This window comes from Hazenella coriacea (genome assembly GCF_004341825.1).
Taxonomy (GTDB): Bacteria; Bacillota; Bacilli; order Thermoactinomycetales; family Thermoactinomycetaceae; genus Hazenella; species Hazenella coriacea.
In genome coordinates, this window is the sequence record NZ_SMAG01000005.1 from 1 (window position 1) to 115343 (window position 115343).

At 39.0% G+C, this 115343-nt stretch carries 111 protein-coding genes, 1 rRNA gene, 2 pseudogenes, 1 riboswitch and 1 other annotated feature (1 of these 116 running past the window's edge); of the genes and pseudogenes, 77 read left to right on the forward strand and 37 right to left on the reverse strand.

What is annotated here, in order from left to right:
• Positions 1-65, forward strand: a 16S ribosomal RNA gene (locus tag EDD58_RS09730); the annotation flags it as partial.
• 139 nt (positions 66-204) lie between these two features.
• Positions 205-339 (forward strand): hypothetical protein, encoded by a 135-nt coding sequence (locus tag EDD58_RS15275; RefSeq protein WP_279389110.1) that lies wholly within the window; start codon positions 205-207, stop codon positions 337-339.
• Positions 340-426: 87 nt separating this feature from the next.
• On the opposite strand, the gene EDD58_RS09735 is transcribed toward EDD58_RS15275, so the two are convergent.
• Together EDD58_RS09735 and EDD58_RS09740 are read right to left on the reverse strand one after the other, a co-directional pair.
• Positions 427-1620 (reverse strand): AAA family ATPase, encoded by a 1194-nt coding sequence (locus tag EDD58_RS09735; RefSeq protein WP_207903287.1) that lies wholly within the window; start codon positions 1618-1620, stop codon positions 427-429.
• Positions 1599-2402, reverse strand: a complete 804-nt coding sequence (locus EDD58_RS09740; RefSeq protein WP_131925016.1) for an RNA ligase family protein — start codon at positions 2400-2402, stop codon at positions 1599-1601. Before EDD58_RS09740 ends, EDD58_RS09735 begins: the two co-directional genes overlap by 22 nt.
• A gap of 386 nt (positions 2403-2788) precedes the next feature.
• Between EDD58_RS09740 and EDD58_RS09745 the strand changes: the two genes are divergently transcribed.
• The 18 genes from EDD58_RS09745 (at position 2789) to glnA (ending at position 22685) form a co-directional block, all read left to right on the forward strand.
• On the forward strand, positions 2789-3871 hold the full coding sequence (locus tag EDD58_RS09745; RefSeq protein WP_131925018.1) for a YtxH domain-containing protein: 1083 nt from the start codon (positions 2789-2791) through the stop codon (positions 3869-3871).
• A 390-nt stretch (positions 3872-4261) separates the two neighbouring features.
• A complete protein-coding gene (locus EDD58_RS09750; RefSeq protein WP_131925021.1) occupies positions 4262-4591 on the forward strand; it encodes a hypothetical protein in 330 nt (109 codons plus the stop codon).
• A 463-nt stretch (positions 4592-5054) separates the two neighbouring features.
• Positions 5055-5267 carry a hypothetical protein gene (locus tag EDD58_RS09755; RefSeq protein ID WP_131925024.1) on the forward strand — a complete coding sequence of 71 codons (213 nt, stop codon included), beginning with the start codon at positions 5055-5057 and terminating at the stop codon, positions 5265-5267.
• 383 nt (positions 5268-5650) lie between these two features.
• Complete coding sequence (gene miaB / locus EDD58_RS09760; protein ID WP_131925027.1) at positions 5651-7132, forward strand: tRNA (N6-isopentenyl adenosine(37)-C2)-methylthiotransferase MiaB; 1482 nt, start codon at positions 5651-5653, stop codon at positions 7130-7132.
• A gap of 1 nt (position 7133) precedes the next feature.
• Positions 7134-7562, forward strand: a complete 429-nt coding sequence (locus EDD58_RS09765) for a YlbF/YmcA family competence regulator (protein WP_243648713.1) — start codon at positions 7134-7136, stop codon at positions 7560-7562.
• A gap of 89 nt (positions 7563-7651) precedes the next feature.
• A complete protein-coding gene (gene cotE / locus EDD58_RS09770) occupies positions 7652-8242 on the forward strand; it encodes an outer spore coat protein CotE (RefSeq protein WP_131925033.1) in 591 nt (196 codons plus the stop codon).
• A gap of 197 nt (positions 8243-8439) precedes the next feature.
• Positions 8440-9831 (forward strand): putative amidoligase domain-containing protein, encoded by a 1392-nt coding sequence (locus EDD58_RS09775; protein ID WP_131925036.1) that lies wholly within the window; start codon positions 8440-8442, stop codon positions 9829-9831.
• A gap of 76 nt (positions 9832-9907) precedes the next feature.
• Positions 9908-12526, forward strand: coding sequence for a DNA mismatch repair protein MutS (gene mutS, locus EDD58_RS09780; protein WP_131925038.1), 2619 nt, complete (start codon positions 9908-9910; stop codon positions 12524-12526).
• A gap of 21 nt (positions 12527-12547) precedes the next feature.
• Complete coding sequence (gene mutL, locus EDD58_RS09785; RefSeq protein WP_131925041.1) at positions 12548-14446, forward strand: DNA mismatch repair endonuclease MutL; 1899 nt, start codon at positions 12548-12550, stop codon at positions 14444-14446.
• Positions 14447-14534: 88 nt separating this feature from the next.
• Complete coding sequence (locus tag EDD58_RS09790; protein ID WP_131925044.1) at positions 14535-15290, forward strand: class I SAM-dependent methyltransferase; 756 nt, start codon at positions 14535-14537, stop codon at positions 15288-15290.
• Complete coding sequence (gene miaA, locus EDD58_RS09795) at positions 15232-16152, forward strand: tRNA (adenosine(37)-N6)-dimethylallyltransferase MiaA (protein WP_341539272.1); 921 nt, start codon at positions 15232-15234, stop codon at positions 16150-16152. Before EDD58_RS09790 ends, miaA begins: the two co-directional genes overlap by 59 nt.
• 46 nt (positions 16153-16198) lie before the next feature.
• A complete protein-coding gene (gene hfq / locus EDD58_RS09800; protein WP_131925050.1) occupies positions 16199-16441 on the forward strand; it encodes an RNA chaperone Hfq in 243 nt (80 codons plus the stop codon).
• A 91-nt stretch (positions 16442-16532) separates the two neighbouring features.
• The gene (spoVK, locus tag EDD58_RS09805; RefSeq protein ID WP_131925053.1) at positions 16533-17516 is read left to right on the forward strand and encodes a stage V sporulation protein K; all 984 of its coding nucleotides are present in this window, start codon (positions 16533-16535) and stop codon (positions 17514-17516) included.
• Positions 17517-17598: 82 nt separating this feature from the next.
• Complete coding sequence (gene hflX, locus EDD58_RS09810; protein ID WP_131925056.1) at positions 17599-18843, forward strand: GTPase HflX; 1245 nt, start codon at positions 17599-17601, stop codon at positions 18841-18843.
• A gap of 15 nt (positions 18844-18858) precedes the next feature.
• Complete coding sequence (locus EDD58_RS09815; protein WP_131925058.1) at positions 18859-20124, forward strand: methionine gamma-lyase family protein; 1266 nt, start codon at positions 18859-18861, stop codon at positions 20122-20124.
• A 107-nt stretch (positions 20125-20231) separates the two neighbouring features.
• The gene (locus EDD58_RS09820) at positions 20232-20714 is read left to right on the forward strand and encodes a DUF456 domain-containing protein (RefSeq protein WP_131925061.1); all 483 of its coding nucleotides are present in this window, start codon (positions 20232-20234) and stop codon (positions 20712-20714) included.
• 179 nt (positions 20715-20893) lie between these two features.
• The gene (locus tag EDD58_RS09825; protein ID WP_131925064.1) at positions 20894-21292 is read left to right on the forward strand and encodes a MerR family transcriptional regulator; all 399 of its coding nucleotides are present in this window, start codon (positions 20894-20896) and stop codon (positions 21290-21292) included.
• A gap of 52 nt (positions 21293-21344) precedes the next feature.
• Entirely contained in the window at positions 21345-22685 is a 1341-nt protein-coding gene (gene glnA, locus EDD58_RS09830) for a type I glutamate--ammonia ligase (RefSeq protein WP_131925067.1), read from the forward strand.
• Positions 22686-22738: 53 nt separating this feature from the next.
• Here glnA and EDD58_RS09835 read toward each other — a convergent pair whose 3' ends face one another.
• Entirely contained in the window at positions 22739-23887 is a 1149-nt protein-coding gene (locus EDD58_RS09835; protein ID WP_165875917.1) for a CapA family protein, read from the reverse strand.
• A gap of 307 nt (positions 23888-24194) precedes the next feature.
• Here EDD58_RS09835 and asnS point away from each other — a divergent pair, with 307 nt between their 5' ends.
• Together asnS and EDD58_RS09845 are read left to right on the forward strand one after the other, a co-directional pair.
• On the forward strand, positions 24195-25487 hold the full coding sequence (gene asnS / locus EDD58_RS09840; protein ID WP_131925072.1) for an asparagine--tRNA ligase: 1293 nt from the start codon (positions 24195-24197) through the stop codon (positions 25485-25487).
• Between the two features lie 109 nt (positions 25488-25596).
• On the forward strand, positions 25597-26328 hold the full coding sequence (locus EDD58_RS09845) for a DnaD domain protein (protein ID WP_165875918.1): 732 nt from the start codon (positions 25597-25599) through the stop codon (positions 26326-26328).
• A gap of 55 nt (positions 26329-26383) precedes the next feature.
• On the opposite strand, the gene EDD58_RS09850 is transcribed toward EDD58_RS09845, so the two are convergent.
• Positions 26384-27286 (reverse strand): tetratricopeptide repeat protein, encoded by a 903-nt coding sequence (locus EDD58_RS09850; RefSeq protein WP_165875919.1) that lies wholly within the window; start codon positions 27284-27286, stop codon positions 26384-26386.
• A gap of 283 nt (positions 27287-27569) precedes the next feature.
• Positions 27570-27753, forward strand: a riboswitch (cobalamin riboswitch).
• A 150-nt stretch (positions 27754-27903) separates the two neighbouring features.
• On the opposite strand from EDD58_RS09850, the gene EDD58_RS09855 reads away from it, so the two are divergent.
• The 11 genes from EDD58_RS09855 to rfbD all read left to right on the forward strand — a co-directional run bounded on the left by EDD58_RS09855 (position 27904) and on the right by rfbD (position 39911).
• Positions 27904-29814 carry a DUF4430 domain-containing protein gene (locus tag EDD58_RS09855; RefSeq protein WP_131925101.1) on the forward strand — a complete coding sequence of 637 codons (1911 nt, stop codon included), beginning with the start codon at positions 27904-27906 and terminating at the stop codon, positions 29812-29814.
• Positions 29811-30485, forward strand: coding sequence for a DUF4430 domain-containing protein (locus EDD58_RS09860; RefSeq protein ID WP_131925104.1), 675 nt, complete (start codon positions 29811-29813; stop codon positions 30483-30485). Before EDD58_RS09855 ends, EDD58_RS09860 begins: the two co-directional genes overlap by 4 nt.
• Positions 30482-31351 carry an energy-coupling factor transporter transmembrane component T gene (locus EDD58_RS09865; protein WP_165875920.1) on the forward strand — a complete coding sequence of 290 codons (870 nt, stop codon included), beginning with the start codon at positions 30482-30484 and terminating at the stop codon, positions 31349-31351. Before EDD58_RS09860 ends, EDD58_RS09865 begins: the two co-directional genes overlap by 4 nt.
• A complete protein-coding gene (locus EDD58_RS09870; RefSeq protein WP_165875921.1) occupies positions 31306-32976 on the forward strand; it encodes an ABC transporter ATP-binding protein in 1671 nt (556 codons plus the stop codon). The genes EDD58_RS09865 and EDD58_RS09870 overlap by 46 nt, the downstream gene beginning before the upstream one ends.
• Positions 32949-33635, forward strand: a complete 687-nt coding sequence (locus tag EDD58_RS09875) for an ECF transporter S component (RefSeq protein WP_131925113.1) — start codon at positions 32949-32951, stop codon at positions 33633-33635. Before EDD58_RS09870 ends, EDD58_RS09875 begins: the two co-directional genes overlap by 28 nt.
• Before the next feature lie 476 nt (positions 33636-34111).
• Complete coding sequence (locus EDD58_RS09880; RefSeq protein ID WP_131925116.1) at positions 34112-35278, forward strand: iron-containing alcohol dehydrogenase; 1167 nt, start codon at positions 34112-34114, stop codon at positions 35276-35278.
• A 192-nt stretch (positions 35279-35470) separates the two neighbouring features.
• Positions 35471-35968, forward strand: coding sequence for a GNAT family N-acetyltransferase (locus EDD58_RS09885; protein ID WP_243648702.1), 498 nt, complete (start codon positions 35471-35473; stop codon positions 35966-35968).
• Between the two features lie 77 nt (positions 35969-36045).
• The gene (locus EDD58_RS09890; protein WP_243648703.1) at positions 36046-37446 is read left to right on the forward strand and encodes a hemolysin family protein; all 1401 of its coding nucleotides are present in this window, start codon (positions 36046-36048) and stop codon (positions 37444-37446) included.
• 156 nt (positions 37447-37602) lie between these two features.
• Positions 37603-38460 carry a cytochrome c oxidase assembly protein gene (locus EDD58_RS09895; RefSeq protein WP_165875922.1) on the forward strand — a complete coding sequence of 286 codons (858 nt, stop codon included), beginning with the start codon at positions 37603-37605 and terminating at the stop codon, positions 38458-38460.
• Positions 38461-38476: 16 nt separating this feature from the next.
• Positions 38477-38797: a c-type cytochrome gene (locus EDD58_RS09900; protein ID WP_131925122.1), complete on the forward strand. Its 321-nt coding sequence runs from the start codon at positions 38477-38479 to the stop codon at positions 38795-38797.
• A 262-nt stretch (positions 38798-39059) separates the two neighbouring features.
• Positions 39060-39911, forward strand: coding sequence for a dTDP-4-dehydrorhamnose reductase (gene rfbD / locus EDD58_RS09905; RefSeq protein WP_131925125.1), 852 nt, complete (start codon positions 39060-39062; stop codon positions 39909-39911).
• 207 nt (positions 39912-40118) lie between these two features.
• Here the strand turns inward: rfbD and EDD58_RS09910 are convergent, their stop codons facing one another.
• Entirely contained in the window at positions 40119-41489 is a 1371-nt protein-coding gene (locus EDD58_RS09910) for a UDP-N-acetylmuramoyl-tripeptide--D-alanyl-D-alanine ligase (protein WP_131925128.1), read from the reverse strand.
• A gap of 134 nt (positions 41490-41623) precedes the next feature.
• Between EDD58_RS09910 and EDD58_RS09915 the strand changes: the two genes are divergently transcribed.
• Entirely contained in the window at positions 41624-42166 is a 543-nt protein-coding gene (locus tag EDD58_RS09915) for a histidine phosphatase family protein (protein WP_131925131.1), read from the forward strand.
• 67 nt (positions 42167-42233) lie between these two features.
• On the opposite strand, the gene EDD58_RS09920 is transcribed toward EDD58_RS09915, so the two are convergent.
• The 4 genes from EDD58_RS09920 to EDD58_RS09935 form a co-directional block, all read right to left on the reverse strand.
• Positions 42234-42632 (reverse strand): aminoglycoside 6-adenylyltransferase, encoded by a 399-nt coding sequence (locus tag EDD58_RS09920; RefSeq protein WP_131925134.1) that lies wholly within the window; start codon positions 42630-42632, stop codon positions 42234-42236.
• Between the two features lie 53 nt (positions 42633-42685).
• Complete coding sequence (locus tag EDD58_RS09925) at positions 42686-43831, reverse strand: nucleotide disphospho-sugar-binding domain-containing protein (protein ID WP_131925137.1); 1146 nt, start codon at positions 43829-43831, stop codon at positions 42686-42688.
• Positions 43832-44159: 328 nt separating this feature from the next.
• Positions 44160-44420, reverse strand: a complete 261-nt coding sequence (locus EDD58_RS09930) for a ribbon-helix-helix domain-containing protein (RefSeq protein WP_131925140.1) — start codon at positions 44418-44420, stop codon at positions 44160-44162.
• Between the two features lie 91 nt (positions 44421-44511).
• On the reverse strand, positions 44512-45387 hold the full coding sequence (locus tag EDD58_RS09935; RefSeq protein ID WP_131925143.1) for a DMT family transporter: 876 nt from the start codon (positions 45385-45387) through the stop codon (positions 44512-44514).
• A 104-nt stretch (positions 45388-45491) separates the two neighbouring features.
• Here EDD58_RS09935 and EDD58_RS09940 point away from each other — a divergent pair, with 104 nt between their 5' ends.
• Complete coding sequence (locus EDD58_RS09940) at positions 45492-46469, forward strand: S66 family peptidase (protein WP_131925390.1); 978 nt, start codon at positions 45492-45494, stop codon at positions 46467-46469.
• An 84-nt stretch (positions 46470-46553) separates the two neighbouring features.
• Here the strand turns inward: EDD58_RS09940 and EDD58_RS09945 are convergent, their stop codons facing one another.
• Positions 46554-46916: a hypothetical protein gene (locus EDD58_RS09945; protein WP_165875923.1), complete on the reverse strand. Its 363-nt coding sequence runs from the start codon at positions 46914-46916 to the stop codon at positions 46554-46556.
• Between the two features lie 218 nt (positions 46917-47134).
• Between EDD58_RS09945 and EDD58_RS09950 the strand changes: the two genes are divergently transcribed.
• The 5 genes from EDD58_RS09950 (at position 47135) to EDD58_RS14885 (ending at position 52433) form a co-directional block, all read left to right on the forward strand.
• Positions 47135-47941: an effector binding domain-containing protein gene (locus tag EDD58_RS09950; protein ID WP_165875924.1), complete on the forward strand. Its 807-nt coding sequence runs from the start codon at positions 47135-47137 to the stop codon at positions 47939-47941.
• A 614-nt stretch (positions 47942-48555) separates the two neighbouring features.
• On the forward strand, positions 48556-50079 hold the full coding sequence (locus EDD58_RS09960) for a class I adenylate-forming enzyme family protein (RefSeq protein ID WP_131925152.1): 1524 nt from the start codon (positions 48556-48558) through the stop codon (positions 50077-50079).
• A 202-nt stretch (positions 50080-50281) separates the two neighbouring features.
• Positions 50282-51235 carry an ADP-ribosylglycohydrolase family protein gene (locus tag EDD58_RS09965; RefSeq protein WP_131925155.1) on the forward strand — a complete coding sequence of 318 codons (954 nt, stop codon included), beginning with the start codon at positions 50282-50284 and terminating at the stop codon, positions 51233-51235.
• A 52-nt stretch (positions 51236-51287) separates the two neighbouring features.
• The gene (locus EDD58_RS09970) at positions 51288-52058 is read left to right on the forward strand and encodes an arylamine N-acetyltransferase family protein (RefSeq protein ID WP_131925158.1); all 771 of its coding nucleotides are present in this window, start codon (positions 51288-51290) and stop codon (positions 52056-52058) included.
• A gap of 228 nt (positions 52059-52286) precedes the next feature.
• Positions 52287-52433, forward strand: coding sequence for a hypothetical protein (locus tag EDD58_RS14885; protein WP_165875925.1), 147 nt, complete (start codon positions 52287-52289; stop codon positions 52431-52433).
• A 235-nt stretch (positions 52434-52668) separates the two neighbouring features.
• Here the strand turns inward: EDD58_RS14885 and EDD58_RS09975 are convergent, their stop codons facing one another.
• Positions 52669-53100: an SRPBCC family protein gene (locus EDD58_RS09975; protein ID WP_131925160.1), complete on the reverse strand. Its 432-nt coding sequence runs from the start codon at positions 53098-53100 to the stop codon at positions 52669-52671.
• A 340-nt stretch (positions 53101-53440) separates the two neighbouring features.
• On the opposite strand from EDD58_RS09975, the gene EDD58_RS09980 reads away from it, so the two are divergent.
• Positions 53441-54304, forward strand: coding sequence for an alpha/beta fold hydrolase (locus EDD58_RS09980; RefSeq protein ID WP_131925162.1), 864 nt, complete (start codon positions 53441-53443; stop codon positions 54302-54304).
• A 25-nt stretch (positions 54305-54329) separates the two neighbouring features.
• On the opposite strand, the gene EDD58_RS09985 is transcribed toward EDD58_RS09980, so the two are convergent.
• The gene (locus tag EDD58_RS09985; RefSeq protein ID WP_131925164.1) at positions 54330-55298 is read right to left on the reverse strand and encodes a helix-turn-helix transcriptional regulator; all 969 of its coding nucleotides are present in this window, start codon (positions 55296-55298) and stop codon (positions 54330-54332) included.
• A gap of 113 nt (positions 55299-55411) precedes the next feature.
• Between EDD58_RS09985 and EDD58_RS09990 the strand changes: the two genes are divergently transcribed.
• The 5 genes from EDD58_RS09990 (at position 55412) to hutI (ending at position 62079) form a co-directional block, all read left to right on the forward strand.
• A complete protein-coding gene (locus tag EDD58_RS09990; RefSeq protein WP_131925393.1) occupies positions 55412-56245 on the forward strand; it encodes an SDR family NAD(P)-dependent oxidoreductase in 834 nt (277 codons plus the stop codon).
• A 256-nt stretch (positions 56246-56501) separates the two neighbouring features.
• Positions 56502-58064, forward strand: a complete 1563-nt coding sequence (gene hutH, locus EDD58_RS09995; RefSeq protein WP_131925166.1) for a histidine ammonia-lyase — start codon at positions 56502-56504, stop codon at positions 58062-58064.
• 15 nt (positions 58065-58079) lie between these two features.
• Positions 58080-59087 carry an agmatinase family protein gene (locus tag EDD58_RS10000; RefSeq protein WP_131925168.1) on the forward strand — a complete coding sequence of 336 codons (1008 nt, stop codon included), beginning with the start codon at positions 58080-58082 and terminating at the stop codon, positions 59085-59087.
• Entirely contained in the window at positions 59084-60748 is a 1665-nt protein-coding gene (gene hutU / locus EDD58_RS10005) for a urocanate hydratase (protein ID WP_131925170.1), read from the forward strand. Before EDD58_RS10000 ends, hutU begins: the two co-directional genes overlap by 4 nt.
• 101 nt (positions 60749-60849) lie before the next feature.
• Positions 60850-62079 (forward strand): imidazolonepropionase, encoded by a 1230-nt coding sequence (gene hutI, locus EDD58_RS10010; RefSeq protein ID WP_243648714.1) that lies wholly within the window; start codon positions 60850-60852, stop codon positions 62077-62079.
• A 305-nt stretch (positions 62080-62384) separates the two neighbouring features.
• Here the strand turns inward: hutI and EDD58_RS10015 are convergent, their stop codons facing one another.
• From EDD58_RS10015 to EDD58_RS10025, 4 genes are all read right to left on the reverse strand, one after another.
• Positions 62385-62999, reverse strand: coding sequence for a DUF2306 domain-containing protein (locus tag EDD58_RS10015; RefSeq protein WP_131925174.1), 615 nt, complete (start codon positions 62997-62999; stop codon positions 62385-62387).
• A 24-nt stretch (positions 63000-63023) separates the two neighbouring features.
• Positions 63024-63158 carry a hypothetical protein gene (locus EDD58_RS15280; protein WP_279389112.1) on the reverse strand — a complete coding sequence of 45 codons (135 nt, stop codon included), beginning with the start codon at positions 63156-63158 and terminating at the stop codon, positions 63024-63026.
• 15 nt (positions 63159-63173) lie between these two features.
• Complete coding sequence (locus tag EDD58_RS10020; RefSeq protein WP_131925176.1) at positions 63174-64178, reverse strand: DJ-1/PfpI family protein; 1005 nt, start codon at positions 64176-64178, stop codon at positions 63174-63176.
• Positions 64179-64257: 79 nt separating this feature from the next.
• Positions 64258-64479, reverse strand: a complete 222-nt coding sequence (locus EDD58_RS10025) for an SHOCT domain-containing protein (RefSeq protein ID WP_131925178.1) — start codon at positions 64477-64479, stop codon at positions 64258-64260.
• Positions 64480-64739: 260 nt separating this feature from the next.
• On the opposite strand from EDD58_RS10025, the gene EDD58_RS10030 reads away from it, so the two are divergent.
• The 3 genes and pseudogenes from EDD58_RS10030 to EDD58_RS15150 all read left to right on the forward strand — a co-directional run.
• Complete coding sequence (locus tag EDD58_RS10030; protein WP_131925395.1) at positions 64740-65426, forward strand: response regulator transcription factor; 687 nt, start codon at positions 64740-64742, stop codon at positions 65424-65426.
• Between the two features lies 1 nt (position 65427).
• Positions 65428-66744, forward strand: coding sequence for a sensor histidine kinase (locus EDD58_RS10035; RefSeq protein WP_131925180.1), 1317 nt, complete (start codon positions 65428-65430; stop codon positions 66742-66744).
• A gap of 182 nt (positions 66745-66926) precedes the next feature.
• Positions 66927-67175: pseudogene (locus tag EDD58_RS15150) on the forward strand (IS5/IS1182 family transposase); the annotation flags it as partial.
• Positions 67176-67307: 132 nt separating this feature from the next.
• Here EDD58_RS15150 and EDD58_RS10040 read toward each other — a convergent pair.
• From EDD58_RS10040 to EDD58_RS10050, 3 genes are all read right to left on the reverse strand, one after another.
• Entirely contained in the window at positions 67308-67940 is a 633-nt protein-coding gene (locus EDD58_RS10040) for a histidine phosphatase family protein (protein ID WP_131925182.1), read from the reverse strand.
• Positions 67941-67970: 30 nt separating this feature from the next.
• Positions 67971-68483 carry an RDD family protein gene (locus tag EDD58_RS10045; RefSeq protein WP_243648706.1) on the reverse strand — a complete coding sequence of 171 codons (513 nt, stop codon included), beginning with the start codon at positions 68481-68483 and terminating at the stop codon, positions 67971-67973.
• A 209-nt stretch (positions 68484-68692) separates the two neighbouring features.
• A complete protein-coding gene (locus EDD58_RS10050; protein WP_131925186.1) occupies positions 68693-69511 on the reverse strand; it encodes a squalene/phytoene synthase family protein in 819 nt (272 codons plus the stop codon).
• Positions 69512-70081: 570 nt separating this feature from the next.
• Positions 70082-70333, forward strand: a binding site (T-box leader).
• A gap of 110 nt (positions 70334-70443) precedes the next feature.
• On the opposite strand from EDD58_RS10050, the gene brnQ reads away from it, so the two are divergent.
• From brnQ to EDD58_RS10060, 3 genes and pseudogenes are all read left to right on the forward strand, one after another.
• Positions 70444-71778 carry a branched-chain amino acid transport system II carrier protein gene (gene brnQ, locus EDD58_RS10055; protein ID WP_131925189.1) on the forward strand — a complete coding sequence of 445 codons (1335 nt, stop codon included), beginning with the start codon at positions 70444-70446 and terminating at the stop codon, positions 71776-71778.
• Positions 71779-71872: 94 nt separating this feature from the next.
• Positions 71873-72011 (forward strand): annotated as a pseudogene (locus tag EDD58_RS15155) (hypothetical protein); the annotation flags it as partial.
• A 237-nt stretch (positions 72012-72248) separates the two neighbouring features.
• Positions 72249-72617 carry a DUF4180 domain-containing protein gene (locus EDD58_RS10060; RefSeq protein ID WP_131925191.1) on the forward strand — a complete coding sequence of 123 codons (369 nt, stop codon included), beginning with the start codon at positions 72249-72251 and terminating at the stop codon, positions 72615-72617.
• 255 nt (positions 72618-72872) lie between these two features.
• On the opposite strand, the gene EDD58_RS10065 is transcribed toward EDD58_RS10060, so the two are convergent.
• Positions 72873-73223 (reverse strand): transcriptional regulator, encoded by a 351-nt coding sequence (locus tag EDD58_RS10065; RefSeq protein WP_207903288.1) that lies wholly within the window; start codon positions 73221-73223, stop codon positions 72873-72875.
• 435 nt (positions 73224-73658) lie between these two features.
• Here EDD58_RS10065 and ahpC point away from each other — a divergent pair, with 435 nt between their 5' ends.
• The gene (gene ahpC, locus EDD58_RS10070; protein WP_131925193.1) at positions 73659-74222 is read left to right on the forward strand and encodes an alkyl hydroperoxide reductase subunit C; all 564 of its coding nucleotides are present in this window, start codon (positions 73659-73661) and stop codon (positions 74220-74222) included.
• 12 nt (positions 74223-74234) lie between these two features.
• Complete coding sequence (ahpF, locus tag EDD58_RS10075) at positions 74235-75764, forward strand: alkyl hydroperoxide reductase subunit F (RefSeq protein WP_131925195.1); 1530 nt, start codon at positions 74235-74237, stop codon at positions 75762-75764.
• Between the two features lie 383 nt (positions 75765-76147).
• Here ahpF and EDD58_RS10080 read toward each other — a convergent pair whose 3' ends face one another.
• Positions 76148-76324: a DUF896 domain-containing protein gene (locus EDD58_RS10080; protein WP_131925197.1), complete on the reverse strand. Its 177-nt coding sequence runs from the start codon at positions 76322-76324 to the stop codon at positions 76148-76150.
• Between the two features lie 74 nt (positions 76325-76398).
• Between EDD58_RS10080 and EDD58_RS10085 the strand changes: the two genes are divergently transcribed.
• From EDD58_RS10085 to EDD58_RS10120, 8 genes are all read left to right on the forward strand, one after another.
• Positions 76399-77064, forward strand: a complete 666-nt coding sequence (locus tag EDD58_RS10085) for a YneB family resolvase-like protein (protein WP_131925198.1) — start codon at positions 76399-76401, stop codon at positions 77062-77064.
• A 3-nt stretch (positions 77065-77067) separates the two neighbouring features.
• The gene (locus EDD58_RS10090) at positions 77068-78135 is read left to right on the forward strand and encodes a M42 family metallopeptidase (RefSeq protein WP_131925200.1); all 1068 of its coding nucleotides are present in this window, start codon (positions 77068-77070) and stop codon (positions 78133-78135) included.
• A gap of 81 nt (positions 78136-78216) precedes the next feature.
• The gene (locus tag EDD58_RS10095; RefSeq protein ID WP_131925202.1) at positions 78217-78855 is read left to right on the forward strand and encodes an NUDIX hydrolase; all 639 of its coding nucleotides are present in this window, start codon (positions 78217-78219) and stop codon (positions 78853-78855) included.
• A 144-nt stretch (positions 78856-78999) separates the two neighbouring features.
• Entirely contained in the window at positions 79000-79902 is a 903-nt protein-coding gene (locus EDD58_RS10100) for a hypothetical protein (RefSeq protein WP_131925204.1), read from the forward strand.
• Entirely contained in the window at positions 79899-80522 is a 624-nt protein-coding gene (locus EDD58_RS10105; protein WP_131925206.1) for a DUF4129 domain-containing protein, read from the forward strand. The genes EDD58_RS10100 and EDD58_RS10105 overlap by 4 nt, the downstream gene beginning before the upstream one ends.
• Complete coding sequence (locus EDD58_RS10110; protein WP_131925208.1) at positions 80509-81771, forward strand: DUF4350 domain-containing protein; 1263 nt, start codon at positions 80509-80511, stop codon at positions 81769-81771. The genes EDD58_RS10105 and EDD58_RS10110 overlap by 14 nt, the downstream gene beginning before the upstream one ends.
• An 8-nt stretch (positions 81772-81779) precedes the next feature.
• Entirely contained in the window at positions 81780-82676 is an 897-nt protein-coding gene (locus tag EDD58_RS10115; RefSeq protein WP_131925399.1) for an AAA family ATPase, read from the forward strand.
• Positions 82630-83991: a DUF58 domain-containing protein gene (locus tag EDD58_RS10120; RefSeq protein WP_131925210.1), complete on the forward strand. Its 1362-nt coding sequence runs from the start codon at positions 82630-82632 to the stop codon at positions 83989-83991. The genes EDD58_RS10115 and EDD58_RS10120 overlap by 47 nt, the downstream gene beginning before the upstream one ends.
• Before the next feature lie 76 nt (positions 83992-84067).
• Here the strand turns inward: EDD58_RS10120 and pheA are convergent, their stop codons facing one another.
• Positions 84068-84904, reverse strand: a complete 837-nt coding sequence (gene pheA, locus EDD58_RS10125; RefSeq protein WP_131925212.1) for a prephenate dehydratase — start codon at positions 84902-84904, stop codon at positions 84068-84070.
• A 371-nt stretch (positions 84905-85275) separates the two neighbouring features.
• Positions 85276-86490 carry an MFS transporter gene (locus tag EDD58_RS10130; RefSeq protein ID WP_131925214.1) on the reverse strand — a complete coding sequence of 405 codons (1215 nt, stop codon included), beginning with the start codon at positions 86488-86490 and terminating at the stop codon, positions 85276-85278.
• Positions 86491-86604: 114 nt separating this feature from the next.
• Between EDD58_RS10130 and EDD58_RS10135 the strand changes: the two genes are divergently transcribed.
• Positions 86605-87471, forward strand: a complete 867-nt coding sequence (locus EDD58_RS10135; RefSeq protein ID WP_131925216.1) for a LysR family transcriptional regulator — start codon at positions 86605-86607, stop codon at positions 87469-87471.
• Positions 87472-87573: 102 nt separating this feature from the next.
• Here the strand turns inward: EDD58_RS10135 and EDD58_RS10140 are convergent, their stop codons facing one another.
• A complete protein-coding gene (locus EDD58_RS10140; RefSeq protein ID WP_131925218.1) occupies positions 87574-88461 on the reverse strand; it encodes a LysR family transcriptional regulator in 888 nt (295 codons plus the stop codon).
• A 210-nt stretch (positions 88462-88671) separates the two neighbouring features.
• On the opposite strand from EDD58_RS10140, the gene EDD58_RS10145 reads away from it, so the two are divergent.
• Positions 88672-89694, forward strand: a complete 1023-nt coding sequence (locus tag EDD58_RS10145; RefSeq protein ID WP_424321665.1) for a YeiH family protein — start codon at positions 88672-88674, stop codon at positions 89692-89694.
• 124 nt (positions 89695-89818) lie between these two features.
• Here EDD58_RS10145 and EDD58_RS10150 read toward each other — a convergent pair whose 3' ends face one another.
• Complete coding sequence (locus EDD58_RS10150; protein WP_131925222.1) at positions 89819-90331, reverse strand: DinB family protein; 513 nt, start codon at positions 90329-90331, stop codon at positions 89819-89821.
• A gap of 370 nt (positions 90332-90701) precedes the next feature.
• Here EDD58_RS10150 and EDD58_RS10155 point away from each other — a divergent pair, with 370 nt between their 5' ends.
• From EDD58_RS10155 to EDD58_RS10165, 3 genes are all read left to right on the forward strand, one after another.
• Entirely contained in the window at positions 90702-91571 is an 870-nt protein-coding gene (locus tag EDD58_RS10155; protein WP_131925224.1) for a phosphotransferase, read from the forward strand.
• 21 nt (positions 91572-91592) lie between these two features.
• Entirely contained in the window at positions 91593-92132 is a 540-nt protein-coding gene (locus EDD58_RS10160) for a flavodoxin family protein (protein ID WP_207903294.1), read from the forward strand.
• A gap of 201 nt (positions 92133-92333) precedes the next feature.
• The gene (locus tag EDD58_RS10165; protein WP_165875936.1) at positions 92334-93464 is read left to right on the forward strand and encodes an iron-containing alcohol dehydrogenase; all 1131 of its coding nucleotides are present in this window, start codon (positions 92334-92336) and stop codon (positions 93462-93464) included.
• Between the two features lie 53 nt (positions 93465-93517).
• Here the strand turns inward: EDD58_RS10165 and EDD58_RS10170 are convergent, their stop codons facing one another.
• The 5 genes from EDD58_RS10170 to EDD58_RS10190 are packed head-to-tail and all read right to left on the reverse strand — an operon-like array spanning position 93518 to position 98191.
• Entirely contained in the window at positions 93518-94888 is a 1371-nt protein-coding gene (locus EDD58_RS10170) for a LeuA family protein (protein WP_131925230.1), read from the reverse strand.
• Positions 94889-94908: 20 nt separating this feature from the next.
• On the reverse strand, positions 94909-95991 hold the full coding sequence (locus tag EDD58_RS10175; RefSeq protein WP_243648707.1) for an alpha/beta hydrolase: 1083 nt from the start codon (positions 95989-95991) through the stop codon (positions 94909-94911).
• A gap of 14 nt (positions 95992-96005) precedes the next feature.
• Entirely contained in the window at positions 96006-96449 is a 444-nt protein-coding gene (locus EDD58_RS10180; protein ID WP_131925232.1) for a DUF441 domain-containing protein, read from the reverse strand.
• A gap of 17 nt (positions 96450-96466) precedes the next feature.
• Positions 96467-97324: a HesA/MoeB/ThiF family protein gene (locus EDD58_RS10185; RefSeq protein ID WP_131925234.1), complete on the reverse strand. Its 858-nt coding sequence runs from the start codon at positions 97322-97324 to the stop codon at positions 96467-96469.
• An 18-nt stretch (positions 97325-97342) separates the two neighbouring features.
• A complete protein-coding gene (locus EDD58_RS10190; RefSeq protein WP_131925403.1) occupies positions 97343-98191 on the reverse strand; it encodes a HesA/MoeB/ThiF family protein in 849 nt (282 codons plus the stop codon).
• Positions 98192-98429: 238 nt separating this feature from the next.
• On the opposite strand from EDD58_RS10190, the gene EDD58_RS10195 reads away from it, so the two are divergent.
• On the forward strand, positions 98430-98906 hold the full coding sequence (locus EDD58_RS10195; RefSeq protein WP_131925236.1) for a hypothetical protein: 477 nt from the start codon (positions 98430-98432) through the stop codon (positions 98904-98906).
• A 310-nt stretch (positions 98907-99216) separates the two neighbouring features.
• Here the strand turns inward: EDD58_RS10195 and EDD58_RS10200 are convergent, their stop codons facing one another.
• The gene (locus EDD58_RS10200; protein WP_131925238.1) at positions 99217-99444 is read right to left on the reverse strand and encodes a hypothetical protein; all 228 of its coding nucleotides are present in this window, start codon (positions 99442-99444) and stop codon (positions 99217-99219) included.
• 48 nt (positions 99445-99492) lie between these two features.
• A complete protein-coding gene (locus EDD58_RS10205) occupies positions 99493-100305 on the reverse strand; it encodes a serine hydrolase (protein ID WP_165875926.1) in 813 nt (270 codons plus the stop codon).
• Positions 100306-100468: 163 nt separating this feature from the next.
• On the opposite strand from EDD58_RS10205, the gene EDD58_RS10210 reads away from it, so the two are divergent.
• Positions 100469-100846, forward strand: a complete 378-nt coding sequence (locus tag EDD58_RS10210; protein WP_131925242.1) for an ArsR/SmtB family transcription factor — start codon at positions 100469-100471, stop codon at positions 100844-100846.
• Positions 100806-102953 (forward strand): heavy metal translocating P-type ATPase, encoded by a 2148-nt coding sequence (locus EDD58_RS10215; RefSeq protein ID WP_131925244.1) that lies wholly within the window; start codon positions 100806-100808, stop codon positions 102951-102953. The genes EDD58_RS10210 and EDD58_RS10215 overlap by 41 nt, the downstream gene beginning before the upstream one ends.
• Before the next feature lie 131 nt (positions 102954-103084).
• Here EDD58_RS10215 and EDD58_RS10220 read toward each other — a convergent pair whose 3' ends face one another.
• Complete coding sequence (locus EDD58_RS10220; RefSeq protein ID WP_131925246.1) at positions 103085-104116, reverse strand: stage II sporulation protein M; 1032 nt, start codon at positions 104114-104116, stop codon at positions 103085-103087.
• A 36-nt stretch (positions 104117-104152) separates the two neighbouring features.
• Here EDD58_RS10220 and EDD58_RS10225 point away from each other — a divergent pair, with 36 nt between their 5' ends.
• Both EDD58_RS10225 and EDD58_RS10230 read left to right on the forward strand, forming a co-directional pair.
• Complete coding sequence (locus EDD58_RS10225) at positions 104153-105019, forward strand: RDD family protein (protein WP_131925248.1); 867 nt, start codon at positions 104153-104155, stop codon at positions 105017-105019.
• Positions 105020-105100: 81 nt separating this feature from the next.
• Entirely contained in the window at positions 105101-106192 is a 1092-nt protein-coding gene (locus EDD58_RS10230) for an NAD(P)H-dependent flavin oxidoreductase (protein ID WP_131925250.1), read from the forward strand.
• Positions 106193-106342: 150 nt separating this feature from the next.
• Here EDD58_RS10230 and EDD58_RS10235 read toward each other — a convergent pair whose 3' ends face one another.
• Entirely contained in the window at positions 106343-107440 is a 1098-nt protein-coding gene (locus EDD58_RS10235; protein ID WP_131925252.1) for an NAD(P)-dependent alcohol dehydrogenase, read from the reverse strand.
• A gap of 287 nt (positions 107441-107727) precedes the next feature.
• On the opposite strand from EDD58_RS10235, the gene EDD58_RS10240 reads away from it, so the two are divergent.
• Both EDD58_RS10240 and EDD58_RS14890 read left to right on the forward strand, forming a co-directional pair.
• Positions 107728-108711: a GAF domain-containing protein gene (locus EDD58_RS10240; RefSeq protein WP_131925254.1), complete on the forward strand. Its 984-nt coding sequence runs from the start codon at positions 107728-107730 to the stop codon at positions 108709-108711.
• A gap of 4 nt (positions 108712-108715) precedes the next feature.
• Positions 108716-108877: a hypothetical protein gene (locus EDD58_RS14890; protein WP_207903289.1), complete on the forward strand. Its 162-nt coding sequence runs from the start codon at positions 108716-108718 to the stop codon at positions 108875-108877.
• Positions 108878-108964: 87 nt separating this feature from the next.
• On the opposite strand, the gene trhO is transcribed toward EDD58_RS14890, so the two are convergent.
• Positions 108965-109876, reverse strand: coding sequence for an oxygen-dependent tRNA uridine(34) hydroxylase TrhO (trhO, locus tag EDD58_RS10245; RefSeq protein WP_131925256.1), 912 nt, complete (start codon positions 109874-109876; stop codon positions 108965-108967).
• A gap of 187 nt (positions 109877-110063) precedes the next feature.
• Between trhO and argF the strand changes: the two genes are divergently transcribed.
• The 3 genes from argF to argH are packed head-to-tail and all read left to right on the forward strand — an operon-like array spanning position 110064 to position 113677.
• Positions 110064-111014: an ornithine carbamoyltransferase gene (gene argF, locus EDD58_RS10250; protein ID WP_131925258.1), complete on the forward strand. Its 951-nt coding sequence runs from the start codon at positions 110064-110066 to the stop codon at positions 111012-111014.
• A gap of 49 nt (positions 111015-111063) precedes the next feature.
• Positions 111064-112290 (forward strand): argininosuccinate synthase, encoded by a 1227-nt coding sequence (locus tag EDD58_RS10255; RefSeq protein WP_131925260.1) that lies wholly within the window; start codon positions 111064-111066, stop codon positions 112288-112290.
• Positions 112271-113677 carry an argininosuccinate lyase gene (gene argH / locus EDD58_RS10260; RefSeq protein ID WP_131925262.1) on the forward strand — a complete coding sequence of 469 codons (1407 nt, stop codon included), beginning with the start codon at positions 112271-112273 and terminating at the stop codon, positions 113675-113677. Before EDD58_RS10255 ends, argH begins: the two co-directional genes overlap by 20 nt.
• Positions 113678-114205: 528 nt before the next feature.
• Here the strand turns inward: argH and wrbA are convergent.
• Both wrbA and EDD58_RS10270 read right to left on the reverse strand, forming a co-directional pair.
• A complete protein-coding gene (gene wrbA, locus EDD58_RS10265) occupies positions 114206-114814 on the reverse strand; it encodes an NAD(P)H:quinone oxidoreductase (protein ID WP_424321663.1) in 609 nt (202 codons plus the stop codon).
• Between the two features lie 337 nt (positions 114815-115151).
• Positions 115152-115343, reverse strand: partial view of a hypothetical protein gene (locus EDD58_RS10270; RefSeq protein ID WP_243648710.1) — the 3' end only. The gene runs 231 nt beyond the window's last position; only the last 192 of its 423 coding nucleotides appear in the window; its start codon lies beyond the right edge, outside the window; it ends in the stop codon at positions 115152-115154.

Here is a 115343-nt window from a genome sequence, read left to right on the forward strand (position 1 = left end):
AGATGATTGGGGTGAAGTCGTAACAAGGTATCCCTACCGGAAGGTGGGGATGGATCACCTCCTTTCTACGGAGTATCTTTATGATACATGACGAATGAATTTTCTCTCTCAGGTCATGCTTATACTCACTCTTTAGTTTTCAGGGAATACAAATCCCCAAAAGCCAAAAAGCTTTTGGGGATTTTTTTGATGAGGATTATTTAAATGGTTGATATTGAAGCGAAAATAAGATTTTTAACAACTGAAGAAGGTGGAAGAGGAAATCCTGTATTTTCAGGTTATTGCCCTGCTCATTTAGTCAAAAAGGGGTATTTAACAACGACAGAAAAAATAATATGAGGACTTGAATTTTACTCAAAAAGAGAGCCGATCCACATTAAAGTGATCGGCTCTCTTTTTATTAAGATTTTAAGTGAATGATTTTACTTAAAGCATGGAGTAAAAAGATTCGCTGAGTGAACAGATTCTTTCTTCATTGATAATCCATTGCACCTCATGAGCTTCTGTAACTTGTGGAACCTCTAGTTTTCGGACCATTTGCTGGATTGCCTTGAGGGGTACGACATCTTCCCTTTGTTGATTTTGCTTGAGTAAAGTGTTGAGACTGGCCTCGATATATATGATGTGAACTTTAGCTCCGTAGGAAGTAAAGAGACCAATTAATGGTTCACGTAATAAACGAGTAAGATTAGTGGCATTCCAGACAAAAGATTGTTTTTTTCGCATATAAACACGAGCAAGTTCCTTCGCATGGTGAATGACGGTTCCTTGTTTTTCTCTGGGGGAGACACCTAGTTTTTTTCTAATTTCGTCTAAAGAAATCACGGGTAAATGGTTTATGTGCTTCTTGATCCAGGTATCTTTTCCCGATCCGGGGAGTCCAGATAGAATGAAGACTTGAAACTCAGTTGAGTCATAAGCTGCATAATCAGGGGTTTGCCATTGGTTTTGAAAATAGAGAAAACGTGTGTGCGCATCAGGAAACGACTTGTTTTTTTGATAACAGTCGTGTTCTTGGCAAAATAGGCGAAATAGCTCAATTTTCTCCAGTAGTTCATTTTGATCTGCACAGATTCTCCCACGAACATCTGCTTCAGCTAATAAAGAGAGTAGGTGAAGCGGGACTCGTTGGCTTGCTGTATAAACTTCTTTCTCTGGATTTTCTTTTTCCAATAGCCAAAGGGGTAGTCCATGATAACGGACGAGAGCGACGACTATTTCTCGAAGCTGAAATGGAATCGTCAATGAACTGTTTTGCCATAAATAGCTACGAGTCATGAGGGCACCGATTCGTGCGTGTCCGTGTGAGGTAATAGCTCCATCCTCATCGATCTTTGTACAGACAGATTTCCCAATGTCGTGACAGAGAGCTGCTATAAGTAAAGTTTGTTGGGCTAGTGGTGATAGTAAAGGCCATTCCTTGAGCTGTAAAAGAGCCTCGGCAACCAACCAAGTATGAGTTTCTACATCTCCCTCAGCGTGATACTTTGGTTCTTGAGGAACTCCTCGTAGTTGCTTCAAAAACGAAAAGTGGTGGTAAAGAAGCTTGCGATCCAGTTTTCCTTTGGTGTTAACAAACTTTAAAAAACAGCTATTTTTCACATCAAATGGAGTCGCCAAATAAATTGACCCCCTTTTAGCTGGTTGGGGATGAGTGGTCGATTCATCCAATGTGATTGTGATTCAATAATAGTCTGGATAAAGTCTTTTCGCACTAACTTATATCTTTCTTTAACGATATCCTCTTCTTCTACTTTGATATATAACCCTTCCATCTGTCCACTCAGATCCGTTTCACGAAGGATCTGATCAGGGTCCACACCATGTTGAGTTGCAATTGATTGTAGTTTTTGCTTGAGCTGTGGGTGATCAATAAATGGAGAGGGAGCCACCCATGAGCTTAGCTGCGTATGTGATTTTAATTTTCCTTCATGTAACACTCTTACTGAATGGATGAACGGAGCTTTTCTTAACATTTCCATCCTGCGAGCAGTGGAAAGAAAAGTGTGGGTCTCCTTATCAAAAATATCAAATTCAAGGAAATAGTGGGGTAAGTCAGTATAAAAAATAGTATGCTTGGCATAGAGCCATTCACCATACATGATGTAGCGATCACTTAATAGAGACCATAAATCGGAAGCAAAGCCATAAGCCCAACTTTTAAAGAGATGAAATTGTTGTTCACGTGCTCCACCAGTTAAGTAATGACCACGGCTTTGTAGAAATAACTCTCCATGTCGATCAAAACTAATTCCACAATTGGCTCCATCCATTTTTTCTTCAATCACCAAAAAACGATTGCAAATTTGTTTGAAAGAAGCAATTTGTAGATCATCATCACCTGTTTGTAAACCAGAGCCTTCTATGTGTGGAGTACGCGGGTATTTATATATTTGATTCATTATTTGGTTAACTCCTATAAAAATAGTAAACGAGAATTTTAAAACAGCTGAATGATGGTGGCCCTTTACATCGTTTACAGTCCCTTCATTCATGATGTTTATATTATACAATAGAATCTATTTGGAACGGTCGCTGAAGTATGATAACTAAAATTTAATAAATGGTGATAATATATACATTTATATTGACGGTTTCTTCCTTTATGATATATTTGAATTCAATGATTACATAGAATATAGCTTATAACTAGCAAAATATGAAGCAAAAGCGAGGGAACTTGAAGTTTTGGCTTTGAATTCCGTTGTAAACTTTCTAATTTTCATTTTCCTCATGGAGGCAGTTTATTTGTAGCTTCGATGTAATTTGTCAAAGGGGGAGTACTTACTTGCAGCGAGCCGTTCAGTGGCCCCGTTTTCGTCAGCGAAACAAGGGCTCGTCCACCATGGAGTACATCATTATCATTGCAGCCGCTGTCATCTTAGTCAGTTTGCTTTACATGACGATTGGTAGTGAGAGTACTAATCAGATCATTACGAAAAAAGTTGAAAATAGTTTAAACGGAGAAGTAACGATTCAACCGGGAAGTGGAGGAACTCCATCATCGACGGATGGAGATTTAGTGATGAATCCCCCAGGACAACCTGCTTCAGGTGATCCATCCTCTAAAACAGATCCGGGTCCAGCACCTAATAATGGCTGGGAACCTTATGACAATAAATACAAAGAGCCGAATCTAGGTAAGCGGATCAGAAAAGCAGCCCAAGATGTAGGCATCAAGTATTTTTTTGCTCATCAGAAGGGTCAACGACTTGTTCCGAAGTATAATGCCAATGGTAAATTAACTGGATATCATGTCACTGGGCAGATTACCAATGCTTTAGAAAAAAAAGCCGCTAATTTAAAACCTGTGAAAGGCTCCCCAGGGCAATTTGTCAGAGATTTACCAGTCAAAAATCATTTCAATAGCTTTATGCCTGCGTTAAAGCATACACTTGCTTCTTCATTGAAATCAGGAGCGATTAGTGGATTACTTACAGCCACTTTAGAAGGTCATGAGAATTGGAAAGACTGGTCATCTTCTGCAATTGTTGAAACGGGATTGGCGGCAGCAACCACTGCAGCTGGGTCGGCTATAGGTTCTGCAGCAGCTGGTTTTTTAGCGAGTACTGCGGCTGGAGCTGCGCTTGGATCTTCAGTTCCTCTTGTAGGAACAGTGATTGGTGCTGTGGCTGGAGTAGGACTGTATGCATTGACAAATACCGCCGCTGGTATTGCAATCAAAAACGCTGTAAAATCCGGAGTCAAGAAATTGATTCATGCGGTTGTCCCCGATGGGGTATCGGACAAGATCCAGTCTGTATATAGCAGTGTGAAGGATAAAGCGGGTGCAGTAAAAGACAAAGTGTCAAATGCAGTATCGAAGGGGGTCGGTAAAGTAAAAAACTTTGTCGGTGGTTGGTTTAAATAAGAAATATACATTTGTTCAGTTGTTCAGTCGTGTCAATTAGAAAATAATCACCCGTTCCATCGAGAGTTAGAGTGTGATTTCTTTCTCCATGACTTGTTCCTTGCCAGAAGATTAGAAGTTTGCTATACCCTTTGATTTTTTGGAGGAGGTAAAAGGCATCGAAATCTCTCGATGAAAAGTTGCCTTCTCTTTTTCTTTTTCAAAGAGCTCCACAGTGATAGCTCTTATTGTTGATATGTCGATGATGATTATCTTTATTGAGAAATTAGGATCATTGATTTATAGGCTCTATTTTCTCGGATGAAGTGTGAAGTGTTAAGCATTTATAGGTGGATCTTCATTGAGTAGAAAGACAGGTTCGTAACCTACTATGTAGGAGTGTTTAAACTTATGTTGAAACGTATATGTATAGGTTTTTTAGGTGGTTTATTTATGGGGAATTTTTTTGGAGGGATTGCGGGATTAACCACTTTGATTCAATTTAAATTTGTCCCTGTCATTATTATGGTGTTGATGTATGGATTCGCAGGCTACTTTACAGCGAAGAAGAATAAACATCCTTGGATTTCTTCGTTTATTGTTGCTTTCCTTTTATATATTGTGAATGCGATGATTACACTGTTAGCATTCAAGGTCGATCAGATCTCCATTGTAGGATTGGGTATGTCTGTTTTCTTTTGTTTACTAGGTGCGACACTTTATAAACTCTTACATCGGTAAGGTTTTCAATGGAGGTATATAGTATATGACAATGTTCATTGGTATCATTGTTGTACTTTTCGTTATTGGTGTCCCTATTGTTATTATTATTTCTCGAATGAGGGAATATGGAGTGAAACAAGGACTTCTCTTGGAGATTAAAGAGTGGTTTTATGAAATCATTGCGTTCCTTTGGTCCATCTTTTGTCTACCATTTGTGTTAATTAGAAACTTGTATAGATGGATTTTTAAGAGGTAGCTCTCAACCAGTTATTTGGGTCATATGTGAACCTAAGGTTGTTTGTCTCTGGTTCATTGTTGTAGTCGGTTCAAAAAAAGTTGCTTGCTAGAGGTAATAACCTCTCACTTTAATGAATTGAATCAAGTGGCTTTATTTTAATTTATTAAAGTGGTTGTTGCAGTAGAGAAAGATTAAAGATTAGTTTACCTCCATGTAGGAATAGTCTGAAGATAGATAAAATCGATGCTACTGGCAGTTGTGAGGGCGGATCTGGACGCTCAGAATATATATGTGCTCTCTCAGGCGCAAAATGATCCACAGTCTAGACAAGATATTGTGGGAAGAATAGGTATCTATAGCAAACAATCAGGTAAAAGAATCGGTCTGATTGAACTTCCGAAAAAACGTAATATGGGAGTACGAGATTTGATTATCACTCACCCTTCAAATCCTTAAACTCTTATGGATTCGAAGATTAGTAGAAGAGGGACGAATGAGTTTGAACAAAAACGAAGTAGTATAGCTATAGAAAGAGGTGTTCCATACTGGGAATACCTCTTGTTCTTTGTTAAACTATTTCTTTGCAAGGGACTAGCTCATGGAGAGCGAAAATCGAGCTCCGATGCACGAACATGTAGGTGAATATTGCCTAATCGACATTACTGATCTTTCAACTGGGTGGGATTACTCTATTTGAGAGTTGCGACAACCGTTCTTTATTGAAGGATCAAGGGGAATCAGTTATAATATACTAATTGCGGAGAGCTATTTTTTTGAATGGAAATTACTTTTTCATTGTATAGATGTGGTTGATTTAGATCGAAAGGATGTGACCTAGGATGAGTAAACGAGTGAAAGATTACAGCCAATATTTCACTGCACCTGATTTGAAACAAGCTAAAAAGCGTGGAAAAGAATCTGTGCAGGTATTGCGCTTTGAAGATATTCCCGAAGACATGCAAAATGTGGGTGAAGGGAAAAAATATCTCATCCAAACGTATGGTTGTCAGATGAACGTTCATGATAGTGAAACGATTGCAGGGATTTTAGAACAAATGGGCTATACGTCAACTGAAGATGAACAAGATGCAGATGTGATCTTATTAAATACCTGTGCGATTCGTGAAAATGCAGAAGATAAGGTGTTCGGGGGATTAGGTCGTCTCAAACACCTTAAACTAGAAAAGCCAGACCTCGTTTTAGGGGTTTGCGGATGTATGTCTCAAGAAGAGTCCGTGGTTAATCGAATCTTAAAAAACTACCAACATGTTGATTTGATTTTCGGTACTCATAATATTCATCGCCTTCCATATCTTTTACAAAACGCATTATTTAGTAAAGAGATGGTGATTGAAGTTTGGTCTAAAGAGGGCGATGTTATTGAAAATATGCCTAAGGTTCGTGAGGATGGTTTACGGGCATGGGTCAATATCATGTATGGTTGTGACAAATTTTGCACCTATTGTATCGTTCCATATACCCGTGGGAAAGAGCGGAGTCGTCGTCCTGAAGATGTGTTAGATGAAATTCGGGAGCTTGCCCGGAAAGGGTATCAAGAAGTTACATTGCTGGGGCAAAATGTAAATGCTTATGGAAAAGATTTTGAGGAAATCGATTATACCTTTGGAGATCTCATGGATGACGTACGGAAAATCGGAATCCCTCGTGTCCGTTTTACAACTAGCCATCCACGTGATTTCGATGACCATTTGATTGAAGTTCTTGCCAAGGGTGGAAATCTGGTTGAGCATATTCATTTACCTGTTCAATCGGGTAGTAGTGAAGTCTTGAAAATTATGGCTCGTAAATATACACGCGAACAATATCTAGAATTAGCACGAAAAATTAAAGTGGCGATTCCAGATGCGGTCTTTACCACCGATATTATTGTTGGTTTCCCCGGAGAGACTGATGAACAATTTGAAGAAACCCTCTCTCTGATGAGAGAAATGGAGTACGACTCAGCCTTTACTTTTATTTACTCTCCTCGCGAAGGAACTCCGGCGGCTAAGATGAAAGATGATGTTCCTATGGAAGTGAAAAAAGAACGTCTTCAACGTCTAAATGATTTACAAAATGAGATTAGTCGTAAAAAGAATGAAGAACTTCGTGGTAAAATTGTGGAAGTACTGGTTGAAGGAGAGAGCAAGAAGAATTCCGAAGTACTTTCTGGACGTACTCGAACGAATAAACTGGTCAACTTTATGGGACCCAAGCATTTGATTGGTAAATTTGTTTATGTTCGTATTGATGAACCACAGACATGGACATTAAAAGGAGTATGGGTTGACCAAGAGCCAGTCATGCAGGCAGGTGTCTAAGATGACAGGGATTCAAAAAGATCATCCTATAATAGAACGAACACGGAAATTTGCCAAACGTCTTCAGGAAAGTGGCGAAATCCAGCGTTTCCGTTTTGCGGAAGAGCAAATCAATAAAAGTAACACTGTTCAAACGTATATTGAAACGATCAAGCGAAAACAAAAAGAACTCGTTCATGCGAAACACTTTAAGAAAATAGAATACACACGTTTATTGGAACAGGAATTAGATCGTTTGCAAACGGAGTTAGAAAACTTGCCGATTGTTCGGGAATACCAACAATCCCAAGTTCATGTTAATGACTTACTGCAAACGATTCAACAAGTACTTGCCGATTCAGTTTCTACTAAAATTCATGTAGAAACAGGCGGAGAGATGGTTCAAGGCTGTGGTCATGGCGGACCTTGCGGCTGTTCTGGTTCATCATAGACAAACCCACGGAGTTTTTCCGTGGGTTTTTGCACTCTAGACATAAGCCCTGCATACACTTGTAGGGAACGATGTTTGGAGGAGGGAGCATGTTGTCAAATACAGATAGAGCTGTCGAATATCGTCAGGTTGTCACAAAAGCGGTTGTTGGAAAAGGGCGTCGATTTTCACAAGTGACTCATTCCATCCAGCCACCAGAAAATATTCACACGATCCTCGGCGCATGGGTTATTAATCATAAGTATGAATGTAGCAAGGTTGGGGAGTCAGCAGAGGTCAGAGGAAGTTATGATATCAATATTTGGTACTCTACAAAAGGCAATACCAAAACAGATGTAGTTAAAGAGACTGTTCATTATGCGGAGCAGGTTCCACTTGGATACTATGATCGTAATGCTCACGAATCAAGTGTAGAAGTAAGCACAGTAGTTACGCAAGCCCCTAATTGTGTGGAAGCATCCATCTCTCCCCAAGAACACAAAGCGGTTCATGTTCGGGTGGAAAAAGAGCTAGTGGTTGAAATGATTGGGGAAACAAAAATTTGTGTAGCCGTCTATCCGCTTGAACATGCCGAAATGGATGATAAAGAGATGATGAGCTCTGGGTTAAGTGATGATGAGTACTTAGATCAATATGAAGAACTTGACCCCGATATAGTGATCGACGAGTTGGAAGATTAATACAGACTCAATGCTTCTAGAGCAAGCTTCGTTGTCTTGCTCTTATTTACCTAACTGAAAAGTAGATAATGAAGAAAGTGATGAAAAAGAGGGCGAATGCCTTCTTTTTTCTTTTGACTAACCTTTTTCCTTTTCTTCACATAACATGAGAGCATAGTGTTTCAACTATAGGTGCGTGAATGAAAGGGGAAAGGTGAATGGGAGCCATAACCCTTCCTTACATTGAATTACAAACGGAAGAATCGATTCGTGATCGAATCATAACGGATGACTTTGAACTTGCTTCATCGATTCGCTTAGAGTTATTATCAGATGGTGATTTTGCAGATCATGCTCTCGTTTTGAATGATGAATCGCAAGTGACACAAGTGAAAGATCGTCGTATACGGATGGAGCTTCTTCAATTACATGGGATTCCCATCTCTTTTACAGGTGCAGTTTTGAGAGAATATATTCTGTGTGTTTTTCAAACAAAAGTGATCGTGATGTATCGTTCGAAAGGATCAAAGGCGTGGTTGGCTGCTAACAAGAAGGTAAAAAAACGGTTTTATCGTATTCCCCAAGCAGAATCGAGCAAAGAAGTACGGCGGGTTCAGGATTTAGCGATTCGAGCGTGTTATGCTACAGGGCTCGATTATGGAATCGTAAAATGCGGGGTAGGAACAGGTAGAAAAGTTGCCATCATGAATATTTTGCCAAGCATGAAAATCAATCGAGAGATTGCAGAGGCATTTATCAAGGAGCTTGACTTATACCAAAAGCAAATCATGGAAGCAAAAGGTTCCTTAGATAAGATCGTTTTAGGAGCAGATCCTGAGTTTATCATGAAATCGCCAAAGGGGAAATTACTTGTAGCGTCTAAGTATTTTCCGGTCCGAGGAAAAGTTGGATGTGATGCGATCTGGTTAGGGGAAGATCGTACACAAAAACCGATTGTTGAGTTACGCCCCAACCCTACATCAGATCCTCGGCTTTTAGCAGTGAGAATTTATCAAGGGTTGATGCAAGCTTCTAAGAGAATGGCTGCAACTCCTTCGGTTTGGTTGGCTGGAGCGATGCCATATCCGGGATTCCCAATCGGTGGGCATATTCATTTTAGTGGGGTAAAAGTTAATTTTAAATTACTTAGAGCCTTAGATAATTACTTGTCTTTTTTGTTGGTAGCTGTAGAAGATCCAAAGAGAGGGGCTGAGCGAAGGCCTAGATATGGTTTTTTAGGCGACTTTCGTTATCAACCACATGGAGGATTTGAATACCGAACTCCTCCCAGTTGGTTAGTTTCTCCTACACTGACAAAAGGAGTTCTTGTGTTAGCTAAGTTAATCGCAGCTAATTATCCTTTTTTAAAACGATTACCATTATCTGAGCTTAATGTACAAAAAGCATATTATTCTGGGGATAAATTAACAGTTACCTATTGGATCACTACCTTATGGGAAGAGTTGAAGAGCTTAGATGATTATCAATTATATAAAAACTATTTAGATCAACTATATCGTTATTTAACATCAGGCATCTCGTGGAATGAGACTAGAGACCTAAGAAGAGTTTGGCGGATCTACCCATATCAAAAAAGGAAACGAGCGTAAAAGATATACCGCTTGTTTCCTTTTTCATGTTACAATCAATAAATAATAGATTATATAAAAACCGGAGGAATTCAGATTGGCACAGTATACTCCGATGATACAGCAGTATTTAGCGATAAAGGCACAACACCCGGATGCCTTTTTATTTTTTCGTCTTGGTGACTTCTATGAAATGTTCTTCGAAGATGCAGAAAAAGCGGCAGAGGAGTTGGAAATCACACTCACAGGCCGTGATGGTGGAAAAGGTCGCGTGCCCATGTGTGGAGTTCCTTATCATTCAGCACAAACTTATGTAGAAAAGCTGATCGAAAAAGGATATAAAGTAGCGATTTGTGAACAAGTAGAACATCCATCGGCTGCAAAAGGCGTAGTCAAGCGTGAAGTGGTTCGAGTGATTACCCCTGGGACGATTATGGAAGAAACCATGTTACATGACCAAGAAAATAATTTTTTGGTTTCAATTACATACGATGGAGCATCTATAGGCATAGCGGCTGCAGACCTTTCAACAGGAGAATGCCATGTGACTGAAGTGAATGGTTCTGTCGATTTTGTACTTGATGAAATCTCATCGTATCAACCTAAGGAGGTTGTGGTTGATCCAGAGCTAATGGACAGGATTTCATTCATTGGACCTTTACAACAACGGATTCGTTGTTTACTTACTCCTTATGAATCGAAACATGAAGATCAGTTACAGCTGGATCAAGAGTTGTCTAGACAATTTCCTTCCTATCTCCAGGTTTGTACGACTCCTCTTCTCAGAAAAGTGATGGGTCTGTTATTCTCCTATTTACAACAGACTCAAAAGCGCTCATTGGGACATTTACAGCGATTAAATCATTATGATGCTAAACAGTATATGATGTTGGATGATGCTGCACGTCGAAATTTAGAGTTGGCTCTTACTTTAGGCGAAGGGAAAAAGAGAGGTTCTCTCTTGTGGCTTCTAGATCGTACGGCAACTGCGATGGGCAGTCGGATGTTAAAGAAGTGGCTAGACAAACCACTCCTTGATCGGACAGCCATTCAAGAACGTCAAGCGGTTGTACAAGCTTTTCTAGATGACTTTATTTTATTAGACGAAGTACAAGATCATCTAAAACAAGTTTATGATTTGGAGCGGTTATCGGCACGTGTTTCTTATGGATCAGCCAATGCAAGAGATTTGAATGCACTTAAAAGATCATTAGAAAAGATCCCACAGTTAAAAGAAAAGTTGAGACAAACGACAAGTCCTCGTCTGCAACAACTTGGTGAGGAGATGGATCCTTGTCCAGATGTTTGTCAATGGATTGAGCAAGCGATTCTCGATGATCCACCTATTTCTGTGAAAGAAGGGGGGATTATCAAGGAAGGACATGATCCACAGTTAGACCAATTACGGTCTGTGCAACGGGACGGGAAAAGTTGGATTGCTCAGTTAGAAAAACAAGAGCGTGAAATAACAGGGATTAAATCTCTAAAGGTTGGTTACAATCGGGTATTTGGTTACTATATCGAAGTGACTAAGTCTAACTTACGTCTTCTGCCCGAAGGTAGATATCAACGCAAACAAACACTGACCAATGCAGAACGGTTTATCACTCCTGAGTTAAAAGAACGGGAACAACTGATCTTGCATGCAGAAGAAAAATCAGTCGACTTGGAGTATGAATTATTTACTCAGGTGAGAGAACAAGTAGCAGAACATGTACATCGTTTACAAAGCCTTGCCGAAAAGGTAGCTGAGTTGGATGTCTTGCATGCCTTTGCCTCGATTGCTCGTCAGTATCAGTATGTCTGCCCGATGATTCATGATGGAGACCACTTAAAGATTCAAGCGGGGCGTCATCCAGTTGTTGAAGCAAGCTCATCTTCGTCCTCTTTTATTGCCAATGATGCCGAATTGGATGCTACCGAGCGCCAAATATTATTAATTACAGGTCCTAATATGGCAGGTAAAAGTACTTATATGAGACAAGTTGCTCTCATCACCTTGTTAGCACAAATCGGAAGTTTTGTACCAGCTGAACTAGCGGAGGTTCCGATTGTTGACCGGATCTTTACAAGGATTGGGGCTGCGGATGATCTGGTTGGTGGACGAAGTACATTTATGGTAGAGATGTCTGAAACCTGTCATGCTTTAAAAGAAGCGACTTCGCGTAGCTTAATTTTATTAGATGAAGTAGGGAGAGGGACGTCAACTTACGACGGCATGGCGTTAGCCCATGCAATTGTTGAATATATACATGATCATATTGGAGCCAAGACCTTGTTTTCCACACACTACCATGAATTAACACAACTCGATGAACCATTATCTCGTCTAGTGAATGTTCACGCCAAATGTGTAGAGAAAAATGGGAAGGTCATTTTTTTACATCGAATTGTGCCAGGCGGAGCTGATCGTAGTTACGGAATCCATGTGGCGGAATTAGCTGGGCTTCCTGAGCTAGTCATCGAGAGGGCTAAAGTACTTCTCGCTGAATTGGAAAATCGTTTTGAGAAGAGTGGAAAAGATTCCTCCACAGATGGACAGCTCAGTTTATTTGATTGGAAACCATCTCAGGAGAAGATTATTGTCAAAGAGGTTGGCTTATCGGAAGCCGAAAAAGAAGTTTTGGAAACGTTGAAGTCATGGGATTTGATGAACCATACACCTTTTGAGTCCATGCAATTATTATATCAATTGAAACAGAAGTTAAACGATTAGCTTTTTTTGGAGGGGGAAGTCATGGGGAATATTCAGATTTTGGAAGATCATCTAGCTAACCAAATTGCTGCCGGTGAGGTAGTTGAGAGACCTTCTTCCATTGTCAAAGAACTAGTCGAAAATGCAATTGATGCAAGTGCGACCCGTATTCAAGTCCAGATCGAAGAAGGGGGGATTTCGCTCATTCGCGTTTCTGACAATGGTCGGGGGATGGAGAAGGAAGATGCCATACTTGCTTTTTCACGTCATGCAACAAGTAAAATCAAGCGAGAGCGAGATCTGTTTTCTATTCGTACCCTTGGGTTTCGTGGAGAAGCACTGCCCAGTATTGCATCAGTGGCTCGAGTGGTGTTGACAACTTCCCCCGATTCTTCTGAGTTGGCGGTAAAGGTACAGATTGAGGGAGGAGATCAATTAACCGTAGAAGATACCTCTCACTCACAAGGGACTGAAGTCATCGTTCGGGATCTTTTTTACAATACTCCTGCCCGTTTGAAGTATTTAAAAACCGTCAACACTGAAGTTAGTCATGTTGCTGATGTGGTAGGAAGACTCGCTTTGGCACATCCTAAGATTTCTTTTCAACTGACCCATCATCAACGTGAGCTTTTTCGTACCTCAGGGGATGGTAAACTCCTTCATGTATTACATAGTTTGTACGGAAAACAAGTGTCTAGCCAATTAATTCCCTTTTCTTCGGAAAATATGGATTTTCGGCTCTCAGGATTTGTGAGTAAACCTGAGCTCACTCGATCCAGTCGTTCTTATTTATCCATGATCCTAAATGGGCGTTATGTTCGTTCGGTCGCGATCACTCAATCGATTTTACGATCCTATGGAACCCTGCTTCCAACGGGACGCTATCCATTGGGAGTTGTTCATATTGAGATGGATCCCAAGTTGGTCGATGTAAATGTCCATCCATCCAAACTTGAAGTCCGGTTGAGTAAGGAAAAAGAGTGTTGCCAATGGATGGAACAAACTTTAAAAGAGGCCTTTCAACAACAACGTTTTGTTCCAGTTATTACTCAGTCTCCTGGACAAGCCAAAGTGGATCGAGTGGTTGTGCAAGATCGTTTACGCTGGGAGGAGGTTTCCACGCCTCAGGCTTCCAGCGCATATCCTTCACGAGTAGAAGAAGGAGTGCAAAGGAAAACAGAGATTAGGGAACGAGGGCAAACAATTACCGCTAATCCTTTACCAAGTGAGTCAGAAACGATCAGGGCTACTGAAGATGAGCCTCCAGTTGTAGAGAGTCAAGAGAAGCCATCTTTTTCATACCAATCTCCTTTGGCCACTCTTCCTGACAAGGATGATCATCAACCTTGTTTGAAAGAGAAGTTGCCAAGAATGGAGCCACTGAGTCAAATTCATGGAACCTATATCATTGCTCAATCTGAGGATGGATTTTATTTATTTGACCAACATGCTGCACATGAGCGAATCTACTATGAAAAATTCTCCAAAAAAATGGAAAAGAGTAATCATCAACAACAACCTCTCCTGATGCCGATTCCGATCGATTGTTCACCTGCTGAAGCAGAAGTACTCTCTTTATATATGGATTATCTGCAACAGTGGGGTTTGCAATTAGAACCTTTTGGTGGAGCTACTTTTTTAGTAAGATCCTATCCGGCTTGGTTTCCAGAGGGGAAACCGGATGAGTTGATTTTTGAAATGATTGATTGGCTAAAAGAGCATGGAAAAGTAGATGTGGCGATGTTAAGGGATGCGAGTGCAAAAATGATGTCATGTAAGGCAGCGATTAAAGCTAATCGTCATCTGCGAAAAGATGAGATGGAAGGTTTGTTACAACAACTCAACCATTGCAAAAATCCTTTTACCTGTCCTCATGGACGACCTATTTTTGTTCATTTTTCAACTTATGAATTAGAAAAAATGTTTAAGCGGGTGATGTAAGATTTTATTTGTCACAACATCTTTTCATCCTGGATTCAAAGAGACCGAAGAAGCGAAACATCTAGCTGAGCATCTTGGTGTTCCTTTTGTGGAGCGACATCGTGATGCTCTTCCTTCTTTATATGCTCGTACTGGTAAATCAAAAGTGATCATAATTACCAAGCAAGAATGGCGATATGAAGATCAATTGGGGCATCGATTCACCTTTCATCCTAATATGTCTTTTTTGCGGATCAAAAATATGATCCAAGGGGTCGTAGATCCAATGGTGACTTGTTCAGGAATGAAGCCTGGGGATCAGGTTTTAGATTGTACTATGGGGATGGGAGCCGATGCGATTGTTGCTTCATTTGCGGTAGGGGAACAGGGAAAGGTGATTGCCCTAGAAAGTCAACCTGAGATTGCCGCATTAGTTCGACAAGGGCTAGCTACTTATGAAACAAAGCTTGTTAAATGTAATCAGGCCATGCGGCGAATTCAAGTGGTACAAACGGATTATCATACTTTTTTAAAAGCCCAGCCCAATCAATCATTTGATATTGTCATTTTTGATCCAATGTTTCGGGAGACGGTTCGTTCGTCAGCTGCTATGCAAGTGTTAAAACCACTCGCTAATCCCCACCCAGTTGAGCCTTTTTCGGTAAAGGAAGCGGTTCGAGTTGCGCGAAAAGCTGTTCTATTAAAAGAGCGCGTTTATAGTACTGAGTTTACTCGACTCGGATTCGAGGTTGTCAAAAAATCTTCTCATTATGCATGGGGGATGATTCGCCTAGGAGGGAATGAAGATGAAAACTCAACTACTGGTCATTGTAGGGCCAACTGCGGTAGGGAAAACAGCACTTAGCATCGAGTTAGCCAAACAAATTCATGGGGAGATTTTATCAGGCGATTCCATGCAAGTTTATCGGGAAATGGATATTGGTACTGCTAAAGCTAGTATGGAGGAACGTATGGAGATTCCCCATCACTTGATTGATATGATAGACCCAGATCATCCATTTTCTGTACAGGACTTTCAACAATTAGCTAGAAAGACAATCACGGATATTGTTTCAAGAAATCATTTTCCTATTTTAGTAGGAGGAACAGGTCTCTATATTGAGTCTGTGATTCATAGCTATCAGATGCCCCATGTGGAAGAGGATCTATCTTTACGTCAGGAATTAAACGAATATGCAGAGAAACATGGCAATGAGGCTCTACATCGTCGCTTGTATGAGGTAGACCCCGCATCTGCGGTAAAATTACATCCTAATGATCGAAGAAGGATCATCCGTGCTATGGAAGTATATCAGGTGACTGGGAAACCTTTATCTGAGCTAAAAGGTAAAAAAGAGTCTCCTTATACTCCTTTGTGGATCGGATTAACGATGCCAAGAGATCAGTTATATGAGCGAATCAATCGGCGGGTAGATGCTATGATTGAGTTAGGACTGATTGATGAAGTGAAGCGTTTAAAGGAGAGAGGCTATCATCGGGGTTTGACTTCTATGCAGGCAATCGGTTATAAAGAGATCATGAGCTATCTACAAGGTGAGATCTCACTTGAACAGGCTATTGATATGATTAAGCAAGGGACACGGAAATACGCCAAACGACAATTGTCATGGTTTCGTCGTCTTCAGGAGATTCATTGGTTTGATGTGACGAAAGATGGAAGTTTTGCAGAAATTCAGCGGCTAGTGGCAGGAAAGTTTCAAGCCTGAGGAGAATAAATTAAACTAATGCAAAAATACATAGGAGGTACGGATTTTGAAACAATCCATCAATATTCAAGATACATTTCTTAATCAGATTCGCAAAGAATCAGTACCGGTCACCATTTACCTTGTAAATGGATTTCAGCTTCGCGGTGTCATTCGCGGATTCGATAATTTTACCATAGTTATTGATAGCGAAGGTAAACAACAAATGGTCTATAAGCATGCGATCTCTACTTTTACCCCAGCTCGTCCGGTTTCTCTCATGTCCTCAGAAGAAAATAAAGAAGCTTAAACCAAGTGAAATCACTTGGTTTTTTTGTTCACCAAAAACTGGGCTTCTGCGTATAGTGGAGAAGTGAATTCAGGTTAATGAGGTGAACGGCATGAGCAGAAAAGTGCTGACAGGAAATGCGAAACACCAGATCCATGTTGTGTTTGATCGGCAGAAGGATGACGTTCATGCAATGTCACTGACTAGGGGAACGAACAATCATTTGTCCCCAACTGAAGATGACGTAGGTCCATTACGAGAGTGTATGGAGGAATTAAATAAACTGATTGGTCTTCATCAAATTAAAGATTTTGTTCGAGAGATTTATGCATGGTTGGAGATCGGGAAAAGAAGAAAAGCGGCTGGCTTACTTGCTGAACAACAGGTGTTACACATGATTTTTGCAGGAAATCCTGGCACTGGTAAAACGACGGTTGCTCGCATACTCAGCCATCTATTACGGGAAATGGGTGTTCTTACGAAAGGGCACTTGGTTGAGGTGGAGCGGGCTGATTTGGTGGGAGAGTACATTGGACATACAGCTCAAAAGACCCGAGAGCATGTTAGAAAAGCATTAGGGGGAATTCTATTTATAGACGAAGCTTATTCTCTTGCTCGTGGGGGAGACAAAGACTTCGGTAAGGAAGCGATCGATACCATGGTCAAATCCATGGAGGATTATAAAAATGATTTTGTTTTAATTTTAGCTGGATATTCGGAGGAAATGGAGTTTTTTCTTCATTCCAACCCTGGACTTCCTTCACGGTTTCCAATTCGCCTCTCTTTTCCAGATTTTATGATTGATGAATTGATGTTGATTGCTGAGTTAATGGTAAAAGAAAAGCAGTATCGCTTTTCTATGGCCGCAAAAGAAAAGTTACGGGCTCATTTAAAAAGGGAGATGCAACAAAACAGTGCACACTTTGGAAATGCACGATATGTTCGCAATATCATCGAACAGGCAATACGTCTGCAAGCGGTTCGTTTGTTATCTTCTAAATATGTGAATCGAGATGATTTAATGACATTGCGTGGAGAAGATTTTCAACTGGACGAATCAGCGAAGAAAACTGCCGTTTATTCATGGTATAATTGAACAGAATCTTAAAAAAGAAGTTGAACGTTGAAAGGAATGAATCAGGATAGAACAATCGAGTCAAAAGGAACGTGCGATTTTAGTGGGGTGTGGTCCCAAACAAAAAGAGTGGGAGATTCAATCATCTTTAGCTGAGTTAGTACGCCTAGCGGAAACATCACAAGCTGAAGTGATCGACCAAGTGATTCAACATCGGGACCGTCCTGATCCTGGATGGATGGTTGGAAAAGGAAAAGCTGAAGAAATTGCCCAATTAGCTGAAGAATTGGAGGCTGATTTGGTTATTTTTGATCAGGAACTCTCTCCAGCTCAAGTGAATCATTTAGAACAAAAAATCACCTGTAAAGTGATTGATCGAACTCAATGTATTTTAGATATCTTTGCTCAGCGTGCTCAAACTAAAGAGGGACGTCTTCAGGTGGAATTGGCACAGCTTCAATACTTATTACCCCGATTAGTAGGAAGGGGAAAAGAATTGTCTCGTTTGGGTGGTGGAATCGGAACCCGGGGCCCAGGGGAGAAAAAGTTAGAGACTGACCGACGTCATATTCGTCGGCAGATTCGAGCACTCAAACAGGAATTAGAGGAAGTAAAAAAACATCGACGTCTACATCGTGATCGGCGTAAAAAAATAGAGCAACTTCAAGTAGCGCTTGTGGGTTACACCAATGCGGGGAAATCAACATTATTAAATCGCTTAACAGGTGCAGAAGTGCTTGCTGAAAATCGGCTATTTGCAACTCTAGATCCTACTTCAAGATTACTCGATCTACCTTCAGGGCAAGCAGTGCTACTCACTGATACAGTTGGATTTATTCGTCACTTGCCTCACGATTTGGTAGCTGCTTTTCGTTCTACATTGGAACAAGTACGGGAGGCGGATCTGCTTCTTCATGTGGTTGATTCCAGTCATCCTGAAGCTACACAACAGATGGAAACTGTAGAGCAAGTGTTAACAGAATTAGAAGCCGCACATATTCCACGCCTCACTGTGTTTAATAAGACGGATCAAAGAAGAGATCAATTAGATATCCCTATAGATGAATGGAATCATGAGGATTCGATACACATATCTGCTTTGGAAGAGACTGACTTGGAACGATTGAAGAAAAAAATAGCAGAAGTATTATCAAAAGAATTTTTTGTGGGAACGGCTTGGGTACCTACTCACCGTGGAGAATGGATCTCTCATTTTTATCAGGTGGCAGAAGTGCTTCACTCTGAAGCGGATGATCAATATGTAAAACTACAGATGCGTATTCCAAAGCGACAGTTTCAAAAACTACATTCAGATATCAAAGCTTGTATTCAAGAAGATTTAGCGTAGAAGTGGTGGATAAAATTGTATAGTCATTTAACAAATGGTCCTTGGATTCAAAAACAAGTAGAAGAGATTCAAGCCCAAATTGCTCCAGTCACTCAAATGATTGAAGCACATGTGGATCAACATCAGTCACGAGTATTAAGTTCATTCCGTCAACATCACGTAAGCGAGTATCATCTTCAATCATCTACGGGATATGGTTATGATGATTTAGGTAGAGAAACATTAGAGAAAATCTATGCAGATCTATTTGGAGCGGAAATGGCACTTGTGCGTCCCAATATCATTTCGGGAACTCATGCGATTTCCGCTTGTCTATTTGGTGTTTTACGACCTGGTGATGAACTGATTTATTTAACAGGGCAACCTTATGATACTTTACAAGATGTCATTGGAACAGAGGCTGACGGTTCAGGCTCACTCGCCGACTATGGAATTATCTATAAAGAAATTCCGCTGAAGTCACAAGGAGAGATCTGTTGGGAATCATTTGCCCAAGCGATTAGTGAGCGAACACGCTTAGTTGGTATTCAACGATCACGCGGATATGCGGATCGACCTTCCTTTACGATTAGCCAAATCAAAGAAATGGTTGAAAAGATTAGACAACTGGTACCTAATGCCGTGATTTTTGTAGATAATTGTTATGGTGAATTTGTGGAAGAATTGGAGCCAACCCATGTTGGAGCTGACCTGATTGCGGGTTCATTAATCAAAAATCCAGGTGGTGGATTAGCAAAATCAGGTGGCTATATCATCGGAAAAAAAGATTGGGTCGAACGTGCAGCCTCTCGTTTAGTAGCACCGGGGATCGGGGTGGAAGGGGGAGCAACTCACGGTTATTTACGTGATTATTTTCAAGGATTGTTTCTTGCTCCTCATGTAGTAGGAGAATCTTTAAAGGGAGCTGTATTTACTTCAGCACTTTTAGAAAAACTAGGATTTTTAACTACTCCCCAGTGGGACGAGCCTCGAACAGACCTGATTCAACAAATTTATCTGGATCAGCCTGAGTTGTTGATTGCTTTTTGTCAGGGAATTCAATCGGCTTCCCCTGTAGATGCTCATATTCAACCGATTCCTGCACCTATGCCAGGTTACCAGGATGAAGTGATCATGGCGGCAGGTACATTTGTACAGGGTTCAAGTATCGAATTGTCAGCAGATGGACCTCTTCGCCCTCCATATATCGCTTATATGCAAGGCGGACTTACCTATTCCCATGTAAAAATTGCGATTACCCAAGCAATAGATCAAATGATGGTGACAGGTCAATTAGTTTAATTAACTCCATATATTAAAAAATACGTTTCGGTTAATTAAAGTATTTTCGGCTGAAATAGAGCCATTTTACCTAATGGGAAAAATTCAAAGTATAAGGAGGTGCTTTTTTGGAAGTTCTGTGGTGGATCCTGATTGTGATTTTGTTCCTTTTGGCCTATACAGGCCTAGTCTTGCCGGCTTTACCTGATGTGCCTTTTATCATGGGTGGTTTTCTCATTTATCACTTGTTGATCAATGATGAACCATTAGGTAAGTGGTTTTGGATTGTTACCGTTTTGTTAACGGTGTTGTTGTTAATTGTAGACTATGTTTCTAGTGGAATTGCCGCTAAGAAATATGGTGGTTCAAATTGGTCCATCGTTGCCGCTTTTATTGGTGTCATTGTGTTCCCTTTCATGATCGGACCAATCGGAATTATTGTGGGTCCCTTTTTATTAGTCTTCTTGATTGAGCTCTTGTTGAAGAAGGATTGGGAACTGGCATTAAAAGTATCGTGGGGAACCTTAATCGGATTTTTTGGAGGGATCATATTTAAGTTTGTCGTGATGACTGGAATGATCGCCTGGTTCCTGATTTTTGTTATATTTTGATTGATAACCGTTTTCTGCTGAATGCAGAGAACGGTTATTTTGTGTGCAAGGCTCAAAATCCGTTATTTTAACTAGAAAAAAAAGGATGTTAGCTTTTATGACATCAATTGACTAAGAAAGCTGACATGGTATAATAAGGCTATCACAGATATTATTTGCAATGGAAAGGAGGGTGTTGGATGAGGGATGAAATACGGCGAAGTATGCCTCTGTTTCCAATTGGTATTGTTACCAAGCTCACCGAGTTAACCCCTCGACAAATTCGTTACTATGAGCAGCAAGGTTTGATTAATCCTGCCCGTACAGAAGGGAACCAGCGATTATTTTCTTTTCATGATGTCGATCGTTTACTTCAGATTAAGGCATGGATGGAAAAGGGGATTAATGTTGCTGGTGTAAAAGAAATGTTACTCCAAACACAACAATTACAAGAAGTGAAACAAGAGGCTGAACAAGCCAAAAAAGAACTCTCCGACAAAGAATTACGACAAATTTTAAAACGGGAGTTAACTCATCCGACCCGTCCAGGAAAGACGCATCTCATCTATGGAGAACTAACGCGTTTCTTTCGACAATAGTTTTTAGTATGAGGCAAACAACTTTTTAACAATGAAGGGAGAACATCTAACGATGGGAAGTAAGTACACCAAGGAAGATATCTTACGAATTGCAGAGCAGGAGAATGTAGCATATATCCGCTTGTTATTTACAGATTTGATGGGGACTATTAAAAATGTAGAGATTCCACGATCTCAGCTAAATAAAGCCCTTGATAATAAAATGATGTTTGATGGATCAACCATTGAGGGATTTGTTCGCATTGAAGAGTCTGATATGTATCTACATCCAGACTTATCTACTTGGGTGATCTATCCTTGGGGGGCACCTGGAGAAGGAAAAGTAGCAGGGCTCACTTGTGATATTTACAATGCGGATAAAACTCCGTTTGAAGGGGATCCACGTGGAATCTTAAAACGGGTACTCAAAGAGGCTGAGGAACTTGGATTTACCTCGTTTAACATTGGTCCTGAGCCAGAATTTTTCCTATTTAAATCGGACGAAAATGGCGAACCTACATTAAATCTGAATGATAAAGGTGGATATTTTGACTTAGCTCCACTTGACCTTGGTGAAAATTGCCGTCGCGACATTGTTCTCACCCTTGATCGAATGGGTTTTGAAGTGGAAGCATCACATCATGAAGTCGCCCCTGGACAACATGAAATCGATTTTAAATATGCTGATGCGGTCAAAGCTGCTGATCAGATTCAAACCTTTAAACTGGTGGTTAAAAACGTAGCACGTCGTTATGGTCTTCATGCTACATTTATGCCTAAACCATTGTTTGGTGTGAGTGGTTCTGGTATGCATTGTCACCAGTCATTGTTCCGAGGAAGCGAAAATGCTTTCTATAATGAAAGTGATAAGTTAGGTCTTAGTGAGACTGCACGTTATTATCTGGCTGGTATTCTCAAACATGCTCGTTCATTTACTGCGATTACCAATCCGCTAGTTAATTCATACAAGCGTTTAGTTCCTGGTTATGAGGCTCCTTGCTATGTGGCTTGGTCCCCTCAAAATCGGAGTCCACTTGTTCGGATTCCAGCCTCACGTGGACTTAGTACTCGGATTGAGGTTCGTTCTCCAGACCCTGCGGCTAATCCCTATTTGGCTTTAGCTGTTATGTTAAAAGCGGGTCTAGATGGAATTAAAAACAAACTTCAACTTCCACCACAAACAGATCGTAATATTTATGTGATGGACGAAGTGGAGCGAGAAGCCGCTGGAATCACCAATTTACCAACTAACTTACATGAGGCTCTCCAATATTTAAAAAATAATCCAGTGATGATTGAAGCACTAGGTGAACATGCTTTAGAACACTTTGTGGAAGCCAAAGAGATTGAATGGGATATGTTCCGTACAGCTGTACACCAATGGGAACGTGACCAATACATGTCGATCTATTAATGGGCAATACAAACAAGAAAGCTACTGAGTTGTTTCAGTAGCTTTCTTGTATATTATTTGCTTAACGAAAAGGTTTCAAATGAGCCTTTTTCGTTGATCACTTTTTGTGTATGATCCCAAGTAGTTTGATATTTACTGCGATTTAGTGAAGGATAGTTTGGGATGGCACTTGGTTGATTCGTTTCTGTAGGAAGGATCACATATTGAGTTTTTCCACCTTGTGGATATTTATGAACGAAGGTGGGTAAGTAAGACACATTTTTTAATTGTACGTCTTGATTGGACGGGTTTTTTTCAACATCTACATAGACAATGATGCCTTCATCTGTATGGGGATCTTTTTGATTAGATACAAAGTTCCCCATGGAGTAGATGATAAATTTTTCTTTGCCATTGACAGTTACTTTTTCCATTGGTTGAAGGACATGGGGATGGCTACCAAAAATGACATCTGCACCATCTTCCAATGCTTGTCTGGACACCTTTAACTGCATATCATTCGGTTGTCGTTGATATTCGACTCCATAATGGAGGGAGACACAGACAAATTCAGCGCCCATCTCGCGAGCTTCTTTGATATCTTTGGCAATTTGTTCTGAGTCAATTCGATTCACTAGATAGGGGCGATCTTCTGGAACAGGAAGTCCATTGGTATGTTCCGTATAAGCCAAAAAGGCAAAGGTGATTCCTTTTTGTTTTATAATTACAGGCTTTCTTTCCTCTGCGCTGGAGGCAGTCCCTGCTACTTTAATTCCTGCTTCATTCATGGTTTGATAGGTGCGCACGACCCCTTTGGGTCCTGTGTCCATTGAGTGATTATTGGCTGTACTTACGACATCTACACCTGCATTCTTTAATGTAGTCGTAATCTCATCAGGTGAATTAAAGGTAGGATATCCACTATAAGGTTTTGCAGACCCCGCTAAGGTTGTTTCAAAGTTCCCAATGGCAATGTCAGCGATTTCGATGTATGGTTTAATTTCTTTGAAAAAAGAACTGAAATCATAAGAACCATCAGATTGTTGTCCAGCTTTGATTTGGGGTGAGTGCATCATGATATCGCCAAAAGCAGCGATTTGTACCGTTTGTGGCTCTCCAGATTTTTGTGATTTTGCTGTTTCTGAAGAAGGTTGATCTCCTTGAGCTGTGAAATCAGAAAAGACGTCAAACAGTTTGAATGGCACAATGATCAAGACGATCAAGGTTAAGATAAATACTCCAATTTTCTTCAGAACGTCTCACCTACTTAAATATCTACAAATTTTTTCAACATACACTCCCATTATACGATAATAAGTAGGGAATCTTCTAATTAATAATTTTTGAATTTTTATAGAGTGATATCAGCAAGAAACATAGATCCATGGTAAGATTTTGGTGTAGTCATTTGAACATTGGTTCATTAACGAGAGTTTACAAGAACTGATCAGGTAGACCATATTGCGTACATTCATTGACTGGTTGTATAATAAACATCAGTTTGATTAATCGGATGGGGGTTCATTCAAAGTGTTAACAACGATTAACAAAGTTTCCGCACATGTTGGAGACGAAGTAAAAATAGGCGGATGGCTATATAATAAACGTTCAAGTGGAAAGATCCAATTTTTACAACTAAGAGATGGAACCGGTTTTATTCAAGGGGTTTTGGTTAAGAAGCAAGTTTCACCTGAGATTTGGGAAGCCGCTAGTACCTTAACGCAAGAAAGTTCTCTTTATATCTGGGGAACTGTACGAGAGGATGAGCGTGCACCTAGTGGTTACGAATTAGATGTAACCAAGATTGAAGTGATCCAAGTTGCAGATGAATATCCTATTTCTAAAAAAGAACATGGGGTAGATTTCCTCATGGATCATCGTCACTTGTGGATTCGTTCGTCTCGGCAACAAGCCGTTTTAACGATTCGTGCTGAAATTATTCGGGCTCTTCAAGATTATTTAGATCAAAACGACTTTACACTCGTAGACCCTCCCGTTTTGACCCCTTCTTCCTGTGAAGGAACCACCAACTTGTTTCATACTAAATACTTTGATGAAGATGCCTTCTTGACACAGAGCGGTCAGCTATATATGGAAGCTGCAGCCATGGCATTAAATAAGGTATACTCCTTTGGTCCAACCTTCCGGGCAGAGAAGTCAAAAACACGTCGGCATTTGATCGAGTTTTGGATGATTGAACCAGAGATGGCTTTTGTAGAACATGAGGAAAGTCTGAAAATACAAGAGCAGATGGTTACTTATGTAGTCCAACGAGTTTTAGCAAACTGTCAATTTGAGTTGAAAACATTGGGTCGGGATATCAGTCGTCTTGAAAAGATTCAAGCTCCATTCCCGCGGATCACTTATGATGAAGCAGTTGAACTTCTACATAAAGAGGGCTTTGCTGATTTTAAATGGGGAGAAGACTTCGGGGCTCCTCATGAAACCAAAATTGCAGAAAGCTTTGATCGACCCGTGTTTATTACTCACTATCCGACGGAACTTAAGGCATTCTACATGAAACCAGATCCAAATCGTCCTGAGGTGGTTCTTTGTGCCGATTTGATTGCACCTGAGGGATATGGAGAAGTAATTGGAGGAAGCCAACGGATTGATGATCCGAAGTTAATGGAAGAACGTTTTGAACAACACCAGTTACCCTACGAAGCTTATCAGTGGTACTTAGACTTACGTAAATACGGAACGGTTCCACATTCAGGTTTCGGACTCGGTTTAGAGCGAACGGTAGCTTGGATTTGTGGGCTAGATCATGTGCGTGAAACGATTCCATTCCCACGAATGTTGAATCGTCTATATCCATAAGGTAGGTTTTAGGCATCGGTGAGTTATGCCGGTGCTTTTTTTATTTTTCAAGTCTATTTCTCTCGAATGTGCTTGTAGTATAGTAGAGAAGATGAGAGAGGTGGGTCGAATGGATCAAAAAGGATCATTGCAAACGTCACTCGTCCAACTGTTACAACAAGGTTCTATATCATTACCTGTCGTATTATTTACTGAATATAAGAGAATTGGCTTAACAGAACCTCAGGTTCTTTTGCTTATTCATATTATGTTATATCAAGAAAAAGAACAGAATTCTTTTCCAACAGTGAGAGAATTGGAAGAGAGGATGAGTTGTTCAACAGATGAAATCATGGGGATTATACAGCGGCTCGTTCGTGGAGGTTTTTTGAAAATTGAGGAAGAAACCAATGAACATGGAGTGCGTTGTGAGAGATATTCCATCTCCCCACTTTTGCAACAACTAATTGCTTCCTTTGTAGAGCGGCATGGGGAAGAGAAAACTAATTCAGACGAAGTGTACGGAAATGTTTTCAGGTTGTTTGAACAAGAATTTGGGAGAGCCTTGTCTCCGATGGAGTGTCAATTACTAGCGAAGTGGATCGATGAGGATCATTGTCCAGAGCCATTGATTGAGGCTGCACTTCGAGAAGCTGTTTTTTGTGGTAAAGTAAATATTCGTTATATTGACCGGATTTTGTTGGAATGGCAACGGAATGGTGTGAAGACACCTGAAGAAGCTGTTGATTACTCTCGAAAATTTAGACAAAAAGGGTTACTTTATCAGCAGAATTCAACAATTAGAGAAAAGAAAACTGCTACTCCAAGCTTTTCTTTTTATAATTGGGTTAACCATGAATAACCGCTAGATCTATAGAGATAAAAAAACGTGTTTCCAATCAAGGAAACACGTTTTTTTATTGAATCCAATTTTTTTTGATGAAGAAGTTAAAAAGAGGATTGATCGTCCATGCAAGGATACAGCAAAAAAAATATAGACAGAGAATCGGTGCTAAAATCGTAAGTCCTAGGCTTGGATTAGACTCCGTAAGAAGACCCGTGATAATAAATAATACAACAAGTCCCAAAATTAAAAGGTCTCCAAGTTGCCGAAACCATAAGCTAGTAGTCCAAAATAAGCTATAGAACCGATTCTTTGCTTTTAGTGATAGTAGAAAGGCGTCTCGAAGATCTTGATTTTCCGGATTCATTCGTAACGCTTCTCTTAAGTGAACAAATGCCTCAAGCGGCTGATTCTTATGATAGAGTAGAAAGAGTCCAAAATGATAATGGGATAAATAACTACTTGGATCGATGCGAAAAGCCTCTTTTAAATGATATTCTGCTTGCTTTAAGTCACCTTTGTTAGCTAGAAGGAATCCATATAAGACATGGAAATTCGGATCGGATGATTCAAGTTCCAATGCTTTTTTTGCATGATATAATGCTTGATCTGTACTATAATGTTGGTTTCCTAAAAAGTTCCCATACCAGTAATGAGAGTCAGCATTTTCCGGGTTTAAGAGAAGAGCCTTTTGAAAGGCATCATCTGCTTCACGGCCTTTTTTAAGTTTTCCAAGTAGATAACCTAAAAAAGCATAGGCATTTTCATTGTTTGGGTCGATTTGCAATGCTTGCCGTAATGCTTGGATCGCAGTCTCATATTGGTCTTGCATAGAGTAAGCTCTAGCAATGATGATATAGGGTTGACTACTCTCTGGAGCTTTTTTTAGCAGATTAAGCATCATCTCGATGGCTAAGTCATATCTTCTCACATCTAACGCATGCTCTGCCTTCATTAACTCCGTATAAAAATCCATATCTTGGTCTACAGTGTGCATAAATGTCCCTAACCTTTTCTTGTTCTTTCGAATTCATGACACCATCACTTCGCCTATTATAACAAACTTAAGATATCAAGTAATCGAAAATCCTTTTAAGTCATGGAATGGACAGAATATTATATATAATATTGAAGGTATTGTTTGATGATCTAAAGGTACCTGAGGGAAAATATATATTGATACTTATAACAATTTATAGAATAATAGGAATAGGCTTAGTGGTTCTAGAAGTCGCTAAGTTTAGAATGATGATGGATAATTTCATAGCATGGGTATAGGTGCTGATCAAAGAAAGTCAGCTTAAAAGGGAAGTTCGGTGTAAATCCGACACGGTCCCGCCACTGTAAGGGTGAGCTATTTACCAAACCACTGTCTTTAGATGGGAAGGGGGTAAAATAGTGATGAACCTAAGTCAGGAGACCTGCCTGTACTAACGCAACCGTCAAACCTACGAGGATAGGGAGGTGTCGATGAACAGAAATCGAATGCAACTTTTTTAGTTGCGCAATTGAATATGTTCGGAAAACCCTAAGTACATCCCTGACTAGTGTGGATGTGCTTTTTTATGTGCCAAAAAGAAAGGAGAAGAAAAAATGAATCAAAGGCGAAAATGGTTAGGGTTATTTGTAGTGATGTTAGTGGTTTCGATGATCAGTTCAGTTGTGAGCCCTGCGGTGTGGGCAAACGGTGAACTAGAAAATATTGAGCAAGAAACATCCTCGATTACTTTAACCGTGGTTGGAGACCCTGCACGCGGAACCATTTTACCAGGGACATCAGTTCCTGTTCAAAGTACAGATACCGCTTTTACAGTTTTATTAAAGGCGTTAGGTAATAAAGTGGAGTACATGGGATCTGGAAGCTCTGTGTATGTACAAGCCATTGATGGATTGGCAGAGTTTGATCGAGGTTCATTAAGTGGATGGATGTATCAAGTGAATGGACAGTTTCCTCCAGTATCAGCAGGAGCTTATAAAGTAAAACCTGGTGATCAAGTGGCTTGGTTGTATACCTGTGATGGAGGCGCAGATGTAGGGCTTCCTATGTTTTCTAATATAGAATTCTCTTCTCCATCCAAAACAATTGTCAAAAATAATCTACGTTTTTCTGAGTCTAATTCCAACATGATGATCGCATCTGTCAAAGAGTCAGAACAGATCTCCAAGATTGAGGAAAACAGATCAGTAGTAATCACCCAATCAAATTTGGAGTCAGGTTCACTCTCATGGAAAGAGAGCATGGAGAAAGCAAAACAACATATTTTGAAAAAAGATAGTCATACCGATTGGGAGGTAGTTGGTTTGGTGGGGAGCGGAGCAAGTGCTCCCTCCTCTTATCTTCAAAGCAGATATGAAGAAGTGCAAAACAAGCAGGCGAATTATCGGAAAGCAACTGATTTAGAAAGAATGGTGTTAGGCATCGTAGCTGCTGGTGGAAATCCAGAAGATGTAGGTGGATATAATCTGATTGAAAAAATATATAATCATGGAAATATAACGATGACTGGGAATAATGGTGTTATTTTTGGACTCATTGCTTTAGATAGTAAATCCTATCCAATTCCTTCTGAAGCGAAATGGACACGAGAAAAGCTGATCGATTATTTATTACAACAACAAAATGGAGATGGTGGTTGGGCGCTTTCAACAGGAAAAAGTGATGTAGATATCACAGCAATGGCATTAACCGCCTTGGCACCTTATCGTGATCAAAAGAGGGTAGAGGAGAGTGGACAAAAAGCACTTCGCTGGCTGTCGCAGGTACAAAATGAAAATGGTGGATTTGAGTCTTGGGGTGTTGAGGCGAGTGAAAGCGCTTCACAAGTAATCATAGCACTTAGTTCATGGAAAGTAGATCCACAAAGCTCCTTATTTACGAAAAAAGGACATCATGTCTTGGGGAATTTACTTTCTCATCAACAGGGAGATGGTGGCTTTGCTCATACCAAACAAATTCCAAGCAGTGATGGGATGGCGACTGAACAAGCTTTACAAGCTATAGTGGCTTACCAATACTATCTGGAAGGTCGAGGGCTTCTTTATCAGTTTCCAAAGTCAACTACTCCACCAAAACCTACAGAACCGCAACCGAAACCCAATCCAACGCCACAGCCTCAACCCAACCCCAAACCACTACCGAAGCCTAAGCCAATCACCCCAAATCCTAGACCGTATCCAACTGTTGTTCAGCCAAAATACCCTGTTCAGCAGCCTTCGCCTCAAATGGTGTTTCAACCAACATCACTAAAACCTAACATACTTAGTGATGCATCAACTACAGAAACTACAGATGAGGTGATTCATACTCCAAAAGAGATAGATGAATACAACAGGATTTCATTGAGAGCTAAGATTGTGCCCAAAACTGCTTTTTGGACTCCTAGTATCACACCGCTTTGGTGGAAACAACCATCTATTTGGTTGATTGGAGTCGGAAGTCTATTGTTTGTGCTTGCAATTCTTTATTATCTAATTCCTATTTGGAGAAGGAAGGGTCAAATATGAAGAGATGGGTTCCACTAATCATAGCTCTGGCTGGGCTTCTTTTTGTTACAGCTGGAGTACTAAGTATGAATGAAGAACCTTCCCCTTCATCAGCTAGTAAAGTTTTTTCACAAGAAGATTCTTCGCAAACTCCTGATTTAGCGATGAATAAAGAAAAGTTGTCTGAAGAGACCCCATCGGATTCTACACCAGAAAAAACTGAACAGTCCCAAACTCAATCAGATTTAAGAGAAAAAGAGTCTAGTTCATCGCCAAAGATAGAAACTCCTTCCTCTGTACCATCAGGAAGTGAGCTTAAGCCCAGCGCTCCAACATTAGAAAAACCAATTTCTACTGTTCAATACTATATACGGGGTGACCAACAGCTAGGCGTTATTTTTTCTGGACAAGTTCCTGTTCATTCAGGAGACACGGTATTTGAAGTGTTAAAAAGAGTGACAAAACAACAAAAGATTGCGATGGAGCATCGAGGAATTGGTTCACAAGTGTATGTAGAAGGAATCGCAAATCTGTATGAATTTGATCGTGGGCAGGGGAGTGGTTGGATGTATCGGGTTAATGGCGTATTTCCTAACAAAAGTGCAGGTGTATTTGAAATTAAACCAGGTGATAAAATCGAATGGCTATACACATTGGATCTAGGAAAAGACTTAGGAGCCGAGTTGAAATGAGATTGGCAACTAGTGAATTTCACCCTGGGGTAATAGGAACCTATTTACTGGGTTTATTTTTATTTTCAATGCTTTTATTTCATCCGCTATTTCTGATCCTGACGATGACCCAACTACTTATCTTTCACAAGTTATTTGGTGATTGGAGGCAAGTAAAGGAATGGCTTCCATTCTTTTTTGGAATGATCGGGATTTTAATAGTTATTAACGCACTCCTTGTTCATCGAGGTTCACATGTTTTGTTTACACTTCATCAGCCCATTACGTTGGAAGCCATCTTATATGGTGGAACTTTGGGACTGTTAATTGTTACGATGTTCCTTATTTTTATGACATATAATATTCTGCTTCCAAGTGAAAAGTTTCTTTATCTGGCAGGTAAGTTTCTTCCTAAAACCGCACTCTTAGTCATGATGTCCTTACGAATGGTTCCTCTTTTAAAACAAAGGATTACTGAGATTCAAGCTGCGCGTAGGGTCAGATTCTCTCCTTCATCAGATTGGTTCATTCAAATGAAACATCATATGCAGGTAGTCATGACATTGACTACCTGGTCTTTAGAGGAAGCTTTGGAAAGTGCAGATTCGATGCATGCTAGAGGATATGGGCAAAGGAAAAGAAGTGTTTATGAACCTTATGATTGGGATCGGCGTGACAGTGTTGTGGTTACGTTTTTGGTTGTAAGTCTTTTATTCATCGGTTGGGGATGGATTCAAGGTTATGGTGTATTTACCATTTATCCAGTGATGGAACCTTTGTTTACAGATTCCTTCGAGTGGGTCTTAGCGTGGTTATGGTTGATTTGGGGGGCATGGCCCATTTGGATGGAAGGTGGGGAGTGGTTTCGATGGCATTTATTGAAGTAAAGCAGTTTTCTTTTACATATGCAGGAAGTAATCATCCTACATTGAGTAACTTGAACTTAACCATCAAAGAAGGTTCTATGTGTGTACTTGTGGGCCCTTCTGGTTCTGGAAAAACAACTCTTCTTCGTCACTTAAAAAAAGAGTTAAGTCCTGTTGGAACAAGTGAAGGAGAAATCTTGTATCTGGGTAAACCGATCGATTCAAGTTCATCTACAGATGTGGGGATGGTATTCCAAGACCCAGACAATCAAATTGTGATGGATCGTGTTCAGAGTGAACTCGTTTTTGGCTTAGAGAATCACGGCTTGCCTACTACTGTGATGCGAAAAAGGGTAGCGGAGCTTGCACAATTGTTTCAACTAGATGTTTTATTATCGAAGCCGATCCATGAACTATCAGGTGGACAAAAGCAGTTAGTTAATCTAGCCTCCATTTTACTGCTTCGTCCTAAACTGTTGTTGCTAGATGAGCCAACCGCTCAACTAGATCCTATTGCTCGCCAAGAGTTGATCCAGATTTTGATTCGCCTTAATCAAGAGTGGGGAATCACGATCATTCTTGCTGAACATCAACTAGAAGATGTATATCCATGGGCTGAACATGTGGTGATATTAGATCAGGGACAGATAGTTTCACAAGGGAAACCTCAAGAATTGATACCACAGACGCACAAAAATCCTAAACATCTTTTATTTCTACCTCAAGTAAGTCAATTAGCCTTAGCATTAGATCAAGGAACAAGTGGAAAGTATCCTCTGACAGTCAAAGAGGGGAGAGAGTGGGTACAATCAAGGCAGTTTGATCCTATCTCACAAAGTCAACGTCAAGTAGAATTAGGGGCGGAATTGCTTCGAGTCGAACAACTTCATTATCGCTTTGAAAAGAACGATCCTGATGTGATTAAACGTCTAGACTTTACTCTCCATCGTGGAGATTTTGTAGCTTTGTTTGGTGCGAATGGTTCAGGAAAGTCAACTTTACTACGTTTATTGTGTGGTCAGTTGGTTCCGCAACGAGGAGTATACCGAATCAATGGGAAGCGTCATGGACGGAAAGCAAATCTAGTCAAGCTTTTGCACCTCGCTTATCTGGGACAGAATCCAAAAGCTATGTTTATCCATGAAACATTAGAAGAAGAGTTTGCAGAATTGAGAAAGGTAGAGGGTATTTCTCAAACAACCATGGAGCACTGGATCGAGCGTTTTCAATTAACAAAACTTCTTTCACGACATCCTTTTGACTTAAGCTATGGAGAACGTCAAAAAGCGGGGTTAGCACTCCTTTTACCCACTCAACCTGATTTATTATTACTTGATGAACCGACCAAAGGACTTGATCCCATCTCTAAACAGAATTTAGCTCAATGGTTTCAAGAAATTCAGGAAATGGGGATTACAATTTTGATGGCAACCCATGACCTAGAATTTGCAGCTCAAATAGCCAATCGTTGTGCATTATTATTTGATGGAAGAGTGACGGCTGAGGGAACAGTGACAGAATTTTTCCAAGGGAACTCATACTATACCACTGTGATCGATCGCGTTTTACGAGGAACAGCAGTGGAAGGGTGTTTGACTGTGAAAGAGGTGAAAGAAACATGTCTCGTTCTTCCATCTACCTGTTGAGTACAATTGGCATCATTGTGGCAATGTTAACTATTTTTTCAATTTGGATGCAAGGACAGTATTTTTTAGTAAGCATTACTTTTTTGCTAATGGTTTTTGTCCCTTTGTTGATGAGATTTGAGCAAAGGAATATTGAAGGACGAGAACTTGTTTTTTTAGCAGTACTCATTGCAATTGCCTCAATCAGTCGTGTACCATTTGCTCCACTTCCTAGTATTCAACCGACTAGCTTTGTGATTATGGCATCTGCATGGGTTTTAGGTGCAGAAAGTGGTTTCTTAATCGGTGCTTTGAGTGCTTTTGTCTCCAATATCTTTTTAGGTCAAGGACCATGGACTCCTTGGCAAATGCTAGCATGGGGACTCATGGGTTGTATGGCAGGATGGCTCAAGGATACTTGGTGGATGCAAAAGCTTTGGGGGAAGTTGCTTTTCGGTTTGGGTTGGGGATTTTTGTTTGGATGGATCATGAATCTTTGGGTAATGACAGGTTCACTTCATTTTTGGTCATGGCAAGAATGGCTCACCATTTATCTAGCAAGCTTTTTTTTCGACTTGGCTCACGCTTTGTGTAATGTTGTGTTTATTACTCTGTTTACTTCTAAATGGCTCAGAAATTTAGAGCGATTCCAAGTCAAGTATGGGTTATTAAAAAGTTGAATAGTAAATCTCTATGAAAAGGAGCGATCAGATTTATCTTGTGGTGTGAAATACAGGCGGGCTAAGGCTCGCTTTTTTAAGTTCAAGATTTAATAAAAGTTACTTATTAGACGAATACTAATTTATCTAGGATCTTGATTAGACGGATTGGAGATTAGACGGATTGGAGATTGTTCCTCGAATATATTCAAACAAGTTTGTATTACAAACGAAAAATATGCTGGTTATGACTAGGCACTCATATTGCTGATGAATACTACAGACAAATGGACAAGACTCTTATTGTTAAAATAATCATGAATGCATATTTCGAATCAAACAATTGTGAGATCGTTTATAACTATTAGTAATGAAAAATATAAAAACTTCAACGTCCATGTATGGAGTTGGGGAGATGATGGGAAGGTTTCATGTGTTTGGTTTATTGGTAGGAAGGGTATAAATTAAACTTGAAAATCAAAAAAGAGGTGTCATGGATGGATCCATTTGTAGCATACAATCCCACCAAATTAATATTTGGAAAAGGGAAGTTAGCGGAGTTACAAAATGAAATTCCGCAGTATGGAAAAAAGGTTTTACTGGTTTATGGTGGTGGAAGTATTAAAAGGAATGGTTTATATGATCAAGTCATGCACTTGTTTGAAGTAATAGGAGTAGAAGTATCTGAGTTATCGGGAGTTGAGCCCAATCCTCGTTTGAGTACTGTACATAAGGGAATCGAACTTTGTAAAAAGAAGAAAATCGACTTCATCTTGGCGGTCGGGGGCGGGAGCGTGATTGATGCGACCAAAGCGATTGCAGTTGGTGCTAAGTATGAAGGCGATGTTTGGGATATTATTTCGAAAAAAACAACTGCGCAAGGAGCGCTACCATTTGGAACAGTGCTTACCTTAGCTGCAACAGGATCAGAGATGAACGCAGGATCAGTCATTACCAACTGGGAAACGAAAGAGAAAGTGGGTTGGGGAAGTCCACACTCATTCCCTAAGTTTTCGATCTTAGATCCTGTAAATACCTTTACTGTTCCTAAAGACCAAACGATCTATGGAATTGTAGATACGATGTCCCATGTACTGGAGCAATACTTTAGTCCATCGCCCAATGTTCCATTACTAGAAAGAATGGCTGAGTCACTTTTGATTACAGTGATCGAAACAGCGCCTAAGCTACTCAATGACCTTGAAAATTATGAGTATAGAGAAACCATGATGTATTGTGGTACGATTGCTTTAAACGGAACCCTGCAACAAGGGATGTTTGGTGATTGGGGAACCCATCAGATTGAACACGCAGTTTCTGCTGTTTATGATATTCCACATGGTGGGGGATTGGCTATCATTTTCCCTAATTGGATTCAATATGGGCTTGATCGAACTACAGCTAAAATGAAGCAATTGGCGATTCGTGTCTTCCAAGTCGATCCTAGTGGGAAAAGTGATCAAGAAGTTGCTATGGAAGGGATTCGGCGATTACGTGAGTTTTGGAGTAGTTTAGGAGCACCCCGTCGTCTTTCGGACTACGGAATTGATGATTCTCAACTAGAGGTCATGGCTCAGAAAGCGATCCTAGGCCGTGGAACTGTAGGGCGACTCCATCCAGTCAATGAGCAAGATGTATTAGAGATTTTGAAAATGTCATTATAGTATCTCTTAGGCACTAAAAAAGAAAACAAAAAAGAGACCTTTCCCCTGGGCAACGATAAAGGTCTCTTTTTAAGCATTCCTGTTTTATGGAATATCTCTTCATTATTGTACCTTGAAACTTTTGTCATTATACCCCTGAGGCTATTGAAAACTTCTCAGGAGTTGGAAGGAGGATTTATCATAAATATACGAGTGTTAGATAAAGAAGATGCAGAAGTGTACTGGCCATGTAGATTACGAGCGTTAAAAGAGGAACCTTTTGCCTTTGGCAGTTCTTATGAGGAAGCTAGGTTAACTCCCATAGAACAGGTCAGACAGAGGCTTGAAAGTGATCCAAATAAGTTTAATCTAGGAGCTTGGGATGAAGATGGACGATTAGTGGGAATAGTCACTTTTTCTCGTGAAACTTTAATTAAAATGCAACATAAAGCGAATATATTTGCTATGTATGTGATTCCAGAAGCTAGGGGAAAAGGAATTGCACGGCAATTATTAGCTGAAGTGATTCGTAGAGCAAAGCAGATCGAAGGTTTAGAGAAGATTCAATTAACTGTTGCTGCAAATAATGTAAGTGCTGTTCAGCTTTATCGTGTTTTAGGCTTTGAAACATTTGGAGTAGAGCGTAGAGCGTTAAAAGTACAAGGCGAATATATTGATGAAGAATGGATGGTTTACCATTTAGAGCCTTAAAGGCAAGTGTAAGATTTGTGACAGGAAAGTGTCTTTTTCAGAAAGTATTTACATTATAATAAGTATCTGATTGAAAGTTGCGATATGAACGAACGATCTGTGTGAAAGGTAGGCGTGACCCTTTGGAAAGTGACATAGGTGATTCGTTGAACCTGTTTCTCATTCTTTTTTTAGTCGTACTAAATGGTTTTTTTGTGGCTTCTGAGTTTGCCATTGTAAAGGTTCGCTATACACGAATTCAAGAGTTGATCGAACAGGGAGTTTCACAAGCTCAAACTGCACAGAAAGTTATTTCTCAAATGGATGCATATCTCTCAGCAACTCAACTAGGGATCACATTAGCATCATTAGGTTTGGGGTGGATTGGTGAACCTACCATTTCCGCATTTCTCAGATACTTTTTTCAACATCTAGGAGTTCCTGACTGGTTGATCCAAACATTATCTTTATTAATCGCTTTTTGTTTGATTACTTTTTTGCATATTGTAATCGGGGAGATGGCACCTAAAACACTGGCTATTCGCAAAGCAGAAACGATGACCCTCTGGACAGCAGCTCCCTTACATTGGTTTTACAAATTGTTTAAACCATGTATTATTCTTTTAAATGGAACTGCTAATCTGATACTAAAACTTTTTAAGGTTGAAGCGACAGATACCGCGAATGTTTATACAGAAGAAGAGATTCGCATGTTGATTGCCCAGAGTCATCAAAGCGGAGTCATTGGGTTTCAAGAAAAGAAGTTGATGGATAATCTATTTGATTTTAATGAACGGATTGTTCGAGAAGTGATGGTTCCCCGAGTTAATATGATTTGTTTATATCAAGGTCATTCGTTTGCAGAAAACTTTGATATTATGAGGCGAACTTCCCATACCCGATTCCCACTGTGTGGAAAAGATAAAGATGATGTGATTGGAATGATCCACGTCCGAGATGTTTATGAATGTTTTTCGGCGGACACACCTCCTTCATTAACTTTATTGGCTAGACAAGCGATTGCAGTACCAGAAACGATGGAAATCAAGGAAGTTTTACGTCGATTACAAAAGAAAAGGGTGGGAATGGCGATTGTCATTGATGAATTTGGAGGAACTTCTGGCTTGGTAACGACTGAAGATATTATCGAGGAGATTTTTGGGGATATTCAGGATGAGTTTGATGATGAGCCTCCTCCCATTGTGGTGAAAGGAAACCAGACATTTATTAATAGTCATTTGTTAATTGATGAGGTGAATCGACTTTTTCAGATCGAGATCCAAGATGAAGACAATGACACGATTGGAGGTTGGATTTTCTCGCAGCTTGGAAAATTACCTAAACAAGGGGATACAATTCCATTTGCCCACTTAGATTTTCAAGTTGCGAAGGTAGTTGAACGACGTGTGACCCAAATTGTTGTGAAACAACGATCCTCGATCATCAATGAAACCATGGTTGAATCAAAGGTTGTTGTCAATAAGGCGATCAGCAGTTGATGGTAGTAACATGATTCACAAGGGGATAGTTGTTTGGGGAAAATCACCAATAAAATTTCACATCACTTTCAATAGTTTCCCTCCTCGTGGATGAAAGCTATGGTATGATTTGAGAGGAGTGAATGTTGGGTTGTATTGGATAGGAGGTGTGCCGGTTTGAGTTCGAAAGAATTTTTTGACATCTTTCTATTTCCGGCCAACTGGGATTTTCAGTTGAACTTAGTGTTCATCGGTGTTAGCATCATTTATTTATTACTCACAGGTCCCTACCGACGATGGTTTCCTAATTCTGAGCCTGTACCTGGTAAAACCAAAGTCTTTTTTCTCTTAGGGATGATCGTATACTACTTTGCATTAGGAAGTCCGATTAGAGTCATTGCAGCTGAACTGTTTAGTATGCACATGATGCAAATGTCTCTCCTATATTTTGTTCTACCGCCATTACTATGGCTTGGAATACCTGCATATATGATTCGACCTTTATTAAACATCAAGGTCTTTCGGAAAATCTGGAACTTTTTCTCGAAACCATTGATTTCACTCGTAGTTTTCAATGGATCATTGTCATTCTATCACTTGCCAGTGGTATTCGAAGCGATCATGAACAGTCAAGTTTTGCATAACGTAACACATGGGTTCCTTTTATTTGCTGCTCTTACTATGTGGTGGCCAATTATTTCTCCAGTTAAGGAGCTAGATCGACTGCGACCTATTCCTAAATTAGGGCTTATTTTTGCGAACGGATTCATATTGACGCCTGCTTGTGCAATGATTACATTTACAGATATTGTACTATTTGATTCCTATTCGCAAATGTCTCAGTTAGCTCCAATCATGTCTCCACTCCATGATCAACAATTCGGTGGAGTGATCATGAAGATTATGCAAGAGATTGTCTATATTACGGCTATTATTTTAGTCTATACTCGTTGGGTTCGTTCTGAGCGGAAGAAAGAAGAAGAAGAGTTAATGAAAATTAGACAAGAAAATTCATCGCACCTTGCAAATGCTTAAGTGAGTAGGTGTTTGAATGAATAAATGGATGGTAATCATTCTCGGTGGATGTTTGGTTGTAGGTGGGATGAGTGCTTGTTCTCCACAGGATAGCTCTGAGCAGAAATTGCCACAAGTATTTGACCCCGAGTCTCTCTACTTAAACCATTGTGCTAATTGTCATGGTGGTAATTTAGAGGGGAGTTATGGTCCTTCTTTAAAGCAAACGGGATCAAAATATAGCAAAGATGAAATTCTCCAGATCATTCAAAAAGGCAAAGGGAAAATGCCATCTCAAGCCTATGTTGATCCCGAAGAGCAAGAAAAGTTAGCAGAATGGCTATCCAAACAGAAATAGATTTCCTTAATAGTTCTAAAAAAACATCACCGATTTCGGGTGATGTTTTTTTAGAATGTAAGAGAACCTTTGTCACTTCTGTTTGACAGAGAATGTAAACTGTTGTATGGTTACGTGAACCAATCGTAGCATGAAATTAAAGTGTCTTCAATCAATCGGTACATAATTTTACAAATATTAATGTAAGAGGAAATAAAAAATGTGATGGGGTAACCGGAAAGTTTATAATATTCAATATGTAGTTGAAAGAAGGGGTTAATTCTTGAAGATTGTTGTAACAGGTGCAACTGGACAATTAGGAAGAGAAATGGTTTTGTATTTTTCAAAAAAAGATGGGTATCAGGTGATTGGTTTTCCAAAGGAAGATTGGGATGTGACACAAGCACACCAAGCGATTGAAATATTGGATCGTGAACAGCCTGATGTTTTAATTCATTGTGCTGCTTTTACAGATGTGGATCAAAGTGAGGAGAATGCGAAGATTGCATTTCGAGTAAACGGCAAAGGGAGTCGTCTGCTGGCTACACACTGTCAACAGAGGCAGATTCGAATGGTCTATATAAGTACTCATTATGTATTTGATGGACAGAAAGAAGTGGGATATACAGAAGAGGATTTACCCAATCCGATTAACCAATATGGTAGGTCGAAAATATTAGGTGAAACTTGGGTAAGTCAGCTTTGTTCGCGACATTTAATCATTCGTACCTCGTGGCTATTTGGTATTCATGGAGATAATTTTGTCCGAACTATTTTAAGAAAAATTAAACAAAGGGAGGCTTTATCGATTTCTAATGATCGTGTGGGTAGTCCTACCTATACCAGACATTTGATTCAACAGATTGATCGTTTATTACAAACTGATGCGGTAGGGATTTTTCATATAACGAATCGGGGGAGTTGCACAAGGTATCAGTTTGCTAAACGAATTTGTGAGATGGCAAATCTCAATTATCCGATCCAACCGATCAAAGCGAAGGTTCTTAGACAAAAGGCAGTTCGTCCTCGTTATTCAGTGTTACTTTCTCCACGTAGAGAGGAGTTAGGTCTTCCTGAGTTGCCACATTGGAAAGAAGGAGTACAGGATTTTTTAAAGTCGATCAGGAGCATTTAATCACTATACTGATGTAGAAATAACGAATCGGGAGACCGATTTTCGTCTTCTATGAATTCGTACTAGGTAGAGCTCCCATACCGAGAGGAGGCCAAAGGACAGAGAGGAATAAATAAGATTGCCTCCTCATTATTTCTATGGGTAGGTTCTACTAGCACAATGTCATTTCATACGAAATCGGCTCCAACTGTGGATGAAGGAAGTGGTCTATTTTCTTAACTGCTTTACTAGCCATTCCAGACCAACTTTTCGTGAAGCTTTAAAGTAGACAATGGAACCAGATGGAATGGTGGAGTGAATATAGTGAAGTGCCTGTGCTTGTTTGGTGAAAGTGCGAATTCGGTTAGCTGGATATCCATGAGCTTGGGCAGTTCTAGCGATGATCGCAGCTTGAGAACCAATGGTGATTAAGTAGGTGGGTTTTGTTTGAGCAACATAGCGACCTACTCGTGCATGCCCATTTGCACTATATTTTCCTAGCTCGCCGATATCACCAAGAACTGCTACACTAGGGCGTTTTTGTGAAATATAATTGAGTACTTTTAATCCTGCAATCATCGAAGATGGATTTGCATTATAGGCATCATTAATAAGAAGACGCTTATTTTTTCCTTGTACTCTTTGTAGTCTCATATAAGGGCTTGAATAATGTAATAACCCTTGTTGGATGGATTGAGTAGGTACACCAATCTGGCGAGCAACTGCGATGGAAGCCAAAGCATTGTATACGTTGTGTTGCCCCCAAGTTTTGATATAATAAGGAACTCCATTTACTTTAAAGTGCATCCCATTCAGTTGAAAACGGATCGCAGTAGCTTGTAAGTCTGCACGGTTCTTAATCCCAATTCGAATTACTTTACCACGAAAGTTTTTAAGAGACAATTTTTTGCTACCTGGATCATCTGCGTTAAGGATTAATATTCCTTTGGGGTCCAAACCATTGATCAGCTCTTGTTTAGCCCGAGCCACGTTGTCCAAGGTGTTACCCAAGTTTCCGACATGAGCTTCACCTACATTGGTAACAATACCGATCTTAGGTTTAGCCAGGATACATTGCCTTCGAATGTTTCCTAAACTACGCATTCCCATTTCGAGAACGGCCACTTGATGTCTACCAGTTAAATGAAAAAGATGGGAAGGGGTATACGCAGCTACGTTTAGATTGGAAGGACTTCTAAAGGTGATAAATTTTTTCATCAAAATGGAGGCAAGCATCTCTTTGGTAGTTGTTTTTCCTTGGCTCCCTGTAACTCCAATGACAAGCGCTTTCGACTTCTGGCGTTGCCATCTGGCTAAACTCCAAAGAGCTTCATTCACATTGGAAACAATAATCAGTGGGTGATGATGGGGGATCGAAGAAGCCCATTGGGCTGTAGTAATAATCCCGGCACTTTTTTTGCTCCTTAGTTCGGAAAGGTTAAATTTCTTAGAAAATGAAGTATACAGAAAAAGAACTTTTCCTGTACCCAGATGACGAACCTGTTGATAGATCGCAAAGCGGACGGGAGATGAGGGATTCCCCCGTATGAGACGCCCCCCCACAACGCGAGCTAATTGACCTAATGTAATAGGGAACAAACTAGATCACCTCGCAGATATTTACACATTTGATCGTATTATCGTATGTATGCTATGTGGATAAGTGCTAGGCGAATGGCAGGGGAGGCTATTGACACAATAAATATTGAGAGAAGAATGGGGTGCTTCATTGTATGAAACACATTTATTTAATTCGCCATGCTCAAGCGGAAGGTCAAGCGGCGGATGCCCCTTTAAAATTTACAGGAAAGCAACAAGCTGAAAAGCTGGCAAGATACTTTCAAGATATTCAGGTAGACAAAATTATTTCTAGCCCCTATGTAAGAGCAATCGAAACCATTCGCTCCATGGCTACTCAAAAGAAAATTCCCATCGAATTAGATGAACGTTTAGTAGAACGAAAACTATGTGAAGAAGATCGTTCAGATTGGTATGAGCGTTTGAAAGACTCCTTTGAAAACTTGGATCTCACATTACCTGGAGGTGAATCGAGTCGAGTTGCGATGCGTCGAGTGGGGGAGGTATTTCAGGAACTAGTAGATCATTCTTGTCAAACTACGATTTTAGTTTCTCATGGAAATCTGCTCACTTTACTGTTAAAGAACATCGACTCTAGTTATGGTTTTATTCATTGGAAAGAGATGACGAATCCAGATGTTTTTTTGCTTATGGTTGAAGATGGAAGAACAACGGTAAACAGAGTGTGGCAACCATAATGTTTCAAAAAACCAAAACCAGTCTAGCACTTTATATATGTGTTTTGACTGGTTTTGGTTTGACGAATCAATAGATTTTGGTGGCATCTGGTGATAAATGTTGAACATGCTTTAAATATTCTGTTACGCACAGGGCATCTTCATGCGGATATTCATAAAGAAAATGATCTGCAACATATAGAGCTGTACGACGAAAAAGTTTGGCCATACCTAACAGTGCTTTCCAAGTTCCTTCATAGCTTCCATCAGCATAGGTGGACAGAAGATCATTCCAGCTATGTTTGGAAAGATATTTTTCTAAGTATTTTCCACTTTTGCCTGTACTAACAGAAAAATTGGTTTGGATCCCTACTTGCCATTCTAACATTTTCATGAGCATAGATCTGACGTGAAGATTTAGATGGTCTTGAGCAAAAAGTATCTCATTTCTCCACCTCAATGATTTGAATCCAGTTGTTATCGTCAAACATCATCACTGATCCATTTCATCGGGAGGCAGAATGAAGGTATTTTCCTTTTTCATGATGAGAAATACTGTGAATTCTTCTTTCTAAAATAATCTTGAAGAACATCAGCGCCACGGATGTTTCCCTTACATTTTTGCAAAGTAGATTGCATTTCTTTTACGTTTCTTTGTAAAGAAAGATTGGAACTTATTTTTTTCACGGCTTCTCTTAATTGTTCGACTGTAAGCGTATTTGAATCCAATACTAAACCCAGATTTAACGCTTCTACACGGGCAGCCACTATAGGCTGATCAGAGGATTGGGGAACTAATAGAAGTGGAACACCAAACCAAAGTGATTCCATGACGGAATTCACTCCCCCATGTGAGATGAAAATATCGGAATGCTGAAGCACTTCTAGTTGGGGAACAAAGGGATTAATGAGAAAATTAGGTGGAATGTTGGTGTTTTCAAGAATCGTTTTAGAAACCATAACGACTTTCCATTCCGTGTTGGCAAACGCATCGATGCAAATTTGATTGAAATGTGGATTATGAATTACACTTCCCAATGAAATAAAAATGGTTGGTTGATCTTTGATTTGTTCTATAGGGAAATCTAGTTCTTGCTCTCTCTTGATGATGGAAGGACCGATAAATTCATATTGGTCATCCAAGTATTTGGAATCTGGTTGAAATTCTCGTAGAATGGGTGCGATATTTAACTCTTCTTTTACTATAAACATCTTTTTAATTACTTCTGGTATCTCTCCATCGAATGATGTGGAGAAATATTGGAATATAGGTGAATCAGGTGTAACGACAATGCCAGAATAAAACAGAACTCTGGGGATGTGTAGTTGTTCAGAAATCGTACGACCCCAGAGACACATCGGGTCACATACAATACCATCAACCTCTTCCGATTTCACCTGTTCTATTAGTTGTGGGGCTTCTTTGATATGACGAGAGAGATTTTTAATTAACACTTCAGGTGAGGAGACGTTTGTGGAAAATTGATTAGTATTTTCTTCATGCATTTGTATACCGAATTTATCATGGATGACTCGAACTTCTGCACCAATCTCCTTGATTTTCTTCTCAAATTCTTCTGTTGTATAATAAACAACTTGCTCCCCTCGTCGGACAAGTTCTTTTGCCACTGGTAAGGTTGGATTGATATGTCCATGAGCAGGCATCATAAAAAACAATATTTTCATGGTTGATCCTCTCCATTTTTATATTTTAATCATCAATTATTGAAGACTTACTCCCTTTAGAATTGGATTATTTATCCGACTCTTAAAACTGAACTAGTTTCACTAAAAAGTAACTACCATGACTATTAGCACACCTTAAAAGATGAATAGGAGTAGTATAGATAATTTACCCAACTTTATATTATCTTTTGTTTAATTTTTATGAACATTTTTGGTCTTTTCAGGTTAAGCGTATTTGTCAGTGATTAAACTTTCGAATTTGATTAGTTTATATATATAATCACTTAAAAATAAAAAACAGCCTGCTAAGTTGAAGCAGGCTGTTTGGTTAGCGCCAAACATCATCCCCCATAAATTTCACAGGGTCAGGTTCGTCTGGAGACTCTTGAGGTGTTTTTTTCGGTTTTTGATCTTGATCCACGGCTTCTTTAATTAAAGAATGAATCGCTTCGTTAAAGCTTTGATTTCTTTTACGACAGACATGTTCGAAGGCTTTCGATAATTCGGCAGGGATCTTAATGGTATGTTCTGTGGATAAGGAGGCAGGTTGGTCAACATTTTCTCGAACAAATTTTTCAAAAAGATTCATGGTAACCTCCAGATATTAATGAGTACTTTAGTCTATAAACATTTTATATATAAGAAAATAGAAATCAAGGTGATGTGGTTTTTTCTACTGGCTATCCATTTCTTTTTTTTCTTATTCGAATTTCTGCTAATAAAAAAATACTTGCAAAGATCAGGAGCATCCCTAATCCAGCTCCCCATGACATTTCTTCTTGTAAAAACAAAACACCCCAGATTACACCAAAAACGGGAACTAGAAAAGTAACATACAGTGTCTGGGTCGGACCGATCTCTCGTAAAAGTTGAAAATAAAATAGGTAGGCGATCGCTGTTGATCCGATGGCGAGCCCTAGTAAGGAGAAGAGTGCAGGGAGGGATGGGATCGTTAAGGGTAAATCAGCGAGTGAAAATGGCAAAAGAAATACACTTGCTCCCAATAACTGACCAATAGCGAGTTCCAATGGACTTGAAACAAAATTGCGCTTGGCATAAATCGTTCCAAAACCATAGCCGATCGTGGCTAAAAGTGAACAGATGATTGCGATAAAGACTTTTAGATGTAAGGGGATCGGTGTCCAGCCAACTAAAACGATCACACCGATCAATCCAACTACGAGGCCACTAATTTTCTTCCAAGTCAGAGGCTCTCTAATCCAGATCCATGCGATCAGGGCAGTGAAAATGGGAGTGGTTGCATTTAAGATAGCCGCTAATGAGGAGGGGATGGTTATTTCTGCATAAGAAATGAGAGCGAAAGGAATAGCGGCATTGATTGCCCCTAACCAGATATACTTTTTCCAATGGGGGAAAATATCTAGTTTCGTTCGTGTCATCCACGCAAATAATAGAAGAGCTCCTACAGCTAGAAGTAAGCGTAATTCCACCAACATAAAGGGACCGAAGGTTGGAACGGAAACACGGATAAAAAAGAACGAAGCCCCCCATAGAGCGGCAAGTGAACATAGAATAATCAGATTTTTTGTGCTCATGTGAAATTACCTTTCTTTCCAATAAATATCTTGCTATGATAGGGATTAATTATTTACAAGGGACTTTTAATTATTTTACATGATATCAAGGAGGTAATTCTATGATTTTTCCAAACAAAATTCGTCCTAGTGATGAGATTCGTGTCGTCGCTCCTTCGAAAAGTATGTCAGTTCTCACAGAAGAACAAGTACAGATCGCTGTAGAGAGATTGAAAAAGCTAGGATTACAGGTCACTTTTGGCAAACATGTGATGGAATCCGATGAATTTTCCTCATCATCGATTACTTCAAGGGTGGAAGATCTTCATGACGCCTTTCGTGATCCGAATGTGAAAGGCATTCTAACGTCATTAGGTGGTCATAACTGTAATCAATTATTACGTTATCTTGATTATTCATTAATTGCACAAAATCCTAAAGTTCTGTGTGGTTATTCAGATATTACAGCTTTAAGTAATGCGATTTATGCAAAAACAGGAATGGTTTCTTACTCAGGACCGCATTTTTCTTCATTTGGTATGCTTAAAGATATTGAATATACGATCGAATATTTCAGCAAATGTGTGATGGAAGAGCCACCATTTCAGATTGCTCCTCCACAGGTATGGAGTGATGATCCTTGGTATCTCGATCAGGAGAATCGAACTTTTTATCCCCATGAAGGTTGGTTAACCTTGCATGAAGGGGAAGCAGAGGGCACTTTGATTGGCGGGAATCTCTGTACACTGAATCTTTTGCATGGGACCGAGTATATGCCGGACTTAAAAGATTCTATATTATTCATAGAAGATGATTATTCGGTGAATTACCAAGTTTTTGACCGTGATTTACAATCAGTACTCCATTTACCTAGTTTTTCAGGAGTAAAAGCGGTTTTAATCGGACGCTTCCAAAAACAATCTCAAGTCAGTGATGAACGATTAAAGCAGATCATTGCTACTAAAAAAGAATTGGCTCATCTGCCTGTTGTAGGCAATATAGATTTTGGGCATACCAACTCTCGATGTACATTACCAGTTGGCGGGCGAGCTAAGGTGGTAGCAAGTCAAGAAGGTGTCCAGTTTGAAATTCTAAACCATTAAGATGAGCTGACCGCTCAATCAACTGATGAGATTATGCCATCAAAAAAACAACTGCATGACTCGCAGTTGTTTTTTTGATGGCTTTTATCCTTTCAAGCGAAATAAGTGTGAATGAACAGCTTCGATTTCATTTCCCTCATGGTCAATAAACTCCAGTTCATCCATGTGTTTTTCTGAAAGATGGAAGAGCTCAATATCGTCGATCCGCCCATCATTAATTCGTTTGGTTAACTCTCGAGATAGGTAAACAGCGAGTGAATGAGTATGGTGAATCCCTTCGCCACCGATCTCTTTACCAGTCATTTCTAAGAAGTCAGGATCTTCTTTACAGATCGAGATCATGATTTGAAATGAAGACATTAATGTTCGTTGTTCCCGACGAATCTCCGCCTTTTCTAAAGCTTCGCGGATTCGTTGTTCCATTTCCCAGTTTGCCCAATTGCTCATGTTGTTCACCTCATGCTGTAATAGGAAGACAGTTTTCATCTTATCTATTTTTGATGGAGAATGGTGATGGCAAATTGGAGAAGGAATTTTGTGTGGGAATTGTAAATGATATGAATTGTAACTATTCCCTTTATCTCTATAAAAGAATGTATTTTTTCATTGACTTTTACCTTGGGGCAATCTTTTATCATAAAAATGTGAGAAAGGAGGGCAGACGCATGCTAACAATTGGGCAAATGGCCCGGATTTTTAACATCTCAACTAAAACCTTACGTCATTATGAGACCATTGGTCTTTTCTCACCAAGTAAAATAGGAGACAATCTCTATCGTTATTATCAATCCAATCAGATCAGTGTATTGCGAAATATTCTATTTTTACGTTCATTAGGAATGGGATTAGAACAGATTCGAGAATTAGAACAAAGTGGATCGATGAAAAATCCTAGAGTCATTAAAGTACATCTAGAAGGACATGCGGAAAGGATTCAGCAGGAAATCAACAGGCTACAAAATCAATTGGATCAAGTGTTAGAAATGATGAATCACATTACATTAGTTGGAGGGATGTATATGAAACCTCGTATTGTTACATTAGAAGAGTTTACGGTTGTAGGGATGGAGTATAGTAGTATTACAAGTGAAGGGACGATTGGAGAGCTTTGGGATCGATTTATTCCACATGAAGACGAGATCAAGAATCGAGTCAATCCCCAAGTTTCTTATGGAGTCTGCCATTTTTTAGGGGATGACGAGTTCGCTTATGTAGCAGGGTTTGAAGCACCTGCAGATGATCTACCTCCAGGAATGATTAGTAAGCAAATACCTACTCAAAAATATGCTGTATTTACTCATGTGGGTTCAGTGGATCAAATTAGCAAAACATTTGAGAAGGTCTTTGAATTTTGGCTCCCACAAAATCAGTTAGAACCGGTTAGAGGGATTGATCTGGAAGTTTATGATGAAAGATTCTTGGGACCTTTCCATGAACAATCGGAAGTTGATCTGTATATTCCGATTCGCTAAAATTAATAGTAGTAGGTGGAAATTGATCTTAAGTGGAGATTAAGAGAAGGTAAGTTAAATAGGTACCCCGACATTTCTATACTAAGACATTTTATGGAGACGGCACAAGGAAAGCCGTCTTTTTATATGCACTCAAATGGCTTTGCCGATGATGAAATTATGAAAGAAAAGATGGACCCGATTTTGAAGTTACCGATGCCCTAAACTCAACTTATCCAAATGAAATAAAAATGAAGATCTACATACCCATTAAAGAATAACTGGGGAGAGAAAATATGAATTTAGAAAGGATCTTGAAGATTTCCCAATATTGAAATCAACGAAAATATATTTGGGTATTACGAAATGATTCCTAACCCGTTTTTCTCTGAACGGGTTTTTATCTTTTAAAAAAAGAGAATTAGAAGGATCAATTAACAATAAGCGTATGGAATCGTATTGTTTTTTGAGTCACCAGCAATAGAGTTTAAGAAAACGTAGAAATTTTTTCATAATTGGGTATTGCAAAAAAATAATTTTGAATTTAATCTAAAACTAGATTGAAATCTCACTCTGTTTATATTAATATTACCATAAATACAATTTTTTAGATAATTTAATAAGGGGCTGTATTTATGACTACGATTGCTGATTGTTTGACACATCGGGCGCGGATCCATCCAGAGATGTTAGCGATTGAGGATGATCACCATCAGATTACATATGCCGAGTATGATCTTTTTACCAATCAATTGGCTCATTATCTAAAAGATCTCGGTGTTCAACATGGAGATCGAGTCGCAGTATTAAGTAGAAATCATTCTACAATGTTACTTGTTATGTTTGCTTGTGCCAAGATTGGAGCGATTATGGTTCCGCTAAATTCACGGTTAGCAGCCAATGAGCTTTCTTGGATTGTTCAAAACTGTGAAGCTAAGGTTTTATTTTATGAAGATTTATTTGAATGTTTAGTCACTAATGAACTACAAACTTTCTTGCAACATTTGATTCGTTTCAGTGCTGCGCGTACAGTACAGTCATTTTTACATACTTTTTCGGAGCAACCTCTGGAAACTAAGACCTCTGAAGAGGACCCAGTGATCATGATTTATACGTCAGGTACTACAGGTAAACCTAAAGGAGTCGTCATTGCTCATGAAAACTTAACCTTTGTTTGTCAAAACTTTGCGGTTGAGTTAGATGTTCGACAATATGATCGTTTTTTGCTCCCTACACCTTTGTTTCATATTAGTGGAGTTATGTTTAGTTTATTAAGTATTATGCGTGGAATGACGATGATTCTTTTACCTACCTTTCATCCTGTGGATATATGGAATTTTATTGATAACAAAAGAATCAATGTTATGATGGCAGTTCCCACGATGTTAAAGATTATGCTCCAAACGCTTAAAGGTCGCGAACATATCATTGAAAGTCTTCGTAATATCTATTGTGGGGGAGCACAGTTTCCGGCTAAGGCTATTCAAGAGTATGCTGATTTTGGTTACTCAATCCATCAAGTATATGCGTTAACTGAAACAAGTTGCTATCTGACTCATTGGTGGGATCACTTGGGTATGGAACATTCCCATTCGTTGGGCAAACCTTCTTATCTCGTTGATGTGGAGATTCGTCATCCTGATACAGGAGAAGTTTTACCGACGGGGGAACCAGGTGAAATTGTGACTCGAGGTAAACATATTTTCCAAGGCTATTGGAACAATATCGAAGAAACAGACAAAGTGCTTAAAGATGGTTGGTTCTTTACAAGAGATGTTGGCTATTTGGATGAACATGGCTTTTTACATATTTTAGATCGGATTAAGGATATGATTGCTTGTGGGGGTGAAAAAGTGTATCCTGCACAAGTAGAAGCTGTCGTTCAAGAGTTGGATCAAGTTCTAGAAGTAGCGGTGATCGGAGTGAAAGATCCAATCTGGGTAGAAATTCCGCGTGCTTATGTGGTCTTAAAGCAGGATCAATCGATCACAGAAGAAGAGATTTTGGAGTATGTACATAGTAAAATCTCTTCCTATAAACTTCAACAAGTTCATTTTATTGATGAGCTTCCGAAAAATGGGATGGGTAAAGTTGTGAAGTTTAAACTAAAAGAACAAGCACACCAAGAATTAGCTGCCTTGAATGAAGCTAGTATTTAAAATTAGTCAATGATTGAAGTGAAAAGCAAACTCGATTAGTCGCAATAGTACGTCTACTTTAGCGATATTATAACCCTATTACGATATCTGTAGTAGGGTTATTTCTTTTCTTAAATATTAATTATATGATGTTTAATAATAAGTCTCTTTGAAATTGATAAATATAAACAAGTTTGTAACACAAACAATAAAGGAGTAAAAAATGAACAATACCTCTCTTTCTAAAGAAGATCGTGTCCGAGGAGGATTTTGGGGGTTGTTGGTAGGGGATGCTTTGGGTGTTCCTTATGAATTTTCTAGTGCAGAGATCATTCCACCTCTCTCTCAAATTGAGATGAAGCCTCCAGAAGGATTTGTTTATGCTTATGAAGGTGTCCCTATTGGTACTTGGTCAGATGATGGGGCACAGGCCTTATGTCTCTTAGATTCTTTGCTCAGTTGTGGGAAAATGGATCCCGATGATTTTGCTAAAAGAATTTGTGAATGGTATCAAAATGGTTTATGGGCTGTAAATGGGATTGTATTTGATGTAGGGAATCAGACGGTTCAAGCAATTCGAGCTTATCAAAAGGGAGTCCCTGCACTAGAAGCTGGATTCGTTTATCCGGATGGAAAAGGGAATGGCGCTTTAATGAGAGTGCTTCCTTTAGCTTTGTGGCATCAAGGTTCAGATACTTCTCTCGTGATGGATGCTCATCTCTCTTCAGTTGTGACACATGGTCATGTATGTAATCAAGTCTGTTGTGCTTTATATTGTTTATGGGTAAGGAATCTATTGGAGGGATGGGAATATCAAGAAGGATATAAACTGGCCGTCAAAACATTACGTAACATTTATGGAGAGACAGGTAAACATCGGATTGAGTTGGAGCAAGTGATTCGGCCAGATGATGAACCGACCACAGATGGACAAGGATATGTAGTGAGTAGTCTTAATTGTGCACGGATTACCATTCAACAATCTAACTATGAACAAGTGGTTAAGGCTGCGATTACTTATGGACATGATACAGATACTAATGCAGCGATTGCAGGTGGATTGGCAGGGGTTCGGGATGGTATACAAATGATCCCAGGTAGATGGTTAGATGTATTAAGAAGTAGAGAGCAGGCTGAACGATTATTGGTGCAATTATTAGAGAGAGTTTATGATTAAGGCCAGATTAATCGTGGACAATTGATCTGAGATCCTAGTAAAGGTGGTACATATGGACATCAATCAGTATTTACATCGGATTCACATAAACCAAAGTGATGATCATCAAAACTCTTTGGAGTTGCTTCAAAAAATTCACAAACACCATCTACTATATGTCCCATTTGAAAATTTGGATATTCTTCTTCAACGCCCCTTATCCATGTCACCTGAACAGGTATTTGTTAAAGTGGTTGAAGAGGGCCGTGGTGGACTGTGCTATGAAGTAAATAGCTTGCTCTATCAGGTATTGCATGAATTGGGTTATCAGGTAGATTTGATTTCAGGTGGTTTCTGGAATTCAGAAAAAAGTAGCTGGGACCCTGAATGTTCTCATCTAGCATTAGCCGTTCATCTAGATCGACCTTATTTATTTGATGTAGGAGTTGGAGGCGGGTTTATCCATCCTATTCCATTTGTCAATGGACATATATACTCTGATCAAAGTGGAGATTATCGAATGGATCAAGACAGATCCAACCAAAATTTATTCATCTTGCAAAAACAAGAAGAGGGACAATGGAGAGATTTTATAAAGTTTGATACAACGCCCCGTAACCTAGAAGAGTTCGATGAGATGTGCACCCAGCTCCAATCGGATCTCAATTCCATCTTTACACAAAGTAGGGTATGTAGTCGCTTAACAGAGAATGGTAGAGTCTCTCTGTCAGAGGAATATCTAACAATCACCGTCCATGGAGAGAAAAAGAAATATCCAATTCATTCTGAAGAAGAGTGGCAACAACATTTATATGACTACTTCCAAATTAAATATCCCAGATAGATGAGGAATATAGGCCGGAAGTTAGTGATCCAAGTGAAAGAAACGAATGACCATTCTTGAATGAGGACGGTCATTCGTTTCTGTTTGATCTTCGGTAATTCTGATGGGAATTTTGCTCTTACAATAGTGGTGTGAAAAATAAACTATAAATGTGAAGGATCAGTATCTACTTCAACTAGGTAAATTCGTTTCCAAAGTATAACAAAGGAGAATCATGATGAAAAAACTTTGAATATACAGATCCGTCGAGCTAAGCCAACTGAAGCTAATCTTCTCGGCGATCTTTCTTTTCGCTCGAAAGCTTATTGGGGCTATGAACATGAATTGACTTGGATTACGAACCTGCAACAACAAGTGACAATACCGAAATCGTAGGGGGGTACCATTACGTGGCTACACAAAGGGCAAAGTAGAATTAATTTTACCCCATTGAACCAGTTATTTTTCAGTACTAAACAAATCCCTCTGGCATACACCAAGAGGGACTCAGTATCTAATTGATACTGGGAAGTTTATTAGTATACAGGTAATTGGAGTAATTCCAACGAAAAACTTGATAGAGAATGAATCGAAATAAAATCTTTTTATTCAATAATGAAATGCCATTATCTTAGTTCTGTAAGCTAAATTCAGCTGGTAGCTTTTCTTTGATAATTTTTTCCCATCCGCCATTCATAATGTTATGAATCACCGAGTGAGGCTGTCCAAACTCGGTGACTTTTTCTGCATCCCAGCCAGAATGAATTAGTGTAAACTCTGTTTTTCCATCTTCTAACTTTTTTACTTCGAAAGTAAGATGCCAGTCTTTACCCCAGTCAAAACGGATCCGGTTTAGAGGAATGATTTCTGTTACTTTACAAGGTGAATCACCAAATTGGCCTGTATAAAGAACGAAATTACGTCCCAGAATAGGTTCAAAAGTATTTGGCATCCACCATGAAGCAATCCCTTCTGAGGATGCAATGGCTTTCCATACTTTTTCAATCGGAGCATTGAGGATAACCGTTTTACAGATTTTCGGTAAAGCTCCTTCAATTTTCATAACTGTTCCCCCAAGTGTTTCTATATATCATTTATGTTATGTCTTTATGTCAAATGCTTTTTCTTGCTTGATTATTCCCTTTTATCCTGTTCATCATTCTGATCGTTTGTTTTGAGATGATAAAAACGATAAAGACTACATCTTCGGAATAGGGCTTGATTCAAAATTAATTAGATTGCTTTAACTGTATGTAGGAGGTGTTCATAAAGTTAATAGTAGTTCAATCTATGCTCCTATGAACATGGGTGTATTTTATTAGTTGATCTTTTATGTGTTTTAATTATATATAATTTGATGTATTAAAGATTGTAGCAAGGAATTGATAAGGAGAATCTTTGTAATGAATAATAATGGCATCATTGAAATTGATGGTTTTCGATTCGTATATCAAATAGAAGGGGAAGGGGTTCCTGTACTTGTAGTTGGTAGTAAAGTTTATTATCCTCAATTATTTTCCAAAGAGATAAGAAAAGATTTGAAACTTATTTTTATTGACCATAGAGGTCATGTAAAGCCGCCTCGAGAGTTAAAGCCAGAGGATTATACATTGGATCGAATTTTAGAGGATATTGAGGTCATAAGAAAAGCACTTCATTTAGACGACTTTGTTATAATGGGACATTCAGGAAATGCTTTTCTTGCCTTGGAGTATGCCATCAAATACCCAAAATATGTTCGAAAAATAATTTTGTTGAACGCCGCACCGACAAATAGTCAAGGGAGACAAGAACAAAGCATTGCCTATTTTAATAAATATGCAAGTCCAGAAAGAAAACAGAAGTTTGAGAGAGAGATTGCATTACTAGCAAGCGATATCGCAAGAGAGCCCGAAAGACGGTTTGCCCACATGTGTATCCGTATGGGGGCACACAGTTTTTATGATTATACATTCGATGCATCTTATATGTGGGATGGAGTGTACACAAGTATGAAAGTCATTGATTACTTGTGGGGAGAAGTTTTTGGACAATTAAATATGATCCAGTCGTTAAGTAAGGTTGATAGACCAGTGTTCCTTGGTTTAGGAAAATATGATTATTTGGTGGGTCCTTGCTCATTGTGGGATTCGATTGAACAGAAGTTTACCAATGTAAACAAAGTGATTTTCGAACATAGTGGGCACAATCCAATGTTTGAAGAACCCGATTTATTTGATGCTTATTTAACCAAATGGATTTATAAAGACATCTGTCGCCCTATATAAAAATGTTTGAAGAAGGATTTGAACATCATGTTATATGTCTATAAAATCTCACAGTAGCCTCGGCCATCTCAAGGATCTTATCGTGTAGTTCTCTTGGTTGAATAACTTTCATTTGGTCAGCAAACCCTAAAATGTATCCCTTTGCCTCGTCTTCTGTATCAAAAGAAAGTTTAACAGAGATCCATCCTTCTTGGTTTTTATTTTCAATCTCTACATCTTGGATAAACCGGTCGGTGAATTTTAACCTAGGTAAGATTGAGGGAGAAGCTTCTACCCATACCTCATAGTTAGGCAGGCTCTCTATGAATGCTTTTGTTGAAGACGTCCAATATTGATCAAGGTTAAAGTCTTTAGGTCTTTCAAATGTTTCACTCATAGGTTCGACAGATTTAATCCGTGAGATCCTGTAATTACGGATTGCACCATTATCTTGAGAGGCAACCAAGTACCAGCGACTTCCCTTAGCTACCAGTCCCAATGGCTCTACAACACGTTTATTCGTTTTTCCATCTGCACGTTGGTATTCAATTTTCAATTTGTTTTCTTGCCATATGGTGTTTTTAAGGATATCAAAAGTTACCATTTTTTCTTTTCGCTTTCGCCATGTACTCGTGTCAATATGAATACGACTCCACACCTCTTTAGCATTTTCACGATAAATTGAAGGAAGTGATGCAATTAGTTTAGTTCTTGCTTCTTTTGAAGTTTGGGCTAATCCCAGATCATCAAGTAATTGTACAGAAGGAGAAACAAATAAGGTACGTATTTCAGGTTCTTTTAAACCTGTTAAATTTGTCCGGTATCCCTCTAATAATGACCATCCACCGTTTTTACCACGCTCGGCAATAACAGGAATCCCTGTTTGACTTAAGGCTTCCATGTCTCTATAAATGGTTCGCTCGGAAACTTCTAATCTCTCTGCTAATTCTTTAGCTGTCATTTGGCCGTATGATTGTAGTAATAAAAGAATAGATATCAGTCGATCCCCTCTCATAGCAATCCACCTTTTCATTTGTTTGATCTTAACTATTTAATTAAATATGACAAAGGTTGTCAAGAATGATCCTTTATGATGAAGGTATCATCCATATGAAGGGAATGGTATATGTGAAACCGTTAAATGGAAAGGTGGCTCTTGTAACAGGAGCAAGTAGGGGAGCTGGGCGTGGTATTGCTGTCGAATTGGGGAAAGCTGGAGCGATTGTTTATGTCACTGGACGTAGCACCAAAGGAAACTCTACGAATGATTGGCCTGGAACCATAGATGAAACAGTTTCACAAATAGAAGCATCGGGAGGAGTTGGTGTAGCAGTTCGTTGCGACCATACAAATGATTCTGAAACAGAAGAGGTAATCAACCGAATCCGAAAAGATCAAGGAAAATTAGATATTCTTGTCAATAATGTATGGGGCGCACATGATTTAGGAATCGAAGCCAAACCTTTTTGGGAATTGCCATTGAAACATTGGGATACGATGTTTACTGCTGGTGTTCGTGCCCAATTGGTAACGAACCATTTCGCTATTCCATTGCTTCGTGAGAATAAACAAGCTTTGATCATTCATACTACTTTTTGGGACGAAGACAAATACACTGGACATTTTTATTATGACTTGGCTAAGAATTCGTTAGTTCGTATGGCTTACGGATTGTCAATAGAATTAAAACATGACAATATTGCTGTTCTCGCGGTATCACCTGGTTTTATGCGAACCGAGCTCGTGTTAAAACACCATCAAGCAGATGAAGAACATTGGCAGGACTCTGAAGAATTAGCCAGAACTGAAACTCCTTACTATATTGGACGTGGAATAAAAGCATTAGCTTGTGATCCCCATGTAATCGAGAAGAGTGGACAGGTGCTAAAAGTCGGCGATTTGGCTAAAGAATATCAGTTTACTGATCTCGATGGGAGATTCGTTCCACCGTTTACATTATAGGGTTTGATCTATCTGATGTAATAGCTTCACACAATCTAGCTATTACCTTGACAAAGAATCATATATTGTGTGAAAATAATTAAGAATACGTATCCATAGATAATAGGAAAACAAAGTGAGTGAATGCGATGAGATTCAGGAAAGCGCTTACAACAAATCGCATAATGATCTCCTCTTGTAAAAAGGGGCTGTGTGGAAGCTAAGAACTTCCGCACAGCCCCTTTAGTTTGTTAACGTAGAGAAAGGAGTGGATTGAATGATTGAAGAACGAATGGCCAATTCATTGAAAGCGATTCCAATTATTTTGGATGGAAAGGGGGTGACACCTGAGGAGGTAGCAACTGTCGCTTTTCAAAATGAGAGTGTAAGTTTGGGTGAGGAAGCCATCAAGCGAGTCATTAAGTGTCGCCAGATGGTTGAGGATTTGGTAGCTACAGATCAAGTCGTCTATGGTGTGACCACAGGATTTGGCAAGTTTAGTGATGTTCATATCTCATCTGAAGATGTAGAAGCACTTCAGATGAACCTCATTCGTAGTCATGCGTGTGCTGTGGGGAGTCCACTTCCTGAGCCTACGGTTCGTTCTTTGATGTTGTTAAGAGCAAATGCTTTGGCCAAAGGACATTCAGGAATTCGTTTGGAAACATTACAGCTTTTAGTTGAGTGTATCAATCGTGGGGTACATCCTGTCATTCCAAGTCAAGGCTCGCTAGGTGCGAGTGGTGACTTAGCTCCTTTGTCACATTTAGCATTGGTCTTGATGGGGGAGGGAGAAGCCTTCTTTCAAGGGAAACGGATGTCTGGGATGGAAGCTTTGGTACAGGCTGGGTTAAGCCCGATTACATTACAAGCTAAGGAAGGGCTTGCGTTAATCAATGGAACTCAGGCAATGACCTCGATCGGAACTTTAGCGTTAATGAAAGCGGAAAGACTAAGTCGAATGGCAGATATTATTGCTGCTCTAACATTAGAATGTCTACGTGGGATTCCTGAAGCTTTTATAGACGAGGTTCATCAGGTTCGTCCATATCCGGAACAGATCAGAGTTGCAGCTAATCTTCGTCAGTTGTTAACAGATAGTCAGTTAACTACCAAACAGGGCGAAATTCGTGTCCAAGATGCTTATTCCCTTCGTTGTTTACCGCAAGTGCATGGGGCGACTCGTCAAGTATTAACCTATGTTCGTGATAAAATTTCGATTGAGATTAATTCTGCAACTGATAATCCATTGTTATTTGTCGATGAAGAAATGGTGATCTCTGGTGGGAATTTTCATGGACAACCGATTGCATTTGCGATGGACTTTTTAAAGATCGGCATGAGTGAGTTGGCCAATATCTCGGAACGACGTACAGAAAGATTGGTAAATCCCGCATTATCTGGAGGGTTACCTGCTTTTCTGAGTCATCAACCAGGAATTGCTTCAGGGATGATGATTTTACAATATACAAGTGCTTCCCTTGTTTCTGAAAATAAGGTTTTGGCTCATCCAGCTAGTGTCGATTCGATTCCATCTTCAGCAAATCAAGAGGATCATGTATCGATGGGAACGACTGCTGCTCGACATGCAGATCAGGTGGTTGAAAATGTTGCTAAGGTATTAGCGATAGAATTGATCTGTGCGGCTGAAGCAGCTGATTTTGTAGGGAACGATCGGTTATCTCCAGCGACACATGTGTTGTATGACCAATTAAGAACGATTGTTCCTCCCGTGTGGGAAGATCGTTCATTGAGTCAAGAGATTGAGAAGGTATCTGTTGAACTGATAAAGGGTAATTGGCTTCAAGCTGTTGAAGCTGTTTCAGGTCCACTTTTTTAAGAAAAGAGGGATTCGATGCGAAAAATTGATCTACTCAACCCACCGGAAATCATCCGTCAATCCCATTGGCGAGATCGATATGAAACAAAGGTATCACAGTGGTTAAGGCCTTGGAATGGTGAAGAGGATCTAGAGGTTGGCTTGATTGGGCTTCCTTTGTCAAAAACCTCGATCAGTATTTCAGGTGCTTCTACTACACCTAATGTACTACGGGAATTGTTTGCCAATGTGACGACTTATAATATTGACCATGATGTTGATCTACAAGAGTTAAAAGCCTATGACCTAGGTGATATTCAGATGCATATGACAGATTTGCTTCGGTGTCACACTCATATCGAACAAGGGCTTAATAACGTTTATAAAGCGTTACCCAAGCTTTTTCCGATTCTCGTAGGTGGGGATCATTCAGTTACTTGTCCTTCTGTGAAAGCATTTAAGAAAAGATATAAAGGCAAAGTAGGAATTGTTCAGCTTGATTCTCATATGGATGTGCGCAATTTGGAGGACGGGGGACCGACCAACGGGACTCCGATTCGAGGGCTGATCGAGTCTGGAACGGTGGAGGGGTGTCATATTGCACAGATTGGGTTGCATAGTTTCGCCAACTCCAAACATTATCGGGAATATGCACAATCGAAAGGTATTACTGCATTTACGGCAAGACAAGTTGCTCGAGAAGGGATCGAAACGCTCGTTGATGAGTCGATGAAGATTGCAGGAAATGGCACAGAAGCCATTTATGTGACTGTCGATATGGATGTTCTTGATCAAGCTTATGCACCTGGAGTTCCTGCGATGGTAGCAGGCGGAATGACTTCGTGGCAGTTATTAGATGCGGTTTATCTCCTTGGGCAAAATCCAAAGGTTTTAGGTTTTGATGTTGTTTGTGTAGATCCTATGCAAGATTATCGTAGAGCGACAGTTCGTATGACATTACATGTGCTTCTAACTTTCCTAACAGGATATATGAATAGAAAAGCTTGTTCCAACGAAAAGGATAATGGGAGAGATGAAAAATGACTGAATCAACCAAACGTGTCATTCGTGCACCACGAGGTGAAAACTTAAACACCAAAGGATGGCAACAAGAAGCAGTTCTCCGCATGTTGATGAACAATCTGGACCCAGAAGTAGCGGAACGCCCTGAAGATCTGGTTGTCTATGGAGGAATTGGGAAGGCGGCTCGTAATTGGGAGAGCTTTGATCAAATTGTCGATTGTTTAAAGCATTTAGAAGATGATGAAACCTTATTAATTCAGTCAGGAAAGCCAGTAGGGATTTTTCGAACACACTCGCAATCACCTAGGGTCTTAATCTCTAATTCAGTCCTCGTTCCTGCTTATGCCAATTGGGAAACCTTCCATGAGTTAGACCAAAAGGGTTTGATGATGTATGGACAGATGACAGCAGGTAGTTGGATTTATATTGGCACACAAGGGATCTTACAAGGAACTTTTGAAACTTTTGCTGAAGCAGCTCGCCAACATGCAAATGGATCTTTAAAAGGAACCCTTACGCTCACCGCAGGACTTGGAGGAATGGGAGGAGCTCAGCCACTGGCTGTCACGATGAATGAAGGAGTAGTGATTGGTGTTGATGTGGATGCTTCTCGGATTCAACGTCGAATCGATACCCGCTATTGTGATGTGATGGTGGATCATTTAGATGAGGCTTTGAAACTAGCCAATGAGGCGAAAGCAGAAGGAAAGCCCTTGTCGATTGGTCTAGTTGGAAATGCGGCTGAAATTTTTCCTGAGTTTGTGAAGAGAGGAATCGTTCCTGACTTTGTCACTGATCAAACTTCTGCACATGATCCGTTAAATGGCTATGTTCCTATTAGATATTCTGTAGAGGCTGCAGCAGAGTTGCGTACCCAAGATCCAACAAAATATATCCAACTATCAAAGCAGTCTATGGCTACACATGTACAAGCCATGTTAGATCTTCAGAAGATGGGTTCCGTGGTTTTTGATTATGGTAATAATATTCGCCAAGTCGCTTTTGATGAGGGAGTCAAAGAAGCTTTTAAATTCCCTGGATTTGTACCTGCTTATATTCGTCCACTCTTCTGTGAAGGAAAAGGACCATTCCGTTGGGTGGCTCTTTCTGGGGATCCTGAAGATATCCATAAGACGGATGAATTAGTCCTAAAGCTTTTTCCTGAAAACGAACATTTACGCCGTTGGATTACAATGGCTCAAGAGAAAGTTGCTTTTCAAGGTTTGCCTTCACGAATCTGCTGGTTGGGATATGGAGAACGAGTGAAAATGGGATTGGCCATGAATGAGATGGTTCGTAAGGGAGAATTATCTGCTCCGATCGTGATTGGACGAGATCATCTTGATTGTGGTTCAGTTGCTTCACCTAACCGTGAGACAGAAGCGATGAAGGATGGTAGTGATGTTGTGGGGGACTGGGCGATTTTGAATGCTTTGGTCAATACGGCTTCGGGTGCTAGCTGGGTATCTGTTCATCACGGTGGTGGGGTAGGCATGGGTTATTCCCTCCACGCGGGTATGGTTGTTGTTGCGGATGGATCGAAAGAGGCAGATGAAAGGTTATCTCGTGTGCTAAACACAGACCCTGGGATGGGAATCATTCGTCATGCTGACGCTGGATATGATTCAGCCATTCAAACCGCTAAAGAGCGTGGAGTTCGTGTGCCGATGCTTGGTATTTAAGCTTGAGACCAATGAGTTTGTTAATTATGAAATAGGAGGGTACTGTTTTGAAAAATAGTACAGTCGATCTACTGGTTTATAACATCGGTTCACTAGTCACCATGCAGGGGTCTCCAAATCCTCGGACAGGGTGTGAAATGTCTGAGGTAGGGATCATTGAAAAGGGAGCCATCGCCGTTCAACAAGGAAGCATCATTGCGATCGGTACAGAGGAAGAGGTACGTACCCAAGTAGCAAAGATGACCATTATTAAAGAGTTGGATGCCCAAGGACAACTAGTAACTCCCGGTTTAGTAGACCCCCATACACATTTAGTCCATGGAGGATCTCGAGAACACGAATTATCTTTAAAATTAAAAGGTGTCTCTTATCTAGAGATTTTGGAAGAAGGGGGCGGAATTTTAAGTACAGTTCGTGCCACTCGTGAAGCATCTGAAGCAGAGCTTTACGATCAAGCAAAAAAAAGTTTAGATCTCATGTTGCTTTTTGGAGCGACAACCGTTGAGGCAAAAAGTGGTTACGGATTATCCACTGAAGATGAGTTAAAACAGTTACGAGTCGCTCAACAATTAGACCAAAATCATCCCGTAGAGTTGGTATCCACTTTTTTAGGGGCTCATGCAATCCCTACTGAGTATCAAGGACGCTCAGGTGAATATGTGGACTTAGTGATTCATGAAATGTTACCCGAAGTGAAACGTCAAGGATTGGCTGAATTTTGCGATGTGTTTTGTGAAAAAGGTGTTTTTTCTGTTGAAGAGAGCCGCCGCATTTTAACAGCCGCCAAAGAGATAGGTTTTGGATTGAAAATTCATGCAGATGAAATTGAACCCTTAGGTGGAGCTCAACTCGCAGGAGAATTAGGGTGTATTTCCGCAGAGCATTTGCTCGTTGCTACTGATGAAGGGTTTGAAGCCATGAAGGAGGCTGGTGTTGTAGCGATTTGTTTACCAGCGACCTCATTTAATTTACGCCTTCAGAAGCATGCGAGAGCGAGAACGATGATCGATCTGGGGGTTCCTGTAGCTTTATCCACCGATTATAACCCTGGAAGCTCTCCAACGGAATCATTGCAGTTAGTGATGACATTGGGTTGTCTCAATCTGGGGATGACACCTGAAGAAGTAATCACGGCAATGACGATCAATGCAGCTCATGCGATTGGACGGGCAGACCGAATTGGTAGTTTAGAGGTAGGGAAACAGGCGGACCTAGTCATTTATAATGCTAAGAATCTTGCTTATCTTCCGTACCATTTTGGAATTAATCATGTAAATACAGTGGTGAAAAAAGGAGAAGTGGTGGTATTGGAAGGAAGAATACTAAACTAATATCGAAATTCGTTCTTATTACTCTTCCAGATAAATCTGTGTAGAAAACCTCTAATATTATATTGCACAAAAAGAACGGAGAATCCTCTGCTCCCCGTTCTTTTTGTTTTATGGTTCTCCCTTTTTTACCCATTCTGCCAATGTTTCGAAGCAGAAAAAGCTGAAAGAAAATAAAGTAAAAAACCCAATCCGATGGAGACAAAATTGTAAAGTGTACCCTTTGTAAAGGACATTTAAAAAACCTAGGCAGTTTTAGAACCGAGAATCCCCCACCTCTTAGTAATCGGCTTAGCTGGTGGGAGTGTTCAAGAGAATGTTTTTTTTCTAATGATGAATTCTGCTATAAGTAGATTAAGAATCCAGCATAACCAGACAGCTATCGTGTAGGCATTTCCATAGGAAAAATTCATAGCGTTATGGGCAATGGCTACGATTATATAAATAGTCATATTCGCAAAGGAAAGAAAGAAACTTCGAACGATCCATTGACTATGTAAGGTTACTTTTTGTCTCTTGATATACCAATAACCAAGGATAGTTGTTCCAAGCCATAATGTATTTAAAATAAGAAACCCTATTGTGCTTGGCCATCCCCCAGTTGCAAAGAAAGAGATGTAGACTCCGGGAATGAAATTTAAAATGATAGACAAGACATACACTCTGCCATTCCAACGGTGGAACTTGATAGATTTCACTCGTATTCTTTTAATAACTCCTAATGGGCCAGTGAGAAGCGAAATAATAGCCAGCAAAATATGAATTCGGATCATTAAAATCCATAGGGATTTATCTGTTAGAATCAGATCTTTTCTAGAAATAAATGTTTCGAAAGTAGGATCAACCATAAAATTCTTTGAAAATGTATGGAATATCCACATGATTGGGAGGATTAAAATAATTATTCCAATGGTTTTTTTCATTAGGTTTATTCCTCCATTGAATGTTTAGGAAAACAAACTGCGATTTGTCATCATAAAGATCGAACCAATGATGAGTAAAAATGTGATCCAGTTGTACCATTTTAACTTTGACACATGTTCTAATAATTTCTTCTTAGGGTTCTCTGTAATTAAATACATCGTCCCCACTCCATTTTAAGAAATACGATGTCCAGTTAATTTAGATGAGGGAAGCATTCCAGCTTTTGCTTCACCATACATCTTGTTTCCAACTACAGTAACGATAAATTTTAAAGTAAGACGCATGGGGTTAGTCACTTTCATAGACCACTTTAATTGATTCCCTTCAAGTACAGGGTTGTCTAAAGCGACAATCTCCTCTCCTTGCTTTGCAGTTCCTGCTATTTGTCCATCTTTAGAAGTTAAATCTAATAAAACGGAAAGTTTTCCAATAGGAGTGGAAATTGTAGTATCCCATTCCCCTTGAAAATTAACATTCTTATTAGCTTGGATAGAGGAATGATCCTTTGTCGCTTCAATTGGATTTTCTTGTTGGCTTTCTTTAGGTGCATTTCCTTCAGCTTTCCAAACCGTACCCCTACGTTCATACTCAAATAATTGCTCCACAGCGAGTGCGATCCGAGGGCCTAATTCTCGTTCAACTAAGTAAAGGGCAACATCGAGCCCTGAAGTAACGCCACCGCCAGTAACAAGATCACCATCATCTACGATACGGGCATTAACTGGAATAGCGTTGGTAGCACTCAAAAGATCCATTCCCATATGATGCGTTACTGCATGGCGGCCTTCCAATAAACCATCCATTGCTAAAATGAGAGAACCGCCACAAACTGTGGAAAGTAAAATATCAGCTTTCTTCATTGCTTCTCGTAATAGATTGCTTAATTCAGTTTCAGCGGCTTTTTTTAATTTTACTGGAATGGAATCTGGCCCATTATCATGAACAGTACCAGATGCTCCCGGAACAAGAATGATCCCTTTACGGGATAAATCGAATTTACCAGTTGCTTGAAGTTTTAATTGATTAATTCCACTTGTAATCATTCCCGCACCTTCAGCGGACACAAGCTCTACTGTTATCTCCGCATCGGAGAACATGGCAGCAGCAGAAAATACCTCATATGGTGCAATGACATCTAATAAATCAAATCCATCAAATAAAACAATTTGAACATGCATACTTATTACCTCCATTTTAAAATAATGATCAGCTGAAACCATCCGGTCTAATTTGAGATTGTGACGCTTGAGGTTTTTCTTATTTTGTAAGAAGATCTTTCAACCTCTGATATTCTGCCTCGTCAAGTTCGCCCTTGGCTAACCGGCTTTGAAGAATCGAGGTGATGTTTCGGTCTTCTTGCTTGGAAGCACTATAACGATATCGAATTTCAAACATTCGAACCGCCGCAAAACAGAAAAGGGTAAGGCAAAACAATGCACCGAATGGAAAGAATGCGAAACTGTTATTTTCGAACCCCATTTGAAGATCCTCCTTTCAAGTAGTTAAAGAGTGGGCGAAACATTTTACTTAGTTTGTAGTGGATATTCGCTGGTCGTTCACAATGAAAGAATAACCTTTAAGTGTCACAAACGATGGTACAAAAAAGTCACGAAACAATCACAATGCATTATCAAACCTATAACTTTGCTTGTTCCTTATTGAAAAAATGATAAACTAAAAACGAGATTTGATTGATTGGTTTATTTAGGGAGAGTCGTCGGAGGAAAGGTGGGATTTTCATAAAGGAATTACAGACGATCCTAGTCGTGGACGATGATAAAAGCATTGCCGAACTATTGAGGGACTTCTTAGAAAATGACGGTTTTCATGTGGAAACTGCTTATGATGCCACTGAGGCACTGGCTGTGCTTAAGCAAGGTACAATTCATTGCATTATACTTGACATCATGATGCCAGGAAAGAATGGTTTCGAGTTATGTCGACAAATTCGTATGGAAAGCAACGTCCCCATCCTTTTCTTGAGTGCTCGCAGCGATGATGTAGATAAGATTCGTGGTCTGGCACTTGGAGGAGATGATTATATAGTTAAAACCGCTTCACCGGGTGAGATTGTTGCCAGAGTGAAGGCAGTATTACGACGCTCCAGTTCTCACCAAGAATTGAAGAGGAGGGTCTTGGATCATGGACGTCTTACGCTGGATTTGTCCACAAGAGAAGTATTTGTAGAAGGGCGACCCATCTCACTCACACCGAAAGAGTATGATTTGCTGCTATTGTTTGCCGAACATCCAAAATATGTTTTTTCATATGATCAATTACTTGGAAAATTTTGGAATGGAATTGGCGACAAACATACCATTCGCGTCCATTTAAGCCGACTTCGTGAGAAAATTGAAGCCGATCCGAATGATCCACAATTCATAGTCAATGTATGGGGCATCGGCTATCGTTTCAAAGGTGAATAAAATGAAAACAATTCGCATTCGTAAGTTTACAATACTCAGCTTATTTCTCATCTTCACTCTGCCATGGTTATTTTATGTAGCTGCGCATTTTATTGAAACGAAAACTTTCAGGTTAGGAATGGATGATTCTAAACAAGAGAATGTGGAAGCAACGATTCGCTTGATCGAGACAAACACCGATAAATGGACAAACCCTGCTTGGCAAGAGCAATTGAGCAGACAGTTAGAGAAAATGAATATGGATGTGTCGATTCTATCTAACTCCAATCAGGAGATTTTCCGAACGGACTATGAACGGGAGCCATCCTTTACGCGAACAGAACATTTTTCGATCATTCAGGATGATCAAGTACTTGGAAGGGTTGCTATTTATCAAGCAAATTCAAAATTAACTCAAATGATTGCGGCAATCGTTGGTCTATTATTGGCTTTTTTTATTGTCGGATATGCCATTCGAAGATATATTCTCATACCTCTGGAGAAAACGAGCCAGTGTGCTCGGCAGATTGCAGAAGGAGATTTGGATGTCCAGTTACCATCATCTAGGATCACAGAAATTGCTGAAGTTCATGACGGATTTAAAGTGATGGTAGATGGTCTAAATAAATCTTTTCAAAAACAAGTGGAATTAGAAGATGAACGGCGATTTGTGATTGCTGCTGTCGCCCATGATTTACGGACACCGTTATTCGCATTACGGGGTTATTTGGACGGCCTAGAGAAAGGCATTGCTAATTCGCCGGATAAAATGGCAAAATATTTGGCGGTTTGTAAGGAAAAATCAGCGCAATTGGACCGACTTGTAGAGGAGCTTTTTACATTTACAACGACAGAATATTTAGATGTGGAAATTAAAGAAAACATGGTTGATTTTCCACTTGTATTACAGAAGTCGATTGACAGCCTGAATCCTTTAGCTCGGAAAAAGCACATCTCGATTATCGTGGATCATTTTGGGGAGGATTGCGTAATCATGGGCGATCTGCACTTACTAGAGCGAGCCATGAACAATTTATTGGATAATGCGGTCAGACATACACCATGCTACGGTAAGGTTCTTGTCCAATGCTCTAAGAATGATAACAAAGTGATCTTTACTGTTCAGGATACAGGGGAGGGTTTCTCCTCGGAGGACCTCCAACGAGTATTTGAACCACTATATCGTGGGGAAGCATCGAGAAATCGTTCAACCGGAGGTGTCGGGTTAGGGTTGACTATTTCAAAAAAAATCATTAGGCGACATGGAGGTGACCTAGTGGTAGATAACCATTCAGATGGTGGTGCACTCCTGAGAGGTTGGATCCCCTCCATTGGCTAACAACTCTCTGTTCTTGTTTTGGACCTAACCAAAAACAATGAGATGAACAGGATACAAATTATTTTTGCTGCTTGGTAGATTGATTAATGACTTTTACGCAAAGAGATACTTTATGGAAAATTAAACAGCCCAGAAAATCAGCAAAATCTGATTTTCTGGGCGTTGATTTTAGTTTAGCGTAAATAAAATTAGTAGCCAAATTAAACCCTCTTGTTACACAAGGAAACTGATAAAAAGGAGATGAATTTGAATTCAATTAAAGATGCTGGAATGTATGTATGTATGTATGTAAAGCAGGAGATATGGCAATCCGTAAAGCACGAACTGGGTAAAAGGGTTTGCAAAGAACCAAAAAGTCAAGCGTACACAAGGAGCAGGAACAATTTCAAGAAAGTAATTATTTCAATGAGAAATCTAAAGAACGCTTTGAACACTCCCACCACCTAAGCCGATGGCTAAGAGATGGAGTGATGAAAACAGTCCAATTGCTCAATTTTAATACTGAGGAATTGGACTGTTTATATATTTCCTTTATTTATAAATCCACGATGGGATTTTTATACTCATGTAGTTTTTATATGGATCGATTCTAAGTGGGAACAATCTGCATACTGAACTATTTTTGCTTGTTTTTCATCCAGTTCAATCATACTTAGGCTTGCGGAGTGCATATAAGGGTCTGCCCATAACTTATCTAAAGGTTGATTTTCAAAGTAGTTCATCAATCGTTTTAAAAAAACAGAGTGGGAGACGACCAGAATTTGCTGCCCCTTATGTTGTTGAATCCATTGGTTAACGCTAGTAAGTGCTCTCTCTAAAACTTTAGTAAAGGTTTCTCCGTTATTCACAGGAGAATAAAGATGGGGTTCATACCAAAAATGATGATATTCTTGTGGATCTTTTTCTTTCACTTTGTCGAAAGTTTGGCCTTCCCATGCACCCAAATCCATCTCGAGTAGATTAGAGTCATTAATCACTGGGATATCTCGTTCCCCTCTAATTATTTCAGCAGTTTGAACAGCTCGTTCACTAGGGCTTGAATAGATCAGATCAATCGGAGTCTCTTTAAGTCGGTTCCCGAGTAATTGAGCTTGTTGAATTCCTAATGATGTTAAAGGAGAGTTTTTTCTTCCTTGCATTTTTTTCTCTATATTCCATTCTGTCTCTCCATGTCTTGTTAAGTAAAGTTTCAGCATATTTGTTCACCTGTTTTTTCCAAAAATGAATCATTCCATGGTTTGTTTACAAACAACTTTTGTTCCTACGATCCAGTCATAAAACGTTTTTCTTTTCTTATTAGTCAATGGACTTAAGAGGTATATGAAAGCTGCGAGATTGGCTGTACTTAGGATCATTAAAACAGTAGTCTCAGAAAATTGAGTAGGGAGCGATAACTGCCATATACCGAAATGAGCGAGTTCCCAAGGAAGAAACTTAATAGCTGTCCGAATCGTTGAGTGAAAGAGTCCAATCCGTTGCCCCGTGTTGTTAACCACACGGATGGCCATTTTCTGTTTTCCCCATGTTCCTTGCCATCTTGAACACTCACACAATATAAAATAGAGTGAAACAGGCAACGTGATTATTAAAAAGCCTGTCAATTCAGCCGTTACTGGGGAGTTTGAAAATAAGGGAAGAAAAAATGGCTGAAATAAAAAAGAAAGGGTACCCACAACGAAAATGAGGTAAACACTAATAACAAGGTAATCCAATAAGAAGGCGAAAATGCGTTTTTTCAATGGCGCATAAGACTGCGAATCGGGTCGTATGACACTTTCCTCCCCATCGTTGAATTAAGCTTTTAAGTTTGCTTCAAGAGAATCAGGGTTTCACTAGACTTCTAAATGAGATATTTTAGAAAATTCACTCTAAATTTCCTTGAATTTGAAGATGGTTTTTCCAAAAGGAGTATAGGAAAAACCATCTTTTTAATAGCTAGGAGTACTTTTTATTCACTGGTTGTTTCCTTAACGATTTTAGTTACTTCGCCCCGTGTTAGTTTTTCTTCACCTGCTTCAACAGCATTAAGTGTGGCGTAAGCAAGCGCAAGAGGGATTTTACAAAAATCAAGAACAGTTTCTGATTTAATACTTTCAATGTAGATATCAGCTAATGCCAGATTGCGTCGAGCATAGGCAAACATCTCCTTGAAACCCCACCCATCCGGAAAGAAGTCTACACCTCGGGCCAGATCTTCATCACGATTACGTATAATATTGACCGCTTGTAATCCACGACCATAAGCAATAGCAAGATCTTGGTCAGTCTCTGTTCCATCATACCATTTCCAAAGATCATTTAGCATGACGCCGACCAAACCAGCCACATAAAAGGTGTAATCATCCAATTCCTCTTCGGTGTGAACAATCCATCCTTTAGAAACCCACTTAGCCATACCTTCAGCCATGATTGCCGTTGATTGATAAACATCAGGTTGCACTTCTGTAGGAGTTAATTTTGCCCAATCACTCAATCGGAGAGTGACCTCAGGCAACTGGGATCGATAAGGCTCAAATACTTGTGTTAGATCCTCATCACTAAAAGGGGTTTTCAATATCTTACTAATTGATTGTAAGAGATTAATTTTAATTTCAGTTGGCATTTGAGAGTCATCTTCAACTTCATCAATGGCTCTCATACAAAGATAGGCGGATGCGACAGCCTCTTTGATGCCTGGCGACAAACGGTCGATGGGGATGAAGAAGGTTCGACTGGTTGCCAGTAGCATCTCCATCGCTTCCTTATGTAGGTCTGTCATTTTACTCATATTCGGCTTAGCCTCCAATTTACATTAGATCTTCAGGGAGATCTGCAACATACTCTAGTTTAGCAAAAGTATTTTGAATGTAAAATGTAAACCTCATACATTTTTCAGATTGGGTCTTTCTGTGCTTAGTTCTAGTGTAACTAATTATCTTTTAAATCGCTATGAATGGAATATAAAAAGTGTAGTATTTGAATTGTAACCTATAGATTAACGCATTCAAAATGCAACTAATCACAAAAACAACTTGGCAGATAGTACGGCTACCTTAAAAGGGGATTGGTTTCTCAAAATAGTTAACTTGTTGTAATGAGATATTTTTGGGTTAGTATCATAAAGACTGTGTTTATAAGGCTCTGAAACCCTTGGTATTACTGGTTTTCTAGTGCAACGTAACAAAAGAAGACTTTTGTAACCTTATAAGGGTGAGGGAATAGGTTACTTGAAGCCTTTTTTTACGCATTCCTTATGAAAGGGTTGGTGGAGTTAATGGATGAAAAAACTGTCATGAAAGTTATAGACGACTTCAGCAATATTCTGCTATACTCAGATGATAATAAAAACAATTAGAGTTTAAATTCATTGACGAGACAGAGTAAGTTGTGAAAACTGTTCCACAGAGAGCTGATAATTGCTGAAAATCAGTGTTCAGTCCATAGCTGAAAATCCTCTCCGAGAAGACATGCTGAACAATTGGAGTAAGTGTGTCCGGCTTTCCACCGTTATTTCGGAACACGTATGAATTCGTACGTTGTAGAGTGCCGCAGTTTATTTATTGTTCGCGGAATCAGGGTGGTAACACGGGAAACTAATCTCGTCCCTTTTAGGGGGACGGGATTTTTTTATTTTCTTAACATTTAAAGGTGGTGGTGATTTGGACGACATTGATATTCACATTTTGAAAGCTAAGTTTACTTTTTCAAGGAGGAATTACATTGAAACATTTATCCAAAAAAGATATGTTGTTCATTAGCTTAATGCTTTTTTCTCTTTTCTTTGGTGCCGGCAATTTAATCTTCCCGCCATTTTTAGGGCAATCAGCTGGTACATCTCTATGGCCTTCTATGGCCGGCTTTATCCTTTCCGCGGTTGGATTGCCGATTTTAGGCGTCGTTGCTGTTGCAAAAGCAAATGGTTTACATTCACTTGCTAGCCGTGTCCATCCCTTTTTCTCAGCGATTTTTACATTAATTATTTATTTAGCAATAGGCCCACTTTTGGGGATTCCTCGAGCGGGAAGCTTAGCGTTTGAAATGGGAGTCAGTCCATTTCTTTCAAAAGACATGAATTTAACTCTAGCTTTATTTATTTATACATTTGTTTATTTTGGTTTATCATACTGGCTCGCCTTGTCCCCATCAAAGCTTGTTGATCGGTTCGGGAAATTGCTAACGCCGGTGATTCTTTTGTTAATTTTGATTATTTTTGTTCGAGCTTTAACCCATTCATTCGGTGCCCCTGCTTTACCAACAGCAGACTATGCTGCAATGCCATTTGCAAAAGGGTTTTTAGATGGCTATTTGACAATGGATACAATCGCAGCCTTGAATTTTGGAATTGTCATTTCGCTCACTCTAAAACAAAAAGGGGTGAGCCATTCGAAACAGATTGTCTCGTATTCAATCCGTGCAGGTCTGTTAGCTGGACTCATTTTAACGCTCATTTATATCATGCTCGGATACCTTGGTGCAATTAACCATGGAACGACAGAAAATGGAGCTCAAACTTTAACACAAGTCGTCCTAACATTATTTGGTTCATCAGGAGCCATAATATTGGGCCTTGTCTTTTCGCTTGCTTGTTTAACAACATCAGTTGGACTCATTACATCATGCAGCCAATATTTTACGACCATCATTCCAAAAGTTAAGTATCGTACATGGGTAACCGTAATTACAGGGTCAAGCCTTGTCTTTGCAAACCTTGGCTTAACGAAAATTTTACTGATCTCAGTACCTGCCTTAACGGCCATTTATCCAATTGCGATCACCTTGATCATTCTAACACTGTTGAATGACCTGTTTGGAGGGAACCGTTCGGTTTACGCAACAACAACACTTTTTGTATCAATCGTCAGTATTTCTGATGCATTTATACAATCAGGGATCAATCTCGGTCCAATTAACACTTTAGTTAAATCATTGCCATTATATACTTTCGGTTTCGGTTGGCTTGTTCCGGCAGCAATTGGAGTGCTAATCGGTCTTCTTATAAAGATATTAAATAAACAGCAATCTTTTAAAAAATCCCAACAAAGTAAGGTATCATGAATCGCTTACTTTAGACACTCCGTAGCCGCATTATTCCTTTGAAAAATGCGGCTTAATCAAAAAATGTTATTTATTTTTAAGAAATCACCCTGATGAGAATGTCTTAGTTTATATAACAATCATGCCACAATTTATTAATTTGAAGGGAAATGTAAACCAACAATCGAATATTAGCCTTCATCCTAACCTTACTAGCTGTACTGTGGTTTCTATTTCTTGTTTATCTAATAAATTTGAAGGCATTCCAAAACAATTGGCATAATTTAAACTAGATTGGTCTTAGAAAAAGACAAAACCAACTATTTAGCCTTAATATGATGAGGCTTATGTATGTAGAATTCCCCAAGTGTTTCCATATGGACTGCTATAGATGGTAATAGGTCTAAGTTTCTCAAGAGTAGTGTGATCACCGATACATTTGTAAGGATTAAGTGAGAAAGTTTACTATGGATGATGATAGGAGCGAGATTATGAATATAACGAAGGTAGAAGTAGATGGGGGAAATATTGCCCTCGTGAGAAGTAGTGAGATATTAATACAGGACGTTCAGTCAGCATTGGATCTTATGGCAACTGTGCAATACGAAGCAGCCTGTAATCGTATTGTTATAAACAAATCTCTTTTAAGCGAAAGCTTTTTCGATTTGAAAACACGCTTTGCAGGCGAAATCCTTCAGAAGTTCATCAATTATCGAGTGAAAGTTGCAATTTTCGGGGATTTTTCGGTGTATTCCAGTCAAAGCTTAAAAGATTTTATCTATGAATGTAACAAAGGAAACGATATCTTTTTCTTACCAACCGAACAAGAAGCGATTGAAAAGTTAAGTATGTTGAAGTAGAAGATAGAACGGATGAAGAAAGGTGTTAAAGGCACGGTGAAGTCATGCAGATTATCCAATGATGAAATTCTTAATAAATAACGAGAGAAGTAGTTTCATGAACTTTAGCTTGGAAGAAGCTATTGAATTGCTGGGGTGCACACCTTTATTCTCGAAATATTACAATGGTGACCTTTGTTTAAACACGAAATGACTTGAGCTATCACATGTAGCCTCAAGTCATTTTCCTATACCACTGACCCGTATCTTGCACAATCAGTGGTTTTTTTGCCATTGCTTGGTGATTTCTCGAATCCGATCTAGCTGATCCCAATATTGAAGGATCGCTGCTTGACCTTCACGAGTGATCCGAATCGTTGTATGGGGGATTTTTTGGCGTACAAAGTTTTTATTGATTTGTATATATCCGACTTTTTCTAATTTAGATAAATGAGAAGATAGATTTCCTTTGGTTAAGCCAGTTAATTCTTGTAGGAAAAGAAATTCAGCAAGTGTACACGCTTCTAGAGCACTCATAATAGCTAAACGGGCAGGTTCATGAATTAATTTATCTAACCGGGCCATTTCTTTAAAAGGCATCATGATAATTGCAAACCAACCTTTCATACAAATTCATCTAAAACATTAACTAGTTTGTATCATAAACCAAAATGACTATTATGTAAAGTCTAATAATTATAGAGGTATGAAAGATAAGGAAAATTCATTTCTTAGGCAGAGGAGATCATATCATGAATCGTATTTAGCTTGTTCCTGACCTTTATTCTTCCGGAGTTGTTCTGGGTTTGTGCTGTTTAGCTGACTGGAAAAAGCCTAAAGAAGAAATTCTTTTCTTGGTCGAATTTTGTTTGGATAATGGGATTACAATGTTCGACCTCGATATTTACATAGGTTAAGACATACATTAAAAGTAAAATGGTCCCTATTTACCGTATTTTTTATTTACCCTTGACAAAGGATATATTCTAAGTAATAATTATAACTAGATTATAATTATTATAGTTAAATAAAGACTTTAAAATACTTAGGAGGAATTTGATTATGTCTTTAATTGGATCTGAAGTAAAACCGTTCACAGCACAAGCTTACCAAAATGGAAAGTTTCTCGAAGTTACCGAAGCCGATCTAAAAGGGAAGTGGAGTGTAGTTTGCTTTTATCCTGCAGATTTTACATTCGTTTGCCCTACTGAACTTGAAGACTTACAAAACCAATATGCAACTCTGAAAGAACTTGGGGTTGAAGTATACTCCGTTTCAACAGATACCCATTTTACACATAAAGCATGGCATGACCACTCAGAAACTATTAACAAAATTGAATATATTATGATTGGTGACCCTTCACAAAAGCTCTCTCGCAACTTTGAAGTGCTAAACGAAGAAGCTGGTTTGGCTGACCGTGGTACTTTTATTATCGATCCAGATGGTGTCGTTCAAGCCGTTGAAATTAATGCGGGTGGCATCGGTCGTGACGCAAGTACTATTGTTAACAAGATTAAGGCGGCACAGTATGTTCGTAATAACCCAGGTGAAGTTTGCCCAGCTAAATGGCAAGAAGGCGCTGCAACACTTAAGCCAAGCCTTGATCTTGTAGGAAAAATTTAAGGAGCAAGATTAATGATACTGGATGCAGATATAAAAGCACAATTAGCCCAATATCTTCAATTGATGGAGGGCGATGTACTACTAAAAGTCAGTGTGGGATCTGACAAGGTATCCCAAGACATGCTGGCCCTAGTGAATGAATTGTCTGCCATGTCATCCAACATTAAGGTAGAGAATACAAAATTGCAGAGAACGCCGAGCTTTAGTGTGAATCGGATCGGCGAAGACACTGGAGTAACTTTTGCTGGTATCCCTCTAGGACACGAATTTACTTCATTAGTGTTGGCTCTGCTACAGGTTAGCGGAAGAGCTCCGAAGGTTGATCAGCAAGTAATTGATCAAGTTAAAAGCATTAAGGGCGAACATCACTTTGAATCTTATATCAGCTTGAGTTGTAACAACTGTCCTGATGTTGTGCAGGCACTGAACTTAATGAGCATTCTCAATCCTGGCATTACACATACCATGATTGACGGTGCAGCTTTCAAAGAAGAGGTAGAAAGCAAAGATGTCATGGCTGTGCCAACTGTTTTTCTAAATGGCGAACCATTCAGTAGCGGACGTATGACTCTTGAGGAAATCCTCGCCAAAATGGGGAATGGTCCAGATGCATCAGAGCTTTCTGCTAAGGATCCATTCGATGTGCTTGTTGTTGGGGGCGGGCCAGCTGGTGCCAGTGCAGCCATCTATGCGGCACGTAAAGGTATACGTACAGGCATTGTTGCTGAACGCTTTGGCGGTCAAGTCATGGATACCTTGGGTATTGAGAACTTTATCAGTGTGAAATATATTGAAGGTCCTAAGCTCGTAGCGAGTCTTGAAGAACATGTTAAAGAGTACGGCATTGATGTAATGAATTTACAGCGTGCCAAGCGTTTAGATAAGAAAGACCTTATCGAAGTTGAACTTGAAAATGGTGCTGTTCTAAAGAGTAAATCCGTAATTCTTTCTACAGGTGCACGCTGGCGCAATGTTGGTGTACCAGGTGAAGTAGAGTTTAAGAATAAAGGTGTAGCATACTGTCCTCATTGTGATGGTCCATTGTTTGAAGGGAAACATGTAGCGGTTATTGGTGGCGGTAATTCTGGTATAGAGGCAGCCATTGATCTCGCAGGAATTGTGAAACATGTAACCGTTCTTGAGTTCATGCCAGAGTTGAAAGCAGATGCTGTTCTACAGGAGCGTCTTTACAGTCTCCCTAACGTAACGGTCTTAAAGAACGTTCAAACAAAAGAAATTACTGGCACTGACAAAGTAAACGGCATTTCTTACATTGATCGTGAGACAGAAGAAGAGCATCACATTGAACTGCAGGGTGTATTTGTTCAGATTGGTCTTGTACCAAATACCGATTGGTTACGTGACACAATTGAATGTACCCGCTTCGGTGAAATTATTGTAGATAAGCATGGTGCTACGAACACTCCTGGAGTGTTTGCTGCAGGTGACTGTACGGATAGTGCATATAAACAGATCATTATTTCGATGGGATCAGGTGCTACAGCAGCTTTAGGTGCCTTTGATTACCTAATTCGAAATTAATGGAGACATAAGTAGGAGCGTTGATATAACGTTTCTACAGACTATATCTTAAATTTCCGAAAGTCGCTTTACTACTAAACAAATAGTAAAGCGACTTTCTTTTTCATGTAGCTGGTATTGCCTTTAGTTGTAAATAATCGCAAACCAACCTTTTATGCAAATCTATTTAATACACTAACTAGTTTGTTCTACAAACGCAAAATCGAAATAAATGTATAATTCTAATACCTCGAGTGTAATGAAAAATCGGATTTTTTACTTTCACAGCATGCTCCTCGATTGTAAACATTCTCAATAATTAGGGTAGGGAGCTATAAACAATAAGCTCCCTATAGATGTTTGTAGGTTCAGGGATGGTTCGATATAATGATAAATGATTTCGCTTATTGCTTATCTACAAAATGGATTCGATCTAGTTGTTGTTTTACTTGACCTCGAATCCCTTGTAAATAGATTTGGCGAAGCTTCATCTGTTCTTTTTTTTCTTCTTCATTTAAACCAATGGTTTTTTTCTTTTTTGCTAGCTCATTGATTCTTGCAATTAACTGTTGATCAATCATATAAAGCCCTCCTTCTCTCACACTTTAACTAATTCTTATTTGTATTGCAAGAACAGGGAGGATTATGTAACCAGATGAAAGCAATCATTTATGCAAGAGTTAGTACAAAGCGTGATGAACAGGAATCTAGTCTTGAAAGGCAAAAAGAAGTGCTACTTCATTGGGCTAGTCAACTCCAATTAGAAGTTGTCGATGTGATTGCTGAGCAACAGAGTGGCTTTGATCTGAATCGGGAAGGTTTGTATCATCTTTTATCAGAAATCAAACGGAATAAGGTTAAAGTGATTTTGATTCAAGATGATACTCGAATTGGGCGAGGCGAAGCTAAGTTAGCAATTATTCACCAGTTAGATCGGTTGGGCTGTAAGATTTTTTCCTATCAGCATCAGGGAGAGTTAGAATTAGATGCAGGAGAGTCAACCGTTTTACATATTATTGCGAAAGTGGAAGAGTTGCAAAGAAGGATGATGAATCAAAAGATTAGTTGGGGAATGCAACGAGCCATCCGTGAAAAGGGATATCAACCTGCACGGAACTTAAAGAATCAAGGTTTAGGTGGTAGAGAGAAAAAGGATGTTCCAATTGAGCAAATCGTAGCTTTGAAAGAAAAAAAGCTTACATTTGAGGAGATTACAGCTACTTTACAAGGATTTGGCTATCATGTCTCTCGAGCAACTGTTCATCGTCGCTATCAGGAGTGGAAAAAACAACAACTTGAGGAAATTCATGAGGAGGATTAGTTAATGATTGATTGGAAGATGTATAAAGACTTGACGCAAACTCCAGGAGCACCTGGATTTGAAAAGGAAGTTCGTCAATTAATGCGTAATTATTTAGCTCCATACTCTGAAAAAATTGTTCAAGATCGCCTAGGCGGAATTTTCGGGATCAAAACAGGAGATGCAAAGGGACCTAAAGTCTTGGTTGCAGGTCATATGGATGAAGTAGCCTTTATGGTAACCAAAGTGACAAGTGAAGGGTTTCTTAAATTTCAAACTCTAGGCGGCTGGTGGAGTCAAGTATTGTTAGCGCAACGTGTAGACATTATTACAAGTTCAGGAAAATGGATTCCTGGTGTGATTGGCTCAATCCCTCCTCATATTTTAAGTGATGAACGGCGGAAAAAGCCTGTCGATGTCTCACAAATGTTTATTGATATTGGGGCTACTAGTGATGAACAAGTGAAAGAATGGGGAATACGACCTGGTGACTCGATTGTTCCCCACTGTCCATTTGTAGAGATGGAAGGTGGAAATCGACTCATGAGTAAAGCTTGGGATAATCGTTTTGGCTGCGGCATTGCGGTTGAATTACTCAAAGAGTTACAAGATGTCTCCCATCCCAATATTTTATACTCAGGAGCTACTGTACAAGAAGAGGTAGGCCTTCGTGGAGCAGCAACAGCAGCCACAATGATCGATCCAGATGTTTTCTTTGCTGTCGATTCGGGACCTGCGGGTGATATTCCAGGTGTTAAAGAAAGTTTTGGTCAAATTGGTAAAGGGGTTGTTATTCGTCTTTTTGATCGTTCAATGATTCCTTTACCTAGTATGCGTGAATTTTTAATTGATGTTGCTGAACAAGAGAATATTCCTTATCAATTCTTTGTATCTCAAGGAGGAACAGACGCGGGTCGGGTTCACACGATAAATGAAGGAGTTCCTTCAGCGGCAATTGGGATCTGTGCTCGTTATATTCACTCCCACGCTTCGATCGTGGATAAAGATGATATTGAAGCAACGAAAGCTTTTGCTGTTGCACTTCTCAAGCGTTTAGACCATACTGCTTATGAGAGCATTTTAGGAAGATAAAGAAAAAAAGAAAATAGGTGAGCCTTTCTGATTAGGTTCACCTATTTTCTTTTTTTCCATTTGTGAAAAGAGGTCTTAGTGATGGAAAGTGAAGCCATTAAAATATTTGATGAGTATAGAAATGAAGTAGGTGTAGCCACTCGCAAGAAAGCTCATCAAGTCGGGCATTGGCACGAAACCTTTCATTGTTGGTTCATTAATAGAGAAGAGGGAATGAATTATATCTATTTTCAACTTCGAAGTGAAACAAAAAAAGATTTCCCTAACCTTTTAGATATTACTGCGGCTGGACATATTCTAGCTAATGAAAATGTATCTGATGGGATCAGGGAGGTTAAAGAAGAACTAGGTATAGCTCTATCTGATCATGAGTTAGTGTCATTAGGTGTGATCAAGGATTGTATAATTAGCAAAGACTTTATTGATAGAGAATTTTGTAATGTTTTTTTATATGAAAGTAATAAGAAGATGAATGAATACAAGCTACAGAGAGAAGAAGTATCTGGGATTTTTAAAGTACCATTTGATGAATTTTGTGAATTATGGTTAGGAGACGTAGAAGAAATAACAGTGGAAGGGTTTCAAGTTAGTTATGATGGACATAAAGTTGTATTAAATATGAATGTGAACAAAAGTAATTTTGTACCCCATGAGAATGCCTACTACGAAAGGCTTTTAGCATTGATTAGAAAGAGATTTGAAATTTATTCTAATCAATAATAACTAATGGAGCCTTAATCCCTAGATCAGTTAATCATAAAAACCCCACTAAAGTCGGAAAGATATCCGGTTTTTTCTCGAAAAAGTTCTAATTTCAGTTATAATAGTTTTGTTACATCTTATAGTAGAGGAGGTGACAACGCAGTGAATGTTCTATGGAAAAAACCTCTAAAATACGGTGAACTATTAGATGGAACATTCCGTTTTTTAAAAAGACGATTGGGTATGATTTGGCTGTTTTCATTAGCCATCAGCCTTTTCTTTAATATCTTCTTGGAATGGTGGAGTTGGGATTTGTTTCACCCTGATATAGGAGGAGCGAATCCAAATGGTGATGCCGTTAATAAAATAATAATGTTCTTTTTGATTAAAGGATTAGTTTGGTTCATTAGCTTATATCCTTTATTACAAATCCTTGCTATCATTTTAGTCCAAGACACAGAGCAAAGTTTTTCTCAAACAATCAAAAACATTTGGACTCACAGCGGAAAAGCAATTCTAGCTCATGGAATTGCTCTGATTGGTTGGGTAGTTATTTTCTTTATCTTTTTCTCAATCATCGGGTTACCTTCGTACCTGATCTTTCAAGCTGAGAGTTTTCTGAGTCAAGAGGCTGCCTTTTGGACAGGGCTTTACACCACACTCTTTTTCTTTTTTGGTCCAGCGCTACTTTTATTTATACGCTTCTCCTTGGTGATCCCTTTGCTAGTAACAGGAAATGCTCAGTTGAAAGATGTGTTTAAAAAGAGTTGGTTTTTAACGAAAGGTTCTACATTTAAGGTGTTTGGTGGAATATTCGGTTTAGTGATTATTTCTATGATTGTGAAGACGCTTAACGTTGTAATTACTTTTCTTCCAGATCTATTTGGAGCTTCGACTACATTAATTTGGGAAATGATCTTCACGATTCTCATATTTTTAGTAGATGCTTCAATTATTCCATTAATCCCTATCTATTTTGCGATTTTTTACTTTAATGAACTGATTAGAAAAGAGGCCCTAGATATACAAATTCAATTAAAACAGATTGTCCCTGATCGGAGGTGATCCCCATCTCAGCCGATGTAGAACAAGCTAAAAAGCAGCTATCGGAAATTTTATCCGATCCTGAATTTGGTAGGAAAAACCCAAACTCGGATAGTCTGAATTTAGATAGAAGTCCGTTTAAATTTCCAGATTGGAATCTGTCTCTGCCGGAAGAAATGATTTGGGGAGTGTACATATTTATAGGCGTCATTGTTCTACTTCTCTTTATTTGGGTCGTTCGGATTATCTGGGTTCAGCGTCTGTTTAATAAGTCCTCATCCACAAGAAAAAGTTCAGCATCTAAAGGTTTTGAGCTGGGCTTTCATGATGGATGGGAGCGTTCCAAGCAGATGGCTGCTGAAGGAAACTATCGGATGGCCATTCGATTTCTATTTCAATATATACTTCATTTTACTGGGGATAAACGAAAAATTATTTTGCAGATTGATAAAACCAATGGGGAGTATCGGAAAGAGATACAACAAACATGGGCAATTCAAGCAGGGCCTTTCCGTTCTCTAACTAGTCAATTCGATGAAGTATGGTATGGTCAAAAACAAGCTACAGAACATGATTTTCAAGAATATCAACAAGAGGTTGGATCCTTTATAGAAAAGGGGGAACAAAATGAAGCGAAGTAAAACGTGGATTTTGTTCATCCCCGCAATGATCGTTTGTGGGATTATCGCTTTCGCTTTATCCCAATGGTTTACAGTTCCTAGCAAGCTTCCTTATTCCGTAGAGAGCCCTAAGAATACAGGAGTTAAAGCTCTATACTTGTTATTACAAAAAAGAAATAACCAGGTGGGTATTTGGAATCAAGATTATACTAATCTTCCTAAGAGTACAAATGACACTCTGATGATGATTCACCCACAAGAGAAACCTCCTAATCAAGAGCAAATGCAACATCTATTGAACTGGGTGGAAAAAGGAAACCAAATTGTCTTATGGGATGCTCCAAAGAATAGCTGGGCGAAAAGCTTTCAATTTAATACAAGTTCTTGTAAATCATTGATAAGCTTCCGCGAAACCATCCCTAAGATAGATAATCCTTGGTTGAAAGAGATTAAAAGTATGAAATGGTCGAATGATTGTATTACTCCCTCAAAAGAGATTAAACCCATTATTGTTAGTCAACACGATGAGATTTTGGTTGCCAGTCGAAGTGTAGGTAAAGGGAGTATTGTTTTTATTCCAGACTCAGAGATGTTAGCGAATAAAAAAATAGATCACGATGATCATATTTTATTACCACTTGCTTTTGTAGATGGAGGAGAGGGGAAGGTTTGGTTCGATGAAACCATTCATTCATGGCCTCCAAAATTAGTTGCTTCTCCAGAGAAAAAGCAGCCCCTATCTTTGGATGTTTCTTCAAAAGACGAGACTGATCCTACGATTTTTAACTTGTTACAACAAGATGTTTGGCTCATTTTTATTGAACTGTTGATACTGCTTGTATTATTGTTGTATGCAAAAGGAAAACGGTTTGCGGCTCCTCGTTTTGAAGAAGTTAAGGAGCAACGGAATGCACTGGAATATATCGAAACTTTGACTAAATGGTATCAACGAATGAACTTAAGAAATGAGATCCTATACGGTCAATTTGAACGTTTACAATCACAAATTTTACTCAGTTTCTATCTGCCAGAAGACGTTTCACCTCAGCTACTTCATCAACAATTAGAACAAGGGCTTGGGGCGGAATTCTGTCAGAGATATAAAGAAATGACTCTTTTCATAACGCAACTAAAAAAATCAAAACAAAAGATTGCTCAAAATTCCTTTATGGAGTGGAGTCTAAAAATAGATAGTTTGCGAAGGGAGCTGGAGCAGTGGAAAGCTACACCACCAACCTCAATCGAATCCAAGCAGTTACTGAACAAGTGATTGAGCAAATGGGTCAATCTGTCATTGGACAAGAGAAAAACATTCGTGTTCTTTGGGCAAGTCTTCTTGTTGGAGGACATGTGTTATTAGAAGGAGTTCCAGGGCTAGGAAAAACTTTGTTAGTTCGATCTTTATCACAAATTATAGATACGCCAAGTAATCGGGTTCAATTTACCCCAGACTTGATGCCTTCTGATGTAACAGGTACAAAGGTATTTGACCTTCAATCAGGGCGTTTTTCATTTCGGAAGGGCCCAATCTTTACTAATATTTTGCTAGCAGATGAGATCAACCGGACCCCACCGAAAACACAGGCAGCTCTATTAGAAGCGATGGAAGAGAAACAAGTGACGATCGATGGAGAAACATTTTCTCTACCACCACTGTTTTTTGTAGTAGCGACCCAAAACCCAATAGAATATGAGGGAACATACGTATTGCCTGAGGCACAGTTAGATCGTTTTTCTGCAAAATTGATCGTTGATTATCCGAATGAAGATCATGAGCGTCAATTACTAGCAAGTCACCAATTTAATCAGCGGAGAGAGCAAGTACTTCGTCCTCTCATCTCTGTTGATGAAGTTCTTCAAATAAGAAAAGAGCTGGAGCAAGTTACGGTTGAACCATCTGTCGTACAATATCTGCTACAAATCATTCGTGCTACACGTAAACATCCGAAAATTTCATTGGGAGCTAGTCCACGTGCGGGTTTAGGTGTTCTTTCTCTGAGCAAGGTAGAAGCAGCTATGAATGGTCGAGCATTTGTAACGCCAGATGATATTAAAGAAATCATTAAACCAGCATTACGTCACCGGATTATCATGCATCCAGATAGCGAATTGGAAGGATGGAAAGCGGATGACATTTTGGAAGAGATTGTTCAAACGATCGTTGTTCCGCGGTAAGGCAGTCATTCCATCCTCACGGTTCATGATATTGGTTCTCTTCAATGTCTTTGCCACAACAATCAGTGCTTGGTGGGGATGGGGATGGTTATTTTTCTTTTTACTCAATGGAATACTTGTAGGGTTAGTGATTATTGATCTATGGCTATTGCGAAAGCTTCCTGATTTTTCGGCGTCGAGAAGTGTAGAGGAGCTTTTTGAAATCAAAGAAGATAATCAAGTAAATATCACACTAACTACAAATAAACCAGCCTATACACAAATGTGGTTAAGAGATGATTATCCCCACGGATTTCAAGTGAGCCAACGGACGATCCCGATTAAATGGTCAGGGGAAACTAGTCAAACGGTCTCTTATCAAGCTCGACCACATCGGCGAGGAAGACACCGTTTTGAGTCTATTCATATCCGTATGGAAAGTTCATGGAAACTCATAATCCTGCAAGAGGCATTTTCGGTTTCAGATGAAGTAAAAGTATACCCTCGTCTGGAAAGTTTACGGAAAGTAAGGAAAGGATATTACCGAAAACAAACCCTTGCTGATGAGACGACACGAATCCAAACGTTTGGAGCAGGACATGAGTTTTCACATATCCGGGAGTATATTCCCGATGATGATCCCCGTAATATCAACTGGATGGGAACTGCCCGGATAGGTAAATTGGTTAGTAATGTGTATCAACCGGAATCAGGTCAGCAAGTGGCGATCCTGTTAGATTGTGGTCGACTGATGGGGATTCAAAATGATGGCCAGTCCCAACTAGATCGATCCTTAGAAGCAGCTTTAGGTTATGCAGCGATCGCATTACAACGAGGGGATCGTGTTAGTTTTTTAGCCTTTTCAGATCGAATACTTCGTTGGGTTCCCCTAGATCAAGGAATGAGTCACATTCAGAAGATCATTGAAGCTTGCTATGATTTAGAGGCTGGCTATGTTGAATCGGATTATTTACTCCCTCTGGATTTTATTCGTAAGTTTCATCGCAATAAAACGCTAGTTACACTATTCACAGATGCAGCCAATATTGCTTTTTCGGAGACCATGTCTCCATTTATCTCGCGAGTGATGTCTAAACATCTAATCTTAACCGTTTCTATGCAAGATCCACGACTCAAAGATCTAAGAGCCGCATCACCGAAGATGGAAGAGGATATCTATCGGAATTTTGTCATTGACCAATTTCAAGAAGAACGAAGACAAGTTCTTAAACAATGGAACCACAAAAAAGTGGTCACACTCGATGTAGAACCACAATATTTGGCTAGTGCAGTAATTCTCTCTTACCTTGAAATACGAGCTCGGTTAGAGAGATAGTTGGGAAATAGTATAGTTAGGAAGAAAAAGCACTCAGATTGCTTATCAAAGCAACTGAGTGCTTTTTAGGGAGTATTCAAAGATTAGTGGTTTGATAGCTTCCTAATACATGAACGTCATAGCCAAAGGCTTCAAGGATCGTAATCGCTTTATATGTTTTGGTTTCATGTAATCTACTTTCCATTTCTATGAAGAAGTGATATGTTCCTAATTTTTTCTTAGTTGGACGAGATTCAATCCAAGTTAGATTTATTGAAAGAGCCGCAAATACATTCAAAATTGAAGATAATACTCCCGAATGATCTTCACTCGAAGAGATTAGCATCATCGTTTTATTATTTTTTTGTTCCTGTTGTTTTAAGGTATTGTTGTCTTTACTAACTACAAAAAATCTCGTACGATTTTCACTATGATCCTGAATATTTCTTTTTGCTATATGTAAACTACATAATGTAGCAGCAGATTCAGAGGCAATTGCTGCTACTTCTCTTTTTCCATATTCTTTTACAGCTAAAGCTGCTAAAGAAGAGCTATCAAACTGTCTACTTTTCCATTTGAAACTTCTTATGAATTCATTACATTGTGCAAGAACAGGATAAATAGACCACACTTCACGTATTTCATCTAATTGAATTCCTTCATCTACTACTAAAAGGTTCATGGATACTGGAAAAATCACTTCAGCTTCTATAAATAATTTATTCCTTAGTAATCCATCTGCAGTTGTATTGATCATGCCTTCAATCGAATTTTCAATTGGAACAAAACCCTGATCAGCTTTTAGTTCACTGACAGCTTCGAGGACTTCAATAATGGTGTCACATATATACCAATCAATATGATCGGTGGAGAAATATTGAAATGCAGCTTCTTCCGAGAAACTTCCCTGGGGACCTAAATAAGCTACTCTCACTTAAAGAACACTCCTTTGCTTTCAACTAAGTATTAATTAATGGAATAAATGAAAAAAAGCGTCCCCATTCATTGTAGAAACGCGCCTTTACTTTAAGCATATTATTTTACAAATTGATATATTAATGTAAGTAAAACGATAAGACGATCCCCCTTATTCATTCTATGAGCATCGTCTTATCATTTATTATACAGAAGGTATTAAAATCTAATTAAAGACTGTCTAGGTTTCATCTACAAACCTCTTACATAAAGGATTGATCTGCTATTTTGGTCGCATGAATCTTTGTTGTGTCATACAATGAAAATAGGGGATAGCTATTGAAGAAATGTTAAAATACTTGCTTCAATAGGGACTTCTCAAACTTTCATCTAGACATTCTTATTTTTCCACAATCCAATTCCTGATAAAAGTAATATAATAGCCAAGCCCGACCAGCCCCAAGTATATCCCTTTAAGTCGGCGATGAATCCAAAAATAGGCGGTGCAAAAATAAACGCCAACTGATTTAAGGTGAGTGCAAAACTAATCGTTACTCCAACAGAATCATCAGCTGACGCTTCGGCGACTTCAACGATGAAAAGGCTATATGATCCAATACCGAAGAAGCCAATCCAACTACTCAGTAAAAATAAGCACCAAAGTGGAAGAGTTTGTAGATCCATCGCTAAAACGAATACGGAAGCAAAAGCCGCTAGAGCAGAAAATGCAAGCGGTTTTCTCCTGTTCCCTTCTAAAAAATTGTCACTGATGAATGCCAGAATAATTCGTCCCAACACCCCGGAAAATAGCACAACTGAAAAAATTTGCCCTGCTAATAAAGGAGATAGTGATTGGCGGTCAGTAAGGAAAACTGTATAGTGCCCAATAATCACCATTTGGAGCGACATCATACAAATTCCGATTAAAAGAACAGGGTATAAATTTCTATTTTTTATAATTTCTTGTATCTGTTCTCTTAAGGTTTTTACTTGTGATTTAGTCACAGACACCTCTTCATGAAAAGGAGGCTCTTTATAAAAAATAATAAATAATAGCCCACCAAGGATACAGATTGCTGAGAGTATGTAAACTGCTGTTGGCCAACCATATTTCATCGATACAATGGGAATGATCATTCCAGCTACTGCACCGCCGATGGGAATTCCTGTTTGTCGGATTCCTATCGCTAATCCTCGAAGATTTTCCGGAAACCATTTCATAATTACTTTGCTTCCACCAGGCAGAGCGGTACTATAAAAAATCCCTGCCAGTGAAAGAGTGAAAAATAACCCGATAAATCCTCCTGATACATTTACTGATAGGATGGAAAGACCTAAACAGATAGATCCAGCTCCAATCAACAACCGTTCATTATATCGATCTAGAAGCCCCCCAACAAATAACATGAAAAAAAGCGGTCCAATACTCACCGCAGATAATAAAATTCCCGTTTCCATTTGAGTAAGATTATATTCCTGCTTCCAAAAATACGATAAAGGACCAACCCCATAGGTAATAAGGGTGGAACTCGCTTGTGTTCCTGTCGCTAGGAATAAAATCATCCATTTATAAGAGTTACTAGACAAACTCATTTCTTTTCGCATTATTTTTATAACGCCTCCTCCTTATTTTCATTTTATATGAGCATAGATATCATATAAAATGACTAATAAAGATAGAGATTATCAAATAAAATGATATATTGAGGAGGGGTTTCACTGGATATTAAAGATCTGATTGTGTTTAAAGAAGTAGCCAAAGAGGGAAGTATTTCACGTGCAGCCAGAAATCTAAACTATGTTCAGTCAAATGTAACCATGCGAATCAAACATCTAGAAGAAAAGATTGGAGTTCCCTTATTTTATCGGAATGGAAAAGGTGTTACTTTAAATACGAATGGAGAAATTCTATTAACATATGCTAGGCAGATTATATTTTTGATGGAGGAGTCTATAAAATCAGTTCAAAGAAATGTTATGAAACCAATGGGAACTTTGAAAATTGGTTCTACAGAATCAACAGCTGCTGTTCGTCTTCCTCCAATTCTCACAAATTACTATTCCACATATCCTGAAGTGGAGTTGATCTTAGAAACGTATAAAACAGATGAACTCATTCGACTTGTATTGGACCGAAAACTTGAAGGCGCGTTTATATCAGGAGAGATTCATCACCCCGATTTAACGGCTACTCTATTCAAAAAGGAAGAACTAACTCTTGTCTGCCATCAACCTTTATCATGTATTCAAGATATTAATGAAATGAATTTACTAGTATTTAGCCATGGTTGTTATTTTCGCAGTATATTAGAAAAATGGATGCGTGAGGAAGGAATACATCCGAAACGAATCCTGGAATTTAGTACAGTTGAGGCCATGATTGGTTGTGTGAAAGCGGGTATGGGGATTGCTGTAATTATGAAAGAAATTATGAAAGGTCATGATCATTCCTTAATTTTAATGTCTCTTCCACCCAGTTATTCAACAGTGTCAACTTTTTTTATTACAAGGAAAGATGTATTTCATTCGGCCGCATTAGAAAAGTTTATTGAGATGATGAGTGTTCCAAATACTAGTGAGATATGATCTGAAGCGTTGGAAATAAAAGACTCTTGATTCATTAAAGAGATCCATTGAATCAAGAGTCTTTTATTTAATCTGCAACTGTATGCTTGTATGATAATAAGGTTACCAAGTATAACCATGGATTTGTTTCATAAATACATCTCTTAACTTTGATTCGGAATGAAGAGGTAAGAGATAAGACAATCTGCGTTTAAAAGTATCCAGACCACTAATCTTTAAAACGACTAAATCCCCTTGTTCTACTTCCTTTCGAACTACCCAATGGGAGAGCATAGATATCCCTAAACCTTGCAATACCATTTCCTTTACTCCGTGATTACTACTAATGACCCATTTGTTTTTCACTTTTAATCCCCAAGTCCGAATCATATGAACCATGTAATCACGAGTTCCTGATCCAGATTCACGAGAGATCCATGTTTGGTTTTGTAAGTCATCGATCTTGAGAGGTTGTTCTAATTGAGCGATTGGATGATTGGCAGAAACAATAAGAACCATTTCATCATTCATAAACGGTTGGATCTGCAAATCTTGATAATTCGTATGCCCTTCAATAAAACCTAAATCCAAATGAAAAGTACGCACTCCTTGAACAATCTGTTCTGTATTACCAATCGTTATTTCAGCTTCGATTTCAGGATGTTTTTGATAAAAGCTTGGGAGGCGGGTAGGTAAGATATACTCTCCAATGGTGTAACTGGCGCCAATTCGAATCAATCCCGAAAGGGTCTGCTGATACTCTTCAATCTCTTTCTTTGCTTGTTCATACAGCTTTAAGATTTGCTTAGCTCTTTGGTATAAGATTTCTCCTGTGGGTGTGACCTGGAGATGTTTGGGTGAGCGTTCCAAAAGACGTGTTTGTAATTCGTTTTCTAGCTGTTTGACTTGCAAGCTTACACTGGGCTGGGAGATTAACAATTTTTCAGCTGCACGTGTAAAGTTTTTTTCTTCGACGATGGTTACAAAAGTACGCAGTGCGTCGTAATTCATTAAGAAGTCCTCCGTTTATCATTAGAAAAATTAATGGTAGTAATCAGTTATATATATTTTACTAATTATTAAGTATCTATTATATTCGAAGTTGAAAATATTTCATGTGAATAATTTATGAGGTGAATATGATTGCTTGCACGAAAGATTGACTACTGACTACTAAAAAATTTATACCAGTAACAAGAGAGAAAGGATGGGAGAGTCAAGCTGATGAGTACTTATTTACAAAATCGAAAAATAGGTTTTGGATTGGGACTTGGAATTACTTTGGTATTAGCAGGTGTAGCTAAAGCTCTTTCTTTGATCCCCATGTTAAAGATGTTGGGACCTTTAGTAATGGCTATTTTACTTGGGATGTTATGGGGAAGACTTTTTAAAGTACCAGAACAAGTTCAGCCAGGGGTTGTTTTTTCTACCAAAAGATTGTTAAGATTTGGTATCATTTTATTAGGTATGCGTTTAAATTTGGCAGATGTATATCATGCGGGTCCTGCTATGTTTGCCTATGCATTATTAAATCTAGGATTTGCCTTGACCGTGGTTTTGCTTTTCTCAAAAATAATGGGTGTAGATAAAAAACTAGGGTTATTAACTGCATGTGGGACAGCGATTTGTGGTGCAGCAGCTATTGCAGCAGTGAGTCCTCAAATCAAGGCTTCGAAAAATCAAACAGCGATTTCTGTTGCTATTATAGCCGTTTTAGGTACATTATTTACTTTGCTCTATACTCTTTTCTATCAAGGAATAGGGATGACAGCACAAGAATATGGTTTTTGGACAGGAGGTACCTTACATGAGATTGCTCATGTCATAGCAGCTGTAGACCCAGCTGGGACGGAAGCTGCTGATTTAGCTGTTCTTGTTAAATTAACTCGTGTGGCCTTATTGGTTCCAGTTGTCCTTTTGATTGCAATCTTTATGAATCGATGGCTTGATCAAGATCAACAGGAGCCTTTTTCATGGAGAAAGTTACCCATTCCTTGGTTTATTTTTGGCTTCCTCGCAATGAGCGGTTTAAATACCTTGTTTACTTTCCCTACTTTTATATCTGATATGATCATTTCCCTTGGTTATTTCTTAATCGCCATGGCTATGGGTGGTTTAGGTTTAGGTGTTGATTTTAAAGAGTTTCGTCGAGTAGGTGGAAAGATGATGATGGTTGGTTTGGTTAGTTCCATTTTACTTTCGATCTTTGGCTACTTTTTATTAAAGATATTCCCGTTTTCTTGACCACCAAAAAAGTCGGATTCCTGTACCCTTAGGAATCCGACTTTTTTGGTTTGGCTTGTTTAACTATCGCATCCATATTCTAATTACCCCTAATTTAATCATGAATACGATTATAACCATAAGTTTAATGCCTCATATCTAAAAGTAATTTTATCTCCTTTATTTGCTCTATGTGTCGCTGTTCATGCAAATATATTTGTTCAATCCATTGATCAAGAGGTAATTCACCAAGAGCAGGATGCTTCACTGATTTTTTCGCCAATATGGATTTATCATCGATAGTACTAAGAAAAGTCATCAATTTCTTTCTTGAATCGTTTAATAAATCAATTGTATGCTGCACTTTAAATGGTTCTACATCTGGTTCAACGATTTTTGGAGCTTTAATCTTTTTCGTTCTATCCAATATAGAGTGAACTTTTTTACGTTCTTTTTGAGTATTATCAATCTCTTTTAATCCCCATGCAATAGCCTTTATAGATGCCTCTTCCACTAAAACTAAGTGATGGCAAACCTGTGCTATACTCCAAGTACTCACATCAGGCTTAGTGTTAAATTGATCATCACTTAATAAAGTAATCTCTTTTACTAGGTTATCTCTCGTTTCATATAGATTGTCATTGACTAATTTATTCATGAGATTTCTCCCTTCAGTCGCACACTTGTATTAATTAAAGCTTGATAATATATACTTCCTATTTGTTTAATTAAAAATATTATAGCAAGGACTTGATTCTAACAACAAGAGCTTGCAGGATATTACTTTACTGAAAGCAAGGAGGAGAAGAATGTGTTTGCTCGCAGCATGTAAAAAATGAATACCCTAGATACATTTTATCTAGGGTATTCATTTTTTAACCTAGGTGGATTTTAGGTGGAGTATGATTTGCACCTAATGAACGTAGGGGAGTTGTTTGGAAAGTGTTTTTAAAAGAAAAAGAGAGAGCATGAATACTTAAGGATTATAGTCGATTGTATAAGAGAATTCATAAGAAGGAGTTCCGAAATTGCAGAAATATATTCAGTCCATCGAGACTACTTTCTCATTATCGATAACCAATATAAAGGAAATACAAGAAGGATGGGACTTTGTCGTTATCGAAGTGAATAGTGAGTGGATGTTTCGTTTTCCGAGAAGAGCTTCAGGCTTACAACAACTAAAAAAAGAAATTGCAATTCTACCTCTTGTAGATTCTGTATTACCTGTTCAAGTTCCTCGTTATGAATATATTCATTTAGATAGTAACCAGCCATATGGGGGATACAAAAAAATAAATGGTACTCCCTTATCAAACGTTTCGTTAAACACATTTAACCCAAACCGGTTTGCACTACAAATCGGGAGGTGTTTGACAGCTCTTCACACTATTAATTATAGTGACTCAAGATCAAACCTTTTAGAGATTTGGCCCCCTGAAAAATGGCAGTCTCAGTATCAGAAAGATTATGAACGATTAGAGCATGAAGGCTTTCCGCTAATATCCCCTCATGTTAGAAGGCAACTTCAAGTTAAATGGAAAGAGTTTCTCAGTCAGCCCCAATTTTTTTCGTTTCAGCCCTGTTTCATTCATAAAGATTTAACTGAGAACCATCTATTGCTTAATGGGGAACAGTTGTCAGGAATTATTGACTGGGGAGATGCTTGTGTAGGAGATCCAGCATTAGATTTTGCTGGACTAGAGAGTTTTTTTGGGAACTCGTTTACTTCACAGTTAATCAAACATTACCGAGGAATGGCTGACCCATATTTTAGTGAACGGGTTCGATTTTATAATGAATGGATCCATGTTCACCATTTGTTCCATGCCATTGAAGAGAAGAGACAAGACTTATTGCATACATCTATTTTAAAACTAGAACGAATAGCTATGAGTTGAAAGGGGAGAGGTTTAATGAAAATAACTGTTATTCATGGGAGTTCACGGTCAAACGGCAATTCAGAACTGTTGACTCAAAGAGTTTGTGAAGGGATTGACGTAGAGTGGATTGCTTTACGGGAAAAACAAATCCAACCCATTGTTGATCAGAGGCATACAGAAAAAGGATTTGATCCTGTCGATGATGATTATGAAGATGTGATTGTGAAAGTGATGGAAAGTGAGATTCTTATTTTTAGTACCCCACTGTATTGGTATGGGATGTCAGGACGACTAAAGAATTTTGTAGATCGATGGTCCCAAAGTTTACGAAACACTAACTATGATTTTAAAGAGGAGATGAAGAATAAACAAGCTTATGTCATTATTACAGGTGGAGAATCTGTCAGAGTAAAAGCATTACCTCTAATTCAGCAGTTTCAGTATATTTTCGAATTCATGAATATGAAGTTTTCGGGTTATATCATTGGTAAAGGTTCCAAACCTAGTGAAGTTCTCAAGGATAAGCAAGCCATTCAAGAAGCTCAATTTCTTAATCAATTTTTAAAGTCAATAAAGTAATATAGTCATGTGATCCGTAGGCTTTTGAGTAAGATGTGTATATGAGAATAGATCTTTGATATTTGAACAACATATAAATTGAATCTATTTGTCAAAGTGGTGGCAAAAGAATTTTTATTGTCATCAAGACAAAATTCTGTAACCTCTTATAGGGGATCTTAGGAGGAATATGTTGTGACAAACTCTCAGAGTGAATTTTATATGCCATCTGTCAACTTATTTGGACAGGGGAAAGTGAATGAAGTAGGTAAAAGATTAAAAGATCTTGGTTGTAAAAAGCCGATGATTGTCACCGATGAGGGTCTTCATAAGTTAGGGCTTTCTGAGGGAATTGCGAAGATCATTCGTGAAGAAGGATTAGAAGTAACCATTTTCCCCAAGGCTCAGCCGAACCCTACAGACAAAAACGTGGAAGAGGGTTTAGAAGTATTCCGTACTGAAAACTGTGATTCTTTAGTTTCACTTGGTGGTGGGAGTTCACATGATGCAGCAAAAGGAATTGGATTAGTCGCCTCTAACGGTGGGACTATTTACGATTACGAAGGTGTAGACCGTTCGAAAGAGCCCCTTCAACCTTTGATTGCGATTAATACAACAGCTGGTACGGCGAGTGAAATGACCAAATTTACAGTAATCACTGATACGAGACGGAAAGTAAAAATGACCATTGTTGATAAACATGTTACAGCTTTGGTATCTATCAATGATCCTTTGTTAATGATTAAAATGCCTCCATCATTAACCGCTGCGACTGGAATGGATGCTTTAACCCACGCTGTAGAGGCATATGTGTCAACTGCAGCCACACCGATTACTGATGCTTGTGCGATTAAAGCCATCCAAATCATCCCTGAGTACTTACCACGTGCAGTAGCCAATGGTGAAGATATGGAAGCTCGTGAGCAGATGGTGTACGCTCAATTTATGGCGGGAATGGCATTTAATAATGCATCTTTAGGTTATGTTCATGCGATTGCTCACCAATTTGGCGGATTCTATAATTTGCCTCATGGGTTATGTAATGCAATCTTACTCCCTCATGTATGTCGGTTTAACTTAATGGCCAAAACAGATCGTTATGCTGACATCGCAGCTGCTTTGGGTGAAAATGTAGAAGGATTATCTGTTCGGGAAGCTGCTGAAAAAGCAGTCACAGCCATCGAAAGACTTTCTATAGATCTCGGAATCACACAAGGGTTTAAACAGTTAGGCGCAAAAGAGGAAGATATTAAAACATTAGCTGAAAACGCAATGAAAGATGCAACATCTTTAACTAACCCACGTAAACCAAAACTAGAAGATGTGATGCAGATTATTCAAAACGCGATGTAATAAAGAAGAAGCCCTTGATCACCAAGACAGTGAAGGGGCTTCTTCTTTATTGTTTACTCTGCTAAGCTTTGATGATATTCAGGTGCAAGTACAATATTTGTATAAGTTCCTTTTCCTTCGATGTAATAATAGGAGTGTTCAACTCCACTAGGGATAAAAATCGATGCAGGACTATGAATAATTTTCTCTTCGCCATCAAATTGTACAGCACAAGTTAAACCTGTTCCATCTTTATTTTCTCCCCAAAAGATAAAGACACTATCACAGTTGTGTACGTGTTGGTCTACGTGTCTCTCTGGTTCTTCGCCATTAAAGAATCGTTTAATCGCATATAAAGAGGTGCGAGAATCTACACGATGATCCATGAGAACCCATCGTTTTCCAGGGCCATCTGTATGGTATTTTAATTCCGAAGACCCTTTGGGAAAAGGTTTCCCGATTTGGAGTCGACAAGGTAATTTAGATATCACCGACGTTGGACGCTCCAAGATTTGTCGTGTACGTCCAACAAGTGTAGGTTCAAATGCTTCATAGCTTTCTGGCTGAACCGATACAGCTTTTCGATGATAGGTGGCTGTATGGGTAAAAGCATGTCGTCCTGTTATGGGTCTTAATGAGTCAGGACGATGATGAGTTGTCATTTGTACTGCTTGGGATAAAAGAGGAATTTGTTCTAGTGAAAAACGGGTGTCTGCTCTTTTTTCTTGAAGAATGACCGCAAGTTGAAGAAGATCAACGATTCCAGAACGTTCTCCAATCCCCAATATCGAAGTATCAATAACAGAAGCTCCAGCTTCGATGGCTGCTAAGGCATTAGCTGTAGCTAACCCAAAGTCATTATGAAGATGAACTTCGATTTCACAAGGGAAGTTATCAACAGCCGTTTTTATTGTTTGTGCACATTGATAAGGCTCCCAAACCCCCGTAGTGTCTGCTAGGCTAATGCGGTCAGCTCCAGCTCCTACAGCTAGGGAAGCTAGAAACTGGATATCTTCCCATTCTGTTCGTGAAGCATCTTCAATCGTAAAACGTACTTTTAAATCTAATTGCTTTGCGTATTCAATGGATTGGATCACTCGTTTAGCAATGTCAGATTTATCTTTTCCACGAAATTTAGTAGTGAGTGATAAAGGATTGATGGATGCCCAGATGCCAACCCAATGAGCTCCTGCCTGTTGCGTCGCTTTTATTTCCTCAGGGACTGCTCGCGCATGCATTAGGATTTCAGCTTTTCTAGCTGCTTGAGCTGCTTTTTTACAAATTTCCGCATCTTCTGGGGAGATGGCAGGATGACCAATCTCGATGTAATCGACATGAAATTCTTCAAGCAATTGAATCAAGTGAATTTTGTCATCGGCTGAAAAACGAACGCCTGGGTGTTGTTCACCTTCACGAAGAGTCGAATCCAATATTTTAATAGACATGGATGAGTTCCGCCTTTCTTCTAAGGTTGTTTTAAGAATGAATCGACTTCATTAAGTAAACGATCTCGGTTTTTTTCATATAACACCCAGTGAGTCGCTTCAGGGATGACCACTTCTTTCATTTGTTTGGTACCTGTTAGCTTTTTATCCAAATGAGGCTCTGCAAAGAAATCATCAGCACCTCGAATGACCAGTACTGGACTTGTGATTGAAGATAATTCATACAATGGCCGACTGGACCAAATGTAATAGAGATCAGTTAAAGGTCCCAGTGGTCGGCGAATCGCTTGCTTTTCTCGTTGTTGACTTGTAGGATCAGACTCATTAAATACTTTTCTTACTTCTTCCCAAGCCCCTGGCAGAGCTAAGTCTTTTCCATTCATCATCATATGCCAATGGTGCATTCCTTTATCATAATCAATGATCTGATAAGCGGGCATTTTTGGATTAAGCTGACCTTTTTGTTCTTTAGACTCTGAGGCGCTAGCCATACTAGGGAGATCAAAGCCGTGCATAAATCCATAGAGTACCAGTTTGTTGACACTCTCTGGATGTTTTGTTGCATATTCAGCTCCTACAACAGCACCCCAAGACCAACCGACGATCTGGATCTTGTCCACTTTCCGTTGGGATTTAATATACTCAACTGCAGCTTCTAAATCACCAAGAGCCTCTTTATGAGTTATGACTGGTTTATTCTCCGCTGGAGGTTGATCCAGTTCTTTTGGTTTTGTTGATTGTCCAAATCCTTGGAAATCGAGTGCCCAAGTATCATATCCTTTTTGAGCGTAATCCTCCATCCAGGAGAATTGAGGTACATCAAATGCTTTGGCACTTGGAACACTAAATGGCTCTAGGAATAAGACAATTTCATTTGAATTAAATTCTTTTTTGTCTGTCGGAAATTTATTTCGTAGATATAGCTTTACATTTGGGTCTTTTCCATCGATGTTGACTTCATTAAGTGTGACTTTTTGTTCTGGAGAGGAAGCCTTTGTCTCAGGTTGTTTAGATGCTGTGTCAGTTGTTTGGCAACCAACTAAGGTTATAGAAAGTATAGTTAAGCAGATCCAGGTCAAAGATTTTGCTGTAAACCGTTTCAATATTCTCCCTCTTTCTATGACGAAGTGATACTCATTAAACTCAGGAGACCAGCAGCTATAATAATCCCCGCTGGCAGTCCCCGAAAAAACAAGACAGCAATTAATGTACCTAAAATAATTCCAAACAATGTGATAGGTTTAGATGATAACACTCCCAACCCTTTTCCACCTAGATAGGAGATGACAAAGCCAGCTGTAATCGCAATTGCACCCATAGGGCTAAGACTCTGCTTAAGCATGTCCCATATATTTAGCTTGTCATTGGTAAGAGGAACTAATAGAAAAAGCATTAAAAAGAAGATTCCTATATGAAAGGAGTGTTTCTGAATATGAGTAATCACTGTTTGAGATCCGATCAATTGAAGGATACTTAATATAGCAGCAGCCAAAGCAAGGCTGTAATCTTTAAAAATAAGAGCAATCCCAGCAATAGCTAGAAGGATTAATGCTGACTGAATATAGATTCCTCCTTTTTTTACAATTGGGTATTATCCCAACTTCCGTCTTCGGGAGTTTCTACTTGTACCATTTGTGTTTGACCCAAGTTGACTCGGATGAGTTGAGGACCAATAACAGGAGGTAGTTCAGGGCGTTGAATGAGAAACTTAAATGCCTCAAAGCTGGCTAACAACCCTACGATATTAGCAACAGGGGCGATAACAGCCCAAGCTGCTTCTTTTTGTATGTACTCCTTAACCCATAAAGGATCAGCACCATATTCGGCAGAGTGAACAGCCCGTTGGTCTTTCAACTTGCGAATCTGTTGCTTGACTTCCTCCGTTAAAGGTTTTTGATAAGAAGGATGACGCAAGATTTTTTCATAAGGTGGCGAATCAGGTGTAAGACACATGACACCTCCACGGAATGGGGGAGTGACAGCAATCCAGATCGAAGGGATTCCCTTGGATTGTGCTGTACGGTGAATAATCACTCTTGAAACTAAGTCATCAGTGGCATCTACAATTACATCCGTGTCACTTAACAATTCCTCTGCATTCTCTTCTGTGAGGAAGTCTTCTGTGATCCGAACTTGAATGCTAGGGTGTATATCCTCTAATGTTTCTCTTGCACACTCCGCTTTACTCTGTCCTAATCGACTGATGGAACTCAGCATTTGCCGGTTGATATTGCTAGCTTCAAAAACATCACGGTCTATCACGTGGATCTGTCCAACACCCATACGCGCCAATTGAATGAGTGTAATTCCACCCACTCCGCCAGAGCCGACAACAGTGACTCGTCCGTGCAATAATCTCATTTGTTCTTCTTCAGAAATCACACCTAAATTACGCATAAAACATTCTTGTAAAAAATCGGGTTGATTGGAAGCCATATTTTTTCTCCTTTTCATCTATAGATGTGCATAATTCCATCCCTCTGGTGGAGCAGTACGAATTTCAACTGGAGTAGAACTATCAAGGTCGATCCAAACGGCTTTTGGAGCTCTTGCATTGGGCTCTTGACCAACTAATATTTGAACAGCCTCATGGAAACTGAATGTGGCAATAAGCATGGCACGGACAGGAGTGATGATCCAACCCACTTCACCACGACAGTAGGCATCAGCCCATTCTTGTGGAGCTCCTTTTGTCACAGAGTAACGGGCACGTTCTTTTTTCAGCTCGGCCACTTCTTGTTTTAAATCTTCGTCGATGATGCGATTTCCTTTCCCAGGAATATTTAATACTTCCTCATATGGAACTCCATCTGGGAAAAAGGATGAGACAAAACCACGGTTAGGAGGACTCCCCGACATGCCTACGCTAGGAATCCCGAGTTCACGTGCTGTCCGATGAATGATGACACGAGAAGGCATGTCATCAACTGCTTCAATCACAAGATCATGCCCTTTTACAAGATCATGAATATTGGTTTCATCTACTTCGGCTTGAATAAAGTGGGTTGACATAAAAGGATGGATACTTTTGACGTGCTCCTCAGCAGCTTTAGCTTTGGGTTGTCCAAGTGTATGAACATTTGCGAGCATTTGCCGATTGAAGTTGGAAACTTCAAACTCGTCAGGATCAACGCCTGTTACATGTCCAATTCCCATACGAGCACAGAGAATCGCTTGGACTCCGCCCACTCCACCTAAACCAAAGATAATGACACGAGACTGTCTTAATTTCTCTTGTTCTTCCTGTGAATAAACACCGATGTTCTTTTTCACTAGCTCTGAGTAGAATTGTGTATCATTCATCGTTCCTAGGTTCAAAACATTCAAGCCTCCTTAATAGTTTGTGGTACATATTTAAGTTATTACATTTTGAAATAAATAAAATGACTCTATTGGACTATAAAATCGTACAAAAATGTGCATAAAAAATGAATTTTCTTTTAAAATTACTGTGAAAAGGCTCTTAAGTCGTAGGAAGTCTTGAAATGGGTGAAAAGAGGAAAAACGATTCCAGTTAATTGTATAAATCAAGCAATATATGATGAAAGCTAAAGAAAATATAAATGAGGTGCTTTATTTGAGAAAAATAATTAGCTTTCTCCTCATAACATCCTTAACTAGCTTATTAATGGGATTTGGTAATTCTTCAATTGAATTAAGTAGCAAACAAAGGATTCAAGGGAAAGAGCTTCCCGAAATCGTTAAAGTTAGGACTGAGCCTTATCAGGTTATTGGCAATTGGATTACTTTACCAAAGGGACCTGGGAAGCTTAAGATAGATGTCGTAGCAAAAAACACAACAAAAGTTCAGTTTTGGTTGGTTCCGACCGGAACGGCCACATGGAAATATCGTAAATTAATTGGAGAAGATACTGACGGAAGTGATGGATGGTCAATGGAATGGCGATATGGGAGTGAATTGATTCTTAACCATATTACAATCATCGCAATGAATCCTAAAGGAACGAGTGGTCACTACACTTTAAATGTAATAACTGAAACGGAAAAACAAAACTAGGGGATAGTACCCTAATTTGTTTTAATTGAATTATTTAATTAACACAGAATCATAGAGGATTGTATCTTGATCGAAACGAACCGATGTTTATTTTTCACAGAGCAATGAGTTTATAGGATTGATTTCTCAGACACTCATCACGATCGAATCAGAGCTAAGAACAGAAACTATAAAAAAAGACTATCGTTCCACCCCTCTAAGGATGAAACGCCAGTCTACTCTCTAATCACTTCGTCGGCGTTGGTTTTTTTAGGATGCAACGCTTATTATCTATGATCTTAAAGCTATGATCTTAAAGCAATGCTCTATATTACCGTTCATTCCCTCTTTTGAAATTTCCTGTTATCTTAGCCATCACTAGTTGTTCTTCTTTATGATTATTGGCTTGCCCCATTTTAGCTAGGAATTTCTGAGCCTCTTTCCCCTTGAGAATTTTTACCTGCTTTCCGTACCAGTTGATAAGAATCGTATTATTTTTAGTTAACTGATAACTGAAAACTGTTTCATCCAATCGATTTCGTTTATCGATGTTTTCCAATTCAACCACACCTTAGCAATATTCTGTTTTTTATTTCTAATACTTCAGTTATTGGTATACTTCCCATACGATGCGGGCCAGTTCTCCTAATTGTTGTCGAGCTTCTTCGTAGCTACAATCAGCACTTAGAGCGACTAACAGAAAGGCACGATCCCGTAAATAAAGAATCCCTGTATCATGGAGAACACGATTTATCATCCCTGTTTTATGGGCTAGTTCCCAGAGAGGAGGGAGGCCGATTAGATCTTCTTCAGGTGCTGGTAATTGGGAAGGGAAACAATCTTGAATTTGTTGGTTTTTTAATACATGAATCATCTGTAAACTGTGGTGATAGGAAACGGCTTCACCTTTTGCTATTTTCCGATAACAAGCAGCTACATCAGCAGCTGTAATCAGATTCACACCTTCACGTTCGACAGGTACAATCATGAGTGGATTATAAAAGGCGCTTTGTTCCATACCTAGATCTTTCATTACTTGTTGGATTGTCTTTTTACCCACTAGTTGGATTAGAAGATTGGTAGCGGTATTGTCACTTTGAATGATCATTAAGGTGATCAAGTCTTGAATGGATAAAAGAGTCCCCACAGATAAGTGTTGGAGAACACCTGAGCCGCCCACTTGCATTTCCTTTGTAAGTGGGATTTTCTCTTCTAATGAAAATTGACCTTTCCAAGCTTGTTGGTAGACAGCCACCATGATTGGTACTTTAATGACGCTGGCAGCATAAAATGTTTGATCTTCATTCACTGTCCATGTTTGCTGATCAGCTAAATCTTCAATCCAAATTCCCCATTGACCCACAGCTTTTTCATGCCACTGATTGAGTCTGGCTTTTAATGTCTGAAAATCCTTCTCCATTTTCATTCCACCTCTTTTCATGCTTATCGTAACGAAACTATGAAAAAATGTATATGACTGATTTGTGCGAGAAGGACATTCATTTATTCAAATGTACATTTGAATAAATGAATGTGATCAGGTACAATATAATCAAAAGAACATTTGAATGAGGTGGATTTGAATGAAACAAGATGTCTGTGAACGATTTAGTGTTGACGAAGACAAAGTGTCTTCGTTAAAACCGATTATTCAAGAAGAGGATTTTGATTATCCAGCTCAACTATTTAAAGCATTGTCTGATCCAACCCGATTAAAAATCGCCTATTCATTGATGCTCAAACAAGAATTATGTGTTTGTGATGTAGCAAGTGTGATCAACTCTACAGTTGCAACCGCTTCCCACCACTTACGTATGCTAAAGAATTTGGGTTTAGCTAAGTATCGCAAAGAAGGGAAGCTGGTTTATTATTCGCTTGATGATGAGCACATCGAACAACTGATCCAGTTAGTTTTTGATCATGCGAAAGAAGGGAAATGCAGTGAGCGAACAGACAAATAGACAAGTGTATCGAGTACATGGCTTTACATGTGCTGGATGTGCGAAAACATTTGAAGAGAACGTAAAAAGTTTGCCTGGAGTTAACGATGCAGAAGTCAATTTTGGAGCATCTAAGATTACGGTTTACGGTGAAGCAACTGTGAGCGAGCTTGAAAAAGCAGGAGCTTTTGAAAAGCTAAAGCTGTCTTCTGAATTACAAGGAACCATTCAACAAGAACCATTTTGGAAGAAAAAAGAGCATTTATTTATTGTAGGATCTTTTCTTCTTTTAATCTTTGGTTGGTTCTCCAGTTTTCGTAATGGAGAAGAAAGCTTGATCACGATCACATTGTATCTTTCTTCTATGTTATTAGGTGGAACGCGTCTATTTATTCAAGGTTTACGCAATCTTGTTCGGTTCAAGTTTGATATGCGAACACTGATGACGATTGCAATTATAGGGGCAGCGATCATCGGTGAGTGGAGCGAAGGGGCAACTGTGGTCATTCTCTTTGCGATTAGTGAAGTATTAGAATCTTACTCAATGGAACGGGCACGTCGCTCGATCCATTCGATGATGGACTTAGCTCCACAACAAGCTTTAGTTCGACGCGAGGGTAAAGAAGTAATGATTCCTGTTCGAGAAGTAAATGTGGGTGATATCCTTCTCATTAAACCAGGGCAAAAAATCGCTATGGATGGAGAAGTTCTTCACGGACATTCCAGTATTAATCAAGCGGCAATTACAGGTGAATCTTTACCTGTCTACAAAACTGTAGGGAATGAAGTATTTGCTGGTACGTTGAATGAAGAAGGTTATTTGGAAGTGAAAGTAACCAAACGTGTAGAAGATACAACGTTAGCAAAAATGATTCATTTGGTCGAAGAGGCTCAAGCTCATCGAGCTCCTTCTCAAGCTTTTGTAGATCGATTTGCGGAATGGTATACACCTGCGATTTTAATACTTTCTCTATTGTTCATGACTGTACCACCCCTTATTTTGGGAGCCGAATGGGGTGAATGGATCTATCGCGGACTTGCCCTCTTAGTTGTGGGGTGTCCATGTGCCTTGATCATTTCTACACCTGTCGCAATTGTCACAGCGATTGGTAATGCCGCTCGTCATGGAGTTTTGATCAAGGGAGGACTTCACTTAGAAGAAGCTGCTCATTTACAAGCATTTGCATTTGATAAAACAGGTACTTTGACACATGGAACACCTAATGTTACCGATTTTATTGCTTTGTCTTCTGAACAGCAACGAACATATCTAGAAATAGCGACAGCAATTGAGAGAAACTCCCAGCATCCGTTAGCAACAGCACTTTATCGAAAAGCTGAGCTGGAAGGAGTTTCGGAGTCTCGGTTACAGGTTGAAGAGTTTTCCTCTGTGATCGGAAAAGGTGTGGAAGCGAAAGTCGATGGCACATTCTATATGATCGGAAAGCCTACTTGGTTTGAAGAGCTTCAAGTATCTCTATCTCCCGATTTCTATACAAAAATTCAAGACCTACAAAAGCAAGGTAAAACGGTTATGTTATTTGGAACGAAGAATCAGGTGTTGGCGATCATCGCTGTTCAAGATACTCTGCGAGCCGAAAGTATATCAGCAATCCAAGAGCTCCATCATCTCGGAATCCAACCTACTGTATTATTGACAGGAGATCATCAAGTAACTGCTACAACTTTAGGTAAACAATTAGGGATATCGGAAATTTATGCTGAACTGCTACCTAAGGATAAGTTAGAGCGGATTCGTGAGGTTCAACAAAAAGGAAAGAACGTGGCCATGGTCGGAGATGGTGTCAATGATGCTCCTGCGCTTGCTACAGCCAATATAGGTATTGCCATGGGTGGGGCAGGAACAGATACCGCTTTGGAGACAGCTGATCTGGTGATCATGGGTGATGATTTAAGTAAACTCCCGTTCGTGGTTCGATTAAGCCGTAAAGCGATGCAAATTATTAAGCAAAATGTGACTTTCTCTATTGGGATCAAGGTTTTAGCTTTCTTACTCATTCTTCCCGGATGGCTCACGCTGTGGATGGCCGTATTTGCTGATATGGGAGCAACTTTAATCGTTACACTGAATGGGCTTCGTCTTCTACAAGTGAGACAAAACAAATAAAAAAATAGCGCACGCCTTGAATCGGCAGTGCGCTATTTTTTTATGATTAAACTCTATATAGGAATTTGTCGCTGTTCCTCAAAAGTCGTTTGTCAGAGAGTGATCTCTCATCCTAGGCCCATTGAATCAAGCTATCTGATTTCTAATTTATTCAAGTTGTTTTGCTTAAGTTGAGGATCAAACTTGTCTTTAGAGATTCCATATTTAATAAAGGGCCAACCAAAGTAAAACATTAAGAGAATACCAGTAATAAGAGCGACTCCATATTTCGTCCAAAGTGGCCAAATTGCTGGTGTGATGAACCCTTCAATAATTCCTGCAAGGACAAACCAGGGAACGACACCGATCATCATTTTAATCGTTACTTTACCTTCTTTGATCAGTGCATGACGTCGAGTGAGATCACCCGGGACAAAAATACGATATGCTAATGATAAACCAGCAGCACCAGCAATCATGATCACAAATAATTCAATCACACCATGTGGTAAAATAAACGCCCAAAAGAAGGTACCTTCCTTCTCCAAATGAAACAGAGCTGCTAATCCACCTAGCATTGTTCCATTAAAGAAGAGGGTAAAGACTGTTCCAATCCCTAATAAGATGCCAAATGTAAAACACTTAAAAGCAACCATAATATTATTGACCATAATTTCAGTAGATACCACGGTATGATCCCATTGTCGATTCTGGATTTGTTCTGTATCGATTTCCATCCGAGCCATCTCAGTAGGCAGGAAGTAAACTCCATAATCTTTGTCCACATATGTAAGTACAAACGCTAAGACAGTCCCCACTAGAAAAATGAGAGTAGAGATGGTGAAAAAGTTAAACCTTTCATAAAATAAGCGTGGGAACTCTTGCGAAAAAAATGTAAAAATTCTTCGCATATATCCTTTTTTAGCTACTCCATATAAAATATTATGAGCACGAATAACTAGCTGATTTAAATAATCAGTCGTTTCATGATCTGGAAAGTAGGTTTGTGCATACGCTAAATGAGATGAAGTTTTACGGTAAATTTGAGTAAATTCATCAAATTCTGCTTTAGGTAATTTTTGAGCACTTGCGTAACTGAGTAGGTATTCTAATCGCGACCAGTCTGTTTGATTGGATTGTACAAAATTTGATAAGTTTTTAGTTGCTTTTGTAGAACTTGACACTTTGCACACCTCCGATTTTTAGTTTAACATGGTTCTATGTATAACAAACTATTTTTTTCAATTCTGTCTACATCTTCTGAAAAAGGAGGAAGTCAACTGAAAAATATTGTTCAACTACATACTCCTGAGCATGTCCAAATTCCTTTTGAAACAGCAGGGATTGGAACTCGTGGGATGGCGAAGTTAATCGACTTGCTATGTATCTTATTTCTTTTCATTCCGATCCAGTTTATCTTTGGATTACTATCAATGGTTCCATTGATCGATTCCATATTTATAGCAATCTATATAATCCTTTCAGCTTTAGTTCCACTTACGTATTTTGTAGGATTAGAGATGTTTATGAAGGGGCAGACGATTGGTAAAAAAGTGATGGGTGTTCGAGTGATCATGGAGAATGGTCAAACTCCAACCTTTTTAGCAGTATTCTTACGAAATGTTTTGCAACTAGCTGATCTGTTTCCTGTGATGTACCTGACAGGGATCATCACGATGTTTTTTAATAAGAAAGAAAAACGACTTGGTGATTTAGTGGCTGGAACCATGGTTGTATTAGAGAAGAAGGAAAAAAGTGATGAGATTATTCTTACTCAAGTCGTTCAGGTGAAAAATGAAGAAAAAGAGATTTTAAAGCAACTTCCCATTTTGCCGGGTAACCATTACTTATTATTAGAAAATTTCCTAACAAGGAGAAATTCGTTCACTTCTGAAACACGACAACAAATCGCAGCAGAGATGGTTAAAAGAGTATGGCCCGAGATTGAAACATCTCCAGGATATGAAGAGTTTTTTCTAGAAAAAGTATATCTTTATCTAAGGCATACTTATTATCCCAGTCAATTCCCAAAGCTTTCTTCTTCATATCGAGCGTACCAAATTGAAAAAGAACCACAATCAGCATAAGCTTATCCAAAAAAAGTGGTGCAACGCTCAAATGTTGCATGACTCTTTTTAAGGTGGATTTAGATAAAAAGGAGAATAGGTATGCAACTAAATAATCGGTTGACAGAGATGTTAGATATTCAATATCCCATCATTCAAGCGGGGATGGCAGGGCAAGTAACTTCTTCGGAGATGGTGGCAGCTGTTTCTAATGCTGGAGGTCTGGGGACATTGGGAGCAGGATATATGACACCTGAGATCATTCGCAAGCAGATTCAAGGTATTAAAAAACTAACTGATCGACCTTTTGCTGTTAATCTTTTTGTTACTCATTCTATTCCTACTTATTCACCAACAGAGATTCAAAATGCGAACGATCGACTCAAACCAATTCGTGACGAATTAAATCTCTCTACCCCAAAGATTGATGAATTCAGTATCCCTTTCGAAGAACAAATGAAAGTGGTATTAGAAGAACATGTGCCTGTCTTCAGCTTTACATTCGGAATGTTAGATTCTGCTTGGTTAACGAAATTGAAAGAAGCAGGGACCATCATAGTAGGAACTGCAACGACGGTTCGGGAAGCCATCTTCTTAGAACAAGCAGGTGTGGATGTAGTAGTTGGACAAGGCTCAGAAGCAGGAGGACATCGCGGAACTTTTTTGGGCGATTCCCAACATTCATTAGTAGGAACCATGGCACTGATTCCGCAAATGGTCGATCATGTCCAAATTCCAGTCATTGCGGCGGGGGGAATCATGGATGGAAGAGGAGTCCTAGCTGCATTGTCATTAGGAGCTGATGCTGTACAGTTAGGGACCGCTTTTTTAACGTGTACTGAGAGTCAAACACCGGTCGTTCATAAGGAATTGATCATGAACAGTACAGAAGAAGATACTGTACTTACGAGGTCTTTTTCAGGAAAACATGCACGTGGGATTGGAAATTCATTTATCACCCAGTTTAAGAAGTATGAAGAGAATTGGCCCGAATATCCGATTCAAAATGCTTTAACGCAAGATATTCGTAAAGCAGCATCCAAACAAGGACTTTCAGATTATATGTCACTCTGGGCGGGACAAGGTCTTCGATTGAGTCAAAAAAGATCTATTCATGAACTCATGCAATCGTTGGTTGCCGAAACAGAGCAAACATTGGAGCATCTTGGTTTGATGAAGAATTCCTTAAAATAAGATCACTAAACCTAAAAAAGAGAAGTCAAATGCAAAAAAAGGGCAAGTCAACTTCTCTTTTTTTAAGGTTTAAAGCGATCGATTATGTTTAAACAATGTTCACTAGAAAAAGATCCCTATTGAGGATGATGAACAGATCAAAGTTATTTTCTAAACCATTTTTAGTATAGGTTTAATCGTAGCTCCTGTTTCGGAGTCCTGGATCGCTTGGTTGATATCTTTGAAGTCATAAAATTTAACCAGCCTATCAAAAGGGAATTTTCCTTCTTTATACAAACTAATTAATTTAGGAATAAATACTTGAGGAATACTGTCTCCTTCAATAACCCCAACCACTCTTTTTTCTTTAGTTAATAAATCATTAATATCTAAGTGGACTTCAGCTCCAAATGGAGGAGCTCCTACAATAGCAACTTGACCCCGGAAGGTAAGTGCTTCAACCGCTTGTCGGAATACAGCAGGATGACCCGCTGTTTCTACAGCATATTGAACTCCCTTAGTAGTAATCTCAGTAATTTTTTTAACTGGATCGTCTACTTTAGCATTAATTGTATGAGTTGCACCTAGTTCTTTAGCTAGCTCAAGACGATGATCATGAATATCGACTGCAATAATCGTGGTACAGCCAATCGCTTTGGCCGCCATAAGAGCACTTAACCCTACAGCTCCAGATCCAAAAACAGCAATACTAGATCCTCCTTCAGGCTTTAAGGTGTTTAAAACTGCACCGCTTCCCGTTTGAATTCCACAACCTAAAGGCCCTAATAGGGAAAGATCTACATCTTTATCCACTTTGACAACATTTCTTTCATTGGCAACGGCATAGGTAGCAAAAGAGGATTGTCCAAAAAATGTAGATAATTGCTGATTATGGTGATGAAGCCGATGAGTTTGATCGCCCATTACACCTGTAAAGTTATATTCAAACATATATTCACATGCAAAAGGTTGTCCAGATAAACAACTTTTACAGTGTCCACATGAGCTATAGGATAGAACCACATGGTCTCCAGGTGCTACAGTTGTAACACCTTCACCCACCTCTTCTACAATCCCTGAACCTTCATGACCTAGAACAGCAGGGAGAGGGACAGGATATTCCTGATCTCTTGCCACCATGTCTGTATGACAAGTACCAGAGGCGACAATTTTAATTTTTACTTCACCAGCTTGTGGAGAGTCTAAAGTTACTTTTTCTAACTTAAAAGTCTCTCCTTTTCCATGAGTAACTGCTGCTGTAATTTCCATGTCATAACCCCCAAAAAAATAATTTAATTAGTTCATGTGTAGTATAAATCGTTTAACTTATTTCATACATTTAGCTAAGGACATGTCATCTTCATCTTCGGACGAGATAGAAACTAAAGATAGATCGAAAAAATTTTGAATACGGTATCGAAAAAGAATTATTTTATTGGACATAGTTATAAATTTTTGTTTAAAAAAAGGATTTCAGGATGAAAATATAAAATATTCTAATAGCATATAAATCATATATAAGAGCCCATTTTGTCACTTTTGAGAGGAGGGGGACCATGAGTACAGAAGACCTCATTAAAATCGCAGAAATATTCGATGAAAATACAGGTTGGTTTCTCGAATTTATGGGTTACTTTGTTGCTATTGGACTCGTAGCTATTTTTATCGTTCATATTTATCGATTTGCTACTGGGCAAAGTGATTGGCTAGGACGAGGAGAAGAACCCAATGTCGAGTTGACGCAAATTCAATCCGAGTTAAATCAAAAAGAAAAGGAAGAGTTGGAAGCTCAAGTTCGACAATACGAATTAGACAAAGTAAGTATAGATAAACGAGTCGAAGACTTAGAAAAAGAACTTCAAATGAAAGAAACGGAAATCGAATTAAAAAATACAGAGATAGATGATTGGGTCAACGAGTGGACAGCATTGAAACAATTATTTGAGGAGTTAGATGAAAAATACGATGATGAGACTTATGCAGCTTCGCAAATCATGTATACAGTAGAAGAAGTTGCTTTAGCCTTAGCCAATCAAGAAAATTTTCAAAAGAATAAAGGGGATATTTACATCAATTTGCTCGATTACCTTATTAACACCTTGAAAGGGTTTCGAGAAAAAAACCCAAGAGTTGTGATCCATATTAAAGACCCCAAGCGTGATGATGTATTAATCCATTATGCCCATTCTAGTGGTCATTCTCATCGCGTCAAAGATTTCCAACCAACGATTTATGGAAGCGCGGCAGGTAGAGCTTGGCGTACAGGGGAGATTTATTATATCCCCGATGTAGAAGCTCCTGATATTGAATATTATAATAAAGAGAGACCTAATAAATATTATCGGACTCTTCTGTGTGTTCCATTAAAAGCTGGAAATGACGCAAATACAAAAATCGGCGTTCTCTCTATAACGGGCAAGCCTGGAAATGCATATGAAAAAATAGAGATTGAACGGGTTATATTATTCTCTAGCCTATTATACCCATTGATCTATATGGACACCAAGATGAAGGGAGTCTCACCGAATGGCGAACATTAAGAAGGTGCCTAAGGAAGTTAGAAAAGAATTAAATAAATTATATCGGGAGGGACAGATCACACGAAAGCAATTAATGGATCAGATGAGAAATGGACTCTTTGATCAAGATCGCTTAGAGTTGAAGGAGCGGTTTAAACGTTTACTTGATAAGATTCCATATAAATAATAAAGTAAAGCCACGAGTCCATCTCTGTGGCTTTACTTTATTATGGGGAATCCTCTGGAAATGCAAAGACTCTCATTTTCTAAAGCATTAAGCACGAGCTAACTGTTCTTCTTTACAAGCCGTTGAACAGAAGTGTTCATGGGTTTGTTCACAGTCAGGACAAACGATATGACGTTGGTCACAAGTTACATTGCGACAATTTATATACTGATCAGCCGGTTTTCCACAATGTAGGCAGTGTGTAATGATCTTTTCATCTACCCGGTTAATTGGAACTCCGATTCGATCATCAAATACATAACATTTCCCTTCAAAGAGCTGTCCTTTTACTTCTGGATCTTTGCCATAGGTGACGATTCCACCATCTAACTGAACAACGTCTTTAAAACCTTCTTTGAGTAAGAGACCGGATAATTTTTCGCAACGAACTCCACCCGTACAGTAGGTCAAAATCTTACGGTTCTTGTACTCACCTAAATTCTCCTTAATCCAAGAGGGGAATTCCCTTGTAGTACGAACCGCAGGACGAATCGCGCCTTGGAAATGACCAAGATCATATTCAAAGTCATTGCGACCATCAATAATAATAACATCTTCTTTTTGTAGTAACTCATAAAATTCCTTTGGAGATACATGTTGTCCTGTTAACTCATTCGGGTTAATGTCATCAGATTCATCTAAATGCCAAGCGACTAATTCTTTTCGAGGTCGGACAGAGAGACGATGAAAGGCATGTCCATCATGTTCATCCACTTTAAATGGCATATCTGTAAATAAAGGATGCTGCTTCATGTAGTCCATATATTGCTTTGTTTGTTCTTTAACTCCTGAGAGTGTTCCATTAATTCCTTCATGAGAAACGAGAACTCGACCTTTTAACTCTAACTCTTTACATAATTGAAGATGTTCTTTAGCAAACTGAACGGGATCTTCTAATGGTACATATTTGTAATAAAGGAGTACTTGATAAGAAAGTTCGCTGGTTCCTTCTTGTCTCATTGTTCACACCTACTTCCTAACAATAGATACAACTATATATACTGACACAGATGTTCCTGATTCTCAAATAAAAAGAAGAGCCAATGGATGATTAAACAATATTAATAAGAATGGGTAGATTTTTTCATCTGAACGATGTATATTTATACATAAATATAAATAAATATTAAGATCAAGGAGTGATTAGGTGGTCAAGGAACAGGTTGGGGAATTTTCTATCAAAGGAAAAGATTGTTTAACTTTATCCGACTATACTGCAGATGAGATAAAAAATTTACTCATACTTTCATCTCAATTGAAGCATAAGCATAAAGCAGGAGAGCAAAATAAGGCGCTTGATGGGAAAGTTTTAGCTATGATTTTTGATAAACATTCAACTCGTACACGCGTCTCATTTGCTGTTGCGATGACTCAATTAGGTGGACAGTTCTTAGAATTATCTTCGAAAGAGCTCCAATATGAAAGAGGAGAGAGTATAGAAGATACCGCACGTATTCTATCTAGTTATGTGAATGGAATTATGATTCGGACTTCAAGTCATCAACATGTTGAAGAACTAGCGAAGCATGCGAGTGTCCCTGTAATCAATGGTTTGACAGATTTATATCATCCTTGCCAAGCATTAGCTGATCTTCTTACATTGCAAGAAAAAAAGGGAGACTTATCTCAATTGAAACTTGCTTATGTGGGTGATGGGAATAATGTGCTTCATTCATTGATGCATGGGGCAGCAGCTACAGGTTTGTCCTTATCAATCTCTACTCCTGAAGGGTATGAACCTATGAAGAAAGTGTGGGAGGCTATACAGATCGGGAAACAGCAAGGGATTCATATTGATTTTCATTTAGATCCTTATGAAGCTGTCAAAGAAGCTGATGCTATTTATACGGATGTTTGGGCCAGCATGGGGCAGGAAGAAGAAAAAGAGAGGCGCAATAAAGTATTCGCCCCTTATCAAGTGAATCAAAAATTAATGAAACAAGCGAAAAGCGATGCTGTTTTTATGCACTGCTTACCTGCTTATCGAGGATTGGAAGTTTCCACAGAAGTGATGGATGGAGCACAATCAGTTGTTTTCGCACAAGCTGAAAATCGTTTGCATACATCAAAAGCTTTACTTTTATCATTAATCGGGTAGGTTCATATTCTTTTATTGTATAATCATTCATTTTTTGGAGGTCATACTGATGTCGAAAGGGAAAATTATTTTAGCTTATTCAGGTGGTTTAGATACATCTGTAGCGATCAAGTGGCTAAGTGAACATGATCATTATGATGTAGTCGCAGTTGCTTTAGATGTAGGAGAAGGAAAGGATCTTGATTTTGTTAAGCAAAAAGCTCTACAAGTAGGCGCAATCAAATCCGTTGTGATTGATGCAAAGGAATGGTTTGCCAATGAATTCATTGCACCTGCACTGAAAGCGAATGCGATGTATGAAGGGAAATATCCATTAGTTTCTGCATTGTCACGCCCCTTAATCTCACAAGCATTGGTTCAAATTGCTATAGAGGAGGGAGCTGTAGCAGTCGCCCATGGGTGTACAGGGAAAGGAAATGACCAGGTTAGATTTGAAGTTTCTGTAAAAGCATTAGCTCCTGAACTTCAAATAGTGGCTCCTGTACGTGAATGGGCTATGTCTCGTGATGAAGAAATTGCTTATGCCCAACAACATCAAATTCCTATTCCCGTTGATTTAGATAATCCTTATAGTGTGGATCAAAATTTATGGGGAAGAAGTTGTGAGTGTGGAGTGTTAGAAAATCCCTGGTCAACTCCTCCAGAGGGAGCTTATGAATGGACAACACCATTAAATGAAACTCCAGATTCACCTACCGAAATAGAAATTGTGTTTGAACATGGAATCCCTACTCAATTAAATGGAACAAAGATGCCGCTTTTTGAAATTGTAAGTCAATTGAACAAAATTGCTGGTAATCATGGAGTTGGACGGATCGATCATGTTGAGAATCGTCTGGTAGGGATTAAGTCGAGAGAAGTATATGAGTCACCAGCAGCGATCACTTTAATGACTGCCCATAAAGAATTAGAGTTCTTAACTCAAACTCGTGACATCGCTCATTTTAAACCGATCATTGAGCAACAATGGGCAAAGTTGATCTATGATGGACTTTGGTTTTCACCTTTGAAAAAAGCTCTGGATGCTTTTATCGATGAAACACAAAAAACGGTATCGGGAAAAGTGCGTGTTTCTTTATTTAAAGGACATGCGACTGTTACAGGGAGACAATCTATGTACTCTCTCTACGATGAAAAGTTAGCCACCTATACATCAGAGGATACTTTTGATCATCAAGCAGCTGAAGGATTTATCCAATTATGGGGATTGCCCACTTCCGTTTATGCTCTAGTAAATAAAGAAAAGGAGAAAGAAAATGAAGTTGTGGGGGGGTAGGTTTACCAAGCCAACAAATCAATTAGTCGAAGAGTTTCAAGCATCAATCCTTTTCGATCAAGAACTGGTTGAAGAAGATATCCAGGGAAGTCTTGCGCATATTCAAATGCTTGGTGAATGCAAAATCATCCCACAAGAAGATGTTCAAAAAATTACTGATGGACTTAAGCGGATTTTAGAACGAGTAGGTAGGGGAGAAGTACAGTTTTCCTTGGAACAAGAAGATATTCATATGAATATCGAGAAGCTTTTAATTGATGAAATTGGCCCTGTTGGGGGAAAGTTGCATACAGGACGGAGTCGGAATGACCAAGTTGCTTTGGATCTGCATTTATATATACGTAAACAAACAGTGCAATTAGTCCAGTTACTGAGCCAACTTCAAGTCGTATTGTTAGAGCAAGCCGAAAAATATATTGATGTTATTTTACCAGGTTATACTCATCTTCAACGTGCACAACCCGTACGATTTTCTCATCATTTATTGGCATATGCTTCGATGTTCGAAAGAGATTTAGAACGATTAGTAGATAGTTTTAAACGGGTGAATACTTGTCCGCTCGGAGCAGGGGCAATGGCTGGAACAACTTTTCCTATTGACCGTAACCTGGTAGCTGATCAACTTGGTTTTGAGCGGATTTATGATAATAGTATGGATGCTGTGAGTGATCGCGACTATTTAGTTGAGTTTTTATCTATTTGTTCTTTGATCATGATTCATTTGTCTCGTTTATCTGAAGAGTTGATTCTATGGTCTAGTGAAGAGTTTCGATATGTTGAGTTGGATGACGCTTTTTGTACGGGAAGTAGTATGATGCCTCAAAAGAAAAATCCAGATATCCCAGAGTTGATTCGCGGAAAAACAGGAAGAGTATGTGGGCAATTATTTTCCTTGCTGATGATCCTTAAAGCTCTTCCACTCACTTATAACAAAGACATGCAAGAAGATAAAGAGGGGGTATTTGATACAGTCCGAACACTTACAGGTTCTCTCCAACTAATGGTTGGAATCATGGAAACAATAAAAGTGAACCAAACACAGATGAGGGAAAATGTAGAACAAGGTTTTTCTAATGCGACTGATTTAGCGGATTATCTTGTCAATAAAGGGTTGCCGTTCCGTCAAGCTCACGAAGTGGTGGGGCGAATGGTATTATTTTGCATTCAGCACGGGAAGGTTCTTTTGGATTGTAGTCTTGAGGAGTTTCAGTCGTTCTCTACGCTGATCGAAAAAGATATCTATATTAAATTAGAAGTAATATCTGTAGTAGAAGCTCGTAAGAGTGAAGGAGGAACAGCGAAAGTACAAGTAGAAAAAACATTAAAGTTGAAGAAACAAAAATTGGTTGAAATTAGAACATGGGTACAAGATCATAACAAAAATTAGATATAACAAACAGCTAATTGGCTATGTGGTTTAGAAGCTAATCAGCTGTTTGTTTTTTTTTGCAATCATTTCTCAATACTATAGTTAACTTATTATAGTGAGATAAATAAATTGAATAAAAAAGAATTTGGATGATGAAAACAGTCTTAAACAAAAAAATAACCGTTTTTCTACCCCTTTCCCCTCTAAGGTTACAAAATATTTGTTTTGTAACCTTGGAGGGGGTAAAACCCGTAAAACTGCCTCCTGTTTTATAGTTTATTTTACATAAATAGGGTTTCATCGTGATTTCTCTAAAAAAACAAAGCTCCTATTTTTGATTTTAAGACACTTGATTTCACATTCTAATATAAATACCCATAAACATATAAAAACATCTTAAAAACGATTTAAACGCGCTAAAATGGATATGTTAATTTATAGGAAGTTTAAGCTTTGTTTTTGGTAAGCACTCGTCTGTTTTCATCTGAATATAGACCAAAACACAAAAAACCTGTGCTCAGGGTCTTTAAAAAATGCATGTCTATTTTATTGCATTCCTTTTTTTAACCAATTGGCTACGTTTACCACTCGTTTAGCTTGATGTTGCACAGCTCCACGAACATCTTCTAACATCTTTCCGTCTTGATCAATGGTTACGCTAGTTCCATACGGATTTCCTCCAGCAGCATAAATCGATTGATCTGTATATCCAGGAGCTACTACGATCGCTCCCCAATGATACATAGTGGTATAAAGAGACAAAATCGTTTGTTCTTGACCACCATTTGAATTTTGCGCAGATGTCATGGCACTTACCACTTTGTTAGCTAGCTTTCCTTGAAACCATAGACCACCAGTGGTATCCAAAAATTGTTTCATTTGTGAAGCGATATTGCCGAAACGTGTGGGTGTACTAAAGATTATAGCGTCCGCCCAGACTAAATCATCTCCCGTTACATTTTTTACAGACACAGTTTCTTCTAGATGAGCTTTCCAAGCGGGGGTTCCTGCAATAACTGATTCCGGAGCAAGTTCTGCAACCTTTAATACTCTAGTGTCGGCTCCTGCTTCTTTTCCTCCTTCTGCCGCCCACTGAGCTAATTGATAATTGGTTCCCGTGGAACTGTAATAGATTACTGCAAGATTAATAGACATAAGAAAATTCATCTCCTTTTAATTGTCGTAAATAAATGGCTAGTAATTAATCCTTTTAGAAACCCAACATCCTCAAATAGTTTTCCCAGAATTAATTCACCTGGGGTCATCGTTTGTAAATCTGGTTTGATTGCAACTTATTGCCCGTATCATCAGATGCTAGAAACACTCCTATTTGAAACATGACCATTTTTTCTTTGTTTCTTTATATTGTTTGAGCATTCCCGAACAACTATTCATAAGAGGTCATGGTACTTTTTAGGTTAGTAGCATTTTTAGAAAAACAGAGAAGCAACGCAAAAGCGCTGCTTCTCTGTTTCCTCTTTGACTTTTTGAATCAATCCCAATAATCTACAGTTGCAGATCCACTAAAGTTTTCCCTTACATAAAATTCAGCCTTCTTATTGGAACCATCAACATAATTACCTATATCTCTGTAAATCACTTCGTCACCAGGATAAAGATAAAACCATAAATCACGTACATGATCATCCGCATTGTCAGGATCATATTCATATAATGCATACCA

Coding starts and splice junctions, on each gene's coding strand:
- EDD58_RS15275 (WP_279389110.1), top strand. CDS start 205: ATGGTTGATATTGAAGCGAAAATAAGATTTTTAACAACTGAAGAAGGT.
- EDD58_RS09740 (WP_131925016.1), bottom strand. CDS start 2,402: ATGAATCAAATATATAAATACCCGCGTACTCCACACATAGAAGGCTCT.
- EDD58_RS09750 (WP_131925021.1), top strand. CDS start 4,262: ATGTTGAAACGTATATGTATAGGTTTTTTAGGTGGTTTATTTATGGGG.
- EDD58_RS09755 (WP_131925024.1), top strand. CDS start 5,055: ATGCTACTGGCAGTTGTGAGGGCGGATCTGGACGCTCAGAATATATAT.
- miaB (WP_131925027.1), top strand. CDS start 5,651: ATGAGTAAACGAGTGAAAGATTACAGCCAATATTTCACTGCACCTGAT.
- EDD58_RS09765 (WP_243648713.1), top strand. CDS start 7,134: ATGACAGGGATTCAAAAAGATCATCCTATAATAGAACGAACACGGAAA.
- cotE (WP_131925033.1), top strand. CDS start 7,652: ATGTTGTCAAATACAGATAGAGCTGTCGAATATCGTCAGGTTGTCACA.
- EDD58_RS09775 (WP_131925036.1), top strand. CDS start 8,440: ATGGGAGCCATAACCCTTCCTTACATTGAATTACAAACGGAAGAATCG.
- mutL (WP_131925041.1), top strand. CDS start 12,548: ATGGGGAATATTCAGATTTTGGAAGATCATCTAGCTAACCAAATTGCT.
- miaA (WP_341539272.1), top strand. CDS start 15,232: ATGAAAACTCAACTACTGGTCATTGTAGGGCCAACTGCGGTAGGGAAA.
- spoVK (WP_131925053.1), top strand. CDS start 16,533: ATGAGCAGAAAAGTGCTGACAGGAAATGCGAAACACCAGATCCATGTT.
- EDD58_RS09825 (WP_131925064.1), top strand. CDS start 20,894: ATGAGGGATGAAATACGGCGAAGTATGCCTCTGTTTCCAATTGGTATT.
- glnA (WP_131925067.1), top strand. CDS start 21,345: ATGGGAAGTAAGTACACCAAGGAAGATATCTTACGAATTGCAGAGCAG.
- EDD58_RS09845 (WP_165875918.1), top strand. CDS start 25,597: ATGGATCAAAAAGGATCATTGCAAACGTCACTCGTCCAACTGTTACAA.
- EDD58_RS09850 (WP_165875919.1), bottom strand. CDS start 27,286: ATGGATTTTTATACGGAGTTAATGAAGGCAGAGCATGCGTTAGATGTG.
- EDD58_RS09855 (WP_131925101.1), top strand. CDS start 27,904: ATGAATCAAAGGCGAAAATGGTTAGGGTTATTTGTAGTGATGTTAGTG.
- EDD58_RS09860 (WP_131925104.1), top strand. CDS start 29,811: ATGAAGAGATGGGTTCCACTAATCATAGCTCTGGCTGGGCTTCTTTTT.
- EDD58_RS09865 (WP_165875920.1), top strand. CDS start 30,482: ATGAGATTGGCAACTAGTGAATTTCACCCTGGGGTAATAGGAACCTAT.
- EDD58_RS09875 (WP_131925113.1), top strand. CDS start 32,949: ATGTCTCGTTCTTCCATCTACCTGTTGAGTACAATTGGCATCATTGTG.
- EDD58_RS09880 (WP_131925116.1), top strand. CDS start 34,112: ATGGATCCATTTGTAGCATACAATCCCACCAAATTAATATTTGGAAAA.
- EDD58_RS09900 (WP_131925122.1), top strand. CDS start 38,477: ATGAATAAATGGATGGTAATCATTCTCGGTGGATGTTTGGTTGTAGGT.
- EDD58_RS09915 (WP_131925131.1), top strand. CDS start 41,624: ATGAAACACATTTATTTAATTCGCCATGCTCAAGCGGAAGGTCAAGCG.
- EDD58_RS09925 (WP_131925137.1), bottom strand. CDS start 43,831: ATGAAAATATTGTTTTTTATGATGCCTGCTCATGGACATATCAATCCA.
- EDD58_RS09930 (WP_131925140.1), bottom strand. CDS start 44,420: ATGAATCTTTTTGAAAAATTTGTTCGAGAAAATGTTGACCAACCTGCC.
- EDD58_RS09935 (WP_131925143.1), bottom strand. CDS start 45,387: ATGAGCACAAAAAATCTGATTATTCTATGTTCACTTGCCGCTCTATGG.
- EDD58_RS09945 (WP_165875923.1), bottom strand. CDS start 46,916: ATGAGCAATTGGGCAAACTGGGAAATGGAACAACGAATCCGCGAAGCT.
- EDD58_RS09950 (WP_165875924.1), top strand. CDS start 47,135: ATGCTAACAATTGGGCAAATGGCCCGGATTTTTAACATCTCAACTAAA.
- EDD58_RS09960 (WP_131925152.1), top strand. CDS start 48,556: ATGACTACGATTGCTGATTGTTTGACACATCGGGCGCGGATCCATCCA.
- EDD58_RS09965 (WP_131925155.1), top strand. CDS start 50,282: ATGAACAATACCTCTCTTTCTAAAGAAGATCGTGTCCGAGGAGGATTT.
- EDD58_RS09970 (WP_131925158.1), top strand. CDS start 51,288: ATGGACATCAATCAGTATTTACATCGGATTCACATAAACCAAAGTGAT.
- EDD58_RS09975 (WP_131925160.1), bottom strand. CDS start 53,100: ATGAAAATTGAAGGAGCTTTACCGAAAATCTGTAAAACGGTTATCCTC.
- EDD58_RS09980 (WP_131925162.1), top strand. CDS start 53,441: ATGAATAATAATGGCATCATTGAAATTGATGGTTTTCGATTCGTATAT.
- EDD58_RS09985 (WP_131925164.1), bottom strand. CDS start 55,298: ATGAGAGGGGATCGACTGATATCTATTCTTTTATTACTACAATCATAC.
- hutH (WP_131925166.1), top strand. CDS start 56,502: ATGATTGAAGAACGAATGGCCAATTCATTGAAAGCGATTCCAATTATT.
- EDD58_RS10000 (WP_131925168.1), top strand. CDS start 58,080: ATGCGAAAAATTGATCTACTCAACCCACCGGAAATCATCCGTCAATCC.
- hutU (WP_131925170.1), top strand. CDS start 59,084: ATGACTGAATCAACCAAACGTGTCATTCGTGCACCACGAGGTGAAAAC.
- hutI (WP_243648714.1), top strand. CDS start 60,850: ATGCAGGGGTCTCCAAATCCTCGGACAGGGTGTGAAATGTCTGAGGTA.
- EDD58_RS10015 (WP_131925174.1), bottom strand. CDS start 62,999: ATGAAAAAAACCATTGGAATAATTATTTTAATCCTCCCAATCATGTGG.
- EDD58_RS15280 (WP_279389112.1), bottom strand. CDS start 63,158: ATGTATTTAATTACAGAGAACCCTAAGAAGAAATTATTAGAACATGTG.
- EDD58_RS10020 (WP_131925176.1), bottom strand. CDS start 64,178: ATGCATGTTCAAATTGTTTTATTTGATGGATTTGATTTATTAGATGTC.
- EDD58_RS10025 (WP_131925178.1), bottom strand. CDS start 64,479: ATGGGGTTCGAAAATAACAGTTTCGCATTCTTTCCATTCGGTGCATTG.
- EDD58_RS10035 (WP_131925180.1), top strand. CDS start 65,428: ATGAAAACAATTCGCATTCGTAAGTTTACAATACTCAGCTTATTTCTC.
- EDD58_RS10040 (WP_131925182.1), bottom strand. CDS start 67,940: ATGCTGAAACTTTACTTAACAAGACATGGAGAGACAGAATGGAATATA.
- EDD58_RS10050 (WP_131925186.1), bottom strand. CDS start 69,511: ATGAGTAAAATGACAGACCTACATAAGGAAGCGATGGAGATGCTACTG.
- EDD58_RS10060 (WP_131925191.1), top strand. CDS start 72,249: ATGAATATAACGAAGGTAGAAGTAGATGGGGGAAATATTGCCCTCGTG.
- EDD58_RS10065 (WP_207903288.1), bottom strand. CDS start 73,223: ATGAAAGGTTGGTTTGCAATTATCATGATGCCTTTTAAAGAAATGGCC.
- ahpC (WP_131925193.1), top strand. CDS start 73,659: ATGTCTTTAATTGGATCTGAAGTAAAACCGTTCACAGCACAAGCTTAC.
- ahpF (WP_131925195.1), top strand. CDS start 74,235: ATGATACTGGATGCAGATATAAAAGCACAATTAGCCCAATATCTTCAA.
- EDD58_RS10080 (WP_131925197.1), bottom strand. CDS start 76,324: ATGATTGATCAACAGTTAATTGCAAGAATCAATGAGCTAGCAAAAAAG.
- EDD58_RS10085 (WP_131925198.1), top strand. CDS start 76,399: ATGAAAGCAATCATTTATGCAAGAGTTAGTACAAAGCGTGATGAACAG.
- EDD58_RS10090 (WP_131925200.1), top strand. CDS start 77,068: ATGATTGATTGGAAGATGTATAAAGACTTGACGCAAACTCCAGGAGCA.
- EDD58_RS10095 (WP_131925202.1), top strand. CDS start 78,217: ATGGAAAGTGAAGCCATTAAAATATTTGATGAGTATAGAAATGAAGTA.
- EDD58_RS10110 (WP_131925208.1), top strand. CDS start 80,509: ATGAAGCGAAGTAAAACGTGGATTTTGTTCATCCCCGCAATGATCGTT.
- EDD58_RS10115 (WP_131925399.1), top strand. CDS start 81,780: ATGGGTCAATCTGTCATTGGACAAGAGAAAAACATTCGTGTTCTTTGG.
- EDD58_RS10120 (WP_131925210.1), top strand. CDS start 82,630: ATGACATTTTGGAAGAGATTGTTCAAACGATCGTTGTTCCGCGGTAAG.
- EDD58_RS10130 (WP_131925214.1), bottom strand. CDS start 86,490: ATGCGAAAAGAAATGAGTTTGTCTAGTAACTCTTATAAATGGATGATT.
- EDD58_RS10140 (WP_131925218.1), bottom strand. CDS start 88,461: ATGAATTACGACGCACTGCGTACTTTTGTAACCATCGTCGAAGAAAAA.
- EDD58_RS10150 (WP_131925222.1), bottom strand. CDS start 90,331: ATGAATAAATTAGTCAATGACAATCTATATGAAACGAGAGATAACCTA.
- EDD58_RS10165 (WP_165875936.1), top strand. CDS start 92,334: ATGCCATCTGTCAACTTATTTGGACAGGGGAAAGTGAATGAAGTAGGT.
- EDD58_RS10170 (WP_131925230.1), bottom strand. CDS start 94,888: ATGTCTATTAAAATATTGGATTCGACTCTTCGTGAAGGTGAACAACAC.
- EDD58_RS10185 (WP_131925234.1), bottom strand. CDS start 97,324: ATGGCTTCCAATCAACCCGATTTTTTACAAGAATGTTTTATGCGTAAT.
- EDD58_RS10190 (WP_131925403.1), bottom strand. CDS start 98,191: ATGAATGATACACAATTCTACTCAGAGCTAGTGAAAAAGAACATCGGT.
- EDD58_RS10195 (WP_131925236.1), top strand. CDS start 98,430: ATGAAAGCTAAAGAAAATATAAATGAGGTGCTTTATTTGAGAAAAATA.
- EDD58_RS10205 (WP_165875926.1), bottom strand. CDS start 100,305: ATGGAGAAGGATTTTCAGACATTAAAAGCCAGACTCAATCAGTGGCAT.
- EDD58_RS10210 (WP_131925242.1), top strand. CDS start 100,469: ATGAAACAAGATGTCTGTGAACGATTTAGTGTTGACGAAGACAAAGTG.
- EDD58_RS10215 (WP_131925244.1), top strand. CDS start 100,806: ATGCGAAAGAAGGGAAATGCAGTGAGCGAACAGACAAATAGACAAGTG.
- EDD58_RS10225 (WP_131925248.1), top strand. CDS start 104,153: ATGTATAACAAACTATTTTTTTCAATTCTGTCTACATCTTCTGAAAAA.
- EDD58_RS10230 (WP_131925250.1), top strand. CDS start 105,101: ATGCAACTAAATAATCGGTTGACAGAGATGTTAGATATTCAATATCCC.
- EDD58_RS10235 (WP_131925252.1), bottom strand. CDS start 107,440: ATGGAAATTACAGCAGCAGTTACTCATGGAAAAGGAGAGACTTTTAAG.
- EDD58_RS10240 (WP_131925254.1), top strand. CDS start 107,728: ATGAGTACAGAAGACCTCATTAAAATCGCAGAAATATTCGATGAAAAT.
- trhO (WP_131925256.1), bottom strand. CDS start 109,876: ATGAGACAAGAAGGAACCAGCGAACTTTCTTATCAAGTACTCCTTTAT.
- EDD58_RS10255 (WP_131925260.1), top strand. CDS start 111,064: ATGTCGAAAGGGAAAATTATTTTAGCTTATTCAGGTGGTTTAGATACA.
- argH (WP_131925262.1), top strand. CDS start 112,271: ATGAAGTTGTGGGGGGGTAGGTTTACCAAGCCAACAAATCAATTAGTC.
- wrbA (WP_424321663.1), bottom strand. CDS start 114,814: ATGTCTATTAATCTTGCAGTAATCTATTACAGTTCCACGGGAACCAAT.